The organism is Novacetimonas maltaceti (assembly GCF_002906255.1).
GTDB lineage: Bacteria > Pseudomonadota > Alphaproteobacteria > Acetobacterales > Acetobacteraceae > Novacetimonas > Novacetimonas maltaceti.
Genome location: NZ_POTC01000011.1, coordinates 1 through 91259 on the forward strand (window position 1 = coordinate 1; position 91259 = coordinate 91259).

The 91259-nt window shown below is 64.4% G+C and carries 86 protein-coding genes, 4 tRNA genes, 2 other RNA genes and 2 pseudogenes; 50 read left to right on the plus strand and 44 right to left on the minus strand.

All coding sequences use genetic code 11. The features are described from left to right. Positions 1-227 (minus strand): annotated as a pseudogene (locus KMAL_RS05865) (DNA-binding protein); the annotation flags it as partial. A gap of 394 nt (positions 228-621) precedes the next feature. Here KMAL_RS05865 and KMAL_RS05870 point away from each other — a divergent pair. Then, the gene (locus KMAL_RS05870; protein WP_110094822.1) at positions 622-1149 is read left to right on the plus strand and encodes a GNAT family N-acetyltransferase; all 528 of its coding nucleotides are present in this window, start codon (positions 622-624) and stop codon (positions 1147-1149) included. Between the two features lie 252 nt (positions 1150-1401). Here the strand turns inward: KMAL_RS05870 and KMAL_RS05875 are convergent, their stop codons facing one another. The 3 genes from KMAL_RS05875 to thyX form a co-directional block, all read right to left on the minus strand. Then, positions 1402-2019, minus strand: coding sequence for an MlaC/ttg2D family ABC transporter substrate-binding protein (locus tag KMAL_RS05875; protein ID WP_110094823.1), 618 nt, complete (start codon positions 2017-2019; stop codon positions 1402-1404). Positions 2020-2043: 24 nt separating this feature from the next. Further along, the gene (locus tag KMAL_RS05880) at positions 2044-2862 is read right to left on the minus strand and encodes an MlaA family lipoprotein (RefSeq protein ID WP_239019972.1); all 819 of its coding nucleotides are present in this window, start codon (positions 2860-2862) and stop codon (positions 2044-2046) included. A 353-nt stretch (positions 2863-3215) separates the two neighbouring features. Continuing rightward, positions 3216-4169, minus strand: a complete 954-nt coding sequence (gene thyX / locus KMAL_RS05885; RefSeq protein ID WP_110094824.1) for an FAD-dependent thymidylate synthase — start codon at positions 4167-4169, stop codon at positions 3216-3218. 80 nt (positions 4170-4249) lie between these two features. Between thyX and ssrA the strand changes: the two genes are divergently transcribed. The 4 genes from ssrA (at position 4250) to KMAL_RS05905 (ending at position 7609) form a co-directional block, all read left to right on the plus strand. After that, positions 4250-4595, plus strand: a transfer-messenger RNA (tmRNA) gene (gene ssrA / locus KMAL_RS05890). A 185-nt stretch (positions 4596-4780) separates the two neighbouring features. Continuing rightward, positions 4781-5392, plus strand: coding sequence for an SspB family protein (locus KMAL_RS05895; protein WP_110094825.1), 612 nt, complete (start codon positions 4781-4783; stop codon positions 5390-5392). Between the two features lie 102 nt (positions 5393-5494). Beyond that, positions 5495-7165: a fumarate hydratase gene (locus tag KMAL_RS05900; RefSeq protein ID WP_110094826.1), complete on the plus strand. Its 1671-nt coding sequence runs from the start codon at positions 5495-5497 to the stop codon at positions 7163-7165. A 51-nt stretch (positions 7166-7216) separates the two neighbouring features. After that, a complete protein-coding gene (locus KMAL_RS05905; protein ID WP_110094827.1) occupies positions 7217-7609 on the plus strand; it encodes a VOC family protein in 393 nt (130 codons plus the stop codon). A 222-nt stretch (positions 7610-7831) separates the two neighbouring features. Here KMAL_RS05905 and KMAL_RS05910 read toward each other — a convergent pair whose 3' ends face one another. Further along, positions 7832-8320, minus strand: a complete 489-nt coding sequence (locus KMAL_RS05910) for a kinase inhibitor (RefSeq protein ID WP_110094892.1) — start codon at positions 8318-8320, stop codon at positions 7832-7834. A gap of 118 nt (positions 8321-8438) precedes the next feature. Then, positions 8439-8660: a hypothetical protein gene (locus tag KMAL_RS05915; RefSeq protein WP_110094828.1), complete on the minus strand. Its 222-nt coding sequence runs from the start codon at positions 8658-8660 to the stop codon at positions 8439-8441. Positions 8661-8909: 249 nt separating this feature from the next. Here KMAL_RS05915 and queA point away from each other — a divergent pair, with 249 nt between their 5' ends. From queA to KMAL_RS05940, 5 genes are read left to right on the plus strand one after another with little or no spacing between them, the layout of a single operon-like run. Beyond that, entirely contained in the window at positions 8910-9968 is a 1059-nt protein-coding gene (gene queA / locus KMAL_RS05920) for a tRNA preQ1(34) S-adenosylmethionine ribosyltransferase-isomerase QueA (protein ID WP_110094829.1), read from the plus strand. Next, the gene (gene tgt / locus KMAL_RS05925; protein ID WP_110094830.1) at positions 9965-11125 is read left to right on the plus strand and encodes a tRNA guanosine(34) transglycosylase Tgt; all 1161 of its coding nucleotides are present in this window, start codon (positions 9965-9967) and stop codon (positions 11123-11125) included. Before queA ends, tgt begins: the two co-directional genes overlap by 4 nt. Before the next feature lie 3 nt (positions 11126-11128). Continuing rightward, entirely contained in the window at positions 11129-12226 is a 1098-nt protein-coding gene (queG, locus tag KMAL_RS05930) for a tRNA epoxyqueuosine(34) reductase QueG (protein ID WP_110094831.1), read from the plus strand. After that, a complete protein-coding gene (locus tag KMAL_RS05935; RefSeq protein WP_110094832.1) occupies positions 12223-12498 on the plus strand; it encodes a ribbon-helix-helix domain-containing protein in 276 nt (91 codons plus the stop codon). The genes queG and KMAL_RS05935 overlap by 4 nt, the downstream gene beginning before the upstream one ends. Before the next feature lie 36 nt (positions 12499-12534). Continuing rightward, positions 12535-13362, plus strand: coding sequence for a TerB family tellurite resistance protein (locus KMAL_RS05940; RefSeq protein WP_110094833.1), 828 nt, complete (start codon positions 12535-12537; stop codon positions 13360-13362). A 172-nt stretch (positions 13363-13534) separates the two neighbouring features. Here the strand turns inward: KMAL_RS05940 and KMAL_RS05945 are convergent, their stop codons facing one another. Continuing rightward, positions 13535-14665, minus strand: coding sequence for an Mrp/NBP35 family ATP-binding protein (locus KMAL_RS05945; protein WP_110094834.1), 1131 nt, complete (start codon positions 14663-14665; stop codon positions 13535-13537). Between the two features lie 243 nt (positions 14666-14908). Between KMAL_RS05945 and KMAL_RS05950 the strand changes: the two genes are divergently transcribed. The 5 genes from KMAL_RS05950 to KMAL_RS05970 all read left to right on the plus strand — a co-directional run bounded on the left by KMAL_RS05950 (position 14909) and on the right by KMAL_RS05970 (position 21320). Then, complete coding sequence (locus KMAL_RS05950; RefSeq protein WP_110094835.1) at positions 14909-16150, plus strand: OpgC family protein; 1242 nt, start codon at positions 14909-14911, stop codon at positions 16148-16150. Between the two features lie 42 nt (positions 16151-16192). Further along, complete coding sequence (locus KMAL_RS05955; RefSeq protein ID WP_110094893.1) at positions 16193-16888, plus strand: SGNH/GDSL hydrolase family protein; 696 nt, start codon at positions 16193-16195, stop codon at positions 16886-16888. A gap of 68 nt (positions 16889-16956) precedes the next feature. Further along, positions 16957-18564, plus strand: coding sequence for a DegQ family serine endoprotease (locus KMAL_RS05960; RefSeq protein WP_110094836.1), 1608 nt, complete (start codon positions 16957-16959; stop codon positions 18562-18564). Then, positions 18564-19622 (plus strand): FUSC family protein, encoded by a 1059-nt coding sequence (locus KMAL_RS05965; RefSeq protein ID WP_110094837.1) that lies wholly within the window; start codon positions 18564-18566, stop codon positions 19620-19622. The genes KMAL_RS05960 and KMAL_RS05965 overlap by 1 nt, the downstream gene beginning before the upstream one ends. A gap of 234 nt (positions 19623-19856) precedes the next feature. After that, a complete protein-coding gene (locus KMAL_RS05970; RefSeq protein WP_110094838.1) occupies positions 19857-21320 on the plus strand; it encodes a mannitol dehydrogenase family protein in 1464 nt (487 codons plus the stop codon). Between the two features lie 125 nt (positions 21321-21445). On the opposite strand, the gene KMAL_RS05975 is transcribed toward KMAL_RS05970, so the two are convergent. Next, on the minus strand, positions 21446-21952 hold the full coding sequence (locus KMAL_RS05975) for a GNAT family N-acetyltransferase (protein ID WP_110094894.1): 507 nt from the start codon (positions 21950-21952) through the stop codon (positions 21446-21448). A 133-nt stretch (positions 21953-22085) separates the two neighbouring features. On the opposite strand from KMAL_RS05975, the gene KMAL_RS05980 reads away from it, so the two are divergent. The 3 genes from KMAL_RS05980 to mdoH all read left to right on the plus strand — a co-directional run bounded on the left by KMAL_RS05980 (position 22086) and on the right by mdoH (position 26246). Then, complete coding sequence (locus tag KMAL_RS05980) at positions 22086-22427, plus strand: winged helix-turn-helix domain-containing protein (RefSeq protein ID WP_110094839.1); 342 nt, start codon at positions 22086-22088, stop codon at positions 22425-22427. 145 nt (positions 22428-22572) lie between these two features. Next, positions 22573-24117 carry a glucan biosynthesis protein gene (locus KMAL_RS05985; RefSeq protein ID WP_180999749.1) on the plus strand — a complete coding sequence of 515 codons (1545 nt, stop codon included), beginning with the start codon at positions 22573-22575 and terminating at the stop codon, positions 24115-24117. Further along, positions 24105-26246, plus strand: coding sequence for a glucans biosynthesis glucosyltransferase MdoH (gene mdoH / locus KMAL_RS05990; protein WP_110094840.1), 2142 nt, complete (start codon positions 24105-24107; stop codon positions 26244-26246). The genes KMAL_RS05985 and mdoH overlap by 13 nt, the downstream gene beginning before the upstream one ends. 152 nt (positions 26247-26398) lie before the next feature. Here mdoH and KMAL_RS05995 read toward each other — a convergent pair whose 3' ends face one another. Continuing rightward, positions 26399-26863: a hypothetical protein gene (locus tag KMAL_RS05995; protein WP_239019973.1), complete on the minus strand. Its 465-nt coding sequence runs from the start codon at positions 26861-26863 to the stop codon at positions 26399-26401. 746 nt (positions 26864-27609) lie between these two features. On the opposite strand from KMAL_RS05995, the gene KMAL_RS06000 reads away from it, so the two are divergent. Continuing rightward, entirely contained in the window at positions 27610-28929 is a 1320-nt protein-coding gene (locus KMAL_RS06000; RefSeq protein ID WP_110094842.1) for an MFS transporter, read from the plus strand. 511 nt (positions 28930-29440) lie between these two features. Further along, the gene (locus KMAL_RS06005) at positions 29441-30058 is read left to right on the plus strand and encodes a hypothetical protein (protein ID WP_146044164.1); all 618 of its coding nucleotides are present in this window, start codon (positions 29441-29443) and stop codon (positions 30056-30058) included. A gap of 365 nt (positions 30059-30423) precedes the next feature. Here the strand turns inward: KMAL_RS06005 and KMAL_RS06010 are convergent, their stop codons facing one another. The 4 genes from KMAL_RS06010 to KMAL_RS17200 form a co-directional block, all read right to left on the minus strand. Continuing rightward, a complete protein-coding gene (locus tag KMAL_RS06010; RefSeq protein ID WP_239019974.1) occupies positions 30424-30708 on the minus strand; it encodes a hypothetical protein in 285 nt (94 codons plus the stop codon). A 149-nt stretch (positions 30709-30857) separates the two neighbouring features. Beyond that, complete coding sequence (hisC, locus tag KMAL_RS06015) at positions 30858-31928, minus strand: histidinol-phosphate transaminase (protein ID WP_110094844.1); 1071 nt, start codon at positions 31926-31928, stop codon at positions 30858-30860. Between the two features lie 108 nt (positions 31929-32036). After that, complete coding sequence (locus KMAL_RS06020; RefSeq protein WP_110094845.1) at positions 32037-32585, minus strand: ankyrin repeat domain-containing protein; 549 nt, start codon at positions 32583-32585, stop codon at positions 32037-32039. Positions 32586-33123: 538 nt separating this feature from the next. Continuing rightward, positions 33124-33288, minus strand: coding sequence for a hypothetical protein (locus KMAL_RS17200; protein ID WP_180999750.1), 165 nt, complete (start codon positions 33286-33288; stop codon positions 33124-33126). On the opposite strand from KMAL_RS17200, the gene tkt reads away from it, so the two are divergent. From tkt to KMAL_RS06070, 10 genes are all read left to right on the plus strand, one after another. Continuing rightward, positions 33287-35353 (plus strand): transketolase, encoded by a 2067-nt coding sequence (gene tkt, locus KMAL_RS06025; RefSeq protein WP_180999751.1) that lies wholly within the window; start codon positions 33287-33289, stop codon positions 35351-35353. The two genes, KMAL_RS17200 and tkt, sit on opposite strands and share 2 nt — an antisense overlap. A 125-nt stretch (positions 35354-35478) precedes the next feature. After that, on the plus strand, positions 35479-38346 hold the full coding sequence (locus tag KMAL_RS06030) for a bifunctional transaldolase/phosoglucose isomerase (RefSeq protein WP_110094847.1): 2868 nt from the start codon (positions 35479-35481) through the stop codon (positions 38344-38346). 127 nt (positions 38347-38473) lie between these two features. Beyond that, positions 38474-39475 carry a phosphogluconate dehydrogenase (NAD(+)-dependent, decarboxylating) gene (gene gnd, locus KMAL_RS06035; protein ID WP_110094848.1) on the plus strand — a complete coding sequence of 334 codons (1002 nt, stop codon included), beginning with the start codon at positions 38474-38476 and terminating at the stop codon, positions 39473-39475. 110 nt (positions 39476-39585) lie between these two features. Beyond that, positions 39586-41130: a glucose-6-phosphate dehydrogenase gene (gene zwf / locus KMAL_RS06040; protein ID WP_110094849.1), complete on the plus strand. Its 1545-nt coding sequence runs from the start codon at positions 39586-39588 to the stop codon at positions 41128-41130. A 7-nt stretch (positions 41131-41137) separates the two neighbouring features. After that, a complete protein-coding gene (locus tag KMAL_RS06045) occupies positions 41138-41965 on the plus strand; it encodes a Cof-type HAD-IIB family hydrolase (protein ID WP_110094850.1) in 828 nt (275 codons plus the stop codon). 27 nt (positions 41966-41992) lie between these two features. Next, positions 41993-42835 (plus strand): Cof-type HAD-IIB family hydrolase, encoded by an 843-nt coding sequence (locus tag KMAL_RS06050; protein WP_110094897.1) that lies wholly within the window; start codon positions 41993-41995, stop codon positions 42833-42835. Next, positions 42835-43572, plus strand: coding sequence for a 6-phosphogluconolactonase (gene pgl, locus KMAL_RS06055; protein WP_110094851.1), 738 nt, complete (start codon positions 42835-42837; stop codon positions 43570-43572). Before KMAL_RS06050 ends, pgl begins: the two co-directional genes overlap by 1 nt. A gap of 98 nt (positions 43573-43670) precedes the next feature. Further along, positions 43671-44375: a ribose-5-phosphate isomerase RpiA gene (gene rpiA / locus KMAL_RS06060; protein ID WP_110094852.1), complete on the plus strand. Its 705-nt coding sequence runs from the start codon at positions 43671-43673 to the stop codon at positions 44373-44375. Then, positions 44372-44938, plus strand: coding sequence for a gluconokinase (locus KMAL_RS06065; protein ID WP_110094853.1), 567 nt, complete (start codon positions 44372-44374; stop codon positions 44936-44938). The genes rpiA and KMAL_RS06065 overlap by 4 nt, the downstream gene beginning before the upstream one ends. Before the next feature lie 87 nt (positions 44939-45025). Continuing rightward, the gene (locus KMAL_RS06070) at positions 45026-45499 is read left to right on the plus strand and encodes a low molecular weight protein-tyrosine-phosphatase (RefSeq protein WP_110094854.1); all 474 of its coding nucleotides are present in this window, start codon (positions 45026-45028) and stop codon (positions 45497-45499) included. A 116-nt stretch (positions 45500-45615) separates the two neighbouring features. Here the strand turns inward: KMAL_RS06070 and KMAL_RS06075 are convergent, their stop codons facing one another. The 4 genes from KMAL_RS06075 to KMAL_RS06090 all read right to left on the minus strand — a co-directional run bounded on the left by KMAL_RS06075 (position 45616) and on the right by KMAL_RS06090 (position 48348). Beyond that, positions 45616-46713: an NADH:flavin oxidoreductase/NADH oxidase gene (locus tag KMAL_RS06075; protein WP_110094855.1), complete on the minus strand. Its 1098-nt coding sequence runs from the start codon at positions 46711-46713 to the stop codon at positions 45616-45618. 143 nt (positions 46714-46856) lie between these two features. Beyond that, positions 46857-46933: transfer RNA gene (locus tag KMAL_RS06080), tRNA-Asp, on the minus strand. Positions 46934-47064: 131 nt separating this feature from the next. Further along, complete coding sequence (locus KMAL_RS06085) at positions 47065-47598, minus strand: carboxymuconolactone decarboxylase family protein (RefSeq protein WP_110094898.1); 534 nt, start codon at positions 47596-47598, stop codon at positions 47065-47067. Between the two features lie 207 nt (positions 47599-47805). Further along, positions 47806-48348, minus strand: coding sequence for a peroxiredoxin (locus KMAL_RS06090; RefSeq protein ID WP_110094856.1), 543 nt, complete (start codon positions 48346-48348; stop codon positions 47806-47808). Between the two features lie 134 nt (positions 48349-48482). Here KMAL_RS06090 and KMAL_RS06095 point away from each other — a divergent pair, with 134 nt between their 5' ends. From KMAL_RS06095 to KMAL_RS06105, 3 genes are all read left to right on the plus strand, one after another. Beyond that, entirely contained in the window at positions 48483-49451 is a 969-nt protein-coding gene (locus KMAL_RS06095; protein WP_110094857.1) for a hydrogen peroxide-inducible genes activator, read from the plus strand. Between the two features lie 90 nt (positions 49452-49541). Then, the gene (ykgO, locus tag KMAL_RS06100) at positions 49542-49667 is read left to right on the plus strand and encodes a type B 50S ribosomal protein L36 (RefSeq protein WP_003617324.1); all 126 of its coding nucleotides are present in this window, start codon (positions 49542-49544) and stop codon (positions 49665-49667) included. 13 nt (positions 49668-49680) lie between these two features. Beyond that, complete coding sequence (locus KMAL_RS06105; protein ID WP_110094858.1) at positions 49681-50373, plus strand: tetratricopeptide repeat protein; 693 nt, start codon at positions 49681-49683, stop codon at positions 50371-50373. Positions 50374-50583: 210 nt separating this feature from the next. On the opposite strand, the gene KMAL_RS06110 is transcribed toward KMAL_RS06105, so the two are convergent. The 6 genes from KMAL_RS06110 to KMAL_RS06135 form a co-directional block, all read right to left on the minus strand. Then, positions 50584-51549: a peptidoglycan -binding protein gene (locus KMAL_RS06110; RefSeq protein ID WP_110094859.1), complete on the minus strand. Its 966-nt coding sequence runs from the start codon at positions 51547-51549 to the stop codon at positions 50584-50586. Positions 51550-51568: 19 nt separating this feature from the next. Next, on the minus strand, positions 51569-52615 hold the full coding sequence (locus tag KMAL_RS06115) for a flagellar motor protein MotA (RefSeq protein ID WP_110094860.1): 1047 nt from the start codon (positions 52613-52615) through the stop codon (positions 51569-51571). Positions 52616-52629: 14 nt separating this feature from the next. Continuing rightward, on the minus strand, positions 52630-53286 hold the full coding sequence (locus tag KMAL_RS06120) for an OmpA family protein (protein WP_180999752.1): 657 nt from the start codon (positions 53284-53286) through the stop codon (positions 52630-52632). 171 nt (positions 53287-53457) lie between these two features. Then, positions 53458-54288 carry an inositol monophosphatase family protein gene (locus KMAL_RS06125; protein WP_110094862.1) on the minus strand — a complete coding sequence of 277 codons (831 nt, stop codon included), beginning with the start codon at positions 54286-54288 and terminating at the stop codon, positions 53458-53460. Between the two features lie 111 nt (positions 54289-54399). After that, positions 54400-54966, minus strand: coding sequence for an elongation factor P (gene efp, locus KMAL_RS06130; protein WP_110094863.1), 567 nt, complete (start codon positions 54964-54966; stop codon positions 54400-54402). Next, complete coding sequence (locus KMAL_RS06135; RefSeq protein WP_239019975.1) at positions 54917-56104, minus strand: lysine-2,3-aminomutase-like protein; 1188 nt, start codon at positions 56102-56104, stop codon at positions 54917-54919. The genes efp and KMAL_RS06135 overlap by 50 nt, the downstream gene beginning before the upstream one ends. Positions 56105-56315: 211 nt before the next feature. On the opposite strand from KMAL_RS06135, the gene epmA reads away from it, so the two are divergent. After that, on the plus strand, positions 56316-57320 hold the full coding sequence (gene epmA / locus KMAL_RS06140; protein WP_110094864.1) for an EF-P lysine aminoacylase EpmA: 1005 nt from the start codon (positions 56316-56318) through the stop codon (positions 57318-57320). Between the two features lie 116 nt (positions 57321-57436). On the opposite strand, the gene thiE is transcribed toward epmA, so the two are convergent. Next, positions 57437-58078, minus strand: a complete 642-nt coding sequence (gene thiE, locus KMAL_RS06145) for a thiamine phosphate synthase (protein WP_110094865.1) — start codon at positions 58076-58078, stop codon at positions 57437-57439. Positions 58079-58138: 60 nt separating this feature from the next. After that, positions 58139-58570 carry a type 1 glutamine amidotransferase family protein gene (locus tag KMAL_RS06150; protein WP_110094866.1) on the minus strand — a complete coding sequence of 144 codons (432 nt, stop codon included), beginning with the start codon at positions 58568-58570 and terminating at the stop codon, positions 58139-58141. A 63-nt stretch (positions 58571-58633) separates the two neighbouring features. Between KMAL_RS06150 and KMAL_RS06155 the strand changes: the two genes are divergently transcribed. From KMAL_RS06155 to KMAL_RS06175, 5 genes are all read left to right on the plus strand, one after another. Further along, the gene (locus KMAL_RS06155) at positions 58634-58966 is read left to right on the plus strand and encodes a hypothetical protein (protein ID WP_110094867.1); all 333 of its coding nucleotides are present in this window, start codon (positions 58634-58636) and stop codon (positions 58964-58966) included. A 2-nt stretch (positions 58967-58968) separates the two neighbouring features. Further along, a complete protein-coding gene (locus tag KMAL_RS06160) occupies positions 58969-59310 on the plus strand; it encodes a cell division protein ZapA (RefSeq protein ID WP_110094868.1) in 342 nt (113 codons plus the stop codon). A gap of 9 nt (positions 59311-59319) precedes the next feature. Then, positions 59320-59479: non-coding RNA, 6S RNA (gene ssrS, locus KMAL_RS06165), on the plus strand. Positions 59480-59485: 6 nt separating this feature from the next. Then, positions 59486-60091: a 5-formyltetrahydrofolate cyclo-ligase gene (locus KMAL_RS06170; protein WP_110094869.1), complete on the plus strand. Its 606-nt coding sequence runs from the start codon at positions 59486-59488 to the stop codon at positions 60089-60091. A 19-nt stretch (positions 60092-60110) separates the two neighbouring features. Further along, complete coding sequence (locus tag KMAL_RS06175; RefSeq protein WP_110094870.1) at positions 60111-60926, plus strand: TIGR00282 family metallophosphoesterase; 816 nt, start codon at positions 60111-60113, stop codon at positions 60924-60926. 157 nt (positions 60927-61083) lie between these two features. On the opposite strand, the gene KMAL_RS06180 is transcribed toward KMAL_RS06175, so the two are convergent. The 6 genes from KMAL_RS06180 to KMAL_RS06205 all read right to left on the minus strand — a co-directional run bounded on the left by KMAL_RS06180 (position 61084) and on the right by KMAL_RS06205 (position 68334). Continuing rightward, complete coding sequence (locus KMAL_RS06180; RefSeq protein ID WP_239019976.1) at positions 61084-62544, minus strand: AMP nucleosidase; 1461 nt, start codon at positions 62542-62544, stop codon at positions 61084-61086. A gap of 226 nt (positions 62545-62770) precedes the next feature. Beyond that, a complete protein-coding gene (locus tag KMAL_RS06185) occupies positions 62771-63925 on the minus strand; it encodes an energy transducer TonB (RefSeq protein WP_110094871.1) in 1155 nt (384 codons plus the stop codon). Between the two features lie 155 nt (positions 63926-64080). Continuing rightward, a complete protein-coding gene (locus KMAL_RS06190; protein ID WP_110094872.1) occupies positions 64081-64872 on the minus strand; it encodes an alpha/beta fold hydrolase in 792 nt (263 codons plus the stop codon). A 21-nt stretch (positions 64873-64893) separates the two neighbouring features. Next, on the minus strand, positions 64894-65916 hold the full coding sequence (locus tag KMAL_RS06195) for an NAD(P)H-quinone oxidoreductase (RefSeq protein ID WP_180999754.1): 1023 nt from the start codon (positions 65914-65916) through the stop codon (positions 64894-64896). Between the two features lie 486 nt (positions 65917-66402). Then, positions 66403-67863 carry a type I glutamate--ammonia ligase gene (gene glnA / locus KMAL_RS06200; protein ID WP_110094873.1) on the minus strand — a complete coding sequence of 487 codons (1461 nt, stop codon included), beginning with the start codon at positions 67861-67863 and terminating at the stop codon, positions 66403-66405. Between the two features lie 132 nt (positions 67864-67995). Next, positions 67996-68334 carry a P-II family nitrogen regulator gene (locus KMAL_RS06205; protein ID WP_110094874.1) on the minus strand — a complete coding sequence of 113 codons (339 nt, stop codon included), beginning with the start codon at positions 68332-68334 and terminating at the stop codon, positions 67996-67998. Between the two features lie 202 nt (positions 68335-68536). Between KMAL_RS06205 and KMAL_RS06210 the strand changes: the two genes are divergently transcribed. Next, positions 68537-69712: an aminotransferase gene (locus KMAL_RS06210; protein ID WP_110094875.1), complete on the plus strand. Its 1176-nt coding sequence runs from the start codon at positions 68537-68539 to the stop codon at positions 69710-69712. Between the two features lie 86 nt (positions 69713-69798). Further along, positions 69799-69874: transfer RNA gene (locus KMAL_RS06215), tRNA-His, on the plus strand. A gap of 332 nt (positions 69875-70206) precedes the next feature. Here the strand turns inward: KMAL_RS06215 and KMAL_RS06220 are convergent. Both KMAL_RS06220 and KMAL_RS06225 read right to left on the minus strand, forming a co-directional pair. Then, positions 70207-71085 (minus strand): NAD(P)H-binding protein, encoded by an 879-nt coding sequence (locus KMAL_RS06220; RefSeq protein ID WP_239019977.1) that lies wholly within the window; start codon positions 71083-71085, stop codon positions 70207-70209. A gap of 12 nt (positions 71086-71097) precedes the next feature. Next, the gene (locus KMAL_RS06225; protein WP_239019978.1) at positions 71098-72474 is read right to left on the minus strand and encodes a hypothetical protein; all 1377 of its coding nucleotides are present in this window, start codon (positions 72472-72474) and stop codon (positions 71098-71100) included. A gap of 186 nt (positions 72475-72660) precedes the next feature. Between KMAL_RS06225 and rplM the strand changes: the two genes are divergently transcribed. Both rplM and rpsI read left to right on the plus strand, forming a co-directional pair. Continuing rightward, positions 72661-73143 (plus strand): 50S ribosomal protein L13, encoded by a 483-nt coding sequence (rplM, locus tag KMAL_RS06230; RefSeq protein WP_110094876.1) that lies wholly within the window; start codon positions 72661-72663, stop codon positions 73141-73143. Positions 73144-73148: 5 nt separating this feature from the next. Then, complete coding sequence (gene rpsI, locus KMAL_RS06235; protein ID WP_003617378.1) at positions 73149-73652, plus strand: 30S ribosomal protein S9; 504 nt, start codon at positions 73149-73151, stop codon at positions 73650-73652. 270 nt (positions 73653-73922) lie between these two features. On the opposite strand, the gene KMAL_RS06240 is transcribed toward rpsI, so the two are convergent. Further along, the gene (locus tag KMAL_RS06240; protein ID WP_110094877.1) at positions 73923-74195 is read right to left on the minus strand and encodes a hypothetical protein; all 273 of its coding nucleotides are present in this window, start codon (positions 74193-74195) and stop codon (positions 73923-73925) included. Between the two features lie 223 nt (positions 74196-74418). Continuing rightward, positions 74419-75243: a DNA/RNA non-specific endonuclease gene (locus KMAL_RS06245; protein WP_167400065.1), complete on the minus strand. Its 825-nt coding sequence runs from the start codon at positions 75241-75243 to the stop codon at positions 74419-74421. 105 nt (positions 75244-75348) lie between these two features. Between KMAL_RS06245 and KMAL_RS06250 the strand changes: the two genes are divergently transcribed. Then, positions 75349-75537, plus strand: coding sequence for a hypothetical protein (locus KMAL_RS06250; RefSeq protein ID WP_146044165.1), 189 nt, complete (start codon positions 75349-75351; stop codon positions 75535-75537). Between the two features lie 93 nt (positions 75538-75630). Here KMAL_RS06250 and KMAL_RS06255 read toward each other — a convergent pair whose 3' ends face one another. Beyond that, on the minus strand, positions 75631-76296 hold the full coding sequence (locus tag KMAL_RS06255; protein WP_110094879.1) for a hypothetical protein: 666 nt from the start codon (positions 76294-76296) through the stop codon (positions 75631-75633). A gap of 530 nt (positions 76297-76826) precedes the next feature. Here KMAL_RS06255 and KMAL_RS06260 point away from each other — a divergent pair. Further along, positions 76827-77060 carry a hypothetical protein gene (locus KMAL_RS06260; protein WP_110094880.1) on the plus strand — a complete coding sequence of 78 codons (234 nt, stop codon included), beginning with the start codon at positions 76827-76829 and terminating at the stop codon, positions 77058-77060. 131 nt (positions 77061-77191) lie between these two features. On the opposite strand, the gene ilvD is transcribed toward KMAL_RS06260, so the two are convergent. Then, complete coding sequence (gene ilvD / locus KMAL_RS06265) at positions 77192-79054, minus strand: dihydroxy-acid dehydratase (protein WP_110094881.1); 1863 nt, start codon at positions 79052-79054, stop codon at positions 77192-77194. A gap of 220 nt (positions 79055-79274) precedes the next feature. Here ilvD and KMAL_RS06270 point away from each other — a divergent pair, with 220 nt between their 5' ends. The 3 genes from KMAL_RS06270 (at position 79275) to KMAL_RS06280 (ending at position 82482) form a co-directional block, all read left to right on the plus strand. Further along, complete coding sequence (locus KMAL_RS06270) at positions 79275-81497, plus strand: AsmA family protein (protein ID WP_110094882.1); 2223 nt, start codon at positions 79275-79277, stop codon at positions 81495-81497. A 132-nt stretch (positions 81498-81629) separates the two neighbouring features. Then, a tRNA-Thr gene (locus tag KMAL_RS06275) sits at positions 81630-81704 on the plus strand. A gap of 214 nt (positions 81705-81918) precedes the next feature. Beyond that, entirely contained in the window at positions 81919-82482 is a 564-nt protein-coding gene (locus KMAL_RS06280; RefSeq protein ID WP_110094883.1) for a DsbA family protein, read from the plus strand. A gap of 246 nt (positions 82483-82728) precedes the next feature. On the opposite strand, the gene KMAL_RS06285 is transcribed toward KMAL_RS06280, so the two are convergent. Then, positions 82729-84222, minus strand: coding sequence for a lytic transglycosylase domain-containing protein (locus tag KMAL_RS06285; protein WP_239019979.1), 1494 nt, complete (start codon positions 84220-84222; stop codon positions 82729-82731). Between KMAL_RS06285 and KMAL_RS17205 the strand changes: the two genes are divergently transcribed. Further along, a complete protein-coding gene (locus tag KMAL_RS17205; RefSeq protein ID WP_167400066.1) occupies positions 84221-84430 on the plus strand; it encodes a hypothetical protein in 210 nt (69 codons plus the stop codon). The two genes, KMAL_RS06285 and KMAL_RS17205, sit on opposite strands and share 2 nt — an antisense overlap. Before the next feature lie 692 nt (positions 84431-85122). Here KMAL_RS17205 and KMAL_RS06295 read toward each other — a convergent pair. From KMAL_RS06295 to KMAL_RS06310, 4 genes are all read right to left on the minus strand, one after another. After that, positions 85123-85213 (minus strand) — tRNA-Ser (locus KMAL_RS06295). A 132-nt stretch (positions 85214-85345) separates the two neighbouring features. Then, positions 85346-87151 carry a translation elongation factor 4 gene (lepA, locus tag KMAL_RS06300; protein ID WP_110094885.1) on the minus strand — a complete coding sequence of 602 codons (1806 nt, stop codon included), beginning with the start codon at positions 87149-87151 and terminating at the stop codon, positions 85346-85348. Positions 87152-87247: 96 nt separating this feature from the next. Then, positions 87248-87913: a helix-turn-helix transcriptional regulator gene (locus KMAL_RS06305; RefSeq protein WP_110094886.1), complete on the minus strand. Its 666-nt coding sequence runs from the start codon at positions 87911-87913 to the stop codon at positions 87248-87250. Between the two features lies 1 nt (position 87914). Beyond that, a complete protein-coding gene (locus KMAL_RS06310) occupies positions 87915-88130 on the minus strand; it encodes a hypothetical protein (protein ID WP_110094887.1) in 216 nt (71 codons plus the stop codon). Positions 88131-88598: 468 nt separating this feature from the next. Between KMAL_RS06310 and KMAL_RS06315 the strand changes: the two genes are divergently transcribed. Next, positions 88599-88994 carry a hypothetical protein gene (locus KMAL_RS06315; protein ID WP_239019980.1) on the plus strand — a complete coding sequence of 132 codons (396 nt, stop codon included), beginning with the start codon at positions 88599-88601 and terminating at the stop codon, positions 88992-88994. A gap of 150 nt (positions 88995-89144) precedes the next feature. On the opposite strand, the gene KMAL_RS06320 is transcribed toward KMAL_RS06315, so the two are convergent. Together KMAL_RS06320 and KMAL_RS17540 are read right to left on the minus strand one after the other, a co-directional pair. Continuing rightward, positions 89145-90920 carry a DEAD/DEAH box helicase gene (locus KMAL_RS06320; protein ID WP_110094889.1) on the minus strand — a complete coding sequence of 592 codons (1776 nt, stop codon included), beginning with the start codon at positions 90918-90920 and terminating at the stop codon, positions 89145-89147. 226 nt (positions 90921-91146) lie between these two features. Next, positions 91147-91259 (minus strand): annotated as a pseudogene (locus tag KMAL_RS17540) (IS5/IS1182 family transposase); the annotation flags it as partial.

The following is a 91259-nucleotide window of genomic DNA, read 5'->3' on the forward strand; positions in this document are numbered from 1 at the left end:
TCGGGCATGCCCGAAAGCCGTCCCCGCCATTCGTTCCTGTGGCGCAGTTGCTCGGTCGTGGAAATGTTGACCCGTTCGTAAAGCGAGGTGACGTAGGAATCCAGATCCTCGATTCGGAACAGGATTTCACGGGCGTTCTTCACGGCGGCATGGGGACCGGCCCGCACCAGACGCAGACAGCGCAGGCGAAAGGGGGTGATTCCGATATGTTCTGCGGCCTCAGGCATCGAAAGCATGCGCTTGAGGGGGAACATATGAACCGTAGCCTGCGTATCGTCAGAGATGATGGGGCCGGTCATGATATGTGGTAAAATCGACCATCATTCCATGGCCTGTCAAATGGAATATGGCCGTGGTGCAGGGCCTGTGCACATACGACCCATGCAGCGCGACTCCGGCTGCATACCCTCGGCGGGTGACCTGCGCGATGGTCGTGGGGGCCTTTGTCCTGCCCTGTCGTGGCGGGGAATGTGACGGGTGCGGTATAAAAAGCGGGACAAACGCCGTGCGTCGCAGATATCATGACGTGGGGCTGGGGCTCCGCCGCACATGCCCCGGATGATATCCCGGTCGGTCCTGATCCGCGCATCGGGACACGCCATGCAGAGGTGAGGTTACACCATGGAACGTCGCATTCGCACCGGACGACTGGAACTCAGCCCCGTTTCATGGCGGGACATCGAGGACGTGGCGCGCCTGAAGGCCAATGCCGGCGCCGTGGGCGTGCGCTGTTGTGGCATACGTTCACGCGGGCAGAGCGAGGCCGATGTGGCGGCCAGCATCTTCAGTTGGGGCCGCGATGGCGTCGGCCTTTTCGCCGTGCGTGAAATGGGCCGTTTCGTGGGCATGGCCGGGGTGCGCCCCGGTGGGCGGGACGGAACCTACGAATTCGAATTCGCCCTGTGTCCCACCCGTGCCGGCCGTGGCCTGACGCGGGAGGCGGCGGGTGCCGCGCTGGCCTTCGTCCATGATGCGGGGGTGGAGCGGGTGATCGCCCATGTGCCGGATGGCGACATCATGGGACGCCAGATCATCGGCGGGAGCGGCATGGCCCTGTGCCAGCATTATGCCGGCCCCGACGGACGCCAGATGCTGCTGTATCACAGCGTCCGCCGTCCTGCGGTCATGCCGGGGCCGGTGATTCACTGAAGGCGGGTCATTTCTGCCGTCTTCGAAGCTCTTTGAAAAAGGCTTTACCAAAAACGTCTTTGAATTCAGGGATATGCTGTTGCGGTATTCCGCTTGCGTGAAGTCATGGTTTCCAAAGGGCAATGCCCTTTGGCGGGTTTCAGGGCAGCGTCCTGGGAAACCGGCACTGATCCCTGCTTGTCGCAGGACCTGAAAACAGGAACGGGGCGGGACAAGGTCCCACCCCGCGCCAGCGCGTCAATGCGCGCATGTTCAGTGGTGATTGGCCAGCTGTTTTGTCAGGGCACGCAGCAGGGCATCGACATTGCCGCCGTTGCGCGCGATGTAGGAACTGTAATCCTGCCGCTGTGTCAGGCGCAGGCTGGCGCCTTCGCCCACGACATCCACGACCTTTGGCGTGCCGCTGCTGGAACTGATGACCCATTCCGTATTGGCGGGCGGCTGTCCGGGGCGGTTGATGACGGTGGACACCGCGATGTCCTCGCCAGAGGGGGCGGCCTGCCCCACCGTGAAGGAAACGCCACGATAATCCCCGATCTTGTCGGTAATGGCGTTGACCAGCACCTGATGGAACAGCTGAAGGTAATGGGTCTGCTGCTCCGGCGTGGCGACGCGCCAGTACCGCCCGATGCAGTACCGGCCAATCGCATCGACGTCCACGTTCCGGTCCAGCAGGGGTTCGATCTGCTGTTTCTTCTGCGACAGGGAAATATCGTTGTTGACGATGGCGACCAGCTTGTTTCCGAAATCATGGACAAACGTGCGGGCCTGCGCACCGCTGTCGACGGCATGGACGGGGGCTGTCACCGACAGGGCGCCGGCTATCGTGAGAAGACCCAGTGCATGGCGACGGGTGAAAGATGTCTGCATCGCTGTGTCCCTGTATGGTTTTTTTTATCTGTTGCTGTACCAGTCCGGCACCGTGGCGCGGTTGTCGGCCTTGATGGCCGCAGCCTGTGCCTTGCGCTGCTGCTGGTAGGCGCTGCGGATCGTGGCGTAGGGATCAAGCGAATCCTTCAGGACCTGATCAAGCGCATCGACATTGGTAGCCATGCCGTTGATGGTGCCCATGATGCTGTAGGCCCAGTTGAAGGTCACCAGCCCGTAGCCACGCGGCACGTAGTTCCATGGCGCCAGCCCGACATCAATGCCATAGCCGATACCGTCACGGAAGGAAGACGGGCCCAGCACCGGCAGGAACAGGTACGGCCCCGACGGGACCCCCCATGTCGCCATCGTCAGGCCCGCATCGTTGTCATGGTGCTTGTACCCGGCATAGGAGGCGACATCGATCAGCCCGCCAATGCCCGCCGTCATGTTGATGCACCAGCGCACGAAGGCGTCACCCGCGCGGCGGGACTTGCCCGCGCCCACGTCGTTGAAGAACACGACCGGCTCGTTCATGGTCTGGTACAGGTTGCCGAACGAATTGCGCAGCGGGCGCGGCACGGCCCAGATATACGCCTTCGCCACCGGGCGCAGGGTATATTTGTTGGCCCACATGGTGATGCCGAACGCCTTGCGGTTCATCTTCTCGTAACGGTCGTTGGCTTCGTTGTATTCCGCCAGCGCCTCGGGGTCCTTGGGCGGTGGCGTCGCGCACCCGGCCAGGGCCAGCAGGCCCAGGAGCGCACCGGCCACACGCAGTGCCGGACGACGGGAAAGCGGGGACGGGCGGGGCGACGAAGAATTCGATCCTGTCTCTGCGCGCATGCTCGTTTCCGCTTCCCTCTGTCTTCTAGGTCCCGGCGGAAGAGCGCCGGGGGCTATGTATTTATAAAACCTTGTGTGGGCCATGCCCGCGTGCGTCCCTCTCTAGCATGGGATGGGCGTTGTGCAATCCGCAAGCGGGGGATCGAACGGATATTGTGCCTGCATTGCAATGACGACATGGGAGTAAACCGGGTTTTCATACCGACATGCAATGACATCGTAACATGCGATTGCGGCAGAAGGTGTGGCCGGGAATCCACATCTGCGCCCGCACCGCGCCTTCCCGCCCGCCCGCGTCGTGGCGCGACGCGCGCACCGGGCGGGGTCACGCGATGTTGAGGGCGCCCGTCGCGTCAGCCGCCAGTCAGGCGGGGCGCGATTTCGGGGAACAGGGTGGCAAGCTCCGTGATCTCGCGCCGTGACAGGCCCTCGGCCTTCGGGTCCACCGGCGTGCCGGCCATGACCGCGCGCAGCACCCGCAGCGCCGGCCCCGACAGCAGGGCGGCGTCGCGCATGTAGTCGCAGAAGGCTCCGTAGGTCAGCGGCACCCATTTTTCCACGAGTCCGAGGATGGCGTCGGCATAGGCGCGGATTTCGTACTGTGCGTGGCTGTCGGCGCGCAGGCGCAGGAAATGCAGCAGGTTCCACAGGTTAATCTGCCAGTAGAACTGCGTCATGATGTTGACCGGCAGGTTCATGCGCGCCAGTTCGCGCGCGATCGACGGCCGCGCGGGATCGACGGTTCCACCCGCCGCGTCCTCGTTGAGCAGTTCGAGGTAATGGTCATAGCACCGCGCCGCGTCGTCACGCAGGATGTCGAGCACCTGTCGCGCCTGTTCGGGGGGCAGGCTGGTGCCGCGCCCCTGCTTGTTGCTTGCGGACTGCACCGCGATGTCCTCGGGGCGGGGGAAGTAGAATTCCTTCTCCAGCACGGAATAGCGCGCGGAATATTCGTTGATGCTCGCGGTGCGGTGGCGGAACCACTGCCGGGTGACGAAGATCGGCGCGCGGACATGCAGCTTGATGACCGCAAGCTCGAACGGGCTGGTATGGCGGTTGCGCATCAGGTAGCGGATCAGCCCCCGGTCATCGGACGTGCTTTTCGTGCCCTTGCCATAGGACACGCGCGCGCCCTGCACGATGCCGTCGTCGCCGCCCATGTAATCGACAAGCCGGACGAACCCCGTGTCCAGCACGCTGACGGGCTCGTACATCGCGTCCTCGAGTGCCGGGACGACAAGGCGGCGGGTTGGGGTCCATGCGGCGCGCGCCGCCTCGATTGCCGATTTCTGGTCATTGGAAAACATGGGCCACCATTCGTGTTCGGGGTATGAGCGTTGCCGCGCATACCATGTCCGGCGTTTCTTTATCCACCCAATCTCCACATCATCTTGCACCCGCGGGCCATCATCCCTATATCTGTCGGTGCCGGAGGGGTCCGCCCCTTGGCTATGGCGATAAACGGCGCGTGGAATAAGTGTTGTGGACCCGGGGGCGGTACCCGGCGTTTCCACCAGTATTTTCGCGATGCGGCCCCGTGGGCCGGTGCATCCGAAAGATGGGAACGAAACAGGCTCGACACGCATGGTAAAGACCCGCCTTTTGCCCGGCATTGTACCGCCGTTATCGGGCTAAACATACAAGTGCCAATGATAACTCTGAGGTGCTCGCTGTCGCTGCATAAGCGATAAGCGCGGTCCGGGGGGGCACCGGGCAACAGAAGCCCCCCCACTCTTTCCCATTCCGCCCGTCCGCAGGCATGGCCTATCCGCTTCGTGAAGGCGCGTGCGCGGCATGCTCCCTTGTCTTGGGACAGGGTTTGACGCACAGCTTGATGCTGTGGCACGGCGTGGTCTGAACCCGCATGTCTGATAAGGTCGGCCCGCGAATCCGGGGCCGCCGTTACGGAGAAGCCCGAATGTCCGATGATCACGACGAGGAAAATGGTTTCGATACCAGCATTCCCGACAGCCTCCTGCCCTATGACGACTGGATCGAGGATGCGTACCGCGACGTCATGCTGCGCGCCTTTGAACATGTCGTGGCGGAAGGGGGACTGCCCGGCGATCATCATTTCTACCTGACATTCCGTACCGACTGGCCCGGCGTGGAGATGCCCGAGCGCCTGCTCAAGCAGTATCCGCATGAAATCACCATCGTCCTGCAGCACCAGTTCCACGGGTTGAAGGTCGATCGCGCGGCGCGCACGATTTCGGTCAGCCTCGCCTTTGGCGGGGTGCCCGCGACGCTGGTGATCCCGGTGGCGGCGATTTCCGCCTTCGCCGACCCGGCCATCAAGCTGGCCCTGTCATTCCGTGTGCCCGAACAGCCGCCACAGCCCGCCCCCTCGGCCGAGATCCACAACGTCTTCGGCCAGGTGCAGAAGGCCCCGCGTGCGCCGCAGTCCGAAAACCGCGCCGCCACCACGTCGGAAGGGGATACGGCGCCTGCATCCGCGGAGGAACAGCCATCGTCCCCGCAGGTTGTCAGCCTTGCCGCCTTCCGCAAGCGGGATTCCGAACCGGGCTGAGCCACATTTTCATCCGGGCGCCCGGGTGGGGCCGGGCGCCCTTGCCATAAAACCGTCACCTGGAACCAATCCGGGGGCATCCAGAAGGCAGGAGACCGTCCGTTGAACACCACGACAACCACCAAGGCCGCGAAACCGGCACAGAAGCCCTTTGTCTATGGGCCTCTGTTCCCGCTCCATGACGATGACACGCCGTGGAAGAAACTGGAGATCGAGGGGGTCACGACCTCGGTCCTTGGCGGACGCACGGTCGTGCATGTCCGCCCCGAGGCGCTGCGTGAACTGGCCGCGCGCGCCTTCAACGATGTCGCCCACCTGCTGCGCCCGGCGCACCTGGCGCAGCTTGCCAGGATCCTGAAGGACCCGGAGGCGTCGGACAATGACCGTTTCGTCGCCCTCGACCTGCTGAAGAACGCGTGCATCGCCGCAGGCGGCGTGCTGCCGATGTGCCAGGATACCGGCACGGCCATCGTCTATGGCAAGAAGGGCCAGCGCGTCTGGGTCGATGGCAATGAGGAGGAGGCGTTCTCCCACGGGGTGTATGACACCTACACCCGCACCAGCCTGCGCTATTCGCAGATGGCGCCGCTGTCGATGTTCCAGGAGGTCAACACCGGCACCAACCTGCCGGTGCAGTTCCACATCTCCGCAACACCGGGCGATTACCATGCGGAACAGATGGACCTGATGTTCGTCGCAAAGGGTGGCGGGTCGGCCAACAAGACATTCCTGTTCCAGGAGACCCGCGCCCTGCTGTCGAGCGAGGAACACCTGCTGAAGTGGCTGGATGGCAAGATCCGTGCGCTCGGCACCTCCGCCTGCCCGCCCTATCACCTTGCGGTGGTGATCGGCGGCATGTCCGCCGAACAGACGCTCGAGACGGTGAAACTGGCCTCCACCAAGTGGCTCGACAGCCTGCCGACCGAAGGCAGCGCGCTTGGCCATGCCTTCCGCGACCTGGAAATGGAGCAGAAGATCCACAAGCTGAGCCAGCGCCTTGGCATCGGGGCGCAGTTCGGCGGCAAGTATTTCTGCCATGACGTGCGCGTCGTGCGCCTGCCGCGCCATGGCGCGTCGCTGCCGGTGGGGATCGGGGTGTCGTGCTCCGCCGACCGGCAGGTCAAGGCCCGCATCACCGCTGACGGCGTGTTCCTTGAGCAGCTTGAGACCGATCCCGCCCGCTTCCTGCCCGAGACGACGGACGAGCATCTGGGCGGGGAGGAAGTGGCCATCGACCTGAACCAGCCGATGGACGAAATCCGCAAGAAGCTGTCGCAGTACCCGGTGCGCACGCGCCTGTCGCTGACGGGGACGATGGTGGTGGCGCGCGACATCGCCCATGCCAAGTTCCGCGAACGGCTGGAAAAGGGCGAGGGACTGCCGCAGTACCTCAAGGACCATCCCGTCTATTACGCCGGTCCCGCCAAGACGCCGGAGGGCATGCCCACGGGGTCGTTCGGTCCGACGACGGCGGGTCGCATGGACAGCTATGTCGCCATGCTGCAGGAGGCGGGCGGATCGTACGTGATGCTGGCCAAGGGCAACCGGTCCAAGGCCGTGCGCGATGCGTGCAAGGAATATGGCGGGTTCTACCTTGGCTCCGTGGGCGGGCCTGCGGCACGTCTGGCGCAGGACTGCATCCGCAAGGTCGAGGTGCTGGAATATCCCGAACTGGGCATGGAGGCGGTCTGGAAGATCGAGGTCGAGAATTTTCCGGCCTTTATCGTTATCGACGACAAGGGTAATGATTTCTACGATGGGCTGACGGGCTGAGGAATCGGTCCGTCACGACCCGTCGGGTCTGACAACCGGAGGCTGCGCGCCATGCGTTTTACCGTCGATCGACTGGACCATCTTGTTATCACCGTCCGGGATCTGGAGATCTCGTCCTCGTGGTATCAGCGTGTCCTGGGCATGGAGCGGGAGGAGTATGGTCGCAACAACCGTACGGCCCTGAAATTCGGCGGGCAGAAGGTCAACCTGCGTCCGCACGGGGCGCAGGGATGGACCACGGCGGAAGATGCGCTGCCGGGAACCAACGACCTGTGCTTCATCACTGCCGTGAGCAGCACCGACGTGGTCGAGCATCTGGAACAGTGCGGCGTGCGGGTGACCGAAGGGCCGGTCGCACGCCTTGGCGCGCTGGGGCCGGTGACCTCGGTCTATTGCGAGGACCCGGATGGGAACCTGATCGAAATCGCGTCCTATCAGGGGTGAGGGCGGCGGTTGCTCCCCTTCGATATTTTTCAGGTTGGTGCGGTTGTGTTCTTTTTTGGAAAAAAGAACCAAAAAACTTTTGTTCTATAGGAAATAATCGGTTCGGTCTGACGGTTTCATAAGATTTCAAAAGTCTTTTTGCTTCTTTTTCTTCAGAAAAAGAAGACTCGTCATCCTGATTGCCAGAAACCTCCCCATGCCCGAAGGCACGGGGAGCCATACTCATTTCTTGCCATAGACCGCCGTCAGCGTGGCGGAGCCAAGGCTGTGCTGTCCCACGACGAAGCCGACCATCGCCCCGCTGGCGTCGGACGGCAGGTCGAGGCGCTGCAGGTTGAGCGCGTGGATCGTGAAGATGTAGCGATGTTCACGCCCCGGCGGCGGGGCGGCGCCGCCATAGACATTGCCGCCGAAATCGGTGCGCGTCATCATGGCGTGTTCCGGCATGTTCGCATCCCCCGAACCCGCGCCCGCAGGCAGCGAGGAGACATCGGCGGGGATGTTGATGACGACCCAGTGCCACCATCCCGAACCCGTGGGGGCATCGGGGTCGTACATCGTGATGACGAAGCTCTTGGTGCCTTCGGGCGCGTCCGACCATGCCAGCGGGGGGGAAATGTTGCCGCCGCAATAGCCCATGCCGTCGAACACCTGCGCCTCTGGCAGGCGGTCGCCGTCGTGGAAGGCGCGACTGGTCAGTGTAAAGGTCATGATACCGGTTTCCTGCATGTCCCGCCGGTCATGGGTGGGCGACATGCGAATGGGGTGATGGGGCGGGTTGCCGGGGCGTGGCGGTCATGTCCATGGCCGCCACGCCCGTCATGGCAGGTTACCAGTTCTGGCTGATCAGCCAGAATTCCTCGGACGTCAGGGTGACGACCGGCGTGCCGTGCTTGCATTCGGCCGCCGCCATCGCCAGGGCGCCCATGCGCTGGATCATCAGGGTCTTGCGCTGGTGAGCCTCGGACTTCTCGTCGGAGGATTCAAGCGTGATCAGCGCGTTCTTGCAGGCCTTGGCCAGGCGGGCGGCATCAAGTGCGGCATAGGACATGGGTGGAATTCCTTGTGTTCAGGCATCGCATGCGGGACCTGTCCCGCATACGAATCACGGGCCATGTGTGTTTCTGGTGATAGTGTTTACTGCGTTGCCCGTATGTGTCCAACCATTGCACCCGCATGCCGCCGGTGCAGTGCATTGCATGTCTGCCTTCCGCCCCCGACGCGGCATGCGGCATGAAGATCGTGCATGCCTGCGTGTTCGCGCTGGCAAGGGGGCGGTGGATTCCGTAAAGGGAGGGTCATGACGGATCTCGTTTCTGATTTCGACTTCGACCTGCCCGCGACATTGATCGCCGACCACCCGGCCCGGCCCCGCGACAGCGCGCGCATGCTGGAGGTCCCGGTGGACGGGCCCTTCCTCGACCGCCACGTGCGCGACCTGCCGGGATGCCTGCGCGCGGGGGACATCCTTGTGGCCAATGATACCGCCGTCATTCCGGCACAGCTTTCGGCCATGCGCGGGGCGGCACGGATCGGGATCACGCTCGACCGGATCCTGCCCGATGGGACGTGGCACGCGCTTGCGCGCAATTCACGCCGCCTGAAGGTGGGCGACACCCTGACGTTCGCGCCCAGCCACGTAACGGCCGAAGTCATGGTGTGCGAGGACGCAGGCGGCGTCGTCCTGCGTTTCGATGCGCAAGGCGAGGCGTTCGACCAGTTCCTCCATGACACGGGGCACCTGGCCCTGCCGCCCTATATCGCGCGCCCCGATGGCCCGACGGAGCAGGACCGCAAGGATTACAGCACCATCTTCGCGCAGCATCGCGGCGCGGTGGCAGCACCCACGGCGGGCCTGCATTTCACGCCCGCCCTGCTGTCGGCGCTGGAGGCGGCGGGCGTGCTGCGCCAGACACTGACGCTGCATGTCGGGGCGGGGACGTTCCTGCCGATGCGCAGCGAACAGATTTCCGAACACCGCATGCATGCCGAACGCGGCACGATCACCCCGCATGCGGCGCAGCGCATCAATGCGGCGCGCGCGGCGGGCGGGCGGGTCGTTGCCGTCGGCACCACGTCGCTGCGCCTTCTGGAAAGTGCGACGGATCCGGACGGCGTGGTCCATCCCTTCCATGGGGAGACGTCGATTTTCATCCGTCCCGGATACCGTTTCCGCGCGGTGGACATGCTGCTGACGAATTTCCACCTGCCGCGCTCCACCCTGTTCATGCTGGTCAGCGCGTTCGCGGGGCAGGCGCGGATGCGCGCGGCGTATGGACATGCGATGGCTGCGGGCTACCGCTTCTATTCCTATGGTGATGCGTGCCTGCTGCATCGTAATGACGGAGGTGCGGCATGACCGCTTTTCGCTGGCGGGCGCAGGCCCGTTCGGGTCGCGCGCGGGCCGGGTTCCTCGACACCGCCCACGGCACGGTCGCCACGCCCACCTTCATGCCGGTCGGCACCGTGGGCACGGTCAAGGCGATGACGATGGACGCCGTGCGCTCCACCGGGGCGGGGATCGTGCTGGGCAATACCTATCACCTGATGCTGCGTCCGGGGGCGGAGCGCGTGCGCGCGCTGGGCGGCCTGCACCGGTTCATGGACTGGCCGGGACCGATCCTGACCGATTCGGGCGGGTTCCAGGTCATGTCGCTCGGGCCGCTGCGCAAGCTTGATGCGGATGGCGTGACGTTCCGTTCGCATATCGACGGGTCAAAACACCGCCTGACGCCCGAACGCTCCACCGATATCCAGCATGCGCTCGATGCGACGATCAGCATGTGTTTCGACGAATGTCCCGCCCTGCCGGCCCCGCCGGAGGTGATCGCGCAGTCCATGCGCATGTCCATGCGCTGGGCCGAGCGGTGCCGCACGGCGTTTGTCGCGCGTCCCGGCTATGCCCAGTATGGCATCATCCAGGGCGGGACGGAGCCGGACCTGCGCGCCGAAAGCGTGCGCGCCCTGACGGATATCGGGTTCGAGGGATACGCCATCGGTGGCCTTGCGGTGGGGGAGGGGCAGGAACTGATGTTCTCCACCCTCGACGTGACGGTCGGGCTGATCCCCGATGACGCGCCGCGTTACCTGATGGGGGTTGGCACGCCCGACGACCTGCTTGGCGCGGTGGAACGCGGGGTGGACATGTTCGACTGCGTCATGCCCACGCGCGCGGGGCGCACGGCGCGGGCCTATACCGAACGCGGGACGCTGAACCTGCGCAACGCGCGCCATGCGACCGACAGCCGCCCGATCTCGCCCCACTGCGACTGCCTGGCCTGTTCGCGCCACAGCCGCGCGTACCTGCACCACCTGTTCCGCGCGAACGAGATCCTCGGCCCGATGCTGCTGACATGGCACAACCTGGCCTATTACCAGCGGCTGATGCGCGGCATCCGTGCGGCCATTGTCGATGGCACGCTGCCTGAACATGCCGCCCACCTGCGCGCGCAATGGGCGATGGAGGACTGGTCCCCCGACGAGATGCCGTTTCCCGACATCCCGCCCGTGCCCTGACCCATGGCGCGGGCGCGATCCGTGACCTACCCATCCGATGCGCGGGGCGTCCTTGCACGCCGGATCCATGACCGCGCGCTGGCGGTGGGGTTCGATGCGGTGGGGTTCGCGCCCGCCATGCTCGATGACGCGACGCGCGCGCGGCTGCGGGAATTCGTGGCGGCGGGCCACCATGGCGCGATGGAGTGGATGGCCCAGCGCATGGCCTGGCGTGGCGATCCGCGCGCCCTGTGGCCGGAGGTCCGCAGCGTGATCTCGCTGGGCCTGTCCTATGCCCCCGAAGGCGATGCGCTGGCGACGCTGCGCGATCCCACGGCGGGCAATATCTCCGTCTATGCCCGGCATCGCGACTACCATGACGTGGTCAAGGGGATGCTCAAGCAGGTGGCGCAGTTCGTCGTGGCCGAAGGGCGCCGGCAGCATGGTGGCGATGCGCCGCCTCCCGGCGTGAAGGTGTTTGTCGATACCGCCCCGGTCATGGAAAAGCCGCTGGCGGCAGGGGCGGGGCTGGGATGGCAGGGCAAGCACACCAACCTTGTCTCGCGCACGCAGGGAAGCTGGCTGTTCCTTGGCGAGATCTATACCACGCTGGACCTTCCGCATTCCGCCCCGTCGGGCGGGGGGTGCGGGACATGCACGCGCTGCCTTGACGTCTGCCCGACCTCGGCCTTTCCCGCGCCGGGACAGATTGATGCGCGGCGGTGCATTTCCTACCAGACGATCGAAAATCCCGGTCCCATCCCCCATGACCTGCGGCCACTGATGGGCAACCATATCTATGGCTGCGACGACTGCCTGGCGGTGTGTCCGTGGAACCGTTTCGCGCAGGCCACGCGGCAGATGAAGCTGCGCGCGCGGCCTGACCTTGTCGCGCCCGCGCTGCGTGACCTTGCGCTGCTGGATGATGCGGGGTTCCGTGCCCTGTTTTCCGGATCGCCCGTCAAGCGGATCGGCCGGGCGCGGTTCGTGCGCAATGTGCTGATCGCCATCGGCAACAGCGCGCGCGCCGACCTGCGCGGCGTTGCGCAGGCGTTGTGTGACGATCCGGCCCCTGTCGTGGCCGATGCCGCGCGCTGGGCGGTGGGGCGCCTGCCGTCATGAGGGGCGCGCGCGCCATCGTCGCGTCACCGCCGCTGCACAAGCGCAGCATGATGCTGTCGGGCCACCGCACCAGCGTCGCGCTGGAGCCGGAATTCTGGGACGCGCTGGAACGCATGGCCGCGGCACGGGGGGTGGGGCTGACGATCCTGATCGCGCGTATCGACACCGCGCGCGACCCGATGCGCACGCTGGCGTCCGCGCTGCGGGTCGCGGCCCTGCTGGAATGGATGCCTGCCCTGCCCGCAGCAGGGGGGCAGGGCAGGGAAGAATAGTTGGGTTGGGCCGCGTGTCGTGCTAGGTTCGCGGCCATGGCGATATGGGGAAAACTGTTTGGCGGTGTCGCGGGATTCGCTGTGGGCGGTCCTGTGGGCGCCCTTGTGGGGACCGCGCTGGGGCATGCGGCCGATAACGGCTCGCTGCTGGAGACGCCTGCGGGTGGCTGGACCGAACGCTGGGGCGGCCGCGCCAATGCCGATCCCAACGGGGCGGCCACGTTTGTCGCCGCCAAGCTGGCGGCCGCGATGGGCAAGCGCGACCAGATGTATGGCCTGGTCATCATCGTCCTGTCGGCCAAGCTGGCGAAGTGCGACGGCCCGGTCAACCGCACCGAAATCGACGCCTTCAAGCGCCGTTTCAACGTCCCTGCCGAAAACATGAAGGAAGTCGGGCGCCTGTTCGACATGGCCCGGCAGCGCACCGATGATTACGAGAATTTCGCCCGCGAACTGGGCAAGGCGTTCGCCAACCGCACGGAGATGCTGGAGGAGGGGCTTGCCTCCCTGTTCATCATCGCGCGCGCCGATGCCGGCCCGTCGGGGGAGATCAATGCGCAGGAGGAGCAGTTCCTGCGCCGCGTGCACAAGGCGTTCGGCCTGTCGCCCGGTGCGTGGGAACGTGCGCATGATGGCCGTGCCCGCCCCAGCGTGAGCGAGGTTGACGCCTATGCCGTGCTGGGCCTGTCGCGTACCGCGAGCAATGAGGAAGTGCGCGTGACATGGCGGCGTCTGGTGCGCGAACACCATCCCGATATCCTGTCCGCCCGTGGCGCGGATGAGGCCGAGATGGCGCGTAGTGCGGCCCGCATCGCGCAGATCAACGCCGCATGGGACCGGATCAAGCGGGACCGGCAGATCTGAGAAAAGTTTTGGGGAACGCCTTTGTCCTTCGTGGTTGAAGGGAAAGGCGTTCTTTTTTGGAAAAAAGAACCAAAAAACTTTTATTCGATAAGAAAAAAGACAGTTTGATCTGACGGTTTCATAAAATTCCCAAAGTCTTTTTGCTTCTTTTTCTTCAGAAAAAGAAGATCCCTTACTTCCCCCGTTTCTTCTCCAGCAACCGGCGCAGTGCCCCGCCCACCGTATGTGCCAGTGCCCGGTACGCCTTGCCCGCCGCGCTGTCGGGGGCAGCGATGACGATGGGCGCGCCATTGTCGCCACTCGCACGGATATCGGCCAGCAGCGGTATTTCGCCCAGGAAGGGGACACCGGTCTTTTCCGCTTCTGCCCGCGCGCCGCCATGGCCGAACAGTTCCGTGCGGTGGTTGCAGTTGGGGCAGCAGAAATAGGACATGTTCTCCACGATGCCCAGGACGGGCACGCGCATCTTCTCGAACATGGCAACGCCGCGCCGCGCGTCGAGCAGGGCGATATCCTGCGGGGTGGAGACGATGACCGCCCCCGCCAGCGCCGTCTTCTGCGCCAGCGTCAGTTGCGCATCCCCCGTGCCCGGCGGCATGTCCACCACCAGCACGTCGAGTTCGCCCCAGTCCACGTCCGACAGCAGTTGCCCGATTGCGCCCATGACCATCGGGCCGCGCCAGATCATTGCCTTGGTTTCCTCCACCAGCATGCCGATCGACATGGCGGTGATGCCGTGGCCATGCAGGGGCTGGAGGCGACCGTCACGCACTTCGGGCTGGCTGTTCATGCCCATCATGCGCGGCAGGGACGGGCCATGCACGTCCGCGTCCAGCAGCCCCACGCGCAGTCCCTCCAGCCCCAGTCCCACGGCAAGGTTGACCGCCGTGGTCGATTTGCCGACGCCGCCCTTGCCGGACGCGACGGCAATCACCAGCCCCACATTGGGCGGCAGCGGGCCTGCGGGCTGCGCGCCGCCCGGCGGCCTTGCGCCAAGGTTGAGCGGACGGTGCCCGCCGCCGCCCTGTGGTGCGGCAGGCGCTGCGGGTGCGCGGTGGGATGTGAGGATGACGGACGCACCCGTGGCGCTTTCGACCTCACGCGTCAGCGTGGCTTCGATCTCCGCGATCAGGGGGCGGATGCGTTCGGCGCGGTCGCGGTCGGTGGCGATGGCGACATGCACCACCCCGTCGCGCACGGTCGCGGCGTCAAGCGTGCCGAGGTCGAGCGCGCATGCCCCCGAGCGTGGATCGCGAACGTCGCGCAGCACCCGTTCGATTGCCGCCTGCGTTATCTGTGCCATGCTGCCCCTGCGCTGAAAAAAACCGGTGAAGGCGGGATATAGGGGCCATGGCCGGATGACGGAAGGGGCCGCCCGGATCGCGCCCGTGCAAAATGCGAATGGCCGTGGTCATAAATTGGCCTTGGTGACGTATTTATCCATATCGTATCGGAACTGTGAAATCCCGTCCCCGTGCATCCCGGCCCGCGCCGCGTGCCCATGGGGGTGGCGCAGGCTCACGCGCAGGAAAGAAGTTACGTTGCCATGACATCATGCGTGCAGGCAGGTGGCCCCCATATGGCCATCACCCCGCCGGGCGGGCGCGGGAGCTCCGGCCCTGCCGGAACGCCTGCCGCGTCCGGACAGGGCAAGGCGGGGGCGGCACCGGCAGGGGCGGGCGTGACGGGCGTCAGCGCGCCACGGGTGCGCGACCATCGCGTGGATGCCCTGCGTGGCGTGGCGCTGCTGATGATGTGCATCGACCATATCCCGCAGGATGTCCTCAACCGTTTCACCATGCGCAATGTCGGTTTCGCCGATGCGGCGGAGGTGTTCGTGCTGCTGGCGGGATATGCGTCGTGGCTGGCCTATGGCCGGGCATTTTCACGCCAGCCGTGGCAGGAGGTGGTCGAACGGATCGTGCGCCGGTGCGGGCGGCTTTATGTCTTTCAGGCGCTGATGGCGGTGGTGACGATCGCCACCATCCGGCTGTGGCGGCAGTACTGGCCCGTGCCGGTCGATTTCCTGGAACCCGAACTGGCCCACGGGCTGGATTCCCTGTGGCGGGTGATGCTGCTGCAGGCGCTGCCGGGCAACCTCAATATCCTGCCGCTCTACATCGTGCTGCTGCTGGCGTTCGTGCCGCTGTGCTGGGTGCTGCGCCGGGTGGGGCCGTGGCCCGTGCTGGCGGTCAGTGGCGCGCTGTGGGCGGTGGTCAATTTCGACCCGTCGCTCAATTTCCCCAACTGGCTGGACCCAGACGGGTGGTATTTCGACCCCCTGGCGTGGCAGTTCCTGTTCGTGCTGGGCGCGTGCGCGTCCATCCTTGCGGGGCGGCATGGCGGCAGCCTGCCGCGCTGGCGGCCCCTGGCGGCGGTATGCTGGGCCTACCTTGCGTTTTCCGCGGTGGAATCGTTCCCGTGGACGGGGTGGGGCCTGCCGGACCTGCGGCCCATGGCCACGCCATGGACGGACAAGATGGTGCTCTCCCCGCTGCGCCTTCTGGATGTGCTGTGCCTGTTCTACCTCGTGCAGTCATCCACGCTGGCGACGCGCTGGTCGCAGGGGCGGGGGGGACAGTTGATGGCGATGTTCGGCCGCCATTCGCTGGAGGTGTTCACCCTTGGCACCATCATCGACCTGTACGGGCGGCTGATGTTCACCAGCTTTGGCGTTGGCTGGGGCATGCAGGTTGCGGTCAACGTGGTGGGGTTCGCGCTGCTGTGGGGGATGACGCGCGAACTCGACCGCAGGCGGGCGCTGGCCCGGGCCGCGCGCAGGGCGTGAATGTCGTGTAGGATGGATATGACAAGCAACGAAGGAACGATCATGACCGATAGGACTGGGGCGGGGACAACCGCGGCGTGCGTGCTGCCGCGCCTGACGCGCCTGCTGCGTGAGGGGAAGGGCGTGCGGATCGCCCTGTTCGGCTCTTCCACCATCGAAGGGGTGGGGGCGAGCACGCCTGCCCATGCCCTGCCCGCGATCATGCGCGCCGTGCTGGCCCCGTTCGCGCCCGGCGGGGTGGAGGTCATCGGCCATGGCGTGGGCGGTGACGATGCGGAGGCGATGCACGCCCGCGTGGGCGCGATGCTGGCGGACCGGCCCGACCTGATCGTGTGGCAGACCGGCAGCAACGACCCGCTCAAGGGCGATGACGTCGGGGCCTTTGTCGCGCGCACCCGTGACGACCTGGCCACAATGCGCGCATCGGGCGCGGATGTCGTGCTGATGGACCAGCAATACTGCCCGGTCCTTGAAACCTGCCCGGCCTTTCCCGCGTTTCGCGATGCGGTACACCATGTCGCCGCGCAGGATCATGTGCCGCTGTTCACGCGGTATGTGCGGATGAAGTCATGGTGCGCGGAACTGGGGCTGGATCCGGTGGCGCTCTCGCCCGACGGGCTGCACCTCAACGACCGGGGCTACCGCCTGCTGGGCGAGGCACTGGCGGCGTGGCTTATTGAACTGACGGGGCTGCCGGGAGGTGTCGCGTCATGTTATCAGGGTGACGACGGGGCGTGACATTCGCCCCGTCTGCCGCAATGGTGTAGATGCTCAGGCCCCGTCCAGATCAGGAAGCAAACAGCCACATGCCCGACCACGTTTCCGCTTTTTCCAGATCCAGTGCCGCTTTGGGCATGGGGGCCGCATTGCTGGCGATGGCGACGGGGCGGGCATGCGCGCTGCCGCCTGCCACCACGGCCGTGCCGCCGCCCGCTGCCGCGAACGCCGCGAGCGCCACGCCCGCCAGCGATCCCGTGCGCCTGCCCGCGCCCGGCCACGGCACGCCCGACAGCTTTGCCGACCTTGCGGCGCGGCTGCTGCCTGCGGTCGTCAATGTCTCCACCACCGAGATGGTGCGTCCCGGTGATGAAGACGATGACGGTGACGAGGGCGACAACAGCCCGCAGATCCCCAATTTCCCCGAAGGTTCCCCGTTCGAGAAGTTCTTCCACGACTTCATGAACCGCCAGAACAGCCCCAATGCGCCGCCACGCAAGATGCAGGCGCTGGGGTCGGGCTTCATCATCGACCCAAGCGGCATTGTCGTGACCAACAACCATGTCGTGCGCAACGCCGAACAGATCACGGTCACGCTGCAGGACAATACGGTGCTCAAGGCGCACCTGCTGGGCCATGACGACCGCACCGACCTCGCGGTGCTGAAGGTGGACAGCCCCAGGCCGCTGCCCGCCGTGCCGTTCGGTGACAGCGACCATGCGCGCGTGGGCGACTGGGTGCTGGCGATCGGCAATCCGTTCGGCCTGTCGGGCACGGTCACGGCGGGGATCATCTCCTCGCGCGGGCGCAATATCGAACAGGGCCCGTATGACGATTTCATCCAGACCGACGCCCCGATCAACAAGGGCAATTCGGGTGGCCCGCTGTTCAACCTGCATGGGGACGTGATCGGGATCAACACGGCCATATTCTCGCCTTCCGGCGGGTCGATCGGGATCGGTTTCGCCATCCCCTCGGCCGAGGCGCAGGGCATCATCGAACAGCTTCGCAAGCACGGGAAGGTGTCGCGCGGGTGGATTGGCGTGCGTATCCAGGACGTGACGCAGGACATTGCCGACGGACTGGGCCTGAAGAGCGCGCATGGCGCCCTGATCGCCGGCGTGGAGGCCAAGGGCCCCGCCGCCGCCGCGCACCTGCAGACCGGCGACGTGATCGTGACGCTGGATGGCAAGGACATCGACGGCCGTGCCCTGCCGCGCCTTGTGGCGCAGCTTCCGGCAGGGCGGGTCGCGCACCTGGGCATCGTGCGCCATGACCACCCGATGAATGTCACGATCACCATCGGCGCCCTGCCGGAGGAAAAGACCGACAAAGCCGATGGCAAGCCCGCGCAGAAAGCCCCCGCCAGCGGCAGCATGGCGGTCGCGGGGCTGGGCTTTACCGTGGGGGCGATCGACGATATCGCGCGCCAGAAATACAACATGCCCGAAGGCCAGAAGGGCGTTGTCGTGACCGGTGTCACCGATGACAGCCCCGCCGCCGAGCGCGGCCTGCGCACGGGCGATGTCATTACCGAGGTCCAGCAGGCCAGCGTCAGCACGCCTGCCGAACTGAAGCACCAGATCGACCTTGTCCGCGCGCAGAAGCGCCGCACCGTGCTGTTCCTCGTGCAGAACAGCGACGGCCTGCGCTGGGTGCCGTTCCCGCTTGCTGAATCGGGTGCGCATTCCGACTGATGGCCGGTTCCGCCCTATCTTCCGTACGTGATGACGTGTTTCTTGTGGCGGGCGGGACCTGGCGGCAGGTCGTGCGCATGGTCGTCTCGCTCATCGGGTCGGGGGTCGTGGCCCACCTGGTCCACCTGCAGGAACCCGTATGGGCGCTGATTACCTCTGTCGTGGTGATTACGCAGAGCAGGATGACCCAGACGCTGTCCACCGGGCAGGACCAGGTCGTCGGCACCCTGATCGGGGCTGCCGCCGGGATTTCCGCCATCGCAATGGAACAGTGGCTGTTCTGGCCCACGGACCTTGTGTTCTGGGTCATGCTGATGCCGGTTGCGGTGCTGGCGGCGGCGCGGCCCAAGATGCGCGTTGCGGTCATCACGCTGATGGTGGTGCTGCTGTTCCCCGGCAATGGCGCGCCGTTCGCCCGGCCGTTCGACCGTATCGCCTCCATCATGATCGGGGTGGTGGTGTCGTTCGTGGTCTCCTTCTTCGTGCTGCGTAACGAGGCCCGGCGCGAGGTGCTGCGCAATTCGGCGCAGTTGCTGCGGCAGGTCTCGGCCCTGCTGGAACTGGCGCTGCACCAGCATCCCGACAGTGACGCGGTCGCGGCGCTTGATGACAGGTGCCGGTCATTGCTGCAGGATCTCAATGACGGGGTGAAGGAGGCGGAGGTCGAACATCCCGGGTCGCTGGCGCGGCATGACCCGCTGGTGATGCGCCTGCCCGGACTGCTGCGCCGGCTGCGTGCCGATGCGATCTTTGTCGCGCGCGCCGCGGTGGAGGGGCAGACCGCAAGCACCGGCGACATCCTGCGCAGCGAGCGCGAGGTCCTGTCGCATGTGCTGGGGCAACTGGCGGACCGCTGCGACCTTGCCGCAACCCGCAGCAGGGGCAAGCCCCTGCCGGACGAGGGGGTGGAGGACGTGCTGTCGCAGATCCACCAGCCCGGTTCCCACTGGACGCCGGTGATGTGTTTCGCCATCGGCCTGCTGCATACCGACCTGATGGTCCTGATCCGCAACGTCTGGGCCGACGGGCGCACCGATGAAGGTGCCCCCGCCGCCTGAGATGCGCCCTGCGGCGATGGGCCATGGTCCCATGGCGGCCCTGTTGTCCCATAATTGTGGTATATGCGGGACATATTTCCGGTTCACGCCGGATTGCATGCCACCAATGGCCTGCTGGTGCGTTGGTACCCGCAGTGTCCCGGTGGACATGTGGTCTGGGGACGTGTGCCCGCGTGACATCACGCATGCGGTTCCGGGACCGGGTCAACATGAAGCAGGAGTCTGGATATCATCATGCTGAACAGAGCGATTCTTGGAAACCTTCCCGAAGGTGTGCGTGGCCCGGCCTATGACCCGGCGACACTGACGCCAGGAATCGTGCATTTCGGGGTTGGCAACTTCTTTCGCGCGCATGAGGCCTGGTATGTGGAGCGCTGCCTTGACCGCGGAAAGCCGGGACCATGGGGGATCGTGGGGGTCGGCCTGACGTCGGGCGCGCGCAGCGAACGCAAGGCGGAGACGTTCCGCGCGCAGGACGGGCTGTATTCCCTGACGGAAGTGGATGCCGACGGCGCGCGCACCGTCCGGGTCATCGGGGTGCTGCGTGAGTACCTGCTGGCCCCGGCGGACCCGGAGGCGGTGCTGGCGCGCCTGTGCGATCCGGCCATCCGCATCGTCAGCATGACCATTACCGAAGGTGGCTACAACATCGACGAGGAAACCGGCGAATTCCGCATCGACAACCCGAGGGTGGAAGCCGACCTTGCCAACCCGCAGGCCCCGGCCACGGTGTTTGGCTTCGTGGTGGAGGCCCTGCGTCGCAGGCGCGCGGCCGGGACGGGGCCGTTCACGGTCATGTCGTGCGACAACCTGCGCCATAACGGGCAGGTCGCCCGCACCGCCTTCGTCGGCTATGCCCGCGCCTGCGACCCGGACCTTGCGCAGTGGATCGAGGCCAACGTGACCTTTCCATGCAGCATGGTGGACCGCATCACCCCCAGCGTGGATGCGCGCATGCGCGACCTGCTGAACCGTGAGAGCGGTCTGGATGACGCGCTGCCGGTGCTGGCGGAGGATTTCAGCCAGTGGGTGCTCGAGGACAGTTTCTGCGCCGGGCGCCCCCCGCTGGAGAAGGCGGGGGTGGAGTTCGTCAGTGACGTGACCGGTTATGAACAGGTCAAGGTCCGGATGCTCAATGCGGCGCATGTGACGCTTGGCGCGCTGGGCCTGCTGCTGGGGTATCGCTATGTCCATGATGCGATCGCGGATGCGGACCTGCACCGTTTCATCAACGCCTACCTGCAGAAGGACGTCATGACGCAGATCCATGCGCCGCAGGGACTGGACCTCGATGCCTACCGCCGCAAGGTCATCAGCAGGTTTTCCAACCGTGCGGTGGCGGATACGCTGCTGCGGATCTGCAGCGATGGCGCGTCGAAGTCCCAGGTCTTCTGGACCGACACGGTGCGCCGCTCGCTCCAGTCGGGACATGACCTGTCGCGGATCGCCTTCGGCCTTGCCGCCTATCTGGAGATGCTGCGCGGTATTGATGAAAAGGGGGAGACCTATACCCCGCTGGAGCCGACCCTGACGGAAGGGCAGGTTGCGCTGGCCCGCGACACGGACCCCGCCGCCGCACTTGCCCTGCCGGCGTTCGACGGGTGGCGTGACCTCCAGACGCCCGAACTGACGCAGGCGATCGTTGCGGCGCGCCGGGCGATCCGCGAACACGGTGTCCGCGCCAGCCTGCCGGACTGATCACGCAGGCTGGAGTTTCTGGTGCGGCTTTTGCCAAGAAGCTTCGAAAGATGCCGCCTTTTTGGAAAAAGCCGGCATCCGGAAACTTGTCCGGACATACGCGTGCGCTGTTGCGGACGAATTTTTCACGACCCCATGTCCGGGACGGCGCGCGACATGGGCATGGCCCCGTCGCCATAGGACGCGGCGGCCTCCATGGCGGCGGGTACGGGCGTAAAACCCTGCCGCCGCCAGAACCCCACGGCCTGTTGTGTCGCCATCAGCGCGATGCGGCGCAGTCCCGCCCGTCGCGCGGCACGTTCGAGCAGGGCAAGCGCGCGGGTTGCCGCCCCCTGTCCGCGCAGGGCCGGGGCAATGGCGATGTCATGGACATACCAGCAGTCGGGATCGGGCGGCAGCGCGTGCAGCAGCATGTTCAGGCGCGGCGGATGGCGCAGGTGCCACGGATGGCTCAGCAGGTATCCCGCCAGCGTCTTTTTGCCCCCATCCAACCCATGGCATCCCGCCGGGCACAGGGCAAGGCGTTCAGCGAAAACGGCCATGTCCTCGGGGTAGGCGGGATGGATTTGCGCTGCGAGTACCTGTACATCCGGCAGGTCGGCATGGTACAGGGGGCGCCATTGTGCTGTCATTTTCACCATTGTGCATATAGACGGGAAATATAATAAAACATTTCCGGGGCATTATTGGACGAGATGGTCATATACCGGTTATTCGTGGCCCGACGCCCACCCTTTTATCCCAAGTGCAGGAGCACCTGACAGAATGACGGATCTGCGTCTTACATTACGTATTGATGCCAATGGCAAACCCCTGCTCGGGCATGGGAAGATCCGCCTTCTGGAACAGATCGAGGAAACGGGCTCCATCTCTGCCGCCGCACGGGCGATGGGCATGTCCTATCGCCGGGCATGGCTGCTGGTGGAATCGATGAACTCGGTTTTCGTGCACCCGCTTGTCGCCGCGCGCCCGGGCGGCGGCGGCGGGGCGGGCCTGTCGGATGATGGGCACAGGGTCCTGAAACTTTACCGCGAAATAGAAAAACTGTCGCGCCATGCGGCCGACGGGCCACTGGCCGAACTGTCGGGCATGTGCGAAGTGCCGTGAAAATGCCATGGCACGGCCATAGGGACCACAGACATAGGGAACAGGGTGACTGGACTGCCATCGCACGGAAATGGCGCGGATTCGATTGATAAAGAGATCCACTGCAACGGCTTTGCGGCGGGTCGATAATGATAATGATCGGGGAATGATTTCAGTGTTGCGACGTGATATTGTAAAGGCCGGGGCAGGCCTGTCGGTTTTCTCCCTTCTGGGCGGGCTCGATGCCTTTCGTGGCGCGCGTGCGGCGGATGGGCCGGAAGCGGGCGTTTTTGACGATACGACCGTCAGGCAGCTTGCGCACCGCCTGTCGCAACAGGCCTACCGCCCGCCTGAGGAAACGCTGCCCACAGCCCTGCGGGACATGAATTTCGATCAGTTCACCTCCATCGCCTACCGGCCCGAACAGGCCCTGTGGCATGGGGAGAACCTGGGGTTCGAGGTGGAATTCTTCCCCCGTGGCTATCTCTATCGCCCCCGGATCGAGATGTACGAGGTGATCGACGGCAAGGCCGCGCCCGTTCCCTATTCGGCGGACCTGTTCACCTATGGCAATCCGGCGTTGCGGGTGGATGACAATATCGGCTTTTCGGGACTGCGGATCCGCGCGCCCATCAACACGCCCGGCGTGATGGAGGAATTCTGCGTCTTCCTTGGCGCATCCTATTTCCGCGCGGTGGCCAAGGGTCAGACCTATGGCCTGTCGGCGCGCGGCTTCGCCGATGGCACGGGCGACCCGAAAGGGGAGGAGTTCGCACTGTTCCGCGCCTACTGGCTGGAAAAGCCACGTTCCGGCGTGGATAGCGTGGTGCTGCATGCGCTGCTTGACAGTCCGTCGCTGACGGGGGCGTTCCGGTTCACCATCCGCCCGGGGGAGACGACGGTCTTTGACGTGCAGACCTACCTCTACCCGCGCAAGGAGATCGCGCAGTCGGGCATCGCGCCCCTGACGGGCATGTTCTATTTCGATGCCAACGACCGCAACCATGTCGATGACTGGCGCCCCGCCGCCCATGACAGCGAGGCGCTGTCGATGTGGACCGGGGGCGGGCAGCAGTTGTGGCGTCCGCTGCGCAACCCGCAGGACCTCCAGTTCTCGGCCTTTGCCGACGTGCGTCCGCACGGCTTCGGCCTGATGCAGCGCAAGCGCGCGTTTGAGGATTTCGAGGACCTGGCCCTCAATTACGAAAAACGCCCCTCCCTGTGGATCGAACCGATTGGTGACTGGGGCGCGGGCAGCGTGGACCTGGTGGAAATCCCGACCCCGAACGAGGTCAACGACAACATCGTCTCCTTCTGGCGTCCGCGCGATGCGCTGGCGGCGGGGCATGAATATGCCTTCACCTACCGGATGTACTGGGGGTGGGACACGCCATGGCCGACGCATCTGGCCCGCATTGCCGCAACGCGCGTCGGGGCGTCGACGGACGGGTCGCATACCCGCTTCTTTGACATAGATTTCACGGGTGAGCCGTTCGTGAACCTTCCCCGGGATGCGAAATTCCATCTCCAGACCCGTACGTCGGCGGGCGAGATCCGCAATGTCGTGGTCGAGGCGAACCCAGACATCCACGGCTGGCGCGCCACGTTCGAATTCGATCCCAAGGATGCGAAGATCGCCGAACTCGACTGTTCGCTGGCGAATGACCAGGGAACGGTTTCGGAGGAATGGGTTTACCGATGGACGCCGTGACGCCCGGCGTGTCACCCGGGGCCGGGGGGACGCTGCCGCCGCCCGCGCCGCTGGAGATGCCGGTCCATTCCCTGTCGCACCTGCCGCCGGGGGGCCGCGCGGGTGCGCCGGTCACGCAGTGGTCGGGCATCGTGCTGCGCCGTGTGCTCGTCCTTGGCAGTGCGCTGGTGCTGACGGGATGGGCCACGTATGAAATGAACCTCGTGTTCAACGCCATCAGCGTCTCCATCGCCGGTGTCGTCATGCTGGCGCTGTTCGTGGTGCTGTTCCTGTGGATCGCGCTGGCGTTCACGTCCGCGCTGGCGGGGTTCTTCTCGCTCATGTCGCGGGGCGGGGGGCTTGGCCTTGGCATCCGGCCCGACGGGCCGCTGCCCCGGTTGGTGGCGCGCACGGCGCTGCTTATGCCCACCTATAACGAGGACCCCGGCCGTGTGATGGCGGGCCTGCGCGCGATCTGCGACAGCCTTGTCGCCACGGGACAGGCCGGTGCGTTCGACCTGTTCGTCCTGTCGGACACGACGGACCCCGATGTGTGGGTGGCGGAAGAGGAAGCCTATATGGCGCTGTGCCGCGCGACGGAGGGGCGTCTGCGTGTCTATTACCGGCGTCGCGCGCAGAATATCGACCGCAAGGCCGGCAATATCGCCGAATGGGTCCGCCGTTTTGGTGCGGCGTACCAGCAGATGATCACCCTTGATGCCGACAGCGTCATGTCGGGCGACACCATCGTGCGCCTGACCGCGGCGATGGAGGCCAATCCCGGTGTCGGCCTGATCCAGTCCCTGCCGGTGATCGTCAATGGCACGACCCTGTTTGCCCGCATGCAGCAGTTCGCCGGGCGGGTCTATGGCCCGCTGATCGCGCACGGCATCGCCTGGTGGCATGGGTCGGAGGGCAATTACTGGGGCCATAACGCGGTCATCCGCACCCGTGCCTTTGCCGAACAGGCGGCGTTGCCCCACCTGCCGGGACGCAAGCCCTTTGGCGGTGCGATCATGAGCCACGATTTCGTGGAGGCCGCGCTGATGCGGCGCGGGGGATGGGCAATCCACATGGTGCCCGCCCTGATGGGATCGTACGAGGAAAGCCCGCCATCGCTGACGGATATCGCGATCCGTGACCGGCGCTGGTGCCAGGGCAACCTGCAGCACGCCAAGGTGGTCTCCGCCACGGGGCTGCACTGGATCAGCCGCCTGCACATGCTGATGGGGATCGGGTCGTATGTGACGTCCCCGCTGTGGCTGGTGTTCCTGCTTGCCGGTATCCTCGTGTCCTTGCAGAGCAGGTTTTCACGACCGGAATATTTCGGCGACACCAAACTGCTCTATCCCCACTGGCCGCATGTCGATCCGGTGCAGGCGCGTTTCATGTTCCTTGCCACGATGGGGATCCTGCTGGCGCCAAAGATGCTGGCCTATGTCGCGCTGCTGTTTGACGGGCGGCTGCGGCGCGGGTGCGGGGGGGCGTTCCGCGCGGCCGTGTCGATCCTTGTGGAGACGGTGCTTGGCGGCCTTGTCGCGCCGGTGGCCATGCTGATCCAGACGATGGGCGTGCTGTCGATCCTGATGGGACGCGATTCGGGATGGAACGCGCAACGCCGCGACGATGGCGGCGTGTCCGCGATGCAGAACGTGCGGCTGTATCTGGGCTACACCCTGTTCGGGGTCGCGCTGGGGGTTGCGGCGTGGGTGGTCTCGCTGTCGCTGTTCCTCTGGATGCTGCCGGTCCTGCTGGGGCTGGTGCTGGCCATCCCGATGGCGATCCTGACCGGCAGCCGTGCCGCCGGGCAGGATTTGCGCCGCGCGGGCCTGCTGCTGATCCCGGAGGAGACATCGCCCCCCGACGTGCTGGCGCGCGCGGTGCGCAACCTGCGTGACATGGCGGGACGCCCGATTGGCGATGCGCTGGCGGTGCTGCGTGCGCACCCCGCGCTGCTGGCGCTGCATTGCGCCATGCTGCCGCCGCCGCGGCACAGGGGCGACCCGATCGACGCCAACCTGCTGGTCGGACTGGTCAAGCTGCGGGAGGTGCCTGACCTTCAGGCGGCACGCAAGGCGTTGAGCCCACGCGAAAAGGCCGCCGTCCTTGGCAATGCCGAAGGACTGCACCTGCTGGAGGCGCTGTCCTGACCGGCCGTCTGGCAGGATGGCCCTGACAGGGGTTCAGTGATGCCGCCTTCCGGTCTGGGGAAGGCGGCATTCTTTTTTGACGCTTCCTGAAAAAAGCTTCGCCGGGAACTTCCGGAATTTACGTGCAGGCCCTGAACCCCATGGGGCCGGGGTCAGCCGCCGCTGCCGTCGGAGGGCGAGGACCCTTCGGGGGGTGTCGCCATTTCTTCGCCTTCGGTGGAGCCATCAATGGACATGACCGCATCAAGGCTCTCGCACGCCTGGCGGAAATGCGTGTCGGACTGGAACTGTTTGCCACTGCACAGCTTGGCCGCATCAGGGACGCAGCTTTCGGTCGCGTCCTCGTAATCGGATTCCATGACATCGTGGGCAAGCGACAGGTCAGGGTCGCGGTTGCCTTCGCTGGCCTTCTCGATCACGGCCTGGACCTTGTGGAGTTCCTGGAGCTTGTCCAGGCAGGGCTGGCTTGCGACGTCCGGCTTGAAATGCAGCACATCCATCGCGCGCTGTACCTTCTGTGTCGCAAGGCTCTGTGCCTGTGCGGGGGTGCAGACATACGCGGGCAGCGCCACAAGGGCCGGAAGCGTGAAGAAAAGGCGGCGTGCGAAAAGACTCACTGTGAAACGTTCCATGACCTTATGCCCCGGACGCCGACGGCGATACCGGGAAACCTGGCCTTTGCCATGACGCGCGGCCTGTCGGCACGCAGGAAGGGTAGGGCACGGATTATGACAGCATGGCAGGACGGGGAAAAGAGGCGCCGATATCTCAATGTGTGTCAAAAAAATCTTTGCGCCACCTACAACAAATGACAATCGTGGCAAAATTTGGAAAATTTGCTTACATTCTGATGTTGTTTTGAGTATAAAATCAGCCATTCGATATATTGCGTCGCATAAAATCGGGAGGTGCAGAGACATATGGCCCTGTAAAATCATTCGATATCGTAATGATTTTGCGTATCCTAAAAATTCATGGTCCATCCATTGCCGCGTGAAGGCGAATTCACGCCCCTGATACAGGTGAGACGGGATATGTTGACTGTTACATATATTGGCTGGTGCCGATATTGTGACCCATATTTCAGCCGTGGGTGGACGACATAACAGAACGGTCGGCAACGATCCGCAAATCGTCCCGGACAGTCGCGTCATGCGGCACTTTCTTCCGGTTGCGGCGTTACTTTCGTCCGTGCGCGCGGCGCAGCCAATGCGTGACCGCGCTTTTTCGTACCTGACCTGAGGTTCCGCGATGGCATGCCGGCATGCCGGTGCATCGTGGACGCAGCCTGCATCGATGCTCCGCAATGAGGCGGAGCCCCTCAATCTAGTGTTGGCTGCCTGTGAAAGAGGAGTATCTCCCCTTGAAACAGACAGACATTCTGTCCCAACGAACTTCGATTGCCGACAAGCTTGGCATACCCACCCCCCTGTTCTGGGGGTTTGTCGGCCTGCTGTTCTTCATGATCGGCGACGGCGTGGAGGCGGGTTATCTTGCGCCGTATCTTGAAGAGCAGGGCATTTCCGGTCGTGACACCGCGCTGCTCTTCACGATTTATGGAGTGACGGTTTCCATCTCCTCGTGGGTATCGGGTCCGCTGTCCGACCTGTGGGGCCCCAAGCGGGTCATGTGGATCGGCCTCGGGATCTGGGCCGTGTTCGAGGTCGCGTTCCTGTCCATGGGTGTCGCGACCAACAGCTATCCCATCATGCTTGCGGCCTATACGATGCGTGGCTTCGGCTATCCGCTGTTCACGTATGGCTTCCTGGTGTGGATCGCCGCGGCAACGCCCCGCCACCAGCTTGGCTCGGCGGCGGGCTGGTTCTGGTTCGCGTTTTCCGGCGGCCTGCCGACGCTTGGCTCCCTGTTCGCGAGTTTCGCCATCCCCGTGATCGGCGAGATGATGACGTTCTGGAGTTCGCTGGTGCTGGTGCTGTTCGGTGGCCTGCTTGCGCTGCTGATGACGCGCGAACCCACCGGCAGCAAGCGCCTTGCCGAACCGGGAACGCCTGCGAGTACGATCTTCTTCAGTTCCGTCAGCATCCTGTGGCGTGAACCCAAGACGTTCATCGCCATGATCGTGCGCATCATCGACACCGCGTCGGAATATGCGTTCCTGGTGATCATGCCGGCGTTCTTCACCAAGGTCATCGGCTTTTCGCTGTCGCAGTGGCTGCAGCTGCTGTCGATCATCTTCCTAGCAAACATCCTTGTGAACCTGGTGTCGGGCATGATGGCCGACCGTCTTGGCCATCGTTCGGTCGTCGCCATTGGCGGCGGTGTCGGCGCCGCGATCACGGTCCTGCTGTTCTACTATGTGCCGCTGATGTTCCCCGGCAATTTCGCGATCGCGGCCGCCATGGGCGCGCTGTATGGCGCGACCGTTGCCGCCTTCGTGCCGCTGTCGGGCCTGATGCCGCAGATCTGCCCCAAGGAAAAGGCGGCGGCGCTGTCCGCGCTGGGCCTTGGCGCGGGGGCGAGCACCTGGGTCGGTCCGGCCGTCGTGACGTGGTTTGAATCGTGGCACGGGATCGAGGGGATCATCTGGATCTTCTCCGGCCTGTATCTGGTGTCGGCCCTGCTGACGATCACGCTGACGATCTCCCCCGAAGCGCGTCGTTACATGGACGAGGCCGCCGCCCGTGGCGACATCGCCGAGGAACTGGCTGCCGCCGAACACTGATCGGCCCAACCTTCCCCGTGCCGTTGCACGGGGAAGTCCCGGTCCGGTCTGACCATCCCTCCCACGGCATGAAACCGTGGGGGAGGCCGCCTTTACATCGTGACGCGGCCGTGCCGCCTCCCGTTTGGGCTGGGCGGTTATCTGTCAGGGGGCGTCCCCCTGACGCCCTGCGCATAGGGTTGCGGGGCGTGCAGTCCGTTGCGAAGCACAGGGAAGACCCTGTCCGATCTGCAACGGTTCCATTTGCATTGTGCGACCTGCCACAATCCCGAAACGGTTTACGCGTGCCTTTCTTTCCCTGCAGTGGGGGACGTGTTGGCCCATCGCGTAGCTATTGTGGCCGAACAGTTCCTGATTTCCATATCGGCATGTGAAATAATTGTCGTTATTGACAAATTATGTCCTGACAGCCCGATTTTATTTTTTTCATGATATGGTGATATTCAACCAAGGGAATTTTCTGAAAATACAGAATTACTCCTTCCGTGATTGAATGTTATGTGGATTTATTATGAATATTAAGACTTTATGCGGTGTTTTTTCTCTTTTTCTGTCCGTAATTCCGTTGTCAGCAAAGGCGGAAGGGGAAAATTATGTGGGAACCATAAATAATATATCAATTTTGTATTCAACGGTTCCTGGGAATACTTATAAATTTGGCTCCATAGGAATGCAGGCTGTAATAGGGGCCGCGCATCCGGACGGGAACATGGATATTATTTCCAAAAATTTTACAGCCATAACCTTTGACCAGAAAAACCATCTGAAAACCGTGATTTCTACCGATCTGAAGCCAAACTTTGTTTTGTTTGCATGCGGGAAGGAAAAGAAAAATCTTTCAAAGGATTTTCTTATCGGAACTGAGAATGATAAATATGCCCTTTACCCGACAAATGATGAAACAAATGCGGAAATCATGAACCTCATGACAACCTGCTCGATGGTTCTCATATCGATCGGGCCGGAAAATAAGTTTTATGTCATCCTTCTGGACGGGATGAAGCGGGCTTTGGACTCGCTGACCACCATCAAGGGCATTCCTTTTGATGTCGGGAACAAGGATCCCGAGTTCCCGTTGGCAACGGAGGACGGGAAGCCGTTCGTATATCCTGACGGTGGTGCGCACTAACGGATAAAAACCGGCATCGGGCGGTCCCGTCGCAAAGGCGCCTGCGCCCGGTGCCGTGGTGGGCAGGCGCGCGGACTGTACTGACGCGCGGCGGCGTGATGTTGCAAAAGGCGGGGAAAGCCATCCATGCCCCGTCCTCCCGTCCTCCCGTCCTCCCGTCCTCCCGTCATGCGTGGCGATGCAGCACGACAGTCGGGGTTGCCGTGCCGGATGCCCCCCATGTCAGGGCTGCCGTAAGGGATGGTCTTTCAGGGCGGGATATCCATCGGCCCGGTGGCGTGATCGACGCAAAAAAACGCGGACCCGCATCGGCAGGTCCGCGTCCTTTTTATCCATGATGCCTTACAGGCGCGCGCCTGGTTGCGTCAGGCCCGTTCGGGACGGCGACGCGCCGGGCGCGAGGGGGCAGGGCGATTTCCTGCCGCCGTGGCCTCGCGTCCCTTGGCCGCAGGCGTTTTCATCGCCGGTGCCGCAGCCAGTTCGGCTTCCAGCTGGCGGATGCGCTTCTGCACGCTTTCACGCAGGGCGGGGGCGGTATGCGATTTCATGTTCGCAAGGGTTTCACGCAGGTCGCGCAGCTGCTTCTGCTTTTCCGCCAGCGAACGGCGGATGGGCTGGTTGTCGGACATCTGTCCGTGGAATGCACGCATGATGATAATCCATTCGAATGGAAAACAAGACGTCTGTTCAGGGTAGGCAGGAAAGGACACGCACGCCCCCACACCCATGAAGGGAGGTTCCCTGCATGGGGCATGACGGCGATCGGATGATCCGTGTCAGCCGGAAGGCGCGTACGCGCTCAGGCGCGGGGCGTGGCCATGATGTCAGCCAGTGCGTCGCACAGCGCCTGACATTCGGCTTCGGTCCCGATGGTGATACGGAGCCATTGGGCGATTCGGGGTGTCCTGAAATGCCGCACGATGATCGCCCGTTCCCGCAGGGCCCGGGCAAGGTTCAGTGCGTCATGGCCAGGATGGTGCGCGAACACGAAATTCGCGCATGAGGGAAGGACCTCGAACCCCATCTTTCCCAGGCTGTCTGTCAGCCTGTCGCGTGATCTTATGATCCGTTCACGTATGTTGGCAAGCCATTCCCGATCCTCGATCGCGGCAATCGCACCTGCCTGCGCCAGTCGGTCGAGCGGGTAGGAGTTGAAGCTGTCCTTCACTCGGGTCAGCGCCTCGATCAGGTCGGGATGCCCCACGGCATATCCCACCCGCAATCCCGCCAGCGCGCTGGATTTGGACAGGGTGCGCACCACCAGCAGGTTGTCATGGCGCGCGGTCAGGGGAATCGCGGTCTCGCCCCCGAAATCGACATAGGCCTCGTCCACGACGACAACCTGGTCGCGATGATGGGTCAGCAGCGCCTCTATATCCGCAAGGGACAGCGCCATGCCGGTGGGTGCGTTCGGGTTGGGCACGATCACGCCACCGCACGGACGCATGTAGTCCGCGACATTGACGCGCATGTCCGCATCAAGCGGCACCATCTGCGCCGTAATGCCGTACAGCCCGCAATAGACGGGATAGAAGCTGTAGGAGATGTCGGGGAACAGCAGCGGCCCTTCATGCTTCAGCAGCGCCTGGAACGTATGGGCCAGGACCTCGTCCGACCCGTTGCCAACGAACACATGCCCTGCAGGGACGTCGTGGGCGCGCCCGATCGCCTGGCGCAGCGCCAGCGCCGACGGGTCGGGATACAGGCGCAGCGTGTCGTCCGTCGCCGCCCGGATGGCCGCAAGCGCCTTGGGCGAGGGGCCATAGGGGGATTCGTTGGTGTTGAGCTTGATCAGGTTGGTCATCCGCGGCTGCTCCCCCGGGACATAGGGGGTCAGGGTGTGGACGACGGGGCTCCAGAAACGGCTCATTGCATTTGGGTTCCACTGGAATGCGAAGAACGCCGGCACGCATGGCGCATGCCGACGCAGGGCGTGGGGTGCGGATGGATCAGGTGGCGGGTGGGTGGGGCTTGGGGCCTATGCCTGCGGGGGCTTGCGCCCCATCAGCGCCAGAAGTTCGGCATTGTCCTGCCGGGTCGCCAGGATGCGTGCGCTGACGCCTTCGCCATCGCGCAGGTCGGGGTCCGCCCCATGTTCCAGCAGCAGGGCCACCATCGGGTCACGGTTGAACATGACGGCAAAGATCAGCGGCGTGCGACCGACCCCGTTGGGGATGTCGATCTTCGCCCCGTGCGCGATCAGGGTGCGCGCGCTGGGCAGGTCGCCCTTGAACGCCACGCCCGCCAGCGCGGTCGCCCCCTTCTGGTCCTGCAGGTCCGGGTTGGCCCCGCCTTCCAGCAGCGCGCGCACCGTGTCGGCATGGCCGTTGTAACCCGCCAGGATCAGGGCGGTGTAGCCCTTGTCATTGCGGATGTCGGGGTCGATTCCCGCGCGCAGGAACTCCCTGACCAGGTCCGTTTCCCCATCCCGCGCGGCGGACAGGTACAGGTCCGCGATCTGCGTGTCCGTAAAGGTCTGCTCGGGTGCGGTGGCGGCGGGGTCGCCGCTGGCGATTGTCTGGGTCATGGGCCTGCCTCGCGTGCGGGTTGCGGGAATAAGACGGATGGGGCGGCGCGACGGCCCCGGGCGCATATGCCGCGACGCATTGGCCCGCCCGCGGCGTGCGCGTCACGGCGGGCCGGTCGGGATGCGTGCGCGGCACCGCCATGCGATGATTACGCAATGCCGTGCCCCTCCGCAAGACGGGGGCCGGGCGTCGCTGTGGCGTATATCGTCGCGGATGTGTCTGACATGGGGTCATGTCATTTTCATGGCCGCGCCGATGGCGCACGAAACAGGCATGGGAAAGCAGGCCCGTGCCTGCCGGGTCCGTTACGGCGGCGTATCATGGGGTCGAGCAGTCGTGATTCGCCAAGGCTGGCATCACGCGCGGTTCGGGCCTTCAATAGGCAGGCTGTCGCGCCGGATGAGGTGGCTTGTTCCCATATGGTGGTCGTGAGATTGTGCGTAAAACGGTTGCCCCATCAACCGTTTCGGACAGGCCCCGGCGTATCGCAACCCACATCCCGCCCCGCGTCGGGGCGGCGTGGGGCGTCGGCGTCTGTCACGTGATGTGCATCTTGCCGGAGTGACGGGAAGAGAGGCGGATTTCCTGCCGTCCCGGCATGTCGGGCGTGTTGCGGATCGGGGCAGTCATGATGAAGGAGAGCGGTTTTATGCATTCATTGTTTCCCTGTCCCGCAAGGGCGCCAGAAGGAGGCGGCAGCATGCCGGCCAACATCGATACGTTGTGCATCAACACGATCCGCACATTGTCCATGGACGCGGTGCAGAAGGCCAATTCCGGCCATCCCGGCACGGCCATGGCGCTTGCGCCCCCGGCCTATACGCTGTGGCGCGATGTCCTGAACTATGACCCCGCCAATCCGCTGTGGCCCAACCGCGACCGCTTCGTGCTGTCGATCGGCCATGCGTCGATGCTGCTGTATTCGCTGATCTACCTGGCCGGGGTGCGTGACGTCAGGGATGGGAAGGTGGTCGATGCGCCGTCGCTGACGGTCAAGGACATCGAGCAGTTCCGCCAGCTCGATTCCCGCACGCCGGGCCATCCCGAATACCACCATACCGCAGGCGTGGAGACCACGACCGGCCCGCTCGGGCAGGGGTGTGGCAATTCCGTGGGCATGGCGATGGCGGAAAAATGGCTCGCCGCGCGTTTCAACAAGCCGGAATTCAAGCTGTTCGACTATCACGTCTATACGTTCTGCGGTGATGGCGACAACATGGAAGGCGTCTCGAGCGAGGCGGCCTCCGTTGCCGGCCACCTCAAGCTGGGCAACCTGACGTGGATCTACGACAGCAACCGCATTTCCATCGAGGGTGACACCCACATCACCTTCACCGAGAACGTGCACAAGCGCTTCGAGGCCTATGGCTGGCATGTTCTCGAACTGCGCGACGCGAATGACACGGGTGATTTCAGGCGCCTGCTCGAAGAAGCGAAGGCCGAGACGTCGCGCCCGACGCTGATCATCGTGCATTCGATCATCGGCTGGGGTTCGCCGCACAAGGCGGGCACGGCGGATGCGCACGGATCGCCGCTGGGTGTCGAGGAAATCCGCGAGACCAAGAAATTCTACGGCTGGCCGGAGGACAAGAGCTTCTATGTCCCCGATGGCGTGCCGGAGCATTTTCAGGCGGGCATCGCGACGCGTGGCGCGGCAGCCAGCAAGGCGTGGGGCGAACTGTTCGCCGCCTATCGCAAGGAATACCCGGAACTCGCCGCGCAGCTCGACAGCATCTTCGCAGGCAGGCTGCCCGAGGGCTGGGACAAGGACATCGCGACCTTCCCCGCCGACGCCAAGGGCATCGCCTCGCGCGCAAGCTCGGCCAAGGTGCTCAACCAGGTGGCGGCCAACTACCCGTGGATGATCGGCGGTTCGGCCGACCTGTCGCCGTCCACCAAGACGCACATGACGTTCGAGGGCGCGGGCGACTTCCAGCCGCCGCAGTGGGGGGCGACCTATGGCGGGCGCAACCTGCATTTCGGCGTGCGTGAACATGTCATGGGCTCGATCTGCAACGGCCTGGCGCTTGCGGGGCTGCGGCCCTACTGCTCGGGCTTCCTGATCTTCTCCGACTACATGAAGCCGCCAATCCGCCTGTCGGCGCTGATGAAGCTGCCGGTGCTGTATATCTTCACTCACGATTCCATCGGCGTGGGCGAGGACGGGCCCACCCACCAGCCGATCGAGCAGCTGGCGCAGCTGCGCGCGACGCCGGGCGTCACCCTGATCCGTCCGTCGGACGCGAACGAGGTGGCCGAGGCGTGGCGCACGCTGATCCCGCTGACGGATCGCCCAAGCGTGCTGGTGCTGAGCCGCCAGAACCTGCCGACCATCTGCCGCAAGACCTATGCGCCTGCGTCGGGGCTGGCAAAAGGGGCCTATGTCCTTGCGGATGCCGATGGCAAACCCGATGTCATCCTTATGGCGACAGGCAGCGAGGTCGGTCTGGTGGTGAAGGCGTACGAGCAGCTCAAGGCCGAAGGCGTGAAGGCGCGCGTCGTGTCGATGCCGTCGTGGGACCTGTTCGAGGCCCAGCCCCAATCCTACCGCGACAGCGTGCTGCCCCGTGATGTCACCGCCCGCGTGGCGGTGGAGCAGGCGGCGCAGCTGGGCTGGGACCGGTATGTCGGGCTCGATGGTGCGACCATCGTCATGCACACGTTCGGTGCTTCCGCCCCGGCGGAGCAGCTGGAGGTCAAGTTCGGCTTCACCGTGGACGCCGTCGTGGCGGAGGCGCGCAAGCAGCTTGCCCGCAAGGCGTCATAGACCGTCATCCATAGCGGAACAGGGCCGAAAGGCCCTGTTTTTCCGTTTTTGTCAGGACCAGGGCGGAAGGGGCCGCGCCGCAGGATGCGCGCACCCGCCCGCCCAAGAGAAGGGAATGCACAGAAATGAGTGTGCACGAAACAGGTAAGGGCGGCGCGGCCAACCCGCTGAAGCAGCTCGCGAAATACGGGCAGTCGCCGTGGCTGGACTTCATCCAGCGTTCCTATACGGCTGATGGCAGCCTGAAGAAGCTGGTGGATGGGGACGGGCTGAAGGGCGTGACCTCCAACCCCGCCATCTTCCAGAAGGCGATGGGGCAGGGCACGGATTACGACCCGCAGATCCGCTCCATCCTCGAACACCAGATCGTCGATGCCGGGACCCTGTATGAAATGCTGGCGATCACGGACATCCGTGACGCGGCAAAGGTGCTGTATCCCGTCTATGAGCAGACGAAGGGCGTTGACGGCTATGTCAGCCTTGAGGTCTCCCCCTATCTTGCGCGCGACACGCAGGCCACCATCGTCGAGGCCCGTCGCCTGTGGAAGGCGGTCGATGCCGCCAACCTGATGATCAAGATCCCCGGCACGCAGGAGGGCGCGCCCGCCGTGCGCACCGCCATTGCCGAAGGGATCAACGTCAACGTCACGCTGCTGTTCTCCAACGACGCCTACAAGAAGGTGCTCGAGGCCTATATCGTGGGGCTTGAGGATCGCCTGGCGCAGGGCAAGAGCGTGGCTGGCATCGCCAGCGTCGCTTCCTTCTTCGTCAGCCGCATCGACGTGAAGATCGATGGCGAGATCGACCGTCGCGTCGCCGCGGGTGACAAGGACGCCGCCGCGCTGAAGGCGCTGCGCGGCAAGGTCGCCATCGCCAATGCCAAGATGGCCTACCAGTACTGGCAGGGCGTGGTGAAAAGCGCGCGCTGGCAGAAGCTTGCCGCCGCGGGCGCCATGCCCCAGCGCCTGCTGTGGGCCAGCACGGGCACGAAGGACAAGTCCTTCAGCGACGTGCTGTATGTCGATTCCCTGATTGGCGAGGATACGGTCAACACCATCCCGCCCAAGACGTTCGACGCCTTCCGTGACCATGGCAAGGTGGCCCCGACCCTGACCGAGGACGTCAAGGGCGCGGAGCAGGTCCTCGCCGATGCAAAGCGCCTTGGTCTCGACCTTGATGGCGTGACCACCGTGCTGGTCGACGAGGGCGTGAAGTCGTTCGAGGATGCGTTCGACGAACTGCTCGGCTCGGTTGCGGCGAAGCAGGCGGCCTTCGTGGGGAAAAAGGTCACCACGACCACGCTGCACCTGCCTGCAGACCTCGACGCCGCCGTCAAGGCGGAGCTTGAGGACTGGCGCAAGGGTGGCAAGGTGCGCCGCCTGTGGGCGAAGGACGCCACGCTGTGGACCGGCAAGGACGAGGCGAACTGGCTGAAATGGCTGTCGATCGTTGACGACCAGATCCTGGCCCTGTCGAAGTTCGAGGAATTCCAGGCCGAGGTGAAGGCGCGCGGCTTCCGCGACGTGCTGCTGCTGGGCATGGGCGGGTCGAGCCTTGGCCCCGAAGTCCTGTCGGAGACGTTCGGCAAGCATGAGGGCTTCCCGCACCTCTACATCCTCGACAGCACCGACCCGCAGCAGGTCAAGGCGTTCGAGAAAAAGATCGACATCGCAAAGACGCTGTTCATCGTCTCGTCCAAGTCGGGCGGCACGCTGGAGCCGAACATCCTGAAGGCCTACTTCTTCGACGAGGCGAAGAAGGTGCTGGGTGACAAGGTCGGTTCGCACTTCATCGCCGTGACCGATCCCGGATCGCACATGGAAGCCGTGGCGAAGGCCGACGGGTTCTGGAAGATCTTCTACGGTGAAAAGCAGATCGGCGGGCGGTATTCCGTGCTGTCCGATTTCGGCATGGTGCCTGCCGCCGCCGCCGGCCTGCCGCTGCGCCTTCTGCTGGAATCCGCGCTGCGGGGTGAAAAATCCTGCGCCGCGTCCGTGCCCCCGGCACAGAATCCCGGCGCCCTGCTGGGCACCGTGCTGGGTGTCGCGGCAAAGTCGTTCGGTCGTGACAAGGTGACGATCCTCGCCTCTCCCGCGATCTATGACATGGGTGCGTGGCTGGAGCAGCTTCTGGCGGAATCCACCGGCAAGAACGGCCGCGGCCTGATCCCCATCGATGACGAGACGGCGGGCCCGGCCTCGGTCTATGGCAAGGATCGGCTGTTCGTTTATCTGCGCCTTGCGGAGAAGCCGTGCGAGAAGCAGGACGCGGCGTTCAAGGCGCTGATTGCGGCGGGCGAGCCGGTCGTGACCATCGAACTGCATGACAGGCGCCAGATCGTCGAGGAATTCTTCCGCTGGGAATTCGCGACCGCCGTGGCCGGGTCGATCATCGGCATCAACGCCTTTGACCAGCCCGATGTCGAGGCCTCGAAGATCGAGACCAAGAAGATCACCACCGCCTATAACGAAACCGGCAGGCTGCCGCCCTACGAGCCTTTCTTCAAGGATGCGACGTTCGCGTTCTATGCCGACCCGAAGAATGCGGCGGCGCTGAAGGACGCCAGGACGGCCGAAGCCATCCTCAAGGCGCATTTCGCCCGTGCGAAGGCCGGGGATTATGTGGCGCTCCTCGCCTATATCGAGCGTGACACGGCGACGCGCGAATGGATCCAGGGCGTGCGCCTTGCGATCCGTGACGCGCTGAAGCTGGCGACGGCGGCGGAATTCGGCCCGCGGTTCCAGCATTCCACCGGCCAGGCCTACAAGGGCGGTCCCGACACGGGCGTGTTCGTGCAGATCACGGCGGATGATGCGATCACCCTGCCGGTCCCGGGGGAGAAATACACCTTCGGCATCGTCAAGGAAGCGCAGGCTCGTGGCGACCTGGAGGTGCTGGGCGAACGTGGCCGCCGTGCGGTGCGGGTGCACATCCATGGCGACCTGAAGGCCGGCCTCGAAAAGCTGGGGCAGATCATCAAGGCGGCGGTCTGATCCACCGCAACGCGCCGCCCCGCCGCCGATGCTATCGGTGGTGGGGCGGATGTCCGCGCCGTGGCCCCCACCGCACATGCCTGCGGGCGGGGCGCGGCAGGATTTTACAGCAGGAGTATGAGTTATCATGCAAATCGGTATCGTCGGCCTGGGCAAGATGGGGGGAAACATCTCCGTCCGCCTGACGCGTCATGGCCATGACGTGGTCCTTTTCGATCGTGACCCGGAGGTGGTGTCCAAGGTCGGCGCACGTGCCGAGGCCGGGAAGACGAAGCCCGCCACCGGCCTGAAGGACATGGTGGGAAAGCTGACGGCGGATCGCAAGATCATCTGGCTGATGCTGCCCGCCGGTGAGGTCACGGAAGAGGCGGTCAGGGAACTTGGCGGCCTTCTGGGCAACAATGACATCCTGATCGATGGCGGCAACTCGTTCTACAAGGACGATATCCGCCGTGCCGCCGAACTGGCGAAGAAGGGCATCCATTACGTCGATGTCGGCACGTCGGGCGGCGTGTGGGGGCTGGAGCGCGGCTACTGCATGATGTACGGCGGCACGAAGGACGCCACCGACCATATTGACCCGATCCTGCGCGCGCTGGCGCCGGGCCTGGGCGACGTGCCGCGCACGCCGGGCCGTGACAAGCCGGGCATGGACCCGCGCGCGGAGCTTGGCTACCTGCATTGCGGCCCGGCCGGGTCGGGCCATTTCGTCAAGATGGTCCATAACGGCATCGAATACGGCATCATGCAGGCCTTCGCCGAGGGCTTCGACGTCATGAAGTCGAAGAACTCCACCGCCCTGCCCGAAGACCAGCGGTTCGAACTGAACATGCCCGACATCGCCGAGGTCTGGCGTCGCGGCAGCGTCGTGTCGTCGTGGCTGCTCGACCTGTCGGCGCAGGCGCTGGCGAACAACCCCGACCTGTCGAACTACAAGGGCGACGTCGCGGATTCGGGCGAGGGACGCTGGACCATCGAGGCCGCGATCGAGGAAGCGGTGCCGGTGCCGGTCATCACGGCGTCGCTGTTCACGCGCTTCCGTTCCCGCACGGGCAACAACTATGCCGAGAAGATGCTCTCGGCCATGCGCTTCGGCTTTGGTGGCCACATCGAAGGGACGAACAACTGACGCCTCGCGTCTGAGCGCACGCCCGGCTGCCATGATCGAGACGGCAACAAAAAGACCGCAGGCTGGCGGCCGGGTTTCTACTGGATGGAAACGGTTCATGGAGCAGCCTGATGGAAAACATTGTCGCATCGGCATCATCGCAGATTGGCGACGTGGGGCATGAAAACGCCCCGCGTCGCAGTCCCCCCGGCACATTTGTCATATTCGGCGGCGGCGGCGACCTGACACGCCGCCTGCTGGTCCCCGCGATCTACAACCTGGCCTGTGCCGGGTTGCTGGACGATCATTTCTCCATCGTGGCCGTTGACTGGACCGACATGTCCACCGGCCAGTTGCAGCAGAATTTCCACGACGCGCTGAAGAACTTCGTCACCAGCCGCGCGACCGAGGCCGTCGCCCTGCGTGAGGATGTGTGGGAATGGATGCGCACGCGCATCCGCTACATCCGTGGCTCGTTCGAGGACGAGGCGACCTACGCCCAGATCGCAAAGGAAGTGGGGGAGGAGAACTGCATCTTCTACCTTGCGGTGGCGGCGCGTTTCTTTGGCGCGATCGTCGACCGGCTTGGCCATAGCGGCCTTGCCCACGAAACCGACGGCATGTTCCGCCGGGTCATCATCGAAAAGCCCTTCGGCAGCGACCTTGCCTCCGCCGTGGCGCTGAATGCGCGCCTGCTCAAGAGCCTGCGGGAGCGCCAGATCTACCGCATCGACCATTATCTGGGCAAGGAAACGGTGCAGAACATCCTTGCGCTGCGGTTTTCCAACGGGTTCTTCGAACCGCTGTGGAACCGTGACAATATCGACCATGTCCAGATCACGGCCGCTGAAACCGTGGGCGTGGAGCAGCGCGCCAAGTTCTATGAAGGCACGGGGGCCGTGCGCGACATGGTGCCCAACCATGTCATGCAGCTTCTGGCGATGACGGCGATGGAGGCCCCGACATCCTTCGATGCCGACGCCGTGCGTGACGAGAAGACCAAGGTGCTCAAGGCCATTCACACCGTCGGGCGCGAGGACGTGGTGCGCGCGCAGTACGGCGCGGGCAGCATCAGGGGCGAACCCGTCGTCGGGTACCGTGAGGAGCCGGGGGTCAACCCGAACTCCCGCACCGAAACCTATGTCGCGATGAAGCTGCGGATTGATAACTGGCGCTGGGCCGGGGTGCCGTTCTATGTCCGCACGGGCAAGCGGCTGGCGGCGCGCAAGACGGAAATCGCCATCCATTTCAAGTCCGCGCCCTATGCCCTGTTCCGCGATACGCCGGTGGAGAAGCTGACGCCGAACATCATGATGCTGCATATCCAGCCCACCGAAGGGGTGACGATGCAGTTTTCCGCGAAAATCCCCGGTCCCACGGTGCATCTGGGCGGTGTGCGGATGAAGTTCGACTATTCCGAATGGTTCCGCGAAGGGCCGAGCACGGGCTATGAGACCCTGATCTATGACTGCATGATCGGGGATGCGACGCTGTTCCAGCGCGCCGACAATATCGAGGCCGGATGGCGGGTGGTCCAGCCCGTGCTGGAATGGGAACGCGATCCGGGTTTCCTGCATTTCTACCCCGCCGGGTCGGAGGGGCCGAAGGCCGCCGACGACCTGCTGGCCCGCGACCACAGGCACTGGCTCAGGATCGGGCCAGGACACACAGGATGACATACGCATGACAGCAAAACGCCCGCCGTCCGACAGGATACGCCTTGTGGTCTCGGACATCGACGGCACCCTCGTGCCACAGGACAAGAGGGTGACACCGGACGTGCTGGCCGCGGCGCGCGCCCTGCGCGAGGCGGGCATCGCGCTGTGCCTTGTCAGCAGCCGTGGCCCCGTGGGGATGCAGCCGTTCCTTGGTCCGCTGGGCATTGACCGCCCGATCGCGGCGCTGAATGGCGGGCTGATCTGCACGCCCGACGGCAAGATCATGTCGCGCCATTCGCTCACGCCTGAAACCACGCGTGAGGCGGTGGAGGAACTGCTGTCGCGCGATGTCGATCCGTGGCTGTTCATCGATTACGAATGGCTGGTGCGCGACGCCAGCACGCCGCAGGTCCGCCATGAGGCGGCGGTGGTGAAGACCGTGCCCGTCGTCGCCCCCGACCTGTCGCGCCATTACGAAGGCGTGGGCAAGATCATGGGCGTTTCCACCGATGCGGCGCAACTGCGCACGGTGGAGCGTGAACTGGGCGTGCAGCTTGCCGGGCGGGCGAATGTCCACCGCTCCTCCGAATGGCTGGTCGATGTCACGCACCCTCTGGCGAACAAGGGCCATGCCGCGCGGGAGCTGGCCGCTCTGATGGGGATTGATATTCACGAAGTGGCCTGCATCGGGGACATGAACAATGATATCCCGATGCTGGATGTCGCCGGTGTGGCCATCGCGATGGGCAATGCCCCGGCGGACGTGCAGAAACACGCCCATTTCGTGACGGACGCCAACACGCATGATGGCTGGGCGCGGGCGATGGAACGTTTCGTCCTGCCCCGGGCCTGATGTCAGATGACGCAGAAGGAGAAGGTTATGCAACCAGTGGGAACACAGGCGACACCGGCGGGGGACCAGAAAATACGCCTGGTGCTGGCCGATGTGGACGGGACACTGGTCACGAAGGACAAGATCCTGACCCCGCGCGCGATCCGCGCGGTCGAACGCCTGCGTGAGCGCGGCATCCTGTTCGCCATCACCAGCGGGCGGCCGCCCAAGGGGATGGAGATGCTGATCAAGCCGCTGAAGATCGACCAGCCGATCGCGGGCTTCAACGGTGGCATGATGGTGCGGCCGGATTTCTCCGTGATCGAGGCGCGGACCCTGACGGCCGATGTCGCGCGCAGGGTGATCGGCATCATCCGCGACCACAAGGCCGACCCGTGGGTCTATAACGGCAATGACTGGATCGTCTCCGACATCAAGGCGCCGCATGTCGCGCGTGAACAGTGGACGGTGAAATTCCCGCCAAAGGTCGGCGTGATTGGCGAGGAACTGGACCAGGTGGTCAAGATCACCGGCGTCAGCGACGACCTCGACCTGATGAAGCGCCTGGAACATGACCTGCAGCAGGCGCTGGGCGATACCGCGTCCGCCGCCCTGTCGCAGCCGTACTATGTCGATGTCACCAACCGCGACGCCAACAAGGGCGGCGTGGTCATGACGCTGGAGCGGCTGCTTGGCGTGCCGGCGGCGCAGATGGTCACGCTGGGCGACCAGCCCAACGACGTGCTGATGTTCCGCAAGAGCGGGATGTCGATCGCGATGGGGCAGGCCAGCCCCGAAGTGCAGAAACAGGCGACCTATGTCTCCACCTCGTGCGAGGAGGAAGGGTTTGCCAACGGGATCGAGAAATACGTGCTGGGGGATGCGCACTGATGGCCGGACATGACGTCAAGACGGGCGAGATGATCGTCCTTGCCGATGGGGAAGCGATTGCCCAGTACATGGCAAAATGGCTGACGCAGCAGGCGCTCGCGAAGAAGGATGGTCCGTTCGTCCTCGCCCTGTCGGGGGGATCGACGCCAAAGCGGCTGTACCAGATCCTGGCGTCGGAGGAATATGCCGGACGCTTCCCGTGGGCGAACACGCAGTTCTTCTTCGGGGACGAACGCTTCGTTCCCGCCGATGACCCGGCCAGCAACTACAACATGGTCGAGACCGAGATGCTGGAGCATGTGCCGGTGCCCATCGGCAACATCCACCGCATGCCCACCTCCGGCGACCCGGCGGCGGCGGCGGCGCAGTACCAGGCCGAACTGCAGAAGGTCTATGGTTCGGATACGCTGCAGCCGGGGCGTCCGCTGTTCGATGTCGTGATGCTCGGGCTGGGGGACAATGGCCATACCGCCTCGCTGTTCCCGCGCCAGCCGGTGCTGCAGGAACGCAAATTGTGGGTGTCCACCTGCGTGCCCGACGATGCGCCGCATACCCGCCTGACCCTGACCTATCCCGCCATCCATTCCAGCCGCCATGTGGTGTTCATGCTGGCAGGGGCAGCGAAGAAGGAAGCCTTTGCAAAGGTGCGTGCGGGCGACCCTGCCGAACCGGCCAGCCACATCACGACCGAGGGCGAACTCATCTGGCTTCTGGACAAGGCGGCCGCCGGGCAATAATCCAACCTTGCCGGGTGGTCGTGACCGCACGGCACAACAATAACGAGGGGTCGCCGCACGGATGCGGAAACGGCCCACGCGGGGGAGGAGACAGGGCAATGTCAAGCCAGAGTGGCGATCCGAGGGCGAAACTCAAGCGGCAGGCCGCGATCGAGGCCGCATCCATGGTGCGTGACGGCATGGTGGTCGGGCTGGGATCGGGCAGCACGTCGGCCTACATGATCGAGGAGCTCGGCCGTCGCTGGGCGGAGGGGCTGCGGTTCTGCGCCATCCCCACGTCCGAACATTCCGCCGAGCAGGCCCGCGCGCACGGCATCAAGCTGGTGACGTTCGCCACCCATCCGCAGATCGACCTTGATATCGATGGCGCGGATGAGGTGGAACTCGGCACGCTCAACCTCATCAAGGGGCTGGGTGGCGCGCTGTTTCGCGAAAAGATCGTCGCCGCCGCGTCGCGCCGCTTTGTCGTGGTGGTCGATGAAAGCAAGATTGTCGAGCATCTGGGCCATCATGTGCCCGTCCCGGTGGAAGTCACGACCTTTGGCTGGGAAAGCACCGCACGACAGCTCGAGGCCCTTGGCGCGCGCGTCACGCAGCGTCTGGACCGCAGCGGGAACGTGTTTGTCACCGATGGCGGCAACATGATCCTGGACTGTCATTTCGGCTCCATCGCCGATTCCGTTGCCCTGTCGCGCCGCCTGCGCGCCATCGTGGGTGTCATTGAAACCGGCCTGTTCATCGGGCGGACGTCCGAAGTGATCGTGGCCGCGCATGACGGGCTGAAGCATCTGGAGCCATCATGACCTCTGCCGTCCTTCAGGATCAGGGTATCCGTCCGCTTGTCCTGGTGATCATGGGGGTGTCAGGGTGTGGCAAGACCACGCTGGCGGCGGGCCTGCACAACCTTCTGGGCTGGCCTTACCAGGAAGGTGACCTGCTGCATCCCAAGGCGAACGTGGAGAAGATGGCGGCGGGCATCCCCCTGACCGATGCTGACCGCCTGCCATGGCTGGAACGCTGCCATGACTGGCTGAAACAGCGTGTGGAATCGGGGCAGGGGGGAATCCTGACCTGCTCGGCGCTGAAACGCTCCTACCGCGACATCCTGCGTGCCGACGCGCCGGGAATCGTGTTCGTCTATCTCCAGATCCCGCCCGATATCCTTCTGGCGCGGCTGGAGCGGCGGCGCGGCCACTACATGCCGCCGAGCCTGCTGCCAAGCCAGTTGGCCACGCTGGAGCCGCCGACGCCTGACGAACATCCGGTGGTCGTCACGCTGGAGGAAACGCCGGCGGACATGATCGCAAAGACGGTTGGCATGTTGCAGGAACGCTACCCCGAAAAGGGTAAGCCTGCTTCCGCCTGATCGGACTGGGCGAAGAATCCAGAAGTTTTTGGGTGCCGCCTTTTGATCGAAAAAGGCGGCGTCTCCTGATCAGCAGGTGATGGAGACATGAAACGCGGCCTGTCCGTCCTGTTCGTCTGCATGGGCAATATCTGCCGCTCCCCACTGGCGGAGGCCGCGTTCCGGCAGGCGGCGGCCCGTCATGGGCTGGATGTGCATGTAGATTCGGCGGGCACCGGCAACTGGCATGTGGGCGACCCGCCGGACCGTCGTGCCCGCGCGGTGGCGCGCCAGAACGGGATCGGGATCGACCAGTACCGCGCCCGTGTCGTGACCGAACGCGATTTCCATGAATTCACTCATGTCATCGCCATGGACCACGCCAATCTGGAGCATCTGTTGCGGATGCAGCCTCCGGATGGCGTGGCGGACCTGTCGCTGCTGCTGGATCATGTGGCGCATCGCAAGGGGGCGGCCGTGGTTGACCCCTATTACGGCACGGCGGAGGATTTCGCGATCACATGGCGCGATGTCAGCGAAGGGGCAGAGGCGCTGGCCTTGCACCTGAAGGCGCGTGGATAAGATAACCTCTTAAAGAATAAAAGTTTTTGGTGAAGCTTTTTACAAAAAGCTTCGAAAGACGCCGCCTTTTTCGATCCAAAGGCGGCACCCAAAAACTTTTAAAAAGAGTAAGGCACTTACCCCGAACGGTAGCGCGCCAGCCAGTGGGCGTAGGGTTCGGGCAGGACATGCGCCGCATCAGGCCGCCCGAGCGCGCGTGCGGCGGCATAGGGCCAGTGCGGGTTTTCAAGGAACGGCCGACCCAGCATGACAAGGTCCAGCGATTCGTCCGCGATCAGGCTGTTGGCCTGTTCCGGCTTGCTGATGTACCAGCTTGTCGCCACGGGCAGCCCGCTTTCACGGCGCACGCGCGCGGCGATGGGGGCCATGAAGGCAGGACCCCACGGGATCTTTGCCTCCGGCGTGGAAAAGCCGATGCTGACGTCAAGGAAGTCCAGCCCCAGCGTGCGGAAATGCCGCGCCAGCGTGATGGCGTCCTCCAGCGTTTCCTCGTCATGGCCGTCGAACTCGATCATGCCCAGACGCGCGCTCAGTGGCCGGTCTTCCGGCCAGACGGCGCGCACTTCGCTCAGCGTTTCCAGCAGGAAACGCGCCCGGTTTTCCAGGCTGCCGCCATACAGGTCGGTGCGCTGGTTGGAATAGGGGGAGAGGAAGCTCTGCCCCAGATAACCATGCGCGAAATGCAGCATCAGCCACCCGAATCCCGCATCACGCGCGCGGATGGCGCTGGCGACGAAATCCTGCCGGACGCGGGTGATGTCTTCCGGCGTCATGGCGCGCGGCACCTTTGGCAGGTTGGCGCCAAAGGGAATGGCGGAAGGGGAGATGGTTTCCCAGCCGCGCGGGTCGTCGGGGGCGATATGGTCATCCCCTTCCCACGGGCGGTTCGCGCTGGCCTTGCGTCCGGCATGGGCAATCTGGATGCCCGGCACCGCGCCTGCGTCCTGGATGGCGCGCGCGATGGGGCGCAGGGCCTCGGCCTGTGCATCGTTCCACAGTCCCAGGCAGCCCGGCGTGATGCGTCCTTCGGGGGAGACGGCGGTCGCCTCCACCACCACCAGTCCGCTGCCGCCACGGGCAAGCGAGGCGTAATGGACATTATGCCAGTCACCCGCCACGCCATCGACGGCGAGATACTGGCACATCGGGGAAACAGCGATGCGATTGCGCAGGGTGCGCCCCTTGAGGGTATAGGGCGTAAAGAGGTCAGGCATCCGGTCCTCTGACGGGTATGGAAAGAACAGAGGCCATCCTGCCGCCGATATGGGTGTGATGCAACGAAAGCCATCCCTGCGTCACGCATAACAGCGTCACCGGGACCGGCATGGTATTGTATGTCTGGAAAGGCACCGTGAAATGGCGCGAGTGACGGGGCTCGAACCCGCGACCTCCGGCGTGACAGGCCGGCGCTCTAACCAACTGAGCTACACCCGCGTATGCTTTCGGGAAGGAGAAAACCCGAGAACCATTCGGTGGATGGGCAAATAACAGGGTTCGGCAGGTCTGGCAACGGCCTTATGAAAAAAAACGGCATCTTTTTCATGAAGATGCCGTTTTTTCGCGGATCAGGTGGCAGCAGGGGCCTTTGCCCCGTCAAGCGTCACGGCCACGCCATGCACGGTGGCGGCGACGCGGACCGCCGTCTGGATCTGTTCGGTTGTCAGGCCGGCCTTGCGCAGGGCGTGCTCATGGCTTTCCATGCACATGCCGCACCCGTTGATGGCGGATACCGCAAGCGACCACAGTTCAAAGTCCACCTTTTCCACGCCCGGACGGCCGATCACGTTCATGCGCAGCTGCGCTGGCATCTTGGCGTAATCCCCGCCCACCAGATGCACGAAGCGGTAATAGACATTGTTCATGCCCATGATGGCGGCGGCGGCACGCGCGGCGTCCAGTGCCTCGGCCGACAGGGCTTCGGCGAAATGGGCACGCAGCAGGTCGGTGACCAGCGGGTTGCGCGACGCGATGGCCGACGCCACGAACGTGCCCGCCAGCTGCTGTGGCGTAAGCGTGACGTCATGGGCGAGCGAGCCGAGGTTGAGCTTCAGGTCCTTGGCGTAATCGGGCAGCAGGGATTTGAGCGTATCGAGCGACATGGGACGATGCCTTGCACTGATGGGAAGGGAGAAGGGGAACCCGCCCACCCCACATGCCACGCCGCAGGATCGTGGGAAGGGTCCGTATGCCGGGATGTCGCGGGCATGGTGGGCCGCCACGGCATCCGGGGATGCGGACATCCCCCCGCCCGGCAGGTGCCACGCGGGGGGAGCGCCCGGACCGTTCAGGCCCGGAACAGGGTGCGATCAGGCCTTGATGAAGGCGTCGCCCTTCTTCCAGTTGCACGGGCACAGCTCATCGCTCTGCAGTCCGTCGAGGATGCGCAGGATTTCCTGCGGGTTGCGGCCGACCGACAGGTCGTTGACGCTGACATGGCGGATGACGCCCTCGGGATCGACGATGAAGGTCGCGCGATAGGCGGCGCCGGCACCTTGTGACATGACGCCCACGCCCTCGATCAGCTCACGCTTGATGTCGGAGAGCATCGGGATCTCGAGGTTCTTGAGGTCCTCGTTGTTCAGGCGCCAGTTCAGGTGCACGAAGGCGCTGTCGATCGACACGCCATACACGACGGCGTCGCGGTCCTTGAATTCACCGGCCAGCTTGCCGAACGCCACGATTTCGGTCGGGCAGACGAAGGTGAAGTCCAGCGGCCAGAAGAAGACGACCTTCCACTTGCCCGCGTTGCTTTCGTCCGTCACCTTCACGAACTCGCCCTTCAGGCCCTCGGCCCCGCCGGGAACGGCGTCAAGGCTGAAGCTGGGGAACTTATCACCGACTGTAAGCATTTGAGGAATCTCCCTTGATTCGGTTGGGGATCAGGCAGGCCGCCCGGTGGGGCGCGTCCGATGGGGTATATCTATGACCTTGATGCTGCTATCATGCCAGTGAATAATTCACATATTCCTGATCGAATTAATCGATGATTCCCATGCCCTCCGCACAGCAGTTGCGTTATCTCGTGACCCTTGCGGAACTCCGTCATTTCGGACGCGCGGCCAAAAGCTGCGCGGTGACGCAATCCACGCTTTCGGCCGGGATACTGGCGCTGGAACGGCAGATGGATGCGCGACTGCTCAACCGTGACGTCGGCAAGAAAGTGGTGTTCACGCCCCTTGGGAACGAGGTGGTCGCGCGTGCGCGCCTTGCGCTGGAGTCATTGCAGGCGGTGCTTGACGTGGCGGTGGCCTCGCATGAACCGATGAGCGGACTTCTGCGGATCGGCGTCATCCCCACCATCGGGCCGTTCGTCGTGCCCGACCTGATCCGCAGGCTGCGGCAGGGGTTCCCGCGCCTGCGCCTGTCGCTGAACGAGGACCTGACCCATCACGTGCTGGAAAAGCTGGCGCTGGGGCGTCTGGACCTCGTGCTGCTGGCGATGCCGTGCGACTGCGCCGACAGCGAGACATGGCCCCTGTGGCGCGACCCCTTCATGCTGGTGATGCCAGAGACGCACCCGCTGTCGAAATTGTCGGGCGTGCCGGTTGAACGAATCGTCTCCGAACGCATGATCCTGCTGGAGGACGGGCACTGCCTGCGTGACCAGACGCTGGCGCTGTGCCGGCAGGTGCGCGGATGGTCGAACACCGAAGGCGTGGAGGAGGAATTCACCGTTACCTCGCTCTATACGCTGGTGGAGATGGTGGCGGCGGGACTCGGTGTTGCGCTGCTGCCGCAGATGGCGGTGCAGTCGGGCCTGCTGCGGGACCAGGCGGTTGTCGCCCGCCCTGTCACGGGATGCCAGGCATGGCGCACGATCGGGCTGGCCTGGCGGCCGCGGTCACCGCGGATGGGGGATTTCAGGACGCTGGCCCCGTTCTTCATCCCGCCCCATGTCACCGGGGTGGAGGAAAAAGCCCTGCGCGCGCCGGTTTCCGGCGGTAAAAAGTAGGGCAGGCGCGTCGTTGGAGTTGACTCATCGCCCGGTCAGGGGTATTCGGGCGCCTCTTTGCGGTTATCAGCCGCCAGTGAGGGTCGGATCATGAAAATCAGAAACAGCCTGAAGTCGGCCAAGGTTCGTGACAAGGACTGCCGTGTGGTCCGTCGTCGTGGCAAGGTCTACGTCATCAACAAGAAGAACCCGCGCATGAAGGCCCGTCAGGGCTGATTGCCGGACGGATTTGACCGTCAGGTTCCATATTGATGCGACATGGGGTCGCGTGGGCAATGGGGAAACCCGGGGCCTGCGCGGCCTTTTGTCTGTTGCCTGCCTTGGCGGGGCCATCGTGGCTGGCATCGTGCCGTGTCCTGCATCTGCCGCGCCCCCTGCGCCACCGGCCCATGCCGCGCCATCTGCGGCCCCCGCGGGCAAGGAGAGCGGCAAGGGCACGAAGGAGCCGGGCATCCCTGAGCTTCAGGACGAACTGCTCCACGCGAAGTCGAAACGGGCCGCAAGCGACCTTCTGTCCCGAATCGAGCAGGCGCGCCAGAAAGACATTACCCCCACGACCCGCCTGCTGGTCCGCCGTGCGCAGTCCGACCTTGCGGAACAGAAGGTAGGCGATGCGCAGGAAGACCTGAACGACGCCCTCGTCCTGCAGCCGGGGCTTGAGATCCTGTGGCGCACGCGCGCGCAGGCGCGTCTGGCGGGGGCGGATGCCAATGGCGCGGTGGCCGACCTTGGCGTCGCCCTGCACCATGATGAACGCGATGTGCTGGCGTGGCAGATCCTGAGCGACGCCGAAGGCGTGCGCGGCGACTGGGGTGCCGCATGGAAGGCGTGGCAGCACGTCCTGGCGCTCTATCCCCTGTTCCCCGGCGCGGCCCACCAGACGGAAGACCTGCGGCTGAAGGCGTTCGGCCGGCCAACCTGAGGAGGGTCTTCTTTTTCTGGAAGAAAAAGAAGCAAAAAGACTTTTGAAAATTCAAGGGTCTTCTTGAAAAGGCAGGACCTTCAACGTCTTGGAATCATAAAAGTTTTTGGTGAAGCTTTTTTCAAAAAGCTTCGAAAGACGCTGCTTTTCTAAAACACGAAACCCAAACCGGCAGACGCAGGGACACCCATCCCCACGCCTGCCGGGCCATTACCGGTCGGTCAGGCGGAATTCGATCCGGCGGTTGCGGGCGAAGGCTTCGGGCGTCGTGCCCTTGTCCAGCGGCTGGAAATCGGCAAAGCCCGTCGCGGCAAGGTGATGGGGGTCGATGCCATCGGCAATCAGCATCTTCACCACCGTGATGGCGCGGGCGGAGGACAGTTCCCAGTTGCTGGGGAAGGCGGTGTGGATCGGCAGGCGGTCGGCATGGCCATCCACGCGCAGGATCCACGGCACCGATGGCGGGATCTGCTGCGCCACCTGTTTCAGCGTCCGGCCCAGCACCTTGATCTGCTGTACGCCCTCTGGCGACAGGTCGGCGCTGCCGACGGGGAACAGGACCTCGCTCTGGAACACGAAACGGTCGCCCACGACCTGTATCCCCTTGGTATCCTTCAGCACGTCACGCAGACGGCCAAAGAATTCGGAGCGGTAACGCTGCAACTGCTCCACCTTGCGCGCCAGCGCGACGTTGAGCTCCATGCCAAGGTTGTCGATCTTGCGGTCGCGGTCATGCACCTCGTTCTGGCTGATTTCCAGCGCCGTGCTGACGGCGGCAAGCTGCGCGCTGAGCTGGGCAAGCTGGTTGTTCAGGTCATCGGCCTGATGGCGCGCGCTGTCGCGTTCGGCGGCCTGCTGGCTGACCTGTGCCGTAAGCGATGCCTCCGTGGCCTCGTCCGCGGCATGTTCCTTCTGCAGTGTCGCGACCGACTGTTCGAGGGAACGGTTATGCCCCTGTTCCAGCGACAGCATCTGGCTGAGATGCGCCACCTCGCGCTGGAGCTGGTCAAGGACCTGCTGGCGCTTGTTCAGCGCGACCGACAGGAACGCCTGTCCCAGCACGAAGACAAGCAGCACGAAGATGATGACCATCAGGAGCGTGGACAGCGCGTCCACATATCCCGGCCATGCGTTCAGTTCGGAGGCGCGGGACTGGCGGCGGGATCGGCGGGCCATGACAGGGACTTTCTGTAGGTCAGGAGGCCGGACGTCCCGCACCCGGGGCGGCTGCGGCGATGGTACGGGCCAGAAGGCGCAGGTCGCCACGGATCTCGTTCGAAATCTGGGTGCGTCCCGCTTCGGAATCCTGCACCAGACGGGCCAGCAGGGCTTCGATGTTCTGCAGGTGCTCGTTGCCGCGCGGGTCGGCCATATGCGCCAGCCGCTCGTTCAGGGCCGCAAGCAGATGCTGCTCATGCGCGCGCTGTTCCTCGTTGCGCGACAGCAGGACCTGAAGCTTTTCGAGGTTTTCCGCCGTATGTTCCAGCAGCGCCTCGACATAGGCGGGGATGGTCGCCTCCTCGCCCGCAGCGGAGATGTTGCCCCCTGACAGCCGCGTGATGCTGGCCATCCATTCCTCAAGTTCGTTGAAGAAGCGGTTCTGCGCCTGTCCCGCCGTCAGGTCGAGGAAGCCCAGCACCAGCGCGCCGGCAAGGCCGAACATGGAGCCTGAAAATGCCGTGCCCATGCCATGCAGCGGCCCGGCCAGCCCGCTCTTGAGTTGGTCGAACATGGCCGTCATGTCGCCCGAACCCACGGTCATGCCGCCGATGACATCCGCGATCGACCCCACCGTCAGCAAAAGGCCATAGAACGTCCCCAGCAGGCCGAGGAAGATCAGCAGGCCCGTCAGGTAGCGTGACAGTTCGCGTCCCTCGTCCAGCCGCGACGACAGGCTGTCGAGCAGCGACTGCGCCACGGGGGCCGACAGCGTCAGGCGCATGCCGCGTTCGCGCGTTGCCAGCATCGACGCCATGGGGGCCATCAGGCGCGGCGGTGGCGGCGTGGTCAGTCCCTCACGCGGGTGGCGGATGGTATCGACCCAGCGTACCTCCGGGATCAGGCGCAGGACCATGGATACGTTCCATGCGATTCCCAGCGCCAGGATGCCCAGGATCAGGCCATCAAGATAGGGATTGTTGAAAAACGCCTGGTACAGGGTACTTCCCAGCATGGAGGCGACAATGCCTACAGCCAGAAGAAACAGGACGATTCGAAGGATGTAGGTCGTTGGTCGCGTCACGCAGGGCTGCTCTCTTACGAAGGAGAAGGACTCGACGCCACCACACCAGAGCGGGTCACGTCAATACAGTCCGGTGTGATTCCGATCTGATTTTCCGGTGGCTGCCCGATGGCGCGGACGTAAATGCGGGTCGATGCGACCCCGGCATGAATCAGGACGGAGCGCGCGGCCAGTCCGCGCGACAGCGCGATGCGGCGCGGGGTGGACGCGTCATCGCCATTTCCCTCCCCATACGCCGCGATCATCACATGCTGGTCGGGCAGGTGCTGCATCACGCCGGCAAGCGTCTGCAGGGCTGCGATCATGCGCGGGTTCATGTCCGCGCTCTGCGCGCCGAAATACAGGCGCGTGCCACCGGGAATGCGTGCCGCACGTCCCTTGGCCGCCGGGTCGGGCTTCACCTCCGGCGGTGGGGGTGGCGGATGCAGGGGGACGTGCACTTCCGGCGGTCGCAGGACCGGGTTGGCCGGGGGTGTCGTCGCGACCTGCGGGATGGCGGCGGCCGGGACGGTGGTGGACGGGTTTGCGGCAGGGGCCGGGGCGGCGGCGTGCGGCCCCATTTCATTGCTGCCCACCACGGGACGCGCGGCCGGTTTCTCCGCCGGGCGCGCGGGTGGGGGCGCGCCGAGCGTGTTGAGCGCGTCGGGATGGGTGATGACCTGCGCCTGCACCGCGCGGATGCCCGCGGGCGCGGCATGGGCGGGGACGTGGAGGTCGGTTCATGTGACATGGTGCCCGACACGCTAGACGAGGGGCAGGGCGCACTCAACATCCGTGTGCGTCTGGCGCACGCCTGCCCGTGCATCACGTGGCCCCATGGCCACGCGGGGCCCCGCAAGGGGTCAGGACCGTGTGACGAGGCTGTTGGCGACGAGTTCGCGCAGGATGGGGTGCATGTGGGGGTTGCCCGCGACCGCATCCACCGAATCGGGGAAGTCGTTGAGGTCCACGCCGTTGGGATCGGTGGCATAGCCCCCGGCCTCGCGCACCAGCAGCACGCCGGCGGCACAGTCCCACGGGCGGATGCCCAGCTCCCAGTAACCCTCGTACCGGCCCGCCGCGACCCATGCAAGGTCGAGGGCCGCCGCCCCGAAGCGGCGCACGCCCGCGACCTGCGGCATCAGCGCGCCAAGCGTGCGGGCGAAGGACAGGCGGTTCTTGGCCGAAACCTTGGCAAACGGGATGCCCGTCGCGAACAGGGATTCGTCCATGTTGCGCCGTGCCGAAACCCGCAGGCGGCGTTCGTTGAGGAACGCGCCAATGCCCTTTTCGGCCCAGAACATCTCGTTCGCGGCGGGGTTGTAGACAAGGGCCGCGACCATTTCGATCGTCCCGTCGGGCAGGCGGCGCTGCAGGCCGATGGAAATGGCCCAGTGCGGGATGCCGTGCAGGAAGTTGGTCGTGCCGTCCAGCGGATCGACGATCCAGCGCCATGTCCAGCCGTCACCACCCGCAGCACCGCTTTCCTCCATCAGGAAGGCATAGCCCGGACGCGCGCGGCCAAGCTCCTCACGCAGGGTGGCTTCGGCGCGCAGGTCGGCCTGCGACACGAAATCGCCCGGTCCCTTGATGCTGACCTGAAGCTGTTCGACCTCATTGAAGTCACGCAGCAGCCGTCGCGCCGCTTTCTGCGCCGCATTCTGCATCACCGTCATATGAGGGGAAAGTCGCATTGCCACGGTGATCGGTCCTGTCTGGTTCGGCGGTGAATCGGAAATGGGAAGGGGATGGGAAAAGGCACGCTGGCCGCGAACGCCCGCAGGGGCGCCGCGACATGGCGTGGGTCAGGACTTCGCCCGCTCGACGTAGCTGCTGTCCTCGGTGCGGACCACGATGCTCTCGCCCGCTTCGATGAAGGGGGGAACCATGGTCTTCACGCCGTTGGACAGGCGCGCGGGCTTGTACGACGAGCTGGCCGTCTGGCCCTTGACGACGGGATCGGCCTCGACAACCTCGAGCGTCACCTGGCTGGGCAGCACCACGCCCACCGGGTCACCTTCGACGAGGTTGAGGACCAGCGTCATGTTGTCCTGCAGGAACGGGGCCTGGTCGCCAAGCAGGTCGAGCGGAAGCAGCAGCTGTTCGAACGTCTCGGGGTCCATCAGGACGATGTTGTCGCCGTCCATGTAGGAATAGGTGTATTCCTTTTCCTCGGTCATCAGGCGTTCGACGGTATCGGCCGTGCGCCAGCGTTCGTTCGTCTTGTTGCCGGTCTTGAGGTCACGCATCTCCACCTGGATGAAGGCGCCGCCCTTGCCCGGAGTGATGATCTGCTGCTTCAGGACCGTCCAGCGACGGCCGTCATGCTCGATGACCTGTCCGGCGCGGATCAGGTTCGCCTGCTGTTTCATTGGGGTCTCTGTCTGAACTTGTGGGAATGTCTTGCAAGGATGGGCTTCTACCTTCCCCGGCGCGGAAGGGCAAGGTTTGCGCGCCACCTTCTTCCACGCGATGGGGCCTGCCCTGCGGATCGCGCACCTGCGTGATGGTCCCGCCGGCCGCCTCAAGGTAGGCCGGGCCGATCGGCACCTTGCCGTGCCCGCCGGGGATGTCGAGCACATAGGTCGGCCATGCCAGTCCCGTCACCCGACCGCGCAGCGCGGCAAGCAGGCGCTGCCCCTCGGCAATCGGTACGCGGAAGCGTGACGTGCCGGGGGCGGGGTCAAGCTGGTGCAGGTAATAGGGCTTGACCCGCGCCGCGACAAGCGCGCGCAGCAGGGCCTCGAGCGCCTCGGGCGTGTCGTTTACCCCGCGCAGCAGCACGGACTGCGCGATGACGGGGATGGCGCGGACCTGCATGCGGCGGATGGAAGCGCGCGCGGCAGGGGTCAGTTCGCGGGCATGGTTGGCATGTACGACCACCCACAGGCTGCATGTGGTGTCCAGTGCCGCGACCATCTCCTGCGTCACGCGCTCCGGGTCGGCCACGGGGACGCGGGTATGGATGCGGATGGTGTGGACGTGGGGCATCGCCTCCAGCGCGCGGATGATGTGCGCCATCCGCCGGGGAGAGAGCATCATCGGATCGCCGCCGGACAGGATCACCTCCCCGATGGCCGGATGCGCCCGCAGCCAGTCGAGCGCGCGTTCCAGCGCGGCCTCGTCCAGCACGCCGCCATCGGGGCCGACATGTTCGCGCCGGAAGCAGAACCGGCAGTAGAGCGGACAGACCAGCAGCGGCTTGAGCAGCGCGCGGTCGGCATAGCGGTGGACGATCCCCGGCACGGGGGAGAGTGCATCGTCGCCGATCGGGTCGGAGCGTTCCTCCGCCGTGATGTGCAGTTCCGCCGGGTCGGGGATGACCTGCAGCCCGATCGGGTCGTGGGCATGTTCGATCAGTTCGGCAAAGGCGGGGGGGATGGCGGTGGCATATTCACGCGCCACGTCCTCCAGCGCGGGTTGCGCTGCCTGTGACACCAGCCCTGCCTCCACCAGGTCGCGGACGGTGCGTAACGTGCGCGTAGGCGTGGGGCGTCGGGTGTCTGGCATGGTGGTGCCTCGTAACATGTTGATAAATATCATAAAAGTTTTTGGGTGCCGGCTTTTTCCAAAAAGGCGGCGTTCTTCTGAAGCTTTTTTGGAAAAAGCTTCACCAAAAACTTCTTTACGATATCCTGGTTCGCAAAGGGGTTGACCGGCGGGGGGACTGCCGCGCTGTACTGCGCGCCGCTTTTTCCTGCAACCGGAGTTTTGTGCGCCCATGTCCGAATCTGGCGATCCCGACCGCATTGCCGAACGCCTTGCCCTGCTGCGTCGTCGCGGGTTGGTGGTGCGTGGCGTGCGCGCGTTTTTCGAGGGGCGTGGCTATCTGGAGGTCGAAACCCCCTATGCCGTGCCCACGCCGGGGGAGGAAGTGCACCTGAAGGTGTTCCGCACCGAACGGCACCGTCCCGACGGGTCAGTGCTGCCGCTGTTTTTGCACACCAGTCCCGAATTCGCGATGAAGCGCATCGTCGCGGCCACGCACCTGCCGGTGTTCCAGATGGCGCGGGTCTGGCGCAATGCGGAAGGCAGCCGCCTGCATGCGCATGAGTTCACCATGCTGGAATGGTACCGCCCGCATGCCAGCCTGTCGGACCTGATGGACGAGACGGAGGCCCTGCTGCGCGCCACGCTGCCGCCCGTGCTGGCAGGCGCGGCCACGCCGGTCGCGATCACGCCTGCGTTCGAGCGCCTGACAATGGCGGAGGCGTTTGCACGCTATGCCGGGCTTGACCTGCTGGCGACGGGCGAGGACGCGGCGGCCCTTGCATCCGCCGCCGGATGTTCCCTGCGCGCGGGTGAAAGCTGGGAGGACCTGTTCTTCCGCCTGCTGATGGAGCGGATCGAGCCGCATATCGGCCGCACGCGCCCGACCTTCCTGACCCACTGGCCCGCCAGTCAGGCGGCCCTTGCGCGGCGGGACCCGGCGGACCCGCGCGTGGCGCTGCGGTTCGAGCTTTATGCCGACGGGATCGAACTGGCCAACGCGTTCGAGGAGCTGACCGACCCGGTGGAGCAGGAAGCCCGTTTCCGTGCCGATCGCGCCCGCCGGGCCACGCTGTATGGCGATGACCCGCAGGCGGCATGGCCGATGGACCGTGCATTCCTTGCGGCGGTGGGGAACATGCCGCCCTGCGCGGGGATTGCGCTGGGGCTGGACCGGCTGGTGATGCTGGCGGCGGGAACGCGCAGGATCGAGGACGTGCTGTGGTTGCCGGGATAGGAGGCAAGGCGTGCCAGACGAACCAAAGTCTTTGGTGAAGCTTTTGATCGAAAAAGCTTCAAAGAACGCCGCCCTGTTTGAAAAAGTCCACCGCCCGGAAACGTCAGCAATCCCCCTCAGTCGATCCCGTCGCTGGCCGCGTCCATGGCGGCGTTCATCGCCCGCACGCCTGCCCCCGGCCCGTCGGGATGGGACCAGACCGCGCTGATGACCGCCAGGAAATCCGCCCCGGCCCGTACCAGCGGGGGGCAGTTTTCGGGCGTGATGCCGCCGATTGCGACGACCGGCAGTTCCATCACGCTGCTCCACCATGTCAGCAGGTCCGTGCCCGCGCGCACGCTGGTTTCCTTCGAGGGGGAGGGGAAGAACGCCCCGAAAGCGACGTAATCCGCCCCGCCTTCGCCCGCACGCATCGCCATGTCGCGGCTGTCGTAGCAGGAGACGCCAAGCTGCAGGTCATCGCCAAGGATGCGGCGCGCATCTTCCACCGACATGTCCTCCATCCCGACATGCGCGCCGTCGCAGCCCGTGGCGCGGGCAAGGTCGGGCCGGTCATTGAGGATGAAGGCCACGTCACGTTCATGCGCCACCGGGCGCAGCACGTCGATCGCGCGGCGGATCGTGTCGTCGGGCACGTCCTTCAGCCGCAGTTGCACCGCCGCCACCGGCCCGGCGTCCAGCGCGCGGGCCAGCAGGGGGGCGAATTGGGGCGGATCAAGCGACTCGGGCGTCACAAGGTAAAGCTGGCAATCGGTCATGGTGGCCCGATCATATGGCGCACATGCGCCGTGGGGAACAGTCACCTTTGTCACAGGGCTTCATGCGTCATGCGGCGGGCGGGCACGGCGCAGGTACCCACGCAGGCGCAGCGCCGCATCCGGGCCGCCGATGACATGGGCATCGGGCCGTGCGCGCAGGCAGCGCCCCCCCGTGACCCGCGCCAGTTCGGCAAGTGCCACATGCTGCGTGCAGGCAGGATCGACAATCACCCCCGCCAGGCCCGCGCGCAGCCCCTCCGCCGCGCGCCCCGCCGCCATGCCACAGTCAAGGAACGCGGGGGCGGGCGCATCCGCAACCAGGGCACGCCACCATCCCACCCCCATGAAACATCCCGCGTCCGGCGGCGATATCATGATGCACGATGTCAGGCCCGTGTCATCCATGGCGGCGCGCAGCAATGTGACCTCGTCACGCGTGGAAATGACGACGGAATGGAGAAGGTGCGTAAAATTGTCATGATTATCGATCATGCTTGACGTTCAGACGTCACCGGGCGATCTGTTGCAAGGGACCAGGGCAGGAAATTATGAAGGATGAACGTGTCCAATACTGACACAATGCAGGCGGGGCAGGAAGCATCCGTATCCGCGCAGGACAGCGTGCGCGATCCCGCGGACCGGCTGGAACAGGCGTTGACGCGTATCGCCTTTGCCATCGAATGTCGTGAACAGGGGACATGGCCGTCCCCCACCGCCGCGCCGTCGCCCGTCACGGAATCGCCCACGGCACGGGCCGCCGACCCGGGAATCGACCTCCAGGCGCTTGCCGCGAATATCGACGTCCTGATCGCACGCGTGCGCGATGCGCTCGCCGAGGTGGAGCCAGCCGTCGTGATCGCGGAGATAAAGGGCGAAAAGGGCGAATGACGATGGGACAGGTCACAGTACGCATCAACGGCTATTCCTATAGCGTTGGATGCGAGGAAGGGCAGGAACAGCACCTGCAGGCCATGGCGCAGGAAGTGGAGCGGCGAATCGACCGCATCCGCGCGATCGGCGGCCATAGCGGGGAGGGACGCCTGCTTGCGCTTGCGGCCCTGCTGATGGCGGACGAGATCCATGACCTGACGGAGGAAAAGATGTCCGCCGACACCGCCCACCAGTTGGCGCAGGGGCGGCAGGCCAGGATCGAGAACGAACGCCGCCGCGACCAGCTTGAACATCTGGTCGAGCGTGCGGAAAACATTGCAGCCGCCCTCGAACATGACTAGATAGCAGGTGCGGGGCTGCCGGACGCGTCAGGCAAAATTCAACCCCTGGGCCGATAAGCACTTCCTAAGGGAGCTGGCACTGTCGTGACCGTGGTCACGTTACCTGGCGCCCACCTGCACCTGCAGGTCCGGGAGGGCTGATAAGACCAACGGTCATGGTGGCTCCGTAATTCCTATGACGAATCCCGCTGATACCGATTCCCCCGCCCTTGCGGCGGCCAAGGCCGAACTGCGGCGGCGTTGCCGCGCCCTGCGCGCGGCAGGGCCACCCACCATGGCGCAGGAGGATGCGCTGCGTGCGGGCATCGCCGCGCGGGTGGACATGGCCCCGCCCGGCAGCGCGATCGCGCTGGTGTGGCCATTGCCCGGTGAGATCGACCTGCGCCCGCTGTTCGCGCCGCTGCACCGGCGGGGCTATCGCGTGCTGCTGCCCTTTACGCCGCCACGGGGGCAGCCACTTTCCTTCCATCACTGGCATCCTGACGTGACGATGTGCAACGGGCGGTTCGCGACATGGCATCCCGACAGCCATGCCGATGTGCCCGACATGGTGTTCGTGCCGCTGCTCGCCTTTGACAGGCAGGGGGGGCGGCTGGGATATGGGGGGGGATATTACGATCGCACGCTGGCATGCCTGCCCCATGCGGTTGCGATCGGATATGGTCTCGCCACGCAGGAGGTCGCGCACATCCCCATGGGCAGGCATGATGTGAAGCTGTCGGGTATCATCACGGACCACGGATGGATCGGGGGGCACGGGGCCGGACCGGTGCGGGCGTAAAACAGGAAGGTCGGGTTTTTTGAGGATACTGTTTCTGGGCGACATTGTCGGCCGCGTCGGGCGGGAGGCGGTGATCAGCCGCCTGCCGGGATTGCGCAACCAACTGTCGCTGGACCTTGTGGTGGTCAACGGGGAAAACGCCAGCCACGGCTTCGGCCTGTCGCCTGCCATCGCGCGCGACCTGTTCGAGGCGGGGGCCGATGTCATCACGCTGGGTAACCACAGTTGGGACCGGCGCGACATGATCGGCCATATCGATGCCGAACCGCGCATCATCCGTCCCGCCAACTATCCCCCCGGCACGCCGGGGCAGGGCAGCGTGGTCGTCGAACTGGTGAACGGGCACAGGGCGCTGGTCGTCAGTGTCATGGGACGGCAGTTCATGGATGCGATGGACGACCCGTTCCGCGCGGTGTCCGATATCCTGTCGCGTCATCGCCTTGGTGTGACGGTGCAGGCCATCGTCGTCGATGTCCATGCCGAGGCGACGAGCGAGAAATGGGCCATGGGTCATGTCTGTGACGGCCGCGTGTCGCTGGTGATCGGCACCCACACCCATACGCCCACCGCCGACCATCGCATCTTCCCCAGGGGGACGGCGTTCCAGACCGATGCGGGCATGTGCGGCGATTATGATAGCGTGATCGGCATGGGCAAGGAGGCCGCCATCGCGCGTTTCGTGCGCAAGATGCCCGGTGATCGCCTGCAGCCGGCGGAAGGGGAGGCCAGCATCGCGGGCATGATGGTCGAAACCGATGACGCCACCGGCCTTGCCCGGCGGATGGCCCCGGTGCGGCTGGGTGGGCATCTGGCGCAGACGCTGCCGGATTTCTGAAAAGACATTCCAGCAAGGATCTGAAAATAAGTAAAAGTTTTTGGGTGCCGCCTTTTTTCAAAAAGGCGGCGTTCCTTGAAGCTTTTTGGGAAAAAGCTTCACCAAAAACTTTTATCTCCTGATCGGATGGCGTCTGACGGCACGCGGGCGGCCGCCATCAGCGGAAGGCCGGTTCGTCAAAGCCACGCAGCTTGCGCGAATGCAGCCGGTCCACGCCCTGAGCACGCAACTGCCGCATGGTCTCGATCCCCACGATCAGGTGCTGGCGCACGCGTTCGCGATAGAAGGCGTTGGCCATGCCACGCAGCTTCACCTCCCCATGCAGGGGCTTGTCCGACACGCACAGGAGCGTGCCGTAGGGGACGCGGAAACGGAACCCGTTGGCCGCGATGGTGGCCGATTCCATGTCCACCGCGATGGCGCGCGTCATGTTGATGCGCGTGAACAGCGCCTCCAGCCGGAGTTCCCAGTTACGGTTGTCCGTCGTCATGACCGTGCCGGTACGCAGCCGGGTCTTGAGTTCCGCGTCATGCAGGCCCGTCACCCGTTCCGCCACATCCTGCAGCGCCATCTGCACTTCCGCGATGGGGGGCACGGGCACCCATGGGGGCAGGTCCTCGTCCAGCACGTTGTCATCGCGCAGGTAGCCGTGCGCCAGCACGTAATCCCCCAGACGCTGCGTCCGGCGCAGCCCCGCGCAGTGCCCGACCATCAGCCAGCAGTGCGGGCGCAGCACCGCCAGGTGGTCGGTGATCGTCTTCGCATTGGCCGGGCCGACGCCGATATTGACCAGCGTGATGCCGTCACCATCGGGGCGGCACAGGTGATAGGCCGGCATCTGCGGCAGGCTGCCCACGCTGCCGGGGGCATCAGGCGTGTCGCCCCGGCGGTGGATGATGCCCCCCGGTTCGACGAAGGCGTCGTATTCCCCGCCGGAATCGACCTGTGCGTGGCCATATTCGCGAAAGGCGTCAACGTAACGCTGGTAATTGGTCAGCAGGATGAAGCGCTGGAAATGCCGGGGCGCGGTGCCGGTGTAATGATGCAGCCGGGCAAGGGAATAATCGGTGCGTTCGGCGGTGAACAGCGCCAGCGGGCGTGGCGTCCCCGGACGCGGGATCCGTTCGCAGTTGGCGATCGAATCGTCGGTCATCCACAGGTCGGGCAGCGCGAAATGCTGCTGCAGCCATGCCATGTCCCCTTCGCTGAGCGAGGTCACGGCGTCTTCCATCACATAGGACAGGGGAATGGGCCTGCGTGAACGCCCGACCAGCACGGGCTGCCCGTAATGGCGCAGCAGGATGTCGATCTGTTCGCGCCAGTAGGCACGATACAGTTCCGGGTGCGTCAGGGTGGTGCCATAGAAGCCCGGTTCAAGCACGATGTCGAATGGTGGCCGTGGCATGTCGGTCGGTACGCCGCCTTCCTGCGCAAAGGCGAGGTAGGGATACACCCCGCGCGCAAGTCCGCTGGTGTCACGCGTGGCAAAGGCATTGCGCAGCAGGTGCGCTGCCGTGTCATACAGTTCGGTAATCCGTGCGACTGCGGCATCCGCGTTGTCAAAGGCTTCGAAATCGGTCCCGACCTCATCCAGCAGGCGCATCGTCGTGGGCGTCATGGCGGCTTTTTTCCCTTCCATCTTGTGGAAACTATGAAGAGGACGGGAAAAACAATCAACTGACGTACCGGCAGGGTGACCGGGGGGGGAAATATGCCGGTTGAGAAGCTGATGAAAGTTTTTGGGCGCCGGCTTTTTCAAGAAGGCGGCGCTCTTTGAAGCTTTTTGGGAAAAAAGCTTCACCAAAAACTTTTGGTTTTATGAATTGCCATTCCAAAACAGATGGTTAGTGACGGATCAGGATGTAATTGATCGTCAGGTCGATATCGAAATGGTCCCCCGTCATGTCGGGCGGCACGGGGGGCAGTTGCGCATTGCGGAACATCCCTGTCGTCGCGGCGTCGAGGTAGTACGACCCCGACTGTCCCGTCAGGCGCACCTTTGCCACCTGCCCGTTGCGGTCAAGCACGACATGCACCGACGACGGCCCTTCCTCGCCCGCGCGGGCGGCCTCTTCGGGGTAGTACATGTGGCTGCGGATCCACTGGTCGAGTTCGGAGGCGTAATCGTCGCTTACGCCATGGATCTGGGTATTGGTGGAATATGGCGCGTTGATCTTCCCGTTGCTGACCAGTGGGCCGACGGACAGGTCGATGGGCGATCCCGACCCGCCCGCGCGGCCATGGCGGTTGCGGTGCGGCAGCGGCGATGGCGCGAACGACAGGTCCATGGGCGAATGCAGCGACGAATGTGACCTGCTGGATGACTGGTGGCGTGGCTGCTGGGCGGGATGGGTGGAATGGCCGGGGCTCTGCATGCCGGGATTGAACTGCTGCTGGTTCTGCGACTGCGGCACCGACAGGTCCGAAGGGGCCTGCGTCAGCGGCGGGGAGGACGGGGTCTCCGGTGTCGGGATGTTGGGCGCGGGTGACGAATCCTCGCTCTGTTCCTTGGGCGCGGTGGCGCTTTCGGACGTGCTGTGTTCGCTTTCCTTGCGCGGGGCGTCGGCGCCACCCGCCATGTCGGGCGACGACTGGCCCTGCATCCCGCTGGAGGAGGGAGGGGAAAACACCATCTCCACCTGCGGGGATTCGGAGGAGGAAGACGGATCGCCGTGCGGATTGTGGTGGGCGGAACTGATGATGATCGCGCTGACAAGGGCCGCATGCAGCAGGATGGAGATGGTCGCGGCCTTGCCCGCCCCCGGTTCCTCAAGCGTGTCGGGGCGGATCAGGCCGGAGGTAACGGGCCGCAGGGCGCGGTAGCCGGGGGGACGCGGGACGATTTCACGCGATTCCAGCCGTTCATTCTCTCGGGTGTCGGGATGGGACGGCGCGGTAGGCGGCGGAGCGGCAGGACGGTCCGATCCGTCCCCGCGCGGGATCAGTACGGGTTCCACGGCATGGCGGTACCGGGAAGAAGGACTGAGTGTCACCGTCATGAAAGGGCGCGTTTCTCCGCCATGGGAACATGTGATCGCAACGACAGGCTGCCGTCACTATCGTGCCATCACCTGCCCCAGCTTGCCAGCATAACTGCGGGGACCGGTCACGATGTCAAGAGCGATGCCGCACATGTCCCGCCATTGTGGGTGTTTCAGTAAGTTTCGACGAAGTTTTCGAGCAGCTCGGCAAAGCGTTCGGGGTTTTCGACATGCAGCCAGTGCCCGGCCTTTTCGATCAGTTCCAGCCGGTAGTTGGGGAACAGCCGGCGCATCGTCATGTAATGTTCGGGACGGATGTAAGGCGAGTTCGCCCCCGCAAGGAACAGCGTCGGCCCCGGATAGCTGTAGCCTTCGGGGATGTAGGGCCAGCTTTCGACATTGGGCATCGACTCCACGATCTCGCGCAGCCCGATGCACCAGCCCGGATTCTCCCCCACGCGGATGTTCTGCAGCATCAGCGCGCGGACATCGGCGTTGGGGATATAGTGCTGCAGCAGCATGTCCGCCCCCGCGCGGTTCAGGTATGGCGGGAAGGAGACATGCAGCATCTGTTCGCCCAGCCCGAACTGCCCATGGCCGGTGCGCGCGGGCGGGATGTCGGCGACAAGGAGGCTGTGGACCATTCCCGGCCGCATCAGCGCCAGCGTCATCGCGACCTTGCCGCCCATGGAATGCCCCACCAGGGTCGCGGGCAGCGCATTGTGATGGGCCAGCGTGTCCAGCAGGTCGGCCGACATCGTGTTGTAATCCATCAGCCCGTGCGGGCTTGCGCCATGGTTGCGCAGGTCGATGGCCAGCGTCCGCCGCGTGCGCGCCAGCCTGCGCTGGAAAAAGCCAAGGTTGCGCGCCCGCCCGAACAGCCCGTGCAGCAGGACGACCGGTGGCCGCCCCGCATCCTGTCCCGATGCTTCCTCCGGACCGCGTTCAATCACATTCAGTAGCACCGAGATTACCTTGTCCCTGGTTCAAGCCGTCTGGAGGTTCAGGATGATCTTTCCACTATGCGCTCCATTTTCCATCAGCTTATGGGCATCGACAACCCGCGCAAAGGGGAAGGTGGCATGGATCAGCGGACGGACGGCCTTTTTTTCCAGTAACGGCCACACCTGCCGGTGCAGTTGGCGTGCGATTTCCGCCTTGTAGGTGCTGCTGCGCGGGCGCAGCGTCGTGCCCGTCACCATCAGGCGCCGTGTCATGATGCGCGCGAGGCCAATATTTTCCGCCCGCGCGCCGCCCTGCAGCGCAATGATCACCAGCCGCCCGTCAGGGGCAAGGCAGCGCAGGTTGCGTTCAAGGTAGGCGCCCCCGATCATGTCGAGGATGATGTCCACCCCGCGCCCGTCCGTCAGTCCGGCGATGCGGGCGACGAAATCCTCCTCATGGTAATTGATGGCGGCCTCCGCCCCGATGGTCGTGCACAGTTCGCACTTTTCCGCAGTGCCTGCGGTGACATAGGGAATCCCCCCCATCTGGCGGACAAGCTGTATGGCCACGGTGCCGATGCCGCTGCTGCCGCCATGGACCAGCACCCGGTCGCCCGCGCGCAGGTGCGCGGTCATGAACAGGTTGGACCAGACGGTGAAGAACGTCTCCGGCAGGGCGGCCGCGTGGATCGCGTCAGACCCTACGGGCCATGGCAGGCACTGCCCCGCCGGGACCACGCAGTACTGCGCGTATCCCCCGCCATTGGACAGGGCGCAGACACGCGCGCCAACGGAGGGAAAGGCATCATCGGCGATGCCGGGCCCACGGGCGACGACTTCCCCCGCGATTTCCAGCCCCAGCAGCGGGCTGGCCCCCGGTGGCGGGGGATACAGCCCCTTGCGCTGCATGATGTCGGGGCGGTTGACGCCCGCGGCCATGACACGCACCAGCACTTCGCCCTCGGCGGGCGTGGGGATGGGCACCTCGGTGATTGCCATGGCATCGGGGGGGCCGGGTTCGGCAATGGTGACGGCCTGCATCATGACCGGGAGGGTGGGGTCCATGATCGTCCTTTCGTCCGTATCGCACGCATGACAGGAAAAGCACCCCGGTGGCTGGCCCGCCCGTTACGGGCATGTATGGCGCGCGCCTCGGGGAAAGCGCGCATGGGAAGGCCATCGGGGAAATATCCGCGACGGATATCCTTACCGGGGGATAGCATATCGTGCGTCGGTATCATGCCCCGATCACGTCCCGGCCCGATGACATGTCCGCGTGCGGTGCGTAACGCCGGGGCGCAGGGTGGGTTCTGCTGTGGTGTATCGCTCAGGGCTCTGCCCTGAAACCCGCCAAAGGGCATTGCCCTTTGGAAACCATGGACTCCCCCGGCAACATACTGAAAATAAAAAAGTTTTTGGTGAAGCTTTTTTCAAAAAGCTTCGGGGGACATCGTTGCCGGATCAGCACGACACGCATGAAAAAAGGCGCCGGGATCGTGTGATCCCGACGCCTTTTGCGTCACGCCGCGACAGGCGCGGCGCAACCGGTCCTCAGACCGAGTAGTACATCTCGAACTCGGCCGGGTGGGGGGTGTGTTCGAACTTGAACACTTCTTCCCACTTGATCGCGCAGTAGCTTTCGATCTGGTCCTTGGTGAACACGCCACCGGCGAGCAGGAACTCGTGGTCCTCCTCCAGCGCCTTGAGCGCATCGCGCAGGGAGCCTGCGACGGTCGGGATCTGCTTCAGTTCCTCCGGCGGGAGGTCATACAGGTCCTTGTCCATCGCGTCGCCCGGATGGATCTTGTTCTTGATGCCGTCGATGCCCGCCATCAGCATGGCCGCGAACGCGAGGTAGGGGTTCGCGGTCGGGTCGGGGAAGCGGACCTCCACGCGCTTGGCCTTCGGGCTGGTCGCATACGGGATGCGGCACGAGGCCGAACGGTTGCGCGCGGAATAGGCCAGCAGCACGGGGGCTTCGAAGCCGGGGATCAGGCGCTTGTAGGAGTTGGTGGACGGGTTGGTGAACGCGTTGAGCGCCTTGGCGTGCTTGATGATGCCGCCGATGTAGTACAGCGCCTCGTCCGACAGGTCGGCATAGCCGTTGCCGGCGAAGGTCGGCTTGCCCGCCTTCCAGATCGACTGGTGGACATGCATGCCCGAACCGTTGTCGCCATAGATCGGCTTCGGCATGAACGTCGCCGTCTTGCCATAGGAATGGGCGACGTTGTGCACGCAGTACTTGTAGATCTGCATGAAGTCGGCCGATTCCACCAGGGTCGCGAACTTGGTGCCCAGCTCATGCTGCGACTGCGCGACTTCGTGGTGGTGCTTTTCGATCGGCAGGCCCATCTCGCCCATCGTGGTCAGCATTTCGGCGCGCAGGTCGCCTTCGCTGTCGACCGGGGCAACCGGGAAATACCCGCCCTTGACGCCCGGGCGATGGCCCATGTTGCCTTCGGGATAGTCCTTGAGCGACGCGTCGGGGCCTTCGATGCTTTCAAGCTCGTACTTGCCGTAGTTCGGGCCGGTGCCGAAGCGCACGCTGTCGAAGATGAAGAATTCGGCTTCGGGGCCGAAGAATGCCGTATCGCCCAGGCCGGTGGACTTCAGGTACTGTTCCGCCAGCTTCGCCGTCGCACGCGGGTCGCGGTTGTAGAACTGCCCGGTGGAGGGTTCGACGATGTCGCAGATCAGGATCAGCTGCGGCTTGGCCGAGAACGGGTCCATGACCGCCGTCGTGGGGTCCGGCAGCAGGATCATGTCGCTTTCGTTGATGGCCTTCCACCCGGCGATGGACGAACCGTCGAACATGAACCCCTCGCGGAAGGTGTCTTCCTCGATGGTGGTGACATACTGCGTGGTGTGATGCCACTTGCCGCGCGGGTCGGTGAAACGCAGGTCCACCATCTCGACAGCGTTTTCCTTGATCAGGCTGAAGACCTTGGCGACTGCTTCAGCCGAAACGCCGGAGGTCGGGGAAGAAGGGGTACCCGATGCTTTTTTTGGCATTGTTCTCTACCTGCCTGTGGTGAACGGTTCCGCAGCAAATGACGCGGAGACCGAAACGGTTACGAAAAAGGGATGCCCGTGTCGAGGGGGCCATGCCAGCGCGCCAACGCGCGGGCACGGACATGTCACATGTCAGACGGCATCCTCGCCATGTTCGCCGGTACGGATGCGTATCACGTCCTCGATGGGGGAGACGAAGATCTTGCCATCGCCGATGCGGCCCGTGCGCGCGGCGCTGATGATGGCGTCGATCGCCCGGTCCGCCAGATCGTCCGAGCACACGATCTCCAGCTTCACCTTCGGAAGGAAATCGACGATGTATTCGGCGCCACGATACAGTTCGGTATGACCTTTCTGCCGGCCGAAACCCTTGGCTTCGGTCACGGTGATGCCCATCAGGCCGATTTCATGAAGGGCTTCCTTCACTTCGTCGAGCTTGAAGGGCTTGATGATGGCCTCGATCTTTTTCATGCCGCGTCGTCAATCTCCAGTCTTGCGGACCGGTGGCATTCCGGTACCAGATCGTATTCCTGCGAAAAACGGACGCAGATGCCGTACCAGGTTCTTTTCGCCTACAGGTTTGCACGGGTTGGGATTTCAGGCAATCGGATGGTATTGCAAAAATCGCAACCTTGGCGTCAGTCATTGCCGCTCTATGGACAGGATGGCAGGTATGAAACCCGCAAATGCGATGCTGTCGGCGCTGCCGACGACTATTTTTTCCGTCATGTCGGCGCTGGCGGTGGAACATGACGCCGTGAACCTGGGGCAGGGATTCCCCGATACCGAAGGCCCGGCCGACCTGGTCGAGGTTGCCGCCGCAGCCCTGCGCGATGGGCGCAACCAGTATCCGCCGCTGGCCGGACTGCCGGAACTGCGCGCGGCGGTGGCCTCGGCCAACCTGCGATTCTGCGGGATCGAGGTCGATCCCGCGACCGAGGTCGTGGTGACCTGCGGCGCGACGGAGGCGATCACCGCGTCGCTGATGGCGCTGGTCAATCCGGGGGATGAGGTGGTCGTCTTCGAACCGCTGTATGACACCTACCTGCCGGTGCTGCGGATGCTGGGGGCGGTGGCGCGCCCGGTACGCCTCCTGCCGCCGGACTGGTCCCTGCCGCGCGCGGAACTGGAGGCGGCGGTCGGTCCGCGGACGAAGGCGATCCTGCTCAACACCCCCATGAACCCGACGGGCAAGGTCTTCACCCGAGAGGAACTGGAATTCATCGCCGGCCTGATGGCGCGCCACGATGTCTATGCCGTGTGTGACGAGGTGTATGAACACCTGACCTTCGCCCCGGTGCGCCATGTCGCGCTGATGTCCCTGCCGGGGATGAAGGCGCGCACCATCCGTATCGGCAGCGCGGGCAAGAGCTTTTCCATGACGGGATGGAAGGTCGGATACGTCACGGCCCCCGCGCCGCTTGCGGCCCTGGTGGCGAAGGCGCACCAGTTGCTGACCTTCACCGTCGCGCCGAACCTGCAGCGCGCGGTGGCCGTCGGGCTGGAAAAGGACGGCGCGTATTTCCAACAGTTGTCCGAAAGCATGCGCCGGTCGCGCGATATCCTGACGCAGGGCCTGCGCGATGCCGGATTCGATGTCCTGCCCTGCGACGGCAGCTATTTCGTCATCGCAGATTTCGCGCCGCTTGGCTTTGATGGTGATGATGTCGCCTTCTGCCGGGCGATGACATGCACGCTTGGCGTCACCGGCATCCCGGTTTCCGCCTTCTATGACCCCGATGGCGCGCCGGGGCCACGCACGCTGGTGCGCTTTGCGTTCTGCAAGCGGCCCGAAGTCGTGACCGAGGCGGTGCGCAGGCTGCGCCGGGTGGGGGAACTGCGCGGATGACGTGGCAATGGCCACCGAAACGCAACATGGCGTAAAAAGGGTTATTGACGCGCCGCATCAGAGCCTCTAAATCACCCCTCGTTGCGGCGGATGTAGCTCAGTTGGTAGAGCGCCAGGTTGTGGTCTTGGATGTCGCGGGTTCGAGCCCCGTCATTCGCCCCATCATCACTTTTCCCTTAAAAATCAGCAGTCTGTGAAGTGCTGTCCCATTGGCCTGTCGCTGTGCGTCACAGGGCTGTCGTCATGCCCCGACGCAATGCGAGGGGTGTGCGGGACATCCACACATGACCATGTGGGATGTCGTCAGATCCTTGGGAACAAAGGAGTATCGCCATGCCCTGCGCGGGTGGGGCCTGACGCCCGCAGCGGCGCGGCGCCCCTGACCCGGTCCCGGGTGTCGTTACCAGCGCACGCATGCCGGATCGTGACTTCGCGACCGGCAGGGTAGTGGCGAGTCGCCGCCGGAAAACTTTTGTCCCGTCGCGCGGCGTCTTCTATCGCAATGCGCCAAGGAACTGGCGCAGCCCATCGTCTGGCGTGCGGGGCGTAAAGCCGAGTGCCGCGCGCATGGGGGCGATGTCGAACGCCTTGTCCTCGGTCAGGCGGCGGATCTCCGCCGGGGTGACGCGGGGCAGGCCCGGCAGGTGCGCCGTCACGCGGCACGCCGCCATCAGCACGGAGGCCGGGACATCAAGGACCGGCCGCTGCCGCAGGCCCGCATGGTGCGCCACCAGTGCTGCAAGGTCGCGATAGGCGACAGCCTCCCCCCCCGCGATGACCAGCGCATGCCCGCCCTGCCACTCCCGCGCCAGGGCCGCCATGATCGCGCGGGTCACGTCATCCTGAAAGATCGGCTGGACCAGCGCCCGCCCGCCCGCAGGCAGCGGCAGGACCGGGAGGCGCCGGATCAGGCCGAGCAGCCGCCGGATGTTGTTTTCCCCCTGCGCGCCATAGATCATCGTCGGATGCAGCATCACCCCGTCGCGGCCGGAGGACAGCAGCGCCTGCTGCCCCTGTTCCACACCCATGCCATGGGCGTCGGGCCAGCGCGTGAACATGCGCGTGCTACCCAGGCAGACCAGTGACGCACCAGGCGGGGCGGCGGCCACGATGGCCCCCACATGGCGTGCGTGCGCGGTGGACACGATGCGTCGGGCATCGTGCAGCGCGGACGCGACGCAGGGCGCGGGATCGGTCAGGTCAAGGCGCCGCGCCACCCCTGGCAGTCCCGTCGCCTGCCACCGCGCAACATCACGCACCAGTGGCACATACGCAATTTCCGCCCCCAGCAGCGCCGTGCACAGGGCGCGTCCCGACCGCCCCGACGCCCCGATCACATGGACCGGGGCGGGCATGGCGGGGGACGGGCGCATCGCGGGCAGCCCTTATGGGGTGGAGATCGTCAGGCCCAGCGGGGCGGCGATGGAGGGGTCGCTTGCCATCGACATGGCAATGCCGATCATCATCAGGTTCACCGGCTTCATCGGCCGCAGCGCAAGCTGGAGCGGATGGTCGGCGGGGGACTGCAGGAACCGTCCCAGCGCCCGCATGGAGGCATCGTCAGAGGCGGCCAGTCCCGACAGCAGCGCCTGGCGATATTCGTCCACGGGTGTATTGCGGCTGCGGGCGAGGCTTTCGACCACGCGCCCGGCCAGCGACCTGTCATCCCACGTAATGGCGGCCGACACCACGCGCGCCGTTTCCGGAATGACACTCATGTCGTCAAAGGGAATCTGGTCCAGTTCCGCGATCACCGTCAGGTTGCCCATGTCCGGCGACTCCACCGTCAGGGGTTCCAGCCGCAGATGGCCCGCCGTACGGTCGCCCGCGCTGACCGCATGGACGTTGCCCATGAAATGGTCATAGCCGAACGCGTTGAGCAGCGACGGGCTGTCGGTGCCCGTGGACCAGACCGCAAGGTTGGTCAGGCGGGTATCCATCTTGTCCTCCACCTCGGTCGAGGTGCGCGAGGAGACAAGCCGGTCCACCTGCAGGAGCGGGTGCGAACTGTCGATCGCGCCCTTCTTCAGGTCCAGCTTGTAGGGATGGGTTTCATGGATCAGGTGGCCCGACTGCGTCAGGCTTGCGACCTGCCCGGCGAAGTCCGGCCCGTCAAGCTGCATGTGCTCGACCGTGATGCGCCGGGTGGGGGTCAGGTTGATCTGGGTCGCAAGGTGATCGAGGTCGAGGTGCGAGGACTGCCCCAGCCCGTAGTCACTGATCCGCATGTGCGCGACCGTCATGTCCGTCTGGGTTGCGGGGGCGGCGATGTGCAGGTTGGTGAAGTCGCCTTCGCCCAGCACCAGCGAATCGAAGCCCAGGGACTGTGGCGCATTCCCCGCAGGCCGTGCGCCATTGGGCAGCGTCAGGTCCGACAGGTCCACCTCGTCAAGGGAGAAGGTGTTGCCCCACGCCATGACCTGCACCTTCTGCAGGACCACGCTGCCGATCTTCTCCCCCTGGACATTGTTCCCCTTCATCCCGCCAAGCTTCACGTTCGCGGCGGTCAGGGTCATGGCCGGGTTGTGGTAGGTCACGGCGGTAAACCGGGCACCGCGCGCCAGCGTGCGGGGCTTTGCCGTGGCGTAGCTGAAGCTGGCGTCCGGCCCGATGGCGGCGCGGAAGTCCGCTATGCCGGCCTCCAGCCTGCGCTGGGCAAAGTGATGGAGGCCCCAGCCGCCCACCACAAGGACAAGTGCGACCATCGGTAAGGCGGGAAATATTTTCTTCACGAGCGCGGTGTCCACAGTGATCTCTTGCATGTCAGCTATATCATTCACAGGGGGCGGGGCAATCTTCTGGTGGCAAATATTGTGGTATCATATTACCACAAGGTGATTTTCTGCGGGAAAGTGCGGAAAAATGGCATTGTCCTCTTGACGTTTGCGACGCATCCGATGATAACGCGCCACCCGTTACCGCTCATATCAAGACGGAACACTGAATCCATGAAGACCACACTTTCCCTGAAACCTGCCGAGGTGACACGGGGCTGGACCCTGATCGACGCCGAAGGCCTGGTCCTGGGCCGGCTGGCCGCCATTGTTGCGCAGCGCCTGCGCGGCAAGCACAAGCCGCAGTTCACCCCGCATGTTGATTGTGGCGACAACATCGTCATCATCAACGCCGAGAAGGTTCGCCTGACCGGCAACAAGGTGTCGCAGAAGCTGTTCCATTACCACACCGGCTATCCGGGTGGAATCAAGCAGCGCACGATCACCCAGCGCCTTGAGGGCAAGAACCCCGGCCATGTCGTGCGCAAGGCTGTCGAGCGCATGATCACCCGTGGCCCGCTGCAGCGCGCGCAGATGAAGCACCTGTATGTCTATGCAGGCAGCGAGCATCCGCATGAAGGCCAGAAGCCGCAGGTTCTCGACGTTGCGGCGCTGAACCGCAAGAATTCCGTCTCCAGCCACCAGAACGGGGCCTGATCACCATGTCTGAAACCCAAGAACGTACAGGCACGCTGGCCGACCTGCAGGGAGCAGTCGCGTCGGGTCAGATCGAGGCCTCCCAGAACGCCGCACCGGTTTACGAAGCCAAGCGCGATGCGCAGGGCCGCTCCTATGCCACGGGCCGTCGCAAGGACGCCGCCGCACGCGTGTGGATCAAGCCGGGCAAGGGCGACATCATCGTCAACGGACGTCCGGTCGGCACCTACTTCGCCCGTCCCGTCCTGCGCATGCTGATCACGCAGCCGTTCCTGGTGGCTGATCGCTACAACCAGTTCGACGTCTACTGCACCGTGACCGGTGGTGGCCTGTCGGGTCAGGCGGGTGCGGTCCGTCACGGCATCAGCCGTGCGCTGACGCATTATGAGCCGGCCCTGCGTGGCATCCTGAAGGCCGCGGGCTTCCTGACGCGCGATCCGCGTGTTGTCGAACGCAAGAAGTACGGTCGCGCCAAGGCACGTCGTTCCTTCCAGTTCAGCAAGCGCTGATTGCGGGGCCTGTCGCGTCTCTCCCGCTACCGCGGGGAGATGCGATGGATCAGGCGATTATCGGAAAACGGGATGGACCAGTCATGGTCTGTCCCGTTTTTTGCGTTTGGGGCATGAATGCCGCATCGGGTTTTTCAAATGCCTGCCAAGTCATGGTTTCCAAAGGGCAATGCCCTTTGGCGGGTTTCAGGGCAGAGCCCTGACCGGAGATCGAATGGCATGGGAAGGCCATCTTCCTGAAACACATGCCCGGCCCATGCCTCCCACACCCTACATGAACGGATTATCCACCTTCCCGCCCTTGTGGGACGGCGGCTTGATGGCGGTGGGCAGGTCGGGCGTGGCTTGCAGCCTGTCCACCACCGATTGCAGGAACGCCAGCAGGTCCTGTGCCCTGCGCAGCCCCGCCTTGTCACGGGTCAGGTCCGTCTGTCCGTAAAAGGCGATGCTGTCGGTGCCGTTTTCGATCGTGATTCCGTCAAGCGTGCAGGATGCACTGTCATCGGCAAAGGGGACCAGCGCCGGTGAGGTGGGCTGTTTCATGTTGCGTCTCCTGTATCGGGCATGCGTGTGTGGAGTGGGGCAGTCTCGTGGCCGGAGCATTCACCGCTGATAATATAAATAAAGACATTATATGTTCGTCTGACCAGGTAATATCCCATTTGCCAGAAGCGAAATTTCCAGAAAGATGAATACGAATGTTGTGGATGATATACCATCAATAAAGAAAGGAAATGCGGACATCCTTTATCATCCTTTTGAAATATTATCGCCAATAAGAATGGGCGCGATGCTTGTGACGTCGCGAGGTCGTGTGCCGGACAGTCCGCAGGGGCAGGGTGATATAGGTCTGCTTCAATGCTTCGGGGAGTGCGGGGAACGGGTCGACCCCCACCGTGCGGATCAGCACGGCAATCGTGACGCGCGCGCAGGTCGGGGTGCGCAGCGTGTTGTGGCACACATAGACCCCCGCCGTGCGCTGGCGCGGGTCATAGATGGCCTTCCATGTCGATGTCGGGACCAGTACCCGGTCGCGCCCGATGCTTGACAGGCGGCGGGCACGGAAGGCCGGGCCGGTCACGACATAGACCTCGCCGTCCCTCTCGGCGAGGCGGCGGACCGCGCTTTCGATCTCCTCCCACTTGCCACGGTTGAGTGCGGCGCTCTGCGGCACGACATTCGACAGGCGGAAGCTCTCCGCCTGCGTGGCCTCATCGGGCATGTCCCCCGACGGGGTCATGTGGCCCCGGTCGTAGCCGGAACGGACATAATCCGCCAACTGCGCGCCTTCCCCCGGGGGCAGGCGGTCATCGGGCTGGAATTCGCCCCGGCGGGGTGTGGATTCGGCCGAACGGATGCCTGCGGCCGTCAGGTGTTCGGCGGACCAGACCGGTTCATGCGCAATGCCGGAATGCAGCACCACAAAGGCCGTATTGCACAGCAGGCGTGCCTGTGCGGACAGTTTCTCGTTCGTCAGGGCGGGCAGGCGTCCATTCGGCCCCATGGAATCACAGGGGGTCGCCCGCGCCCCCGGTGCCAGCACCATCATCAGCATCGCGAACGCCAGCAGGGAAGGGAGGCGCACTTTCATGGGGCAGGGACAGATGGAGCAGCGTGACGGGGGGATATGAACATGTGGTGGTCGAATCCTGTCATGTCTGTTAATGACGGCGGCATCAGAACGAAGGTGAATGACATGACGGATGAGACCCCGCATGTGCGTTACGTGCAGGCCCCGGACCCGGACAAGGTGGTGCTCCGGCGGCGTGAAAGGCCGCTGACCCCTGCGCAGCGGAAACTGTATGTCGCCATTCGCGTGCTGGTGATCCTCCTGGCCTGCCTGGCGGTGGGTGACATGCTGGTACAGTGGCTGCATGCCGCCTGACGGCGCAGGGTATTTCAAAACGGCAGGTTGATAGAAACAAAAGTTTCGGGGCGCCGTCTTCGCGGGCTTTACGGGAAAACCCGACCCCGTCTGTCAGGGCGGGGCATCCATGTCCGTGCCGTCATGGGCCAGCGCCATGGTGATGTCGAGCGTCTCCTGATTGACCTGCGCGTCAAAGATGTGGTCCACGCTGACGGCGTCCTCGTGGCCGGCCATGTCCCCGAATTTCAGGTGTGGCCAGTCGATCCGGTCATGGGTCGCATGGGTGACGTCAAATGACAGCATGGGGTGGGAAACCGGTGCCCCCGACGGTCCGGGCGCGACATAATCCCATATGAAATGGCAGCGTGCCGGGGCATTCGTCTGTGTAAACAGCGCATGGACAAAGCCGGGGCTGATATCGGTCTGCAACGTATTCATCAGGTAATGTGGCGTGCTGCGGATCAGGTCGGGCGTCAGGCGTGCGCTGAAGATCCCGGCGGCGATCATCTGCGGCATCTGTGCGGTAAAGCGCTGCTGGTCGATGGTGGCATGCACGGTACAGTCATGTGCCGTATGTTCGATCCGGGCGTTGACCCCCCATGCCTGCGCGGTGGAATTGGGCGGCAGAAGCGGCGCGGGATAGGTGGCGGCATGGGCCACGGCCGCCGGCAGCAGCACGGTGGCGACCATCATGGCCACACGGGCGGCATGACCGGACCGTGCGTTGAAGGATGTTCCGGAATGTTCGGACAGGAACGGAAACGAGCAGATTCGCATTAATTTTTTCTTAAACTTTCGGGTGGATGACCCGCACAGGACCGGTTGTCGCGCCATGCCACGACGAAATCATGCCGTACGTTACCACAAACCCCCATCCCGACGAAGTGGCCGCCCGCCGCATGACAGGCGCAGCAGGTGGGCGCGATCCACGGCAGTCCGTTTCGTGGGCGTCATTAAGTAAAAGTAACAACGAGACATAAAAAAGACATAATATTCCACTTTTCGCGGCACCTTTCCCAAAAGTATATCAGGGATGTTATTTTAAAATTCACATCAAAATATTGTTTTTCCGATTGAATGCTGCCTTGTGATAGGCAATATGCGTTGGCACATCCGCATGGCATGCAGGCCGCAATGGCCCGCATATCAGCGGGGATGTATGTCAGGGCGCGCGGACACTCCGTCCGGCCCGCCCGTGATGACAATAAGAATATGTACCGGGACAGCGGTGCGGCAGGTGACGCGGGGCAAGGCAACCCCATGTCCCGGTGCCGTTGGCGTAACCGGTCGCAAGAAGGCAGGATACCATGCTTGATTCACAGGTTATCGAGATAGACGGGATCTTCGTGGGCACGGCGATCCTGGTGGACAGGAACCAGACCCATCGTTTTTACGCCACGCACGACAATGTACGTTCGCTGCATAACATGATCGTGCCGGACATGACGGCGCTGAAGCATCGCGTGGCGCAGACATTCCGGCGCATGGCGCGCTGTGACATGGGCGCGCTTGGCCGCCTGCGCCCGCAGGGGCAGGCCTGACGCGTTCAGGAATGGCCTGGCGCCGCCTTTGTTCATGAGGGCAGCGCCCTTTGGAGCTTTTGGTTCTTTTTTGACAAAAAAAGAACATCAGCCCGCCGGGCAGGGGACGACCCTGCCCGGCATATTCAGCCTTAGCGGATGACGCGGCGACGCAGCTGCGTCACGTCACGCACCGCCCCGTGCGATGCGCTGGTGGTCAGCGCGGCATAGGCCTGCAGCGCGGTGGAGACGACACGGTCGCGCCTGGGCTGCCATGCCTGTTCGTCACGCTCTTCCATGCGGTCGCGGCGCGCTGCGATTTCGGCGTCACCCACGGTGGTGCGCAGCACGCGCGCGGGGATGTCGATCTCGATCGTGTCGCCTTCCTCCAGCAGGCCGATCAGGCCGCCTTCCGCCGCCTCGGGGGAGATGTGGCCGATCGACAGGCCCGAACTGCCGCCCGAAAAGCGGCCATCGGTGATCAGGGCGCACTTTTCAGCCAGCCCCTTGGATTTCAGGTAGCTGGTGGGATAGAGCATTTCCTGCATGCCCGGCCCGCCCTTCGGCCCTTCGTAACGGATGACAACCACGTCGCCCGGCTTGATCCGGTCGCCAAGGATGGCGGAGACGGCATCGTCCTGGCTTTCGAAAATCCGCGCGGGTCCGGTGAAGGTCAGCAGGTTCGCCGCAACGCCCGCCGTCTTCACGATGGCGCCATCCTCGGCAATGTCGCCGAACAGGACGGCAAGCCCGCCGTCACGGCTGTAGGCATGCTCGCCATCGCGGATCGCGCCTTCCGCGCGGTCGGTGTCAAGTTCGGCGTAGCGGCTGGCCTGTGAAAAGGCCTGCGTGGTGCGCACCCCGCCGGGGGCAGCACGGAACAGGGTGCGTGCGGCCTCGTCCACGTCGGGGCTGCTGATGTCCCATTTCGCCAGCGCCGCGCGCAGGGTGGGGGCGTACACCGTCGGCACGTCGTCATGGATCAGGCCCATGCGCATCAGTTCGCCCATGATGGCCGGGATGCCGCCCGCGCGGTGCACGTCCTCCATATGGATGTCGGAGCGCGAGGGCGCGACCTTGCACAGGTTCGGCACCCGGCGCGACAGGCGGTCGATGTCGGCCATGGTGAAGGGCACCTTGCCCTCATGCGCGGCGGCCAGCAGGTGCAGCACCGTGTTGGTCGATCCCCCCATCGCGATATCGACGGACATGGCGTTTTCAAAGGCGGGCAGCGTCGCGATGCCACGCGGCAGGGCGGTGGCGTCGTCGCGTTCGTACCACTGCCGCGCCAGTTCGACGATGCGGTGCCCGGCCTGCACGAACAGGTCGCGCCGGTCGGCATGGGTGGCCAGCAGGCTGCCATTGCCGGGCAGGGCAAGGCCGAGCGCTTCGGTCAGGCAGTTCATGGAATTGGCGGTGAACATGCCGGAGCACGACCCGCAGGTGGGGCAGGCGGAGCGTTCGATCTGCTGCGACTGGTCATCGCTGACGCGGCTATCGGCAGCCGCGACCATCGAACTGATCAGGTCAACACGTCGTTCCACGCCTTCATTGAGGATCTTCCCCGCCTCCATCGGCCCGCCGGAGACGAAGATCGTGGGGATGTTCAGCCGCATCGCCGCCATCAGCATGCCCGGCGTGATCTTGTCGCAGTTGCTGATGCACACCAGCGCATCGGCGCAGTGGGCATTGACCATGTATTCCACGGCATCCGCGATCAGTTCGCGTGACGGCAGGCTGTAGAGCATGCCGCCATGGCCCATGGCGATCCCGTCATCGACGGCGATGGTGTTGAACTCACGCGCAACGCCACCGGCTTTGGCCACCGCGCCCGCGACAAGCTGGCCAAGGTCCTTGAGGTGGACATGGCCGGGCACGAACTGCGTGAATGAATTGGCGACCGCGATGATTGGCTTGCCGAAATCCTGGTCCTGCATGCCGGTTGCACGCCACAGGCTGCGCGCACCGGCCATGTTGCGGCCATGTGTCGTGGTGCGGGAACGATAGGCAGGCATCGGTAAACCTTTCTGCGGTAACTGGGACATCCAGTGATGATATGGATATGGCTACACGGCAATTACAGGACCGCATCCTTCCACGCCACCCTGTTGTTGCGCCCATATCGGCCCCCGCATGCCGGGGCCATGGGGTATATGGTGGCAGGGGGTGCGGGGCGTGGGTCGAAACTTCGTGCAATCGCAGGCGTTTCGCACCAATCCGGAAGAAAGGGCAGGCATGACCGAGACAGGCAAGGGAATCGTACGCAGGCAGGATCCCCCATCGCGTGGGGGACGTGCGGTTCCCCCCGTGCGCGCGATCGTGGCGGGGATGCTGTGTGTCGCGGTGCTTGCGCTGGTGATCCTGTGGTCGTGGGACTGGTTCATTCCGCTGGTTGAACGCAGGGCGGGGGCCGCGATCCATCGCAGGGTCACGATCGCGCACCTGCATGTCCATCCCGGCCGGGTCATTACGATCGGCGCCGATGACGTCCGTATCGAACAGCCCGGGGGCTTTGGCGACCTGCCGCCCTTTGCCACCGCGCGGCGGCTTGATGTCTCCATCCGCTGGTGGCCGCTGCTGTCGGGTGGCGGCCTGGACCTGCCGCTGATCGCGCTTGACACCCCGGTGGTGGAAGTCCGCGAACGCGCGGATGGCAGCACGAATTACGATTTTTCCGACCCCGATGCGAAACCGGTGTCCCCGGCGAAACAGGAGGCCGGGGGAAAGGGCGCCACGACGGGTAAGGACACGTCCCCCGTCCCCGCTGGCAATGCTACGGCGATGCCGCGCATCGGGGCGATCCGCATCGCCAACGGGCGGCTGCATGTCGCGCATGCCGGGCTGCATACCGACATGCAGGGCGAGGTCCATACGACCGACGCCACGGACGGGCAGGATGCCCGCCTGCTGATGGATGCAAGGGGCACCTATGTCGGGCAGGCGATCATCGGCCATTTTTCCGGCGGGACGCTGGTGTCGCTGCAGGACCGCACGCAGCCCTATCCGGTTGACCTCGACATCCGCCATGGCGCGACGCGCCTGACGCTGCGCGGGACGGTGGAAGATCCGCTGACCCTTGCCGGGGCGCGGCTGCAACTGTCGCTTGCGGGGCCGGACATGTCGCTGCTCTACCCGCTGACGGGCGTGGTCATCCCGCAGACGCCGCCCTATCGCGTGGTGGGGAACCTTGATTACAGCGCGGCGCATGTCCGCTTCCGTAATCTTGACGGGCATGTGGGCTCCAGCGACCTTGGCGGCGACCTGTCGATCGACCCGCACCAGGCGGTGCCGTTCGTGGATGCGGAACTGCATTCGCGCCGCGTGGACCTTGCTGACCTTGCCGGTTTCTTTGGCGCGACGCCGGGGGACAAGCCCTCCACCACGCAGCAGCAGGCCGAAGCCCGCGCCCATGCCAGCAGCAACGCCGTGCTTCCCAGCACGCCGATCAACATGCCGAAGCTGCGCGCGACGAATGTCCATTTCGCCTATCACGGGGATCATATCGAAAACCGCCATACGCCGTTGGACAATATCGACGTGCTGGCCGATATCCGCGACGGCGTGATTGATGTCCATCACCTGAATTTCGCGGTGGGTTCGGGCACGCTGGCCAGCAGCGGCACGTTTACGCCCCGTGGCGACGCGGTGGAGGCACGGATCGGCATCGACCTTGTGCGTATCAACCTTTCCCGCCTGATGCAGGCCGCTGGCAGGTTCGAGGGTAATGGCATCTTTGGCGGGCACCTTGCGATCCATGGCACCGGCCGTTCGCTTGCGGGCATCGTCGCCAGTGGCGATGGCGGCATGACGGTCGCGCTGGACCAGGGGGGCGATATCTCTGCCGTGCTGCCGGACCTGCTGGGGCTGGAACTGGGCAAGGCGCTGCTGTCGATCCTTGGCCTGCCGGGCAAGACGGACCTGAAGTGCATGATCGCCGACATGCCGCTGCGGCAGGGCATACTCGATACGCGCACCTTCCTGATCGAGACGGGCGATACCCGCACGGTCGGCAAGGGGAGCCTCGATTTCCGCAACAACACGATCGATTATGCGCTGATGACGGATTCACGGCATTTCGCGGTGGGCTCCTTTCCGGGGACGCTGCATATCACGGGGCTGCTGAAGAAACCGTCCATCACGCCAAGCACGGAGACGATCGCCCGCGCGGTGGGCACGGTCCTGCTGGGCGTGGTCACACCGGTGGCCCTGCTGCCGACGATCGAGGCCGGGGTGGGCAGGCAGTCGCTGTGTGCGCAGGCCATACGGGAAATGCGGGACAACCCGGCCTCTGGCCAGGTGCCGGTCGCGGGACGCCCGCAAGCTCGCCGCCGCCATGTCGCCACGCGGCGCGGCGCGACTGCGCGACCCACGGGGACAGGGCAGGCAGGGCAGTTGAGTGCCGCCGAGCGTGCCCGCATCCGGGCGGTCTGGGCCACGCGCATGAAGGCGTCGCACTGATGCGCGATGGAGCGGAATCCCTGCTTGACCATGCGGGATGATATGGGCAAAAGAAAACCATGGTTCCGTGGCAGGTCGGGAACATGGCTGGGTCATGCCCCGCCCATGGGCAGCCCCGGGCAGGGGCCAGTTGCCGGGTTAGCACAGTGGTAGTGCAGCGGTTTTGTAAACCGAAGGCCGGGGGTTCAAATCCCTCACCCGGCACCAGATTTCCAGATACACATAAGATGCGGTGCGCGCGCTGTTCGTTTCAGGCACGGTCCTGAAATGGTCATTATGAAGCATGACCGTTCCCGGGGGATGCCTTTGATCCAGAAGGCGGCGTCTTCCAAAGCTTTTTGGAAAAAGCTTCACCAAAAACTTCTTTGGATTTGTTGTCGCGTGCCAGCAGAGATGTCCGAAACAGCGGGGAGTCCCACATATGTCAGGTCCATCCACATCCTATCGTGTCGATCCGCTTGTCTGGGGGCATGGTCCCCGCGTGTTCGAGATGTTCGTGGAACCCACCTGCCCGTTTTCGGTCCGGGCACTGGGCAAGCTTGATGCGCTGCTCCGTCAGGCGGGGGAAGACCGGATCACGATCAAAATCCGTTTCCAGTCCCAGCCATGGCACATGTTTTCCGGTGTGATTATCCGCGCCATCCTTGCGGCCTCCACACTGGAAGGGGGCAGGGAGACGGCGCGCAGGGTCATGGGTGCCGTCGCCGCCCATCGCGAGGAATTCGAGTTCACCAACCACTGCGCCGGCCCGAACATGGATGCCACGCCCAACGACATCATCCGGCGCATGGAACGCTATAGCGGGGTCGCGCTGGCGCAGGCCTTTGCCGTGCCGGACCTGCAGTCCGCCGTCAAATGGCACAGCAGATACGCACGCCAGAATGGCATCCATGTCTCGCCCACCTTCATGGTCGATGGCCTGATTGACCCCGCGATCAGCAGCGGCGATACGGTTGAGGCATGGATGGAGCGGATTTTCGCGTGATCCCTGCTGTTTCAGGGTAACGGTTCATGGGGCGTATCGCGTCCCGGACGAAATGCCCCGCCATGAACGCCCCGGGAGACCTGGCCTAGGCGGGAGCGGGGGACCAGGGCTGGGAGGCCGCCGTTGTCGATGCGGCGGTGGCACCTGCTGGTGGCGCGTTATTTTCGGGCGTTTTTCCTGGGGCCTGTGCATGTAAATCCACTGGCAACCGGGTGCTGGCAGGACTGTCGTGCGGCAATGGGACCCTTACTGGAGGGATGTCTCCTCCTCCATCGGGAGTTGGGCTTTCTTGCCTTCGGCCAGCAGGTCAAGGCTTACGGGCCGGCGGTTGAGCTTTTCCGAATACATCCAGCTGTGCAGCAGGACTGTCTCGATCCATTTGCGGACCTGGGGGGTGGGAATGGCCTCCAGAAAGGAAAGGGACTCATTTTCGCTCTGTTCCGAAGCATTCCAGTGGGCCACCGCAGTATGGCCAGCAGCATAACTCGCCAGCAAACGGATAAGATGGTTATTGATATGCTCATCCTGGGCAAGAGCCATCAGGTAACGCTGCCCGATCAGCAGGTTGACGGAAGGATTGCTTAAATCCTCCTTCCGGCCACCGGCGAAATTCGCAGCTGTACGGGGCATCAACTGCATCAGTCCCCGTGCGCCGCTTCTGGAGACCACCCTGGGCTGGAAACGTGACTCGATCGAAACGATTGCATAGATGAGCGCCGGGTCCACCACAAATCCGCCCTGTGGCGTGAAACGCTGCGGGAGGTCAATGCTGTGGCCGGGGACCAGTTGGCTGCCGCCTGTGCGACGGACTGGTGTATCAGCCGCATCACCCATCGCATGGGCAATCAGCGCTATGGACTGCCGCTCGTTGGGGTTTCTGGCCTGTGTCCAATCGGTATGCAGTTCGGCTTCCGCCAGGTCCACACGACCGACCTGCAGAAGGGCCAGTGCCCGGTGGCCTGCGGGCCGGGCGGAAACCGCGCCGACATCCGCGATTGTCGGCACGCGGGCCTCATGTAACTGCGTGCTGTCCCGGGTAAGGGTGCGGCGGGCGAGCACGCCATAGAAACAGTCCCCGCAACGTGCGCTTTGCACGAGCCAGCGCGACGCATCCTTCGTATTGCCAATCTGTCCCGCGGCGCGGCTGGCCCACCAGGCGGCGGCGCTGTGCAGTTCGGTGGTGCCCCTGTCCGCACTGGCGGCCTGCGCGAACAGGAGTTGTGCCTGGGGGACCTCTCCTAGCCGCCACGCCGACAGGCCCGCGTAAAACGCCACCTTGCCGGTCGCATCCCTTGATATGGGCGTGGCGAGGGCCCTGTCGAGAAGGCGTTGGTCCTGTCCCTGTATGTAAAGGTTCTGGGCCTCGGCAGCGTTGATGACGTCACCAGAAGCCCTGTTCACGCCGGGGGCCGCGTTCACCGGGTATCCTGCGGACACGTTCGTGGGCATATCGTGGCGGGATTCCAGCACTGCCTGCACCATGGGCGCTTGTGGCAGGTCCGTATAACGCGCCAGCCAGTCTTCCAGCATGGATGTCGGGCAGGCGGAGGGGGCCGACAGGCACCGTTCGGCCAGGACGGTGCCCGTCAGGCTGCTGTCCCTGACCTGTTGCAGTTGTGCATCCGCCTGTCCGAAATTGCCGGCAGCCTGACTTTCAAAAGCGGTACGGATCCGTGCGGCATCACTTGGGGACAGCGGGTGGGAGAGGGCCGCCTGCCCCTGCCGCATGGGAACGGCCATGGCCACCTCATCTGCCGCAAGGGGCTGGCCCGAAATGTCGGATGCCCGGCAAAGTGTTGTTGGCAAAGAAAAAATGGCAATAGAAGCAACAGAAAAAAGAGTTATCACCCTGTGCTTCATGGGATGCAAAATATATCGCATGATTGTTGCCAATAACATATATCTTCAAATGGACAAACACCTGAATTCCACTTTGGCAGGCTGTTAATATTTGGGCCTGAATTCAGGACAGGGAGTCCTGGCGGTTGCACGGGGCAGGGCATGCGATGTCCGTTCATCAGCTCTGGCGGGCACTGGTGGGGAACGAGGATTGGCAACCGCGATCGTGGGGCGCGGGATGGCCGTTTCTGGCTGTCGTGCGCCCGGTCCGGTTGGGTCGCGAACGGCCGCAGGGAGACAACATCGCATCCACGCCGGGGTTGCATGGACATGGCAACCGGCCGGTCCGGTACCTGTCGAAGTCCAGAAAATATCTGGTTACAGGCCACATGACCCATGGTAGAAGTTCGTTATCCAGAATTTTTACTAAAAACCCTGTGTTATTCTCTCGCCATAGCCTGGGTAATGGCCTGCTCCGTAACTGCTGGCTGCCTCTGGTCTATGCGCTGTTGTTGCCAGGGTGTGCCGCATCCCGTGACACGGTCTCGTCCCCCGCGACTGAAACACTTGGTCGTTATGCGTCCGTGGCGCCGTTTTACAGGGCGCTATTTACAGCCCGGTGTGCCGTTCCGCTATTACCACCCCGCACAGGTGACGGTGTCTTTGACAGGATGGGCACCGGCGTGACGGAAGACGTTGTGCCTACCCTACGATATGTAACGCTGCACATGTAACTGCACCATGCAAGACTGTAACGGCAGAAGTCGCCAAGCGACTGATTTTATAGGGGAAAATAGAACATGGCGGAGAGAGTGGGATTCGAACCCACGGTACGCTATTAACGTACACACGCTTTCCAAGCGTGCGCCTTAAGCCGCTCGGCCATCTCTCCAGCCGGTCAGGAGCAGGATTGAAATCCTGCCTGATGGATGCGGAACATAGCAGCAATTCATGCCAGCGCAAGGGGGAACAGCACGATTATCCCACTCATTTGCGGGATAATCGCACCATGTCGCACCTGTCCTTACTGGTCCATCTTCAGCGCGGCGAGGAACGCGCTCTGCGGGATTTCCACCTTACCGAACTGGCGCATGCGCTTTTTGCCTTCCTTCTGCTTTTCCAGCAGCTTGCGCTTGCGCGAGATGTCACCGCCATAACATTTGGCCGTCACATCCTTTGACATTGCGCCAAGGGTCTCACGCGCGATGATCCGGCTGCCAATCGACGCCTGGATGGCGATCTTGAACAGCTGGCGCGGGATCAGGTCCTTCAGCTTCGCGCAGATCGCACGTCCCCGCGTTTCCGCCGCTGAACGGTGCGCGATGAAGGACAGCGCGTCCACCGGTTCCTGATTGACAAGGATGGAGATGCGCACAAGGTCGCTCTCCTCATAGCTGTCCATCTGGTAGTCGAAGCTGGCATACCCGCGGGAGACGGATTTCAGCCGGTCGTAGAAGTCGAAGACCACTTCGTTGAGCGGCAGGCGATAGACCGCCATCGCGCGATTGCCGACATAGGTCAGGTCCTGCTGCACCCCGCGCCGTTCCGTGCACAGCGTCAGCACCGCGCCCAGATATTCGTCCGGCACCATGATGGTCGCCTTGATCCATGGCTCCTCGATCCGTTCGATCAGGGAGCCGTCGGGCATGTCGGCGGGATTGTGCAGTTCCTCCATCTCGCCATTGGTGCGCCACAGGCGATAGACGACCGAAGGCGCGGTCGCGATCAGGTCGAGGTTGAATTCGCGGCTGAGGCGTTCCTGGATGATCTCCAGATGCAGGAGGCCGAGGAACCCGCAGCGGAACCCGAAACCCAGCGCGGCCGAGGTCTCGGCCTCGTAATGGAATGACGCATCGTTCAGCCGCAGCTTGGCAAGGCTGTCGCGCAGCTTCTCGAAATCGTCGGCCACGACGGGATACAGCCCGCACCACACCACCGGCACGGACGGCTTGAACCCCGCCAGCGGCTTGTCGGCGGGGCGGCGGTCGTCGGTCAGCGTGTCGCCCACGTTGCAGTCGGCCACCGTCTTGATCGCCGCGTTGATGTAGCCGATCTCCCCGGGGCCAAGTTCCTCCACCGGGGTCAGGCGCGGGGCGAACACGCCCACCTGGTCCACGTTATGGACGACGCCGGTGGACATCATGCGGATGCGCATGCCCTTCTTCAGGCGGCCTTCCTTGACCCGGACCAGCGTGATGACCCCAAGGTAGGGGTCATACCAGCTATCGACCAGCAGCGCCTTGAGCGGCGCTTCCGCATCCCCCTTTGGCGGGGGCAGGCGCGTGACCAGCGCCTCCAGCACGGCTTCGATGTTCAGCCCGGTCTTGGCGGACACTTCCACCGCGTCCTCGGCGTCGATGCCCACGACCTCCTCGATCTGCGCCTTGACGCGTTCGCAGTCGGCGGCGGGCAGGTCCACCTTGTTGAGGACCGGCACGATCTCATGGTCGGCGTCGATGGCCTGGTACACGTTGGCCAGCGTCTGCGCCTCCACCCCCTGTGACGCATCGACCACCAGCAGCGATCCCTCGCACGCGGCCAGCGAGCGGCTGACCTCATAGGCGAAGTCGACATGGCCCGGCGTGTCCATCAGGTTGAGGACATAGGTCTTCCCATCCTTCGCCGGATAGGTCAGGCGCACGGTCTGCGCCTTGATGGTGATGCCGCGTTCACGCTCAAGGTCCATGTTGTCGAGGACCTGGTTCGTCATCTCGCGCTGCGTCAGCGCGCCGCAGGCCTGGATCAGGCGATCGGCCAGCGTCGATTTCCCATGGTCGATATGGGCAATGATCGAGAAATTGCGGATCAGGGAAAGGGGCGTGTCGGTCATGCGCGAGACATAAGGTAAAAATTGCCAAAAGTCAGCCGGAACATCATGAATTCATCCTGTTTTGCGCCGCTGTCGCGCCTGATCCGGCGGCGATGCCTACAGGCAGGCCATCGCAATGCGGTGAACGCGCGTGTCGCCATCCATTTCGAGCGTTTCCCCCTCCATGCGCCCAACGCCACGGATGCGGATTCGTTCATGCAGCGGCGCGTTCGGCAGGGCATCGTGCCAGCGGTCGGTCACGATCCCGCAGCACGGGTGGGAATCGGGGCCGTGCAGCAGCACCCGGTCATGCTGCCGGATCGCGGCGGTGGGGGAGACGACCAGCACGGCGCCATTGCGAAACACCGGTTCCATGTTGTCGGAATCGACCAGAACGGCGTACGAGTGATGGTCCGCCAGCCCGTGGAAATCCCATGTCTCCCACCGCTCGCCACAGGGCAGGCCGGCCTCGTCAAACAGTGCGGCCTGGCGCAGTTCGGAAAAGGGCACGATCCGCAGGTGCTCATGATGCGCCCCGGCCGACCTGTCCCCATGCCCGTTCATCAGGCGCCCGAACCCTTCGAGCGAGATGCCGGTGGCCGACAGCGTTCGCGCCAGGCTTTCGGTGCCGGGCCAGCGTGGCCGCCCAGAGGGCGTCATGCGCTTGGAGGGATTGAAGGTCGTGCTGTCCAGGCCTGCCGCCCGGGCCAGTCCCGATGGGGTCATGCCACGCTCTGTCGCCAGAAGATCCAGCGCCCGCCAGATATCTTCATGGCTGATCATGTCAGGACCGTTTCATGATTTCGCTGCAATGCCGTGTGGTTCCCGTTGCTGAAATTACAAACCGTCCGTCATCGCGCAGCAGGGCCAGTCCCATGCCCGCCAACCGCTGGAGGCAGGGGGCGTCGGCCATGTCCGCCGGACGGCCTGCCTGCGCGCTCAGGCACAGGCGATGCAGCGCCGAACGGCAGCATGTCTCAAGGTAGGGCTGGTCCCACACGGCGTCAGTTACCGCAGTGCATGGGCGCGACACCGGCCATGGCGGTACGGGCGCGGCCGGACGGGTGTGGCCCGTGGGCGTGCAATCCGCGCCTGTGGCCGCATGAAGGACAGGGTGTCATGAATTTCGATAAGAAAATGTGTTACTTCCAATAAGGTATGTTCAGTATATATCATCACAATATTTTAATGAACATGCTATTTTTCAATATAGCTGGATAAGGGCGGTTTCATGCCCCCTGTGTCCCGGAAAAGGCTGCCATGTGTCAGGGGGACTCCCATCCGGGGATGGGGAAGATTATGTGGGGGAGGAAGGGATGGGGTGGGGCTTTGTCACAAATCCGTCCAAATGCGGCCATAACTCCATGGTTGTTTCCCGTCGGGTCAGCTTATCTTGCAGTTGATGAGGATAATAATGAATTTCAATCGTTTTTTTCTTGTAGCGAGTCTGTCCGGTGCCGTTCTGGCCATGTCTCCTGCAGCACACGCCACGGATTGCAGCCAGAATTCCTCCACGCCGGGCTGGGATGTGCTCGACCGCGCGGCACAGGCGACGGATTGTGCGAACAACCGCCTCCAGAACTATCGCCAGAAGAGCGATGAGCGCATGCAGCAGCGTGAGCAGGCCCTGAAGGACAGGGAAGACCAGCTGCGCAACGATACGACCGGTCGCCTTGATCGCGCGCGTGAGGCCGGGCAGGAAAAGCTGCAGGCGGGCCGTGACCGCATTGACGCGATCCGCAACGCCCCGCAGCAGAAGATGGACCAGCTGCGCAATGCCGGCAATGCGGAACGGCAGAACTGGGACAACATGCGCAACCAGACGCGCTCCGACGTGGACAGCCTGCTTGGCGGTGGCCAGTAACGTCCCTGCTCCCGCCCTTGCGGGGCAGGGGGCTTCCGACAGGTGCGGGGCCTGAAATGACAATGGCGCATGTTCCGGGACAGCCGGGACATGCGCCATTTCTTTTTGCCGGACCGGTCCGGCGTCAGGCCAGACCGGTCATGGGCGGGATCAGGCCGGGCGGGCGCTGCGCTTGCGCGACGAACCATGCGCGCCACCCCCACGCGGGCCGCCATGGCCGCCACCACCACCAAAGGGACGCGGGCGACGGCCGCCTGCGGGCGGGCGCGGACCCCGCGGTCCCATCGGACGGCGCGGCCCCGCGCCACCGGCGGGGGCGGAAGCCGGGGCGATCTGGACCTCGTCATTATCGATCGCGCCGATGCAGGAGCGGAACTTTTCCGCCGTGTCGGGTGCGATTTCAAACAGCGTCTGCGTATCGGCGATGCGGATCGCGCCGATATCGGACTTGCGCACCCCGCCAAGGCGGCAGATCAGCGGCACCAGCCATTTGGGATCGGCCTTGTCCTGGCGCCCGACACTCATGGAGAACCATTCCCCCGGTTCACGCGGGGCGTAATCACGGCCTTCACGCGGGGCGCGGGGGCCTTCGGCGCGGGGCGGGCGGCTGTCGGGCGTGATCTGGCGCACATTCTCCGGCTGCGGCAGGTGCGCGCGATAGGTGCGCAGCAGGGCCGCGGCCAGCTGTTCGGGCGAATGGCCTTCGGTCAGGCGCGAAATCAGTTCGCGGTCCGCTTCCGGCACTTCCTGCGACAGGGCGGGGTCCGCCAGCAGGCGCTGCGTGTCGAGCACGCGGATTTCGTCCGCGCTGGGAACGGCGGACCATGTGGCCGAAATCTTGGCCCCCATCATCAGGCGTTCCGCGCGGCGGCGCTGCGAGACGGGCACCATCAGCACGCACACGCCCTTGCGTCCCGCACGGCCGGTGCGGCCCGAACGGTGCAGCAGGGTGGCCGGGTCGGTCGGCAGGGAGGCATGGACCACCAGCGCAAGTGCGGGGATGTCGATGCCGCGCGCCGCAACATCGGTCGCGACGCAGACGCTGGCCTGCCCCTTGCGCAGGCTGTCGATGGCGCGGGTGCGTTCGGCCTGTCCCAGTTCGCCCGACAGCGCGACGGAGGAGAAGCCGCGTTCCACCAGCGCCGACTGCATGTGCCGCACCAGTTCACGCGTGGCGCAGAACACCATCGTCGTCGGGCTGTCGGTTTCACGCAGGACGTTGACGACCGAAGGGATGATTTCGCGCGCATCCGTCAGCAGCGCGCGATATTCGATATCCGCGTGCTGCTTGCTGCCCGACAGGGTGTCGATGCGCAGGGCGTCGTGCTGGTAACGCTTGGCGAGCGAGGCGATCTCACGCGCGATGGTGGCGGAAAACAGCAGCGTGCGCCGCGTCTTCGGCATGGCGTCAAGCAGTTGTTCAAGCTCGTCACGGAAGCCGAGGTCGAGCATCTCGTCCGCCTCGTCGAGCACGACGACCCGCAGGTCCGTCATGACCAGTCGACCGCGCGACAGGTGGTCGCACAGGCGTCCGGGCGTGCCGACGACGATATGCGCGCCCATCTGCAGGGCACGTGCCTCGCGCCGGGCGTCCATGCCGCCGATGCACGAGACGATGCGCGCGCCCGCAGGGGCATACAGCCATGTCAGTTCCCGTGTGACCTGCATGGCCAGTTCGCGCGTGGGGGCGATGATGACCGCAAGCGGCGGTCCAGCCGGGCCAAGGCGTTCGTCACCGCCCAGCAGCGTATCGGCCATCGCCAGGCCGAAGGCGACCGTCTTGCCCGACCCGGTCTGGGCCGAGACGAGGAGGTCGCGCCCGTCGGCGGCAACGTCGAGGACGGCGGTCTGCACGGGCGTGGGGTTTTCATACCCGCGCTCGTCCAGCGCGCGTTGAAGTGCGGGATGGGTCTCAGGAAACGACATGTGATGAAGCAATCCGGGCAGAATAAATTCAGGGCGACGCAGGAGGAGAGGCCGCCGGCCCTTCATGCGTCATGGGGGAAGGGGGTGCATAAAGAAAGATGGCCTGAAATACCAGCAATAATGACGGACCCCGTCAAAGGCCCCTTCCGCGCGGGGATGCGCGACGGCCCGGCAGGCCTGATGTACGAAAGTTTTTGGTGAAGCTTTTTCCAGGGTCTGTTGGGAATTACCGTGAATTGATGATAGCGGCGGTGAGATAAATCATTGCTGCGAATGATCTGTCTGTCTTGTCGCTTCGCATGGCGATGCGCTTGAACTCCTTGAGTTTGCAGAAGAAGT

Bases quoted from the DNA above. Each gene is read 5' to 3' on its own strand.
- KMAL_RS06075 (WP_110094855.1), bottom strand. From the start codon at position 46,713: ATGCCTGACCTCTTTACGCCCTATACCCTCAAGGGGCGCACCCTGCGC.
- efp (WP_110094863.1), bottom strand. From the start codon at position 54,966: ATGAAACAGCAGGCGAACCTGATCCGCGCCGGACAGGTCATCGAGCAT.
- KMAL_RS06150 (WP_110094866.1), bottom strand. From the start codon at position 58,570: ATGATCGATAATCATGACAATTTTACGCACCTTCTCCATTCCGTCGTC.
- KMAL_RS06005 (WP_146044164.1), top strand. From the start codon at position 29,441: ATGAATATTAAGACTTTATGCGGTGTTTTTTCTCTTTTTCTGTCCGTA.
- KMAL_RS06070 (WP_110094854.1), top strand. From the start codon at position 45,026: ATGAAACGCGGCCTGTCCGTCCTGTTCGTCTGCATGGGCAATATCTGC.
- KMAL_RS06225 (WP_239019978.1), bottom strand. From the start codon at position 72,474: ATGCAAGAGATCACTGTGGACACCGCGCTCGTGAAGAAAATATTTCCC.
- KMAL_RS06250 (WP_146044165.1), top strand. From the start codon at position 75,349: ATGACGGATGAGACCCCGCATGTGCGTTACGTGCAGGCCCCGGACCCG.
- KMAL_RS17205 (WP_167400066.1), top strand. From the start codon at position 84,221: ATGGCCACCTCATCTGCCGCAAGGGGCTGGCCCGAAATGTCGGATGCC.
- pgl (WP_110094851.1), top strand. From the start codon at position 42,835: ATGGCCGGACATGACGTCAAGACGGGCGAGATGATCGTCCTTGCCGAT.
- hisC (WP_110094844.1), bottom strand. From the start codon at position 31,928: ATGAGCCGTTTCTGGAGCCCCGTCGTCCACACCCTGACCCCCTATGTC.
- KMAL_RS06180 (WP_239019976.1), bottom strand. From the start codon at position 62,544: ATGACGCCCACGACGATGCGCCTGCTGGATGAGGTCGGGACCGATTTC.
- KMAL_RS06030 (WP_110094847.1), top strand. From the start codon at position 35,479: ATGAGTGTGCACGAAACAGGTAAGGGCGGCGCGGCCAACCCGCTGAAG.
- KMAL_RS06135 (WP_239019975.1), bottom strand. From the start codon at position 56,104: ATGCCAGACACCCGACGCCCCACGCCTACGCGCACGTTACGCACCGTC.
- ykgO (WP_003617324.1), top strand. From the start codon at position 49,542: ATGAAAATCAGAAACAGCCTGAAGTCGGCCAAGGTTCGTGACAAGGAC.
- KMAL_RS05950 (WP_110094835.1), top strand. From the start codon at position 14,909: ATGACATCATGCGTGCAGGCAGGTGGCCCCCATATGGCCATCACCCCG.
- glnA (WP_110094873.1), bottom strand. From the start codon at position 67,863: ATGCCAAAAAAAGCATCGGGTACCCCTTCTTCCCCGACCTCCGGCGTT.
- epmA (WP_110094864.1), top strand. From the start codon at position 56,316: ATGTCCGAATCTGGCGATCCCGACCGCATTGCCGAACGCCTTGCCCTG.
- ilvD (WP_110094881.1), bottom strand. From the start codon at position 79,054: ATGCCTGCCTATCGTTCCCGCACCACGACACATGGCCGCAACATGGCC.
- KMAL_RS06305 (WP_110094886.1), bottom strand. From the start codon at position 87,913: ATGATCAGCCATGAAGATATCTGGCGGGCGCTGGATCTTCTGGCGACA.
- KMAL_RS06245 (WP_167400065.1), bottom strand. From the start codon at position 75,243: ATGAAAGTGCGCCTCCCTTCCCTGCTGGCGTTCGCGATGCTGATGATG.
- KMAL_RS06320 (WP_110094889.1), bottom strand. From the start codon at position 90,920: ATGTCGTTTCCTGAGACCCATCCCGCACTTCAACGCGCGCTGGACGAG.
- KMAL_RS05965 (WP_110094837.1), top strand. From the start codon at position 18,564: ATGGCCGGTTCCGCCCTATCTTCCGTACGTGATGACGTGTTTCTTGTG.
- zwf (WP_110094849.1), top strand. From the start codon at position 39,586: ATGGAAAACATTGTCGCATCGGCATCATCGCAGATTGGCGACGTGGGG.
- KMAL_RS05870 (WP_110094822.1), top strand. From the start codon at position 622: ATGGAACGTCGCATTCGCACCGGACGACTGGAACTCAGCCCCGTTTCA.
- queA (WP_110094829.1), top strand. From the start codon at position 8,910: ATGACGGATCTCGTTTCTGATTTCGACTTCGACCTGCCCGCGACATTG.
- KMAL_RS05975 (WP_110094894.1), bottom strand. From the start codon at position 21,952: ATGACAGCACAATGGCGCCCCCTGTACCATGCCGACCTGCCGGATGTA.
- KMAL_RS05985 (WP_180999749.1), top strand. From the start codon at position 22,573: ATGATTTCAGTGTTGCGACGTGATATTGTAAAGGCCGGGGCAGGCCTG.
- gnd (WP_110094848.1), top strand. From the start codon at position 38,474: ATGCAAATCGGTATCGTCGGCCTGGGCAAGATGGGGGGAAACATCTCC.
- KMAL_RS06205 (WP_110094874.1), bottom strand. From the start codon at position 68,334: ATGAAAAAGATCGAGGCCATCATCAAGCCCTTCAAGCTCGACGAAGTG.
- rpsI (WP_003617378.1), top strand. From the start codon at position 73,149: ATGTCTGAAACCCAAGAACGTACAGGCACGCTGGCCGACCTGCAGGGA.
- KMAL_RS06090 (WP_110094856.1), bottom strand. From the start codon at position 48,348: ATGCTTACAGTCGGTGATAAGTTCCCCAGCTTCAGCCTTGACGCCGTT.
- KMAL_RS06010 (WP_239019974.1), bottom strand. From the start codon at position 30,708: ATGCGTGCATTCCACGGACAGATGTCCGACAACCAGCCCATCCGCCGT.
- KMAL_RS06085 (WP_110094898.1), bottom strand. From the start codon at position 47,598: ATGTCGCTCGATACGCTCAAATCCCTGCTGCCCGATTACGCCAAGGAC.
- KMAL_RS05955 (WP_110094893.1), top strand. From the start codon at position 16,193: ATGACCGATAGGACTGGGGCGGGGACAACCGCGGCGTGCGTGCTGCCG.
- KMAL_RS05875 (WP_110094823.1), bottom strand. From the start codon at position 2,019: ATGCAGACATCTTTCACCCGTCGCCATGCACTGGGTCTTCTCACGATA.
- KMAL_RS06065 (WP_110094853.1), top strand. From the start codon at position 44,372: ATGACCTCTGCCGTCCTTCAGGATCAGGGTATCCGTCCGCTTGTCCTG.
- KMAL_RS06260 (WP_110094880.1), top strand. From the start codon at position 76,827: ATGCTTGATTCACAGGTTATCGAGATAGACGGGATCTTCGTGGGCACG.
- KMAL_RS06270 (WP_110094882.1), top strand. From the start codon at position 79,275: ATGACCGAGACAGGCAAGGGAATCGTACGCAGGCAGGATCCCCCATCG.
- rplM (WP_110094876.1), top strand. From the start codon at position 72,661: ATGAAGACCACACTTTCCCTGAAACCTGCCGAGGTGACACGGGGCTGG.
- KMAL_RS06315 (WP_239019980.1), top strand. From the start codon at position 88,599: ATGTCTCCTGCAGCACACGCCACGGATTGCAGCCAGAATTCCTCCACG.
- KMAL_RS05960 (WP_110094836.1), top strand. From the start codon at position 16,957: ATGCCCGACCACGTTTCCGCTTTTTCCAGATCCAGTGCCGCTTTGGGC.
- rpiA (WP_110094852.1), top strand. From the start codon at position 43,671: ATGTCAAGCCAGAGTGGCGATCCGAGGGCGAAACTCAAGCGGCAGGCC.
- KMAL_RS06045 (WP_110094850.1), top strand. From the start codon at position 41,138: ATGACAGCAAAACGCCCGCCGTCCGACAGGATACGCCTTGTGGTCTCG.
- KMAL_RS06255 (WP_110094879.1), bottom strand. From the start codon at position 76,296: ATGCGAATCTGCTCGTTTCCGTTCCTGTCCGAACATTCCGGAACATCC.
- KMAL_RS05970 (WP_110094838.1), top strand. From the start codon at position 19,857: ATGCTGAACAGAGCGATTCTTGGAAACCTTCCCGAAGGTGTGCGTGGC.
- KMAL_RS06195 (WP_180999754.1), bottom strand. From the start codon at position 65,916: ATGGACCCCACCCTCCCGGTCATGATGCAGGCCGTCACCATTGCCGAA.
- KMAL_RS06020 (WP_110094845.1), bottom strand. From the start codon at position 32,585: ATGACCCAGACAATCGCCAGCGGCGACCCCGCCGCCACCGCACCCGAG.
- thyX (WP_110094824.1), bottom strand. From the start codon at position 4,169: ATGTTTTCCAATGACCAGAAATCGGCAATCGAGGCGGCGCGCGCCGCA.
- thiE (WP_110094865.1), bottom strand. From the start codon at position 58,078: ATGACCGATTGCCAGCTTTACCTTGTGACGCCCGAGTCGCTTGATCCG.
- KMAL_RS06095 (WP_110094857.1), top strand. From the start codon at position 48,483: ATGATTCCCATGCCCTCCGCACAGCAGTTGCGTTATCTCGTGACCCTT.
- tgt (WP_110094830.1), top strand. From the start codon at position 9,965: ATGACCGCTTTTCGCTGGCGGGCGCAGGCCCGTTCGGGTCGCGCGCGG.
- mdoH (WP_110094840.1), top strand. From the start codon at position 24,105: ATGGACGCCGTGACGCCCGGCGTGTCACCCGGGGCCGGGGGGACGCTG.
- KMAL_RS05980 (WP_110094839.1), top strand. From the start codon at position 22,086: ATGACGGATCTGCGTCTTACATTACGTATTGATGCCAATGGCAAACCC.
- KMAL_RS05905 (WP_110094827.1), top strand. From the start codon at position 7,217: ATGCGTTTTACCGTCGATCGACTGGACCATCTTGTTATCACCGTCCGG.
- KMAL_RS06155 (WP_110094867.1), top strand. From the start codon at position 58,634: ATGAACGTGTCCAATACTGACACAATGCAGGCGGGGCAGGAAGCATCC.
- KMAL_RS05910 (WP_110094892.1), bottom strand. From the start codon at position 8,320: ATGACCTTTACACTGACCAGTCGCGCCTTCCACGACGGCGACCGCCTG.
- KMAL_RS05945 (WP_110094834.1), bottom strand. From the start codon at position 14,665: ATGGCACAGATAACGCAGGCGGCAATCGAACGGGTGCTGCGCGACGTT.
- KMAL_RS06220 (WP_239019977.1), bottom strand. From the start codon at position 71,085: ATGCGCCCGTCCCCCGCCATGCCCGCCCCGGTCCATGTGATCGGGGCG.
- KMAL_RS06110 (WP_110094859.1), bottom strand. From the start codon at position 51,549: ATGGCCCGCCGATCCCGCCGCCAGTCCCGCGCCTCCGAACTGAACGCA.
- queG (WP_110094831.1), top strand. From the start codon at position 11,129: ATGGCGCGGGCGCGATCCGTGACCTACCCATCCGATGCGCGGGGCGTC.
- KMAL_RS06050 (WP_110094897.1), top strand. From the start codon at position 41,993: ATGCAACCAGTGGGAACACAGGCGACACCGGCGGGGGACCAGAAAATA.
- KMAL_RS06160 (WP_110094868.1), top strand. From the start codon at position 58,969: ATGGGACAGGTCACAGTACGCATCAACGGCTATTCCTATAGCGTTGGA.
- KMAL_RS06285 (WP_239019979.1), bottom strand. From the start codon at position 84,222: ATGGCCGTTCCCATGCGGCAGGGGCAGGCGGCCCTCTCCCACCCGCTG.
- KMAL_RS05935 (WP_110094832.1), top strand. From the start codon at position 12,223: ATGAGGGGCGCGCGCGCCATCGTCGCGTCACCGCCGCTGCACAAGCGC.
- tkt (WP_180999751.1), top strand. From the start codon at position 33,287: ATGCCGGCCAACATCGATACGTTGTGCATCAACACGATCCGCACATTG.
- KMAL_RS05940 (WP_110094833.1), top strand. From the start codon at position 12,535: ATGGCGATATGGGGAAAACTGTTTGGCGGTGTCGCGGGATTCGCTGTG.
- lepA (WP_110094885.1), bottom strand. From the start codon at position 87,151: ATGACCGACACGCCCCTTTCCCTGATCCGCAATTTCTCGATCATTGCC.
- KMAL_RS06240 (WP_110094877.1), bottom strand. From the start codon at position 74,195: ATGAAACAGCCCACCTCACCGGCGCTGGTCCCCTTTGCCGATGACAGT.
- KMAL_RS06280 (WP_110094883.1), top strand. From the start codon at position 81,919: ATGTCAGGTCCATCCACATCCTATCGTGTCGATCCGCTTGTCTGGGGG.
- KMAL_RS05895 (WP_110094825.1), top strand. From the start codon at position 4,781: ATGTCCGATGATCACGACGAGGAAAATGGTTTCGATACCAGCATTCCC.
- KMAL_RS06170 (WP_110094869.1), top strand. From the start codon at position 59,486: ATGACGAATCCCGCTGATACCGATTCCCCCGCCCTTGCGGCGGCCAAG.
- KMAL_RS17200 (WP_180999750.1), bottom strand. From the start codon at position 33,288: ATGCTGCCGCCTCCTTCTGGCGCCCTTGCGGGACAGGGAAACAATGAA.
- KMAL_RS05880 (WP_239019972.1), bottom strand. From the start codon at position 2,862: ATGCGCGCAGAGACAGGATCGAATTCTTCGTCGCCCCGCCCGTCCCCG.
- KMAL_RS05915 (WP_110094828.1), bottom strand. From the start codon at position 8,660: ATGTCCTATGCCGCACTTGATGCCGCCCGCCTGGCCAAGGCCTGCAAG.
- KMAL_RS06210 (WP_110094875.1), top strand. From the start codon at position 68,537: ATGAAACCCGCAAATGCGATGCTGTCGGCGCTGCCGACGACTATTTTT.
- KMAL_RS06185 (WP_110094871.1), bottom strand. From the start codon at position 63,925: ATGACGGTGACACTCAGTCCTTCTTCCCGGTACCGCCATGCCGTGGAA.
- KMAL_RS06125 (WP_110094862.1), bottom strand. From the start codon at position 54,288: ATGCGACTTTCCCCTCATATGACGGTGATGCAGAATGCGGCGCAGAAA.